Consider the following 115,343-nt stretch of genomic DNA (forward strand, 5'->3'; position numbering starts at 1 on the left):
TTTAATTGGCTGCTTCATGTTCATCACCCGAATCTACAAATTATTTTGTACCGAATAAACGATCCCCTGCATCACCTAAACCTGGAACAATATATCCATGGTCATTTAATTTTTCATCTAATGCCGCAATGTAAATATCTACGTCAGGGTGTGCTTCTTTTACGATTTCCACGCCTTCAGGAGCAGCAATTAAACACATAAATTTAATGTTTTTAGCGCCTCTTTTTTTAAGAGAGTTGATTGCTTCTACAGCTGACCCTCCTGTTGCAAGCATAGGATCTACTACAATAAAGTCACGCTCTTCTACATCATTAGGCAGCTTTACATAATATTCAACAGGCTGTAATGTTTCTGGATCACGATATAAGCCAACGTGTCCAACTTTAGCAGCTGGCATTAGTTTTAAAAATCCATCTACCATGCCGATACCAGCACGAAGAATTGGAACGATACCAAGCTTTTTCCCTGCAATAACTTTTGACTTTGTTTTGCAAACCGGTGTTTCAATTTCAACGTCTTCTAGCGGTAAATCACGTGTCGCTTCAAAAGCCATTAAGCTTGCCACTTCATCAACTAATTCACGAAACTCTTTCGTTCCCGTTTTTACATCACGTATGTAAGTTAATTTGTGTTGAATAAGCGGGTGATCAAATACGTATACTTTGCCCATTGATATCTCTCCTTATATATAAAGATGTACACATTAAAATACCATTCAACGAATTGAATGGTACGTACTAGTAAAAACATATCTCTTGCTAATTAAATTTATACATTGCATTCATTTTACAGAAAAAAGTTTTTGAGTTCAAGCATTATTCAAAAAATGATTGAATTGCTACCACTTTCTCCATAAAAAAACAGGCACAAAGGCCTGTCTCTCTTACAATGATTTATACATTTCAAACTTGCTTGTTAAAGCTTCAACGCGTGTTTTAGCTTCAGCTAGCTTTTCTTCATCTTCAATATTTTTAAGCGTTAATCCGATGATAGAAGCAATTTCATCCATCTCTTCTAAGCCAAATCCGCGAGTTGTAACCGCAGCTGTACCAATACGGATACCGCTTGTTACAAATGGGCTTTGCTCATCATAAGGAATTGTATTTTTGTTTGTTGTAATACCTACATCATCAAGCGCTTTTTCAGCCACTTTGCCTGTCAAATTCATTGAGCTTACGTCGATTAACACAAGGTGATTGTCTGTTCCTTCAGATACAAGAGCAAATCCTTCTTTCTTTAATCCTTCTGCTAAACGATTAGCATTATCGATGATATTTTGAGCATAGTGCTTAAATTCATCTTGTAATGCTTCACCAAATGCTACTGCTTTTGCAGCGATAACGTGCATCAATGGACCACCTTGAATACCAGGGAAGATTGACTTATCAATCTTTTTCGCAAATTCTTCTTTACATAAAATCATACCGCCGCGTGGTCCGCGCAGTGTTTTATGTGTTGTAGTTGTAACGAAATGAGCATGTGGCACAGGATTTTGATGAAGTCCTGCAGCTACTAGACCAGCGATGTGAGCCATGTCTACCATTAAATAAGCTCCTACTTCATCAGCGATTTCACGGAAACGCTTGAAGTCGATTGCGCGCGGATATGCGCTTGCACCAGCCACAATTAATTTTGGTTTATGTGTACGAGCTTTTTCTAATACATCATCGTAGTTAATGCGATGTGTTTCACGATCTACGCCATATTCAATGAAATTATACTGAACACCACTAAAGTTAACAGGACTTCCGTGCGTTAAGTGACCGCCGTGCGATAAATTCATACCAAGTACTGTGTCTCCAGCCTCTAAAACTGTGAAATATACAGCCATGTTTGCTTGTGCACCTGAGTGAGGTTGAACATTCACGTGCTCTGCTCCGAAAATTTCTTTTGCACGATCACGAGCTAAGTCTTCTACTACGTCTACGTGTTCACAACCACCGTAGTAACGTTTAGCTGGATAGCCTTCAGCATATTTATTTGTTAAAACTGAACCTTGTGCTTCCATTACCGCTGTTGTTACAAAGTTTTCTGAAGCAATTAGCTCAATCTTAGTACGTTGTCTTTGTAATTCATCCTTGATCGCATTATAAACTGCTGGATCTTGTTGCATTAGTTGTTTCTCCATCAAAATCCTCTCCTCATTTCGTATTCGCAATGTTCGTTATTTGTTGATTCAACTACATTGTAACATGATTTATTTAGAATAAAAAAGAAAAAATGTGTATTATTTTAATATATTTAATTACGAAAGTTCGTAAAACGCTCTCATTCCACCAATTAGTTTTGGACGCGTCTTTGCTAAAGTAACATGAGCGTGTCCAACTGCGTTTAACGTACAACGAACGGGTACTGCGACATGCTTTAAATGCATACCAATGAATGTATCTCCAATATCAATACCGGCATCAGCTTTAATAAACTCTACCAAAACAGGATCTTTAAGCTGGCCATAGGCCTGTGTAGCCATCGCTCCGCCTGCTTTATGAATAGGCACAACACTAACCATTTCTAAACGCTCTTTGCGAGCTAATTCTCTTTCTACTACCAGTGCTCGATTGAGATGTTCACAGCATTGAAATGCTAAGTGAACACCCGTCTTTTTTCGAAAATCTGATAGTGTATCAAAAATCATTTCTGCGACTTCCATTGCGCCTGCGGTTCCTATTTTTTCACCAATTACCTCGCTTGTACTGCATCCAATGACAAGTGTATGTTCTGAAGACAACTGCACTTGTGCTAAAAAATCAGATAGAACTGTTTCCAACTGCTCTTTCCATTTCGTAAGTTCAGACACGTTTTTCTTCCTTTCTTTCATTGAATACGTTCACATTATACAGTTAATGTTGCATCACTTTGCTGCTCATACTGTTTAATTTTATTCACGCGATTTTCATGTCGGCCGCCTTCAAATTCTGTCATTAACCAAATTTTCGCAATTTCACATGCAAGTCCCGGCCCAATGACACGTTCACCCATTGCCAAAATGTTGCTATCATTATGTTCTCTTGTCGCTTTTGCACTAAACGTATCATGCACTAGAGCACAGCGAATTCCTTTTACTTTATTAGCTGCTATACTCATACCGATGCCTGTTCCACAAATAAGAATGCCTCGACTTACTTCTTGGCTCGCCACTTTTTGAGCAACGGGCAGTGCATAATCCGGATAGTCTACGGACGCTGTGCATTCACACCCTAAATCCACATATTCAATATTTAATTCTTCCATTAAAGAGATAATTTCCTGTCGCAAATTTATACCGCCGTGGTCAGATGCAATAGCTACTTTCATCTTTGTTTCCTCCTCATACGTACCTTCGTCTTATATTAAATTTCTGTTCATTTTAAGTCAGCAAAAATTTATGGGACCTTTTATAATTTGTCGACTATTTTGTTAATCATACGCTCTAACTCTTCTAAAGTCTGTTCGTACGTCTGTAATGATCCGCCAAACGGATCAGATACTTCACCTTGCTCGTCGGCAAATTCTTTTAGCGTAAATAATTTATCACTTACGTATGGAGCTTGGTTCAAAATCAGCATTTTATGCTGCTCCGTCATCGTAAAAATATAAGTAGCCCACATCAATTGTTCTTCCGTTAATGCTGCCGAAGCATGAAAACAAGCTATGCCTTTCTGGTGAAGGGCAACTTGTGCATGAACAGAAGCTTCACTTCCATTTGAAGCGAATACGCCTGCAGACTTCACGTTTATTCCATCTATCTCTTTAGCTTTGAGCAACGCTTCTGCCATAGGGCTGCGGCACGTGTTTCCTGTACATACAAATAAGATGTTTTTCAAGATACATCCTCCCTTGCTTTCACTATGTTCGACTATGTTGATATTCCACCCTATTGTATCTCTATTGCCTGCATAAATCCAGTTAGCTTTTTCAGGTATTTTTTTATCGATTATCGCTTCATGCATCTCGAAAAAACGACTTCGCTTTCCTTCTTTTATCACTACAATCCAAAAGAAGCAAAAAAAGACCATAACCTGCATGGTCATGATCCTTTACCTATTTATATATAGTTAAAAAGGTAATAACAATTTGATTCCAAAAGCTAATAAAATGCTCCCGCCCAGTGCCTCACTATATGAACCAATCCAACCTTGTACTCTTCTGCCTAGCAGCAATCCTAACCAAGTTAATAGCATACTCACTACGCCAAAAACAATAATGGTCAAAAACGTTCTTGCCCCAAAAATACCTAAGCTAAGTCCAACAGAAAAACTATCTAGACTCACGCTGAGCGCAAAAAATAACAGTCCAAAGCCAACTGGTTTGATAAACGGCGTATCGTCATGCTTAAAGGATGAATAAATCATCTGAGCCCCAAGAATCAACAATAAAATTCCACCGCCATAGGTAGCAAACATTCCAAGTTTATCAGACAAAAGTCGTCCAATAAACATGCCTAACAGCGGCATCCAAATATGAAATACACCGATAACAACACCAATGTAGAAAATTTGGCGAAAGCGTAAACGAATTAATCCCATTCCCAAACCAACTGAGAAAGCATCCATTCCTAAGGCAAACGCCATAATGACTAATGTGATCATTTCACTAATTAACTGAGATACATTCATCTTTACCCTCCTCGGACGTGCTCCTATTTCAAAATATGCACATTCGAAAAGGTTTAGAAGATGAATTTTATTGCTTAATCACGTGATGTCCTGCAGCTTTCATTAATCGGTTCATAACGGCATGACCGACTCCTTCTTCAGAAAAACTTTCACTAACGATAACATCTACGTCACACTCATTAAATGAACGAAGCGACTCGTATAAGTGGCTAGCAACCGTCTCTAAATTTGAACGAGATCCACATGTGATAACCGCATCCGCTTTATACGCATCTTCATGTTCAGATGTCGTTAATACCCCCACTCGCTTACCCTGATCTTTATAGCGATCGATAATAGATTGGAAAAAATCTGAACTGCCGTCAACAATGACAAGCGGTGCATCAGGTGCGTAATGCGTGTATTTCATACCTGGAGATTTTGGCGCTTCTTTATCACTTAGTAACGCTCGATCTACTTTTACGGGACCAATGACATTTTCCAACTCTTTCTGAGTAATGCCGCCCGGACGTAAAATAATAGGAATCTCTTCAGTACAATCAAGGACAGTCGACTCTACTCCTACCCCTGTTGCTCCTCCATCTACAACTCCGCTAATACGCCCTTCTAAATCATTCATCACATGATGAGCTAGAGTGGGACTTGGCTTACCGGAAAGGTTTGCACTAGGAGCTGCGATAGGCAAAGCCACTTTTTTTAATAATGCGAGGGCTACCGGATGTGATGGCATTCTCACTGCAATGCTGTTTAAACCAGCCGTAACCTTATCTGAAACTCGATCTTTTTTGGGCAATATTACTGTAAGAGGACCCGGCCAAAAAGCATCAATCACTTTCTCTGCTTTTGAAGGAATCGACTCTACAAATGTATGAAGCTGCTCTTTATCTCCAATATGAACAATAAGAGGGTTATCACTAGGACGTCCTTTCGCTGCAAAAATTTTATCCACAGCTTTATCCGATGTTGCATCTCCTCCTAGTCCATACACCGTCTCTGTAGGAAAAGCAACCACTTCGTGATTGCGCAGCAAATCTGCTGCTTCTTCTATCTGTGGATAAATATCTTTTTCGTTCGTAAAATTATCCACAACCCATAACTTAGTTTCCATCTTCTTCAACTCCTTTTTCTTTCTATATCTAGGTTTTTTTTACTTTAAAAGTACAATATGTATCAAAGATAGTAAAATACCTGCATTCATTATATCAACAAACAAGCTTTATCCACAAAATGTGGATAAAGCTTATGTTTTTGTGAATAACATTGTGGATACCCAATCAAAATGATTTATCCACATTTTCTTTTAACTAGCTGCATAAAACATCACATAGACATCCCGAGGGTTTGGTAACTTTTTTAAATAAGAATGTTCTTTTAACAACTCAGGCAGTGCACTGTAAGATGTTTGCTGAAAATTCATCATTTGAAAAAAATGTAGAGAAGATGCCTTATTTGTTAGTAAATATAGTTGCTTCACGCCATGCTTTTGAGCCAGCTGGACGATGCTTTTAAATAGCAGCAGAATATCAGATTGCATTAAAGAAGGAGACACGACAAGGGAGCGGAGAATTCCATCCACACCTTCTTTTTCAAACCCAACTGTTGCTAGCAGCTCGCCTTCTTCATTTTCCATTATGACAAATTGATGAATATGCTCTTCCACGCCAGCTGTGCTGATGCCCGCTTTTTGTAAGAACTGCTCAATTCGAATATAATCATTTTCACTAGCAATTTTTAATTGTTCTCTCATTTTAATCACCTCAACTTGTTTTCTAGTAACAAATCTATGAGGTGATTAAAAAAAGTAGAACTGAATTTTATTTTTAATGATTCTATTAATTAAATACTGACGATACCCATTCTACTACAAAAAACTTAACTTCTACGGAATCTTCTTTTGATTTAGAATCAGCTTTTTTCTTAGATGAAACAGATTTTTCAGCTTCTTTACTTTCCTTTTTTTCAGCCTTAGCACTTGTTTCTTCCTTTACTGTGCTGCTTGTATCTTTTGCAATTACTTCTGTAGAAGATACTGTTGGTTGAGAAGGTTCCTCAGCTTTCTGCTCAATAGAATCCGATGTAATAGTTGCAGATTGAATTTCTGTTTTCACTGCGGGTTCTTTACTTTCAGCCGATTTGTCATCTGTTTTGTCTGCAGATTTTGATTCAGAAGCTGCTGGTTTCTCTTTTTCTTCCTTTGGCTCTTCTTCAGATGGCTCCGGCGCTTTTACCGCTTCACCGTTTGAGAAATCTAAGAAGCATAAAGGAGGAAATAGTACGCACCACCAGTTTGCTCCCTCTCCTTTGCCAAGAGTAATAAGCACGGCTTCATACTCACCTGCTGGATATAAGAACTGACCGTACAACTTAGTAGGAAACTCTACTTTTCCGAATTTAACATGAACAGATTCATTTACGCCTTCTTCTTTTAGCACTTCTTTCGCAATTGTTTCAAGCGCCGGCAAATTTTCTTTAATTGTTTTTCGAGCTACAGTTACAGATGTTAAATTTTTTACCCATTCTGTGATTTGTTCGTTCACGCGGTCACGAATCAGACGTTTTACGTACTGGTCTTTTTCACCGTCGCTGTTTGCTAAAATGCGCAGTCGAATTGCCTCGTCTGGAATGACTGCAGGCTGATCTGCCTGCACTTGGTTATGTGTATATATAAGTTGAGCATTTGCTCCAATAATTAATAAAATAAAATAAATGATAGCATATTTCTTCATTTCGGCCACCGCCCTTTCATAGGAACAGTATGGCCGAAAGCAAGATATCTTAAACTAGTAATTTAGTAAAAAAATGCATGATTTTCAAAAATCAAAGGGAAAATCATTCCCTCTGATTTTTTTAGTTCTCGCGAAGTTGTGCAAAAACCATTCGATCTTTTCCATTAATATCATATACACATTCTACAAAAGCTGTCGGAAACGTTTTTTGCAGCATCTCAGCTACATCTTTTGTCTGTCCGGCCCCGACTTCAAATCCAATAATACTATTTGACTTCGTCACATATGGCAACTCTTCCATGAAACGTCGATAAAAATCCAGGCCATCTTTTCCACCAAAAAGAGCTCGGTTTGGCTCATGATCTTTTACCACTGTGGACAACTCATCATCTGCTGGAATATAAGGCGGATTAGACACAATTACATCAAATTTCTGATTCGATAATAAAAATGGTTGTAATAGATCTCCCTGTATAAATATGACAGCAGCGTCCAGGTTTTGAGCATTTTCTTTAGCTACGCTTAAAGATTCTATAGCTATATCTGTTGCTGTAACTTCCACTCTGTCAAGCTCCAAAGCTAAAGTGATAGCAATTGCCCCACTTCCCGTTCCAATATCTAAAAGCTCAATAGGCTGGTGTTGAAATTCTTTTTTTATTCGAGAAATCATTCCGTATACCAGTTCTTCCGTTTCGGGTCTTGGAATTAATACATGTTCGTTTACAATAAATGAACGCCCGTAAAATTCTTCTGTCCCGATTAGATATTGTACAGGCATACCTGCTTTATGAGCATGGACATCTTGTTCAAATCTTTTTAGAATTTCTTCTTCTAGTTCTTCCTGCAGAGCACCTAGCAAATGAGTTCTCGTCATCTGCAAGTGATGGCGAAGCAAGAGTTCTCCCGCGTTTTCATCTCGCTTTGCCTCTTTCAAAAAAGAAGAAGCCCACTTAAGGGCTTCAAATACTTTCATTAGTTCGAATCTTCCATTCGGCGCGCTTGGTCTTCCATGACTAATGCATCGATAATTTCATCAAGCTTGCCTTCTAAGATTTGATCTAGCTTTTGAATCGTCAGACCAATACGGTGGTCCGTTACGCGATTTTGCGGGAAGTTATACGTACGGATACGCTCGGAGCGATCTCCAGATCCAACTGCTTGTTTGCGCGTTGCATCGTACTCTGCTTGTGCTTCTCGCTGGAACTTATCGTACACGCGAGCACGCAATACTTTCATTGCTTTTTCTTTATTTTTAATTTGAGACTTTTCATCTTGACATGATACCACTGTATTTGTTGGTAAATGCGTTAAACGAACGGCTGACATCGTCGTATTAACACTTTGGCCACCAGGTCCACTTGAAGCAAATGTATCTACACGGATGTCTTTTTCATGAATGTCCACTTCGACTTCTTCCGCTTCAGGAAGACATGCTACCGTCGCTGTAGATGTATGAATACGACCGCCTGATTCTGTTTCAGGAACCCGTTGAACACGGTGTGCACCGTTTTCAAATTTCATCTTTGAGTACGCACCTTTACCGTTAATCATAAAGATAATTTCTTTATAACCGCCTACTCCAGTAGTCGTTGCTTCCATTACTTCTGTTTTCCAGCCTTGGGATTCAGCAAAGCGCGAATACATGCGGTACAAATTAGCTGCGAATAATGCTGCTTCATCTCCACCAGCCGCTCCACGAACCTCCATGATTACGTTTTTATCATCGTTTGGATCTTTTGGAATTAATAAAATACGTAGCTTTTCAACTAGCTCTTCTTGCTGCGTTTCTAACTCGGCAATTTCTTCTTTTACCATGTCACGCATATCCGCATCAAGCTTATCTTCAAGCATCGTTTTCGCTTCTGATAACTGCTCTTTTACATCTTTGTATTCCTGATAAGCCGCTACCGTTTGTTGTATATCTGATTGTTCCTTCGAATATTCTCTCAACTTAGAGGGGTTGTTTACGATCTCAGGGTCACTCAGAAGTTCGTTTAACTTCTCATAGCGCGCCTCTACCGCTTCTAAACGATCAAACACGTCATTCACCTCATTCTTTATCCATAACATTGTAATTATAGTATAGCTTTAAAATAGAGTCAAAACCTTGTTAATACACGTATATGAACAAAAAAACAGAACTGCGCGTTCTGTTTTTATCATCATAAAATTCTTGCTTTATTTTTCGACCATTTCGCTTGAGTCCACAGACACCGCTTGTCCTTTAGACTTTTGCACAACGTGGCAATGACGACATCTTGGTTCGTACGATTCAGACGCACCGACTAAAATAATAGGGTCGTCATAAGAAGCAGGCTCACCGTTAATCAAACGCTGCGTACGGCTCGCAGGAGAGCCACATGAAGCGCACACAGCCTGTAGCTTTGTTACCGACTCTGCAATAGCCATTAACTGCGGCATTTGTCCAAAAGGTTCACCTTTGAAGTCTTGATCTAACCCCGCTACAATCACACGAAAGCCTTGATCCGCTAAAGATTGAACAATTTCTAAAATATCTGTGTCAAAAAACTGTACTTCATCTATCGCTACTACGTCTGTCTCTTCATCTACTCGCTTTAAAATATCGCGCGATGCCGAGATTGAATAAGCCATAACAGATGTACCATTATGTGAAACAACCGCTTCTTCGCTATATCGATTATCGATTGCAGGCTTGAACACTTGTGCTTTTTGTTTAGCAAACTGCGTGCGGCGCACACGTCGAATTAACTCTTCTGATTTCCCTGAAAACATACTGCCACAAATTACTTCTATCCAACCGCTTTGTTTCATTACGTACACCACTGCGGGACTCTCCCTTCTTCTCGTTCCGTTTCTGAGCGAACCGCTACTAACTTAATCTACGTCTTCTATGTAGATCTTATTCCTATGATAAAGTACCCACTTTTTTATCAAGTAGACACTGTTTTTCTACTTTTATAAGCAAAAAAACAGGCAAGAAGTTAAGCTACTTGCCTGTTTGTTTCGACAATGTGATTATTTAAGACCGTATTTTTTGTTGAAGCGATCAACACGGCCACCAGCTTCAGCGAATTTTTGACGACCAGTGTAGAATGGGTGACATTCAGAACAAGTCTCAACGCGGATCTCTTCTTTTACAGAACCACTTTCAAATTCGTTTCCGCAAGTACATTTAACCATAACTGTTTTATAGTTTGGATGAATTCCTGTTTTCATTCGTTTCATCTCCTTCCGCCCTGAATCATTCTGAAACAGAGTTTATTGATAAAGATAGTGATGAAATAATAACTATTTCACTGTGTACTTTATCAACACACATGATGAAATTATAACAAGGGTTGTATGCTTTTGCAACCACATGTTTTATAACTTATCGTTTATTTGCTAGAAGCGTTTTTTTCTCTTCCGTTAACATCGAGAAGAATTCTTCATTTGTCTTTGTTTGACGTAAACGTTTTAAGAATTTTTCTGCAAAATCAGGAGCATCTGCCATTGATTTACGAATTGCCCATAAGTGGTCTAAATGCTCTTTTGGAATTAGCAGCTCTTCTTTACGTGTGCCTGAGCGACGAATGTCAATCGCAGGGAAGATACGTTTTTCAGCTAGTGAACGATCTAGATGCAGTTCCATGTTACCTGTACCTTTAAATTCTTCATAAATAACATCATCCATACGAGAGCCTGTATCAATTAAGGCTGTTGCTAGAATGGTTAAGCTGCCTCCATCTTCAATGTTACGAGCAGCTCCAAAGAATCGTTTTGGGCGGTGAAAAGCAGCCGGGTCAATACCCCCTGATAGTGTACGACCGCTCGGTGGAATAACTAAGTTATAAGCACGAGCAAGTCTTGTGATGCTATCCATCAAAATGACAACATCTTTTTTGTGTTCGACTAATCTCATCGCACGTTCAAGTACAAGTTCCGCTACTTTAATGTGGTTTTCTGGCACTTCGTCAAATGTAGAACTGACAACATCACCGTCAACCGAACGCTCAATGTCCGTCACTTCCTCAGGACGTTCATCAATAAGAAGAACAATCAATTCTGCATCAGGATGATTCGTTGTAATGCTATTGGCAATTTCTTTTAACAGCATCGTTTTACCTGCTTTTGGCGGCGCGACAATTAGTCCCCTTTGCCCAAATCCAATTGGTGAAATCAAGTCAATAATACGCGTAGAGAAACTTCTTGGCTGAGTTTCTAGCAGCATTTGTTCATTTGGATAAATAGGCGTTAGCGCTGGAAAATGCACGCGATCTTTTGACGTTTCCGGATCTTCTCCGTTTACCGCTTCTACATGTAATAATCCGTAGTAACGCTCATTTTCTTTTGGAGGACGAACTTTCCCCGATACCTTGTCTCCATTACGCAGATCGAAGCGACGAATTTGTGAAGCTGAGATATAAATATCTTCTGAACTCGGTGAATAGTTAATTGGTCGTAGGAAACCGAATCCTTCTGACTGAATAATTTCAAGAACGCCTTCCATAAATAAAAGCCCATCTTGTTCAGCTTGAGCCTTTAAAATAGCAAAGACAAGTTCTTTTTTCGTTAATTTACTATAGTACGAAACTTTATACTCACGAGCATGTTCATACAGCTCTTTTAATTTCATATTTTCTAAACTGGATAATGTTAAGTTCATTAGGACACCACGCTTTATAATGAATAATTTTTAACCGTTCCTCCCATATTAAATTCAAATATAAAATTGAGAGATGATATGGATGGAATAAATCTGTGAAAATGGAGAATATAACCTTTGAAGTATAATAAGTAGAATCAATTGATTAACTATACACTTTTAGAAGAATAATTCCGACATAAAACCATTTATATTATCTTGATAAATTTAACGTAGCAATTTATATTCTAACCTTTTTCTATCTTTTTAATCAATCTTTTTTTACTTTAGAAGATGAATAAAAAAAAGGAAATTTAATAGCTTACGAGAAGCGAGGAAAACCTTTTCATAATTTCACATTAAAGGAAATAAACTGGACGTTAAAATAAGAAGTGAAATTTACCTTTTAGCTTCTCTTTTTATCTATTTACCCTATTCATAAATATATAAGCTACACAGAGATAGAAGAACGCTCCTACGCCTGTGTAGCTTATTAAAAAGCTCATTTCTAAACTTTGCTTTCATGACTGTGGCACCGATTTGCCTTTATGAATTTTGAAATTGCTCAATTTCCTCTTGAGTCATCTCTTCACGCCAAATCATTGCCCCTAAATCCGATAGCTTGTCTACTAAATGGCTGTAACCTCGGTCAATGTGCTCTAAACCCGTTACCTCTGTAATCCCTTTGGCCATTAAGCCAGCCGTTACGAGAGCTGCTCCTGCTCGTAAGTCCGACGCTTTCACACGTGCACCTTGTAAGTGAATGGGACCATTAATAATAGCAGAACGTCCTTCTACCTTAACAGATGCATTCATTCGTCTCAGCTCATCAATATGCTTAAACCTTGCACCGTAAATTGTATCTGTCACAACGCTTGTACCAGACGCTCTTGTTAGAAGCGTCGTAAATGGCTGCTGTAAATCAGTTGGAAAACCTGGATATACTAGCGTCTTAATATCTACGGGCTTCAATAGCTGACGAGTCGCTACAAGAATTTGATCTGAGCTTGTTTCGATATGAATACCCATTTCACGCATTTTAGCCGTTAATGACTCCAAATGCTGAGGGATAACGTTGTCCACAACAACTTCTTTTCCCATACTCGCTCCCATGATCATATACGTGCCTGCTTCAATTCGGTCTGGAATGATGGAATGACGGCATCCTTTTAATTGATCTACTCCATCAATTCGAATAACATCCGTACCTGCACCTTTAATACGGGCACCCATACTTGTTAGCAACGTAGCTACATCAATAATTTCAGGCTCTTTAGCAGCATTCTCAATAACGGTACGCCCTTTTGCTCTTACAGCAGCGAGCATAATATTGATTGTTGCTCCTACGCTAACAACGTCTAAATAAATTCGAGCACCAATCAGTTCCTCAGCTCGAATGTAAATAGCTCCTTGCTCATTTGTTACTTTAGCGCCAAGAGCTTCAAAGCCTTTAATGTGCTGATCGATTGGTCTAGGACCAAGGTAACAGCCTCCTGGAAGCCCAACTACCGCTTTTTTAAAGCGTCCCAACATCGCCCCCATTAAATAATAAGAAGCGCGTAATTTTTTTACTTTTCCGTTCGGTAAAGGCATTGCAACCATTCCGGATGGATCTACTGTTAATTCGTCGTTATCAATGGTTACTTTCCCACCAATTTCTTCAACTAAATCCCCTAATAACTGCACGTCTGAAATATCGGGCAGACCTTCAATTGTAACAGGTGACTCGGCTAAAATTGTTGCTGGAATAAGCGCAACGGCACTATTTTTAGCACCACTGACGCGGACGGATCCACTTAAGGTAAAGCCACCTTGTATTTTTAACTTTTCCATTTATAGCTCCCTTCTAGTGAAAGAAAGTTTCTCACCTAGTAATTGAGGAAAATTTTGGTACAAAGAATACCTAAAAGAATGGTTATTTTTCCTATTACCTACTAGTGTACACGAAAATGAAAAAATCATGTATAGTTTCGACAAGATAAAAGAAAAATATGGCATTCACCTGTCAGGATGGTAAACGCCACACAAATTTATACATGTTTAGACATTTCGTTTTTCCCAATCTGCCAAAAATTGGTCAATTCCTGCGTTTGTTAACGGATGTTTGAACAATTGCATTAAAACTTTGTAAGGAATTGTCGCAATATGTGCTCCATTTTTTGCAGCTTCTGTTACGTGCATCGGATGACGAATAGATGCTGCAATAATTTCTGATGGAATGTCATGAATCGCAAAAATATCTGCGATATCTGAGATTAAATCGAGACCATTAAAACCAATATCGTCTAATCTTCCTAAGAAAGGCGATACGTAAGTAGCACCTGCTCTTGCTGCCATTAACGCTTGGTTAGCTGAGAAAATAAGCGTAACGTTTGTCTTAATACCTAAACTAGTAAATTCTTTTACTGCTTTTAAGCCATCTGGAGTCATCGGTACCTTGATTGTGATATTCGGCGCAATCGCAGCAAGCTCTTTTCCTTCGCGAATCATGCCTTCTGCATCAAGCGCAATCACTTCTGCACTTACAGACCCTTCAACGAACTCTGTAATTTCACGAAGACGATCTTCAAACGTGATGTTCTCTTTAGCTACTAAACTAGGATTTGTTGTAACCCCCGCTAACAAACCCAATGAATGCGCTTCCTTAATTTCGTCTAAATTAGCCGTATCAATAAAAAACTTCATGAATGCCATCCCCCTGTGTTATGTATTCAGAATGATAAGAAAATTATAGTAAAAATAAAACCGCCTTACAATAAAAATAAGACGGTTTTATTTTTCAGAATCAACTAACTGCAAACAGGCAATCCGAAGATTTCAAATTATGCTTTGTTAGAAGAACCGAATTCACGCATTTTACCTTGAACCGTTTCTTTGATTGCTTCGCGAGCAGGTCCTAAGTATTTACGTGGATCATATTGTTCAGGTTGCGCAGCTAATACTTCACGAACAGCTTTAGCTGAAGCAATTTGGTTTTCAGTGTTTACGTTGATTTTAGCAGTACCTAAAGAAACTGATTTTTGGATATCTTTTGTTGGAATACCAGTTCCACCGTGTAAAACTAATGGTAAGCCTGTACGATCTCCGATTTCTTTCATTTCAGCAAAACCTAGGTTTGGTTCACCTTTGTATGGTCCGTGAACTGATCCTAATGCTGGAGCTAAGCAATCGATACCTGTACGGTTAACAAGTTCTTCACACTCGTTAGCATCTGCATAGATAACGCCTTCAGCAATAACGTCGTCTTCTTGTCCACCAACAGTTCCTAGTTCTGCTTCTACTGATACTCCGTGGAAGTGAGCTAGTTCAACTACTTTAGAAGTAATTGCAATGTTTTCTTCAAATGGATGGTGAGAAGCATCGATCATTACAGAAGTGAATCCAGCATGGATTGCTTTTGCACATGATTCAAAGCTTGAACCGTGGTCTAAGTGAATTGCAACTGGTACTTGAACGTCGTAATCTTCGATTAGAGCTTCAACCATTGCTACAACAGTTTTGAAACCGCCCATGTAGCGTGCTGCACCTTCAGATACACCAAGAATAACTGGAGAGTTTTCTTCTTTTGCTGCTTGAAGAATAGCTTGAGTAAACTCTAAGTTATTTAAGTTAAATTGACCTACTGCATAGCCTTGTTCTTTTGCTGTAATAAGCATTTCTTTCATTGATACTAAAGGCATATTGAAATCCTCCTTAAAATCAACCTTAGATTAGATGCTAACCAAAAGGCACACTCAAATAGTATGCTCTTGAATTGAGTGTTTCATGTAGAAACAACGCGCATCTTTACATAATAGATTGTCGAATTATGAATACAGTAATTAGGATACCAACTAACAATGAAAACAGCAACATTTTTAGGCTGATATTCAAAATTTGTTAGGATGAAAACCCTACCAAAACCTTAATTCGACTTTACTGGTATATATTCCCTAACAACTTTTCGGATTTCATCAATATCAAACGGTTTTGCAAAGTGTGTTAATGCTCCTAAATCTTTTGCTTCTTGAATCATATCCAATTCACCATAAGCGGTCATAATAATGACTTTAATTGCTTCATCGTGCTGCTTTAACCTTTTTAAAATTTCAATTCCATCCATTCCTGGAATTTTCATATCTAATAAGACAAGATCCGGTGCTTGCTCTTTTGTAATATCAATCGCCTGGAAGCCGTTCGCCGCTTGAAATGTCGTATAGCCTTCTTTTTGCAGCACTTCCGTTAATAAAATACGTATACCATACTGATCATCAACAATTAAAATTTTCTCTGCCAATATAATCCCACCTTTTATATTCCTCTTCTACAGACAAAACTAACATATGTATTTCGCCTTTAAAACAAAAATCCCTGCTTATTAGAGAAATTGTTACAAAACATAGCTTTTTTTGTCATCCATCCAACTTCATTGCACTTTACTTTCATTGTAGCTCATTTCAAGATAGAATACAGATAGCTTTTTTCGTTATAATGTGTAGATAGACGGCTTTAGCCGCTTAAATCGAAGGGAGATTCTATGCTTAAAATTTTCACAACTCAACTTTCAGGTTTTTTTAAACGAATTGAAGAACAAGAAGAATTCCAATTTGAAGATGCAGCGCGTATTTTAGCACAGGCCTCTGTCGGAGAAGGATTTATCTATATTTATGGTGTAGAAGAAATGCACGCCATTACGCTTGAAGCACTAAGCAGTGCAGAACCTTTAAGTCAGGCAAAAGCTTTGCCTTTACATGAATTAGATCAGCTGACTAGCGTTGATCGCGTACTGCTTGTCTCTCGATTTTCAACAGATAATAAAGCAATGGAAATAGCTGAACGTTTAAAGAAACGGGATATTCCATTTGTTAGCATTGCGGCTGTTCCTAAAGAGATAGCCGAACCTTCTTTAACAGCACTCGCAGATGCTCATATTGATACAAAATTGTTAAAGCCGCTTATTCCTGGAGAAGACGGCTCAAGATTTGGTTTTCCAGCAATGATGGTCGCTTTATACGCGTACTACGGTTTAACTTTCACACTAAAAGAAATCGTAGAAGAATATGAATAAAAAACACGCTGTCTAAAGACAGCGTGTTTTTTATTTCACTTATTTGTTTTGGCCTGACTCCATTGATGCGCGAATAAATTCTCTGAACAATGGTTGCGGTCTTGTTGGACGAGAAGTAAACTCTGGGTGGAATTGCGAAGCCAAGAACCATGGGTGGTCTTTTAGCTCTACAATTTCAATTAAACGGCCGTCTGGGCTTGTACCAGAGAAGATAAAGCCTTTCTCTTCCATTTGTTGACGGTATTCGTTATTAAATTCATAACGGTGACGATGACGCTCATATACCACTTCATCTTGATATGCTTCATATGCAAGCGTATCTTCAGACAATTTACAAGGGTATAGTCCTAAACGCAATGTACCGCCTAGGTCCTCTACGTCTTTTTGTTCTGGTAATAAGTCAATAATTGGATAATTTGTTCCAGGTGCAATTTCCGCTGAATGTGCGCCTTCTAAGCCTAATACATTACGCGCAAACTCAACTGATGCCAGCTGCATACCTAAGCAAATACCTAAGAATGGAACCTTTTGCTCACGTGCATATTGTGTTGCTACAATTTTACCTTCAATTCCACGATCACCAAATCCACCTGGAACTAAGATACCATCTACATCACCAAGTAAATCTTGAACATTTTCTTTTGTTACAAATTCAGAATTTACCCACTTGATGTTTACATCTGCATCGAATGCATATCCAGCATGTTTCATTGCTTCCACGACAGAAATATAAGCATCTTGAAGCTCTACATACTTACCAACCAATGCGATTTTTGTCGTATTTGAAAGTCCTTTTACTTTCTCAACCAGTGCTTTCCACTCAGTCATTTCTGCTTCTTTGCAATCTAATTTCAAGTGATCGCATGTGATTTGATCTAAGTGCTGCTCTTGTAGAGATAGTGGAATTTCATATAATGTTTCAGCGTCTGCACACTCAATAACTGCTTTTGGATCAATGTCGCAGAATAAAGCTAGCTTATCTTTCATATCTTCAGAAATTGGCATTTCTGTACGAACAACGATTACGTTTGGCTGAATACCTAAGCTACGTAATTCTTTTACACTATGCTGTGTTGGTTTTGTTTTCATTTCACCAGCGGCTTTTAAATATGGCACAAGTGTACAGTGAATATACATAACGTTGTCACGGCCAATATCGCTTTTGATTTGACGAATAGCCTCTAGGAAAGGAAGTGATTCAATATCTCCTACCGTTCCGCCGATTTCAGTAATAACAACATCTGCGTTTGTTTCTTTGCCTGCACGGAAAACGCGCTCTTTAATTTCATTTGTGATGTGCGGAATAACCTGAACTGTTCCGCCTAAATAATCACCGCGACGCTCTTTTTTCAATACTGTTGAATATACTTTACCTGTTGTTACATTGCTGTAGCGATTTAAGTTGATATCGATAAAACGCTCATAGTGACCTAAGTCTAAGTCTGTTTCCGCGCCGTCATCTGTTACGAATACCTCACCGTGTTGGTATGGACTCATTGTTCCTGGGTCTACGTTAATGTATGGATCAAACTTTTGAATCGTTACGTTCAACCCACGGTTTTTTAATAAACGGCCTAAAGAAGCTGCTGTAATCCCTTTTCCTAGAGATGATACAACACCGCCTGTTACGAAAATATACTTTGTCATCTATACTTCCCCCTCTAAATAATTTGAACTGTACAATATTAAAAGTTTTCACATAAACAATCACAATTCATTCATTGTGCATGCGAAATTATAAGAAACCTTATGAATGTGAAACGTTCAAGAACCAAAAGAAAGTTTCTATCAAGGATTTATAAGAACATATCGGGGTGTAAAACATTGATACATAAAATAAAAAAATTGCTCCCAATACCAAAACTGGATTGGGAGCAATAGTCTATTTTAAATAAAAACTTTTTAAATGCTTGTTTAAAGAGCCCAAAAAAGATTCTACCTACTTCGCTTGAAAAAGTCAAGAAGGATTATTTTTCTTTTTCGTCCTCATAATCGTCTTCTTCATCTTCCTCATCATCGTCTAGATCATCTTCTAAATCGTCAAAATCGTCTTCTGCAAGATCATCTTCATCTTCTTCTAGCTCGTCGATGTCTTCAAAATCTTCTTCTTCGTCTAGATCGTCAACATCTTCATAATCTAAATCTTCTTCTAGATCATCAAAGTCTTCAACTTCTTCAACAACAGCTTTTTTCGCTTTTTTCTTTTTAGGTTTTGCAACCGGAATAACTTCTTCTTCAGCCTGGTCAAAAGGATACCATCCACGAAGACCCCAGTGGTTGTCCCCTACTGTTAAAAAGCGACCATCAATATTAATATCTGTATAAAACTGAGCTAATCTCGTTTTTAATTCTTGATCTGACATTTCCGCTGCTGCTTTAATTTCAGCAATAATTTCTTGGAATGACATTGCTTGACGATCTGTTTTTTCTTCTAGAAGCGCGTAAGCAATCTCAATCATCGACATTTCTTTTAAATCCGTTTTTGAGTACTGTGCTAAACTCAAATCTGGCACATCCTTTCTATGGCTATGTATATCGAAAATCTATTAAATCAATTCATCATATGTGTAAATGATGGAAACGAATAAATACATACCATTCATTATAAACAAATTCAATACATTTATGCTAGCCTCGTTTCTAAAATTCTCGAGAATTTCGCATAAAACAACGAAAAAATAGACATTTTATTACTATAATACATTCTACTTGATATACCAACAGCATCCTTTGACCAAAAGGAATTCACCATCAGTTATTCTGAGTCCGTTAGGGTTAAGTCTATAAAAGCCGCGATGACCAAAAATGGTCATCGCGGCTTTTAATATATCACTATATACTAACGATACATTATTACATATTTCGACGATATTGCCCACCGCATTCATATAAAGCTCGCGTAATTTCTCCTAAGCTGGCTACTTTAACGGTCTCCATTAACTCTTTGAAAATGTTCTCTCCTTCTGTTGCAGCTTTCTTTAACCTTTTCAGCGCATCTTCTCTTTTTTCTTTATGCTGCTGTTGAAACTTCTGAAGCTGATTAATTTGATGATTTTTTTCTTCTTTTGATGCGCGGGCTAACTGCATGTCATCAACTGAGGAATTTTCCTCTTCATTTGGATTAATATACGTATTTACTCCTATAATAGGTAAATCTCCCGTATGTTTTTGCATCTCATATTCCATCGATTCATCTTGAATCTTACCTCGCTGATACTGCATTTCCATCGCACCTAAAACGCCGCCTCGATCATTTAAGCGTTGGAACTCAGCCAATACCGCTTCTTCTACCAAGTCTGTTAGTTCATCAATAATAAAAGAGCCCTGTAGTGGATTTTCATTTTTAGTTAATCCATGCTCTTTTGTAATGATTAATTGAATGGCCATCGCTCTTCGTACAGATTCCTCTGTCGGCGTTGTAATTGCTTCATCATACGCATTGGTATGAAGAGAGTTGCAGTTGTCATGAAGGGCCATTAAGGCTTGTAGCGTCGTACGTATATCATTAAAGTTAATTTCCTGTGCATGAAGCGATCGGCCGGATGTTTGAATATGATACTTAAGCTTTTGACTGCGTTCATTCGCGCCGTATTTATCACGCATCACAATTGCCCAGATTCTTCTCGCTACACGTCCAATAACTGTGTATTCAGGATCAAGTCCATTACTAAAGAAAAACGATAAATTAGGAGCAAAATCATCAATGTGCATGCCTCGACTCAAGTAATATTCCACGTACGTAAAGCCGTTGGCCAATGTAAACGCGAGCTGAGAAATCGGGTTAGCCCCTGCTTCAGCTATATGATAGCCTGAAATAGAAACAGAATAATAGTTGCGCACTTTCTCGTCAATAAAGTACTGCTGAATATCTCCCATCATTTTCAATGCAAATTCCGTGGAAAAAATACACGTATTTTGCCCTTGATCTTCTTTTAAAATATCCGCTTGAACGGTTCCTCTCACTTGTTTCAACGTACCCGATTTTACGTCCTCGTATTCCTCTTCTGTTAAAGGACGCTTCATCTCCTCTTCCTTCTTCTCCACCTGCTGACAGATAGCTGTATTCATAAACATAGCTAGTAATATTGGAGCCGGCCCATTGATCGTCATCGAAACGGAAGTCGACGGATGGCAAAGATCAAATCCCTTATACAAGAGTTTCATATCATCAAGCGTACAGACATTTACGCCGCTTTCGCCAATTTTCCCGAAGATATCCGGCCTTGGATCCGGATTTTCTCCATAAAGCGTTACAGAATCAAACGCTGTACTTAAACGCTTAGCGTCATCATCTTTTGACAAATAGTGAAAGCGGCGATTCGTTCGTTCTGGTGTTCCTTCGCCTGCGAATTGGCGCTTAGGATCTTCTCCTTTTCGTTTAAACGGAAAAACACCTGCTGTATAAGGAAACGCACCTGGCACATTTTCTTTATAAAGAAAACGAAGAACTTCCCCGTATTCTTCAACTTTTGGAAGGGCCACGCGCGGAATACGCAGTCCCGATAGGGTATCAACTTGCAGAGAGGTTTTAATTTCTTTATTTCTTATCTTTGTAATAAGTTCTTCTTGCCGATACTGACTTTTTAATTTAGGCCAGTTTTCCAGCTTTTCAATCGATTCAGCCGTTAGCCGTTTTTGATATTTCTCCTTTAGCTGAGTGAGCTCTTGCTTGGCCGTTTCTGTTTCCACTTCTTCCAAAGCACCCTCTAGCTGATAAAATTTACGCGCTGTTTGCACTTGAACATCCGTATTGCGGTGATAAGAGCGAACGCTGTTTACAATCTCCTGTAAATATTGCTGTTGATCATTAGGAATGATGGTATATTTCTTTTCACTTACGCGCTCTGATGATTTTTCTACGTGCCAAGACGTACGGCATGTTTGATGCAGATGATTTACAAGATCTTCAAATAAAATATTTGTTCCCCCGTCGTTGAACTGACTCGCAATTGTTCCGTAAATTGGCATCGTAGAGAGATTATTTTCAAACAGCTGATGATTACGCTGATATTGACGCTGCACTTGTTTTTTTGCGTCTTCGGAACCTTTTTTTTCAAATTTATTGATTACAATAAAGTCTGCGTAATCAATCATTTCAATCTTTTCTAACTGCGACGGCGCGCCAAATTCGCTTGTCATTACATACAGAGAGACGTTTGCAATATCTTTGACTTGAGCATCAGCTTGCCCGATGCCGCTTGTTTCGACAATGATAATGTCGAAACCCGCTTTTTTCACGACGGCAATTCCATCTCGAATGGCCGCCGATAGCTCATGTCCAGATGAGCGCGTGGCCAAACTTCTCATATACACACGAGGAGACGCTGCGATGTTCATGCGAATTCGATCCCCAAGAAGCGCCCCTCCGGTTTTTTGTTTAGTTGGATCGACGGATAAGACAGCTACATGAATATCTGGAATATGTTCAATAAACCTTCTTACTAATTCATCCGTAAGTGAACTTTTCCCCGCTCCTCCCGTTCCTGTGATTCCAATAACCGGTATTTTTTGATCCGTCTCGCTTTCGATTACACTTCCTCGGATTTCTTCAAGAGCGGCTGCATGCTCTTTTGTGTATTCATAGGCTTCATTTTCAGCGCATGTAATAAGCTGGGCAATTAAACGGTTATTAGCCGGCGTTAAGGTTCGATCCTTCGGCAGTGCAGGGGGATTTGTGTAATAACAATCATCGATCATGAATTGAATCATGCCTTCTAACCCCATTTTTCGTCCATCTTCCGGAGAAAAGATTTTAGAAATGCCGTAATCATGAAGCTCTTGAATCTCACTCGGAATAATGACCCCTCCTCCTCCTCCATAAATTTTAATATGAGAAGCCTGTTGTTCTTGGATTAAATCATACATATACTTAAAATATTCTACGTGGCCGCCTTGATAAGAAGAAATAGCAATCCCCTGAACATCCTCTTGTATGGAAGCGTTAACAATTTCTTCAACAGATCGGTTATGCCCCAGGTGAATGACTTCTACCCCCTTGGCTTGAAGAATTCGTCTCATAATATTAATGGACGCGTCGTGGCCGTCAAACAGGCTAGAAGCGGTTAAAAAACGAAGCGGTCTTTTGCTTGTATTCAAACTGTCTCCCCCTCACACAGTTGTTGAAATGAAAAATTTTTAAGTAAAAAATCTAACTGCATATTTGTATATTCTTCTAATGAATAATGCTTTTGCAGCCACCATCTGCGAAATGCCCACATCTGACCTTGAACAAATAAATGATGAGCGAACAGCGAAATTTCTTTATCCGTAAGTGCAAATTGATTGTTTTCTACGCAGCCTTCGATAATAACCTTAAACATTTCAACCATATCCAGCTCTTTTTTTAATACATATGGAAGCGCATCTTTAGACAGCGATTTCGCTTCTTGGTACATGACTAATACTTCATCTTGAAGCTCATCCACAACTTTAAAATAGTGCTGAATCGCTTGTTGAAGCTCAGAGATTGTATAACGATCCACTACCATCTCTTCTAATCTCTCTCTCACTTCATCATAAATATTGTCACATACAAGATATAAAACATCTTCTTTAGACTGAATATATTCGTAAAGCGTACCAATGCTAAACCCAGCGGCTTTGGCAATCTCCCTTGTTGTTGTTCGGTGAAAACCTTTTTCCTTAAATAGCGTGACGGCCCCTTTAATCATTTGATTACGACGCTCTACAATCAGCTTTTCATCTTTAATGGATGTGAGAACTTCTCTCTTTTTCATTTTTTCACCTCTCCTACAACAAGTGTTTTATTTAGCAAGATACCTAGAAATGACAAGACGCTGAATTTCTTGTGTGCCTTCATAAATTTGCGTGATTTTTGCATCTCTCATAAAACGTTCTACTGGATAATCTTTTGTATAACCGTATCCTCCAAATACTTGAACAGCTTCTGTCGTTACTTTCATTGCTGTATCCCCGGCATATAATTTTGACATGGCTGATTCTTTGCCATATGGCAGCCCTTGAGACTCCAGCCAAGCAGCTTGATAGGTTAACAGTCTGGCAGCTTCTATACTCGTGGCCATGTCAGCTAGCTTAAAAGCAATTCCTTGCTGAGAAATAATTGGCTTACCAAATTGCTGACGTTCCTTGGCATAAGCTACGGCCGCATCTAATGCCCCTTGAGCAATTCCTACAGCCTGCGCTGCAATGCCATTTCGGCCGCCATCTAGTGTCATCATCGCAACTTTAAATCCTTCTCCTTCATTTCCCAGCAAATTTTCTTTTGGAACACGGCAGTCCTCGAAAATAATTTCTGTGGTAGGTGAAGAGCGAATACCCAGTTTCTTTTCTTTTTTACCAACTGAAAATCCCGGCATATCTTTTTCAATAATAAAAGCGCTCGTGCGTTTTTCATTGGGGTCGATGCGAGCAAATACGACGTAAATATCCGCTTCGCCGCCGTTTGTAATAAAGATTTTAGAACCATTTAAAATATAATCTTCTCCGTCCTTTACAGCGAGCGTTCTCATTCCTCCTGCGTCTGATCCAGCACTCGGTTCGGTTAATCCATAAGCACCTATTTTCTCACCCGTTGCCATAGGTTTCAGGTATTTTTGTTTTTGTTCTTCTGTTCCGAATGTATAGATTGGCCAGCCGGCTAGAGAAGTATGAGCCGACAACGTAACGCCTGTCGATGCACATACTCTAGACAGTTCCTCAACGGCAATGCAATATGCTAGATAGTCACTGCCAATTCCTCCGTATTGCTCCGGCCATGGAATACCTGTTAATCCTAGATCAGCCATTTGCGTAAAGATTCCTCTGTCAAAACGTTCTTCTTCATCTCGTTGTGCAGCTGTCGGAGCCACTTCGTTTTTGGCAAAGTCCCGCACCATTTTTCGAATCATTTCGTGTTCTTCTGAAAGTTTAAAAAACATGATTATTCCCCCCTATAATTGACTGCTAATGACGATGCGCTGAATTTCGCTTGTACCTTCGTAGATTTCGCATACTTTAGCATCGCGAAAATACCTCTCTACTGGATAATCTTTCATATAACCATAGCCTCCCAAAACTTGAATCGCATCGATTGCTACATTCATCGCTGTTTGGGAAGCAAACAATTTCGCCATTGAGGCTTCTTTTTTACAAGGAAGTTTTTGATCATATAAAAAAGCCGCTCTATACATTAAAAGCTTCGCTGATTCAACAGCCGTTTCCATATCAGCCAGTTTAAAGGCAATACCCTGCTGAGATAAAATCGGTTTTCCGAATTGATATCGTTCATTTGCATAGTTTTTAGCTGCCGTTAACGCACCTTCAGCAATTCCTACCGCCTGAGCAGCAATACCAATTCTTCCGGCATTTAAATTAGCCATCGCAATTCGAAAGCCTTCACCTTCTTCTCCGAGACGATTTTCTACAGGCACCTGCATATTTTCAAAGTGCAGTTGAACCGTTCGAGAACCGTGAAGACCCATCTTATGTTCATCTTTTCCTACTGAAAATCCCTCCATCGTCTTTTCAACGATAAAAGCGCTCATCCCTCTCGACCCGCGTTCGGGGTTCGTTTTAGCAAATACAATATACGTATCCGCTTCTCCACCGTTTGTAATGAAAAGCTTTGAGCCATTTAAAAGATAGTGGTCTCCTTTTCGTTCTGCCTTTGTTTTTAAGCTTGCAGCATCAGACCCTGCACTAGGTTCTGTTAAACAAAAAGCACCTAAATATTTACCTGTCGCCAGTTTTTTTACATATTTTTGTTTTTGATCTTCCGTCCCAAATACGACAATAGGATTCGTACCTACAGAAGTATGAACAGACAAAATGACGCCGAGGGCTGGACTTACTTTTGATATTTCGTGGATGGCAATCATGTACGACACAAAGTCCAGTCCGCCTCCTCCGTATACTTGAGGAACGGGAATGCCCATCAGGCCCAGATCAGCCATCTGCTTTAATAAACCTCGAGGAAATTTACCCTTTTCCATGTTTGGCACAGCCGCAGCGACTTCTTTTTCACTAAAATCAGCTACCATCTTTTTAATCATGTGTTGTTCAGACGTAAAAAAGATCATTTCGCCACTCCTTTATGTTTCGTACGTAAAAAATCCTTTTCCTGTTTTTCGACCAAGCCACCCTGCCTTTACATATTTCCTAAGCAATGGACAAGGCCGATATTTGTCATCACCAAATCCTTTATGAAGCGTTTCCATAATAAACAAACATGTATCGAGGCCGATGAAATCTGCTAATGTCAAAGGTCCCATTGGATGGTTCATTCCTAGTTTCATCACTTGATCAATATCCTCTTCGTTTGCTACACCTTCATAGAGCGTAAACACTGCTTCGTTAATCATTGGCATTAAAATTCGATTTGAAACAAACCCTGGAAAATCATGAACTTCCACCGGGGTTTTATTTAATTTTTTCGTTGTTTCATAGACTGCTTGATACACTTCATCGGTAGTAGCCAGCCCTCTAATAATTTCAACGAGTTTCATCACCGGAACAGGATTCATAAAGTGCATGCCAATTACTTTTTCAGGTCGAGTGGTCACAGCTGCAATTTCAGTAATAGGAAGCGAAGACGTGTTGGTTGCTAAAACAGTATGATTCGGGGCTAACGAATCCAACTCCGCAAAAATGGCTTGCTTGACTTCCATCTTTTCCACAACCGCTTCGACAATTAAATCTGCTTTTTGTGCTGCTGTTATTTCGTTTGCCAGGTGAAGGCGCTCCATAATTTCTTCATATTCCTTAGCTGAGAGAGAACCTTTTCCCACCTGCTTTTTCAGACGTTTATCAATACCTTCTATTCCTTTTTGTGTATTTTTTTGATCAACGTCATACAAAGAAACTTGATATCCGCTCGCAGCAAATACTTGCGCAATGCCTGCTCCCATCTGACCTGCTCCAATAACCATAACTGTTTCAATATTCAAGTTGGTATCCCCCTTTTATACTTCTACCATGATGGCATCACCTTGGCCGCCGCCGCTGCAAATAGAAGCAATGCCTAGTCCGCCGCCTCGTCGTCTTAATTCATGAATGAGCGTTACAACAATACGGGCGCCGCTTGCTCCAATCGGATGTCCAAGTGCTACAGCCCCGCCGTTCACATTTACTTTTTCAGCCGGAAGCCCTGCAATTTCCATACTCATCAACGCTACTGCTGAAAAAGCTTCATTGATTTCAAACAGCGCAATATCGTCTACTGTCTTATTTGTTTTTTGCAATAGCTTGTTAATAGCAAACCCAGGCGTTTTCGGAAACTCCCTTGGCTCCATCGCAAGAGAAGTATGGTTTATAATCGTAGCCAACGGCTCATAGCCATTTGCTTTCGCCACATCTTCATCCATTAGCATGAGCGCAGCTGCTCCGTCATTCACGCTAGGTGCATTTCCTGCTGTAATGGTTCCACTGTGGCCAAATACAGGCCGAAGAGACGAGAGTTTTTCTAACGACGTATCTTTTCTTGGTCCTTCATCTTTTTGAACCGTTATCGTTCCTTTTTTAGACGGAATATCAACTGAAATTCTTTCTGCATCCCATCTCCCTTTTTCTTCTGACTCTACTGCTAATTGATGACTGCGAAGCGCCCATTCATCCTGCTTTTCTCGGGAAATATCCATTTCAGAAGCGATTTCATTTCCATACGTACCCATTTGAACCCCGGTAAAGCTGCATGTCAAACCGTCATGAACCATCAAATCCGTCACAACGCTATCTCCCATACGGAACCCCCACCTTGCTTTTGGAAGAAGATACGGTGCATTACTCATCGATTCCATTCCACCTGCAATGATTGTTTTTGCTTCTCCTAATCGAATCAGCTGATCAGCAGTTGTAATACTGCGCATACCTGATGCACAAACTTTATTAATGGTTTCCGTCTCTACTTGCCACGGTAAACCTGCATAATGCATGGCTTGCCTAGAAGGTAGCTGTCCTTGGCCCCCTTGCAGCACGCACCCCATAATAACGGAATCAATTTCTGTACGTCCCTTTGATGCTGCTTGAATCGCTTTCCCGCCTAGTTCTGCCGCTTTTAGTCCGCTTACACTGCCACCTAATTTTCCAAAAGGTGTTCGAACTGCACTCACAATAACTGTTTTCCCCACTATTGTTTCCTCCCCTTTTTCCTAATCTTTGTCCTTGCCGATTGAACGCTTGCTCAATTTCCTTTCTGTAAAAAGTAGAGATGAATACCATCTCTACTTCTCCTTTATGAAACCTGTTCTTGCACGTCACCATAAATTGACTTTTCAAGCAGTTCTGCTACATCATACGTATGAACCTTTTCTTCTACTTCTTTTGCTTTTGTTCCGTCACTTAGCATCGTTAAGCAGTACGGACAACCTGAACTGATAATGCTTGGGTTAACGGCCAAGGCTTGTTCCGTGCGCGCTACGTTAATGCGCTGGCCGGTCGTTTCTTCCGTCCACATTAACCCTCCTCCTGCTCCACAGCACATACCATTTTCACGGTTGCGATCCATTTCAATCAAACTAACACCTGGAATCGCTTTCAAAATTTCTCTTGGTGGACTGTATACTTCGTTATATCTTCCTAAATAACAGGAATCATGGAAGGTAATTTTTTCATTAACCGCATGTTTTGGTGTCAGCTTACCTTCTTTCACCAACACAGCTAATAATTCTGTGTGATGATACACTTCTCCTTCAAAACCGAAATCTGGATATTCATTTTTGAAGATATTGTAAGCATGTGGATCAATCGTAACAATTTTTTTGATTTCATTTTTTTCAAATTCAGCGATATTTTTAGAAGCTAACTCTTGGAATAAAAATTCATTGCCCAACCTGCGGGGCGTATCACCAGAATTTTTTTCTTTATTTCCTAAAATCGCAAATGAAACACCAGCTTCATTGAGAAGCTTAGCAAACGATAGAGCGATTTTTTGGCTGCGGTTATCATAAGATCCCATCGAACCTACCCAGAACAAATACTCAAACGTTTCACCAGCTTTACTTGCTTCTTTAACAGTCGGAATGTGAACATCCTCTCTTACATGTCGCCATTCTTCACGCTCTTTTCGGTTTAATCCCCAAGGGTTTCCTTGACGTTCAATATTCGTCATGGCACGCTGAGCATCCGCGTCCATCTTTCCTTCAGTTAATACTAAAAAACGTCGTAAATCTATGATTTTATCTACATGCTCGTTCATTACGGGACATTGATCTTCACAGTTTCGGCACGTTGTACATGCCCAAATTTCTTCTTCCGTAATGACATCTCCGATTAAAGCGGGATTATATTCCGCTGTTGCTGCAGCCTCTGCTCCGCCTTGGCCGGCCGCCATCATCGCCAGCTGATTTCCTTTTGTTTTGGAGAATGCATACGTAGGAACCCAAGGTGCCTTGGATGTCACAACCGCTCCTTTTTCTGTTAAGTGATCGCGCATCTTTAAAATTAAATCCATTGGAGATAAAATTTTCCCTGTACCCGTTGCCGGACACATATTCGTACATCGACCGCATTCCACACAGGCATATAAATCAATAAGCTGATGCTGCGTGAATTCTTCAATCTTTCCAACCCCAAACGTCTCCTGGGTCTCGTCTTCAAAATCAATCTTTTCAAGCTTACCTGGCTTAGAAACACGGTTAAAAAATACATTAGCCGGTCCAGCCAGTAAATGAGCATGTTTTGATTGAGGAACATATACTAAAAACGTCAATAACACGGCTAAGTGAATCCACCATGAAACATAAAAAATGGAGATAGCGGCAATATCATTGATTCCCTTAAACAAGATCGCAATCGATGACGCAATCGGTTCTGTCCATGACGGTTCATGATTATGCCAGATGATTGACATACCGTTTCCGACAAGCACTGACAGCATAAGTGCTCCAATAAAAATCAGTACTAAACCAGATTTAAACCCTCTTTTTAAACGCACAAGCTTTTCTACGTAGCGACGGTGAAAAGCCCAGACAACTGCTACTAAAATCAAAAACGTCACAATTTCTTGAAAAAATGTAAAACCGGGATATAAAGGTCCAAGCGGCAAATGTTTACCTGGAAGCAAACCTTTTATAATGAAGTCTAACGCGCCGAACTGAACCAAAATAAACCCATAAAAAAACATGACGTGCATAATTCCACTTTTTTTATCTTTTAACAGCTTCTTTTGTCCAAACACGTTCACCCAAATTTTTTGCAGTCTTTCTTTTAACCGCTGATCAAATTCAACTTTTTTCCCTAATTGAATATACTCAATGCGTGTGCGAATTAAATATACAAACAAAGAAGCAGCGTAAGCGGTTACAATAATAAAAAAGAGAAAATTCACCCACAGCAACCCTGTCATCTCGTCCCCTCCTTGAATAGTTTGTTACCTTTCTTTCCTCCTGACGACTAAATTTTCTGATAATATATCTGTTTTCATTGTATATAATGAATGAGCATTCAGTCAATATCTTTTCGTTCTTTTGTTCATATTCTATTTAAACAAGGTGACACTAAGAACAACATAAAATGTATTTACATCGGGAAAAGAGGTGACATGATGAGCGGCATGGTTGTAATTTTACTTTTTATTATTTTTATTGCTTGGCTTGCAATTGACCTTGGCGTTGGAAAGAAAGTATTTTCTCAGGCTGAAAATACATTTCCAAAGCGCCGTGCTTCTCTTTTTTTGTTCGCAGACGGGAATGTCTTGTATAAAGATCTATTTCACGAAATAGAAAATGCCTCTTCGTTTATCCATTTATCGTTTTACATCGTACAAAATGATGAAATTAGTCAAGATTTTTTAGATTTACTAGTCCAAAAAGCACAGCAAAATATTGAAGTCCGGTTATTGGTAGACCGTGTGGGAAGCTATAAAATCAAGAAAAACAAAATTGCATTCTTAAAGAAACAAGGTGTTCATTTTGCTTACAGTCGAACGCTACGGTGGCCTTATTTGTTTTATACACTCAACGCACGCAATCACCGTAAAATGGCCGTTATTGATGGGAAAGTTGGCTACATTGGCGGTTTTAATATCGGAAGAGAATATTTAGGACTCGACGCCAAGCTTGGAGTGTGGAAAGATTACCACCTGCGTATGGAAGGTGAAGGTATCCAAGATCTTCAAATACAGCTGTTGAGCGACTGGTATGCTGCTACCGGCATAGACCTGCGTAAAGTGGAAAGATACTTTCCACCAACCTCTGAAGGAGACTATGTTATTCAGCTACAGTCAACTGAAGGTTTTTCACTTGAAGAAAGCTTTTTATCGATTATCAACCAAGCCAATAGGGAATTGTACATAGGTACTCCTTATTTTATTCCAAGTGAACCTTTGATGAATGCTTTATTGCAAGCTCGAGCACGGGGAGTACAAGTTCATATATTGATTCCAATGCGTGCAGATCAACCGCTTGTTCATCATGCTGCATTTGCCTATCTTCCTACATTACTTCAAGCAGGCTGCATGATTTATCAATATTATTACGGTTTTTACCACGCAAAAGTATTAATTGCAGACAATGTTATCTGCGATGTAGGAACGGCTAATTTTGATAAAAGAAGCTTGTTCTTAAACGCTGAAATTAACTGTTTAATCTACGATGCCACATACATTGAAGAGGTAAAGAACAGCTTTAAAGCTTGTATGGGGGAATGCCCAGTTTTGTCTTTAGAAGACGTCAAAAACCGAAAATGGAGTGAAAAACTAAAGCAAGGATTTGCAACCTTTATTTCTCCGTTACTTTAATGAACGAAAAGAGGAAAATTTATAATGAAAATTAGATTTGGCTATGTATCACATGCCCTGTCGCTTTGGGACTGCTCACCTGCGAAGACTCTCACGTTTACTAGATGGGAAAAAATGAAAAAAGATGAGAGGCTGGATAAGCTTCATTACGTCACAAAACAAAATTTGAATCATACTAAGCGCGCTTTACATTTTAATATTGCCCATGAAATTATGCTGTATCGATTATCATCTTCTCTTGTTCCTTTAGCTACTCATCCTGAAGTAGATTGGAATTACATTGATGCGTTCCAAGACGATTGGTCAGAGATAGGAGAATTGATTCGGAATCATCAGCTGCGCGTGAGTTTTCACCCCAATCAGTTCACATTATTTACAAGCGACAAAAAACATATTACAGAAAATGCGGTAAAAGATATGGATTATCACTATAGAATGCTTGAAGCGATGGGAGTAGCCGATCAAGCTCTTATTAATATTCATGTAGGAGGAGCCTATGGCAATAAAGAAAAGGCGATCGGTCGATTTCATGAAAACATTCAAACGCTGCCACCTGTCATTAAAAAGCGCATGACTCTTGAAAATGATGATAAAACATACACAACTGAAGAAACGTTAGCTGTATGCGAAAAAGAGAAAGTCCCTCTCCTCTTTGATTATCACCACCACAAAGCAAATGAAGGAGAAGAACCTCTTGCATTATTGCTCCCTCGTATCTTTGACACGTGGAAACATATCGGGTTAAAACCAAAAATACATATCTCTTCTCCTAAATCTGAAAAAGAATTCAGAAGTCACTCTGATTATGTCTCAACTGATTTTATCGCACCTTTTTTGCAAATAGCTAAAGATATTGGAAAAGATTTTGACGTAATGATTGAAGCAAAGTTAAAAGATAAAGCGCTGCTAAAATTAGTGGAAGATTTAGCATCAATGAGAGGAGTAAAGCGTACGGGAGGTGCCACGCTTGTTTTTTAAATTAAAAAAGAGCCAAGAGGCTCTTTTTTTGTTACATTTTTTCGGGTGCTGAAACACCAATTAGTTTTAAGGAGTTTTGAAGCGTTACTTGAACAGCTTTCACTAGTTCAATACGCGCTTTACTTGTTTCTATATTATCGCTGTCTAATACTTTTTCTGCATTATAGAAGCTATGGAACGTAGAAGCAAGATCAAATACATAGTTTGTAATGCGGTGCGGAATACGTTTTGTTGCTGCTTCCGCTACGGCCTGAGGGAACTCTCCGATTTTCTTCAGCAGTTCCGTTTCTTTTTCTGCACTAATTAATGAAAGGTCAGCGCCAGATGTTGATTGAATCCCCATCTCTTCACCTTGACGAAGAATACTGCAAATACGAGCATGAGCATACTGCGCGTAGTATACAGGGTTTTCATTAGATTGAGAAACAGCTAAATCTAAATCAAAGTCTAAATGTGTATCCGCACTTCTCATCGCAAAGAAGTAGCGAGTTGCATCAAGGCCTACCTCTTCTACTAGATCACGCATTGTTACTGCTTTACCTGTACGTTTGCTCATCTTCATTTTTTCGCCATTTTGATACAGTTGAACCATCTGAATGATTTCTACTTCAAGCGTATCTTTTTCATAACCAAGCGCTTGAATCGCCGCTTTCATACGAGGAATATATCCATGGTGGTCGGCTCCCCAAATGTTAATTAGCTTATCAAATCCGCGTTGAATTTTGTCTTGGTGATACGCAATATCTGGTGTTAAGTACGTAAATGAACCGTCATTTTTAATTAACACACGGTCTTTATCATCACCAAATGTCGTAGAACGGAACCACGTAGCACCTTCTTCTTCATATACATGACCTTGTTTTTTCAGGGTTTCAAGTGCAACTGATATTTTATCATTTTTATAAAGAGACGTTTCAGAATACCATACGTCAAATTTCACACGGAACTGTTCAAGATCACGCTTTAATTTAGCTAACTCATAATCTAACCCGTATTGACGGAAGAATTCAAATCGCTCTTCTTCAGAGGCATTTACATACTTGTCTCCGTGCTCTTTTGCTAGCTCTTTTCCGATGTTTATAATGTCAGCACCATGATAGCCGTCTGCAGGCATTTCTTTCTCTAAACCAAGAGCCTGCATGTAGCGTGCTTCTACTGAATAAGCCAGGTTATTAATTTGATTACCAGCATCATTAATATAGTATTCACGTGACACATCGTAACCTGCTTTTTCAAGAACATTACATAATGAGTCTCCAACTGCAGCACCGCGGGCATGTCCTAAATGTAAATCCCCTGTCGGATTAGCTGAAACAAACTCAACTTGTATTTTTTGTCCGTTCCCTACGTTTGTTTGACCGTACGCTTCACCAGCTTTTACAATCGTTGGGATAAGCTCTGTTAAATAAGAGTTATTCATATAAAAGTTGATGAATCCAGGGCCTGCAATGTCAATTTTCTCGATAGATGCTTTTGATTTATCGAAGTTTGCTACAAGCTCTTCAGCGATAACACGCGGTGCTTTTTTGGCAATACGAGCTAGCTGCATAGCCATATTGGTAGAATAATCACCATGTGTTTTATCTTTTGGGGTTTCTAATAGAACTTCTGGAAGTTCTGCTTTTTCAGCAAGTCCTGCTTTGACCACAGCATCTTGAATTTCAGCTTTTAATTTTTGCTGCACTTGTTCGACGATGTTCATTTTTTCTCCTCCTTGAATGTAATGGTTAACGCATATTTCCCGGTAGGCTGACCCTGTACTTCTAGATCATACGTTAAAAATAATCGACCCTTTTGAGTCATTTGTTTATATTCAATGTTATGAGCGAATGTCAGTAAATCCATACGTCCATAAGGGCTTATATAAGTTCCTTCGATCTGTACCTTTTTACGAAACGATTGCTTCATTTGAACAGCACCGGTTCGATTAATTGATACTTCATCTTCGCTAATTTTCACCATTGTTCTAATATCTCCGATTTCCTCTTGGCGCTCTGTGTATGTAAGATAAATTTTCGATCCTTTTTCATAATACATACCTTTTGCATTTACCGATGTTGTCTCTTTTCGGTGACCATCGCGGATATCCGTCACAATTTTAACTTCAATGGGTTTCTTGACTTCTGAAGCGTTACTCACAAAAGACACTTCCTTATTAAAATGAATACGTTATAACTTAAATAGTATAAACATTCTAAAGAAAGAATTCAATAATACTTCAAAGGAAATATGATAGATACGCCGAGAATTCACCTTTTTACAGTACGTGACGCATTCACATATTCCAAATAAAAAAGGCAGCCACAGCGGCCGCCTTTTACTTTATTTATTTCTTTTGTACCCAGCCTAAGATCATTTCGCGAATAAGCTTGCTTGCTGTATTAGCTGTTTGTTCAGACGGATCATAAATTGGAGCTACTTCTACTAAATCTCCTCCGACAATGCGAAGATCTGATTTAGCAATTGCGTGAATAGAAGCTAAAAGCTCTTTTGATGTGATACCGCCCGCATCTACTGTTCCTGTACCAGGAGCGTGCGCTGGATCTAATACATCGATATCAATTGTTACATAAACAGGACGACCTGCAAGTGTTGGTAGAATCTCTTTTAACGGCTCTAGAACTTCAAATTTTGAAATATGCATGCCGTTTTCTTTTGCCCATTGAAATTCTTCTTTCATTCCTGAGCGAATACCAAATGAATAAACATTCTCCGGTCCGATTAGTTCTGCAACTTTACGAATCGGAGTGGAATGAGAAAGTGGTTCTCCTTCATACTCTTCACGAAGGTCTGTATGAGCATCCATATGGATAATGGCCAAATCCGGATATTTTTTAGACATAGCTTTCATAACAGGCCAAGAAACCAAATGCTCTCCGCCCATGCCTAATGGGAACTTGTCTGCTGCTAAAAGCTGGTCGATATACTCTTCAATCATATTTAAGCTGCGCTGAGGATTCCCAAATGGAAGTGGAATATCTCCTGCATCAAAATATTTTACTTCCTCTAGCTCTCGATCTAAATACGGGCTGTATTCTTCTAATCCAATTGATACTTCACGAATACGAGTTGGGCCAAATCGTGAACCTGGACGATAGCTAACTGTCCAGTCCATTGGCATTCCGTAAAGAACCGCTTCACTTTCTTCAAAAACAGGGTGACTGCCGATAAATACATTACCTGAATAAGCTTCATCAAAACGCATATTTTGTTCCTCCTTCATTATTCATAGAAAAGATGCCAGCCTTAAACCTCTGGCATCTCACTTGTATGTGGTAACTTATTTAATAAGATCTTGCACAAATTTAGGTAAAGCAAATGCGGCTTTGTGCAATTCTTTTGTGTAATACTTTGTATCAATATCGAAGAAACGATCTTCGCTTACTTCTAATGGATCATGTTTCTTTGAACCCATTGTAAATGTCCATAAACCGCTTGGATATGTTGGAATATTTGCTACGTATAGACGTGTAATCGGGAAGATTTCTCTTACATCACGCTGAACATTTGAGATGAGCTCTGGCGTGAACCAAGGATTGTCCGATTGAGCAACAAAGATACCATCTTCTTTAAGTGCTTTTGAGATACCTGCATAGAATCCTTTTGTAAATAAATTCACAGCTGGCCCTACTGGCTCTGTTGAATCCACTAAAATGACATCGTATTCGTTCTCGCTTTTAGCAATGTGCATAAATCCGTCATCTACTTGTACATCAACACGCGGATCTTCTAGTTTGCCCGCAATTGAAGGTAAGAATTTTTTTGAGTACTCAATAACTTTTCCATCGATATCAACTAACGTCGCTTTTTTTACGCTTGGGTGTTTTAAGATTTCACGGATTACGCCTCCGTCTCCTCCACCTACAACTAGTACGTTTTCTGGATTTGGATGCGTAAATAACGGTACATGCGCAACCATTTCATGATAAACGAACTCATCTTTTTCCGTTGTCATAACCATACCGTCAAGTAAGAGCATGTTACCAAACTCTTCTGTTTCAACCATGTCTAATTTTTGAAACTCCGTTTGCTCTGTATGTAAAGTGCGATTAATTTTAGCTGTAATACCAAAGTTCTTTGTTTGCTTTTCTGTGAACCATAATTCCATTTCAAACTCTTCCCTTCTATTTTGAGAATTAACCTATGCATAGATTACCCTAACATAATTTATACAAACATGAAAAAAGTATAGATGAATTCAGCAAAAAAGCAAGTAAAATTTTTAGCAATGCAGGTTTAAAACCACCTTTTCTATTTCATACTGATGATAGATACAAGCTTTAGAATCTACTTGCATCGCTCTTTTAATAGAATTTTGTTGTGTTGAAAACAACATGTACGGTGCATAGTGACACATATTGGTGGTGAATAGAAATGGAAACGGTATTAACCGAACATTTAAAAAAGGCAAGACGCATCTTCCGAATTCTTCTCGTCCTTGGTATATTAGCGGGGGCTTTATTATTGTTTGCCTACATAAGCATCTTTCTCTACGCTAAAATCGCTGGCCCCCCTCCGCTAAACGTTTCTCAAACAGCTGTTTTCTACTCAGCAAACGGTAAAGTTCTTGATGAAGTTCACAATGGACAAAAGCGCTACTGGGTTTCACTTAATCAAATTTCACCTTACGTAAAAGATGCGACTTTAGCCGTTGAAGATAAGCGTTTCTATGAGCATCACGGCTTTGATATGCATCGAATCGCCGGAGCAGTTGTAGCTGATATAAAAGCTATGGGGAAAGTACAGGGTGCGAGTACCATTACTCAGCAGTATGCACGAAACTTGTTTTTAGAGCACGACAAAACGTGGACTCGAAAGCTTCAAGAAGCTCTGTATACGATTCGTTTAGAAATGAACTATAGTAAAGACCAAATTCTAGAAGGCTACATGAATACGATTTACTACGGCCATGGAGCTTATGGAATTGAAGCGGCGGCTAGGCTGTATTTTGATAAGCATGCCAAAAATTTGACATTAAGTGAAGCGAGTATGTTAGCAGGTATTCCAAAAGGCCCTAGCTACTACTCTCCTCTTATTCATCAAGAAAATGCAAAAAAACGACAAAATATCATTTTATCTCTTATGAAAGAGGATGGAATTATCACAGCCAAGCAAGCAACAAAAGCGCTTGTAACACCTCTAGCATTCACAAAGCCTGCCGAAAAAGATCCTAATAAAGAAGATGCTTCTTACTTTATGGATGCAGCGCTAGCAGAATTAAAGCAAGATTTAGGCATTGATGAAACCATGATTTACACAAATGGACTTCGCGTTTATACAACGCTGGATGAAAAGATGCAGCGAACAGCTGAAGAAAAAATGAAGGATGTTATCAGCAGCTCTTCAGACGTACAAAGTGCATTTGTTGCGATGAATCCTAAAAATGGACAAGTGAAAGCTCTTATTGGTGGAAGAGATTATGAAAAGAGCCCGTTTAATCGCGCGACTCAAGCAATAAGACAGCCTGGTTCAACGATGAAGCCATTTTTATACTATGCGGCGTTAAAAGATGGTTTTACTGAATCTACTCCAATGAAAAGTGAAGAAACGACGTTCAAATTGGAAGATGGCGTTTCGACATACACGCCTAGCAACTATCACAATTATTATGCGGATGCTCCTATTACAATGGCTCAAGCCATCGCACTTTCAGACAACATTTATGCCGTAAAAACGCATTTGTTTATTGGGGAAAACCGCTTAATTGAAACTGCTAAAACACTTGGAATATCATCACCTTTAAAGAAAGTTCCATCTTTAGCTCTTGGAACTTCGCCTGTGAAAGTTATTGATATGGTTAATGCGTACGGCATCTTAGCTAATGGCGGAAAAGAAATTCGTCCAACATTTATTAAACGAATTGAAACCCATGACGGAGAAGTTGTTTATCAAGCTCCTTCCGAACAGAAACAAGTCATTGATAAGCGCTATGCTTTTCTTACTACCCATTTAATGACAGGCATGTTTAATCAAAAGCTAAATGGCTATACAACCGTCACAGGAAAGCCTATTTCTAAATATGTATCTCGTCCTTACGCGGGAAAATCCGGCACAACCTCTACGGACAGCTGGATGATTGGCTACTCTCCCCAGCTCGTTTCAGGCGTTTGGGTTGGATATGATCAAGGAAGAACAATGGATGATGTAGCTGAAAAAGGATACGCAAAAAAAATGTGGGCATTATTTATGGAAGAGGCCTTAAAAGGGAAGAAAAAAGAAAAGTTTAAAGCACCAAGCGGATTAATGAGCGTAAACATTAATCCTCAAAATGGAAAGTTAGCATCCAAATCATGCCCTGTTCAATATAAAGCTTATTATTTAACTGGAACACAGCCAAAAACATATTGTACTGATCACATCGATCATGCAGCAAAAACGAAGAAAAAACAGCATGAAGCAGAGAATAAAAAGTTTCATTGGCTACCAAAATGGTTTGATTAAAAAAAGCTTAAGGCCAAGGCCTTAAGCTTTTTTTAGCATTACGATGTTTGAAGCGCTTCTTTTAAGTCATCATTAGATAATGTCCAAATTTCTTCATTATGAGACTTCAAAAACTCGCGAAGCAAAGCCTTAGACTTGTTATCCATCTCTTCTACCATAATGCGTCGTTTTAAAGATTTATCCATTTTGTTCACATGTTCAGGAAGTGATTTATAGCCGCGGCGAATTTCACGATCAACGGTCATTTCACATGCTGTCATACCTGCGTAGTAAGGTCCTTCTTGCTTACGATCAATCGTTACCCATACAAGCCAATATAACTTGCCATTTGGCACCTCGTCTTTATTCGGTAAGAACTTAATTCCTTTTTCTACTACACTTCTTGCATGCATCGCACCGATATCCACAAATACTTCTTCGTCGCTCGGACAAACAAAAACGGGTGAAATGTTTTCTAAACTTAACGCTCCAACTCCGTAGCCACCGTGGCCGTCGGTTGAATCGTCTTTTATGATATTAAATCCTATACTTTTCTTTTTTGGCTGAGTCATAGTAAGCCTCCTCTATTCATTAAATCAGTGGTGCTAATATCTGCTGAAAGATATTCATAACAAACGTTGCTGCTCCGTTTAGAAGCGGCCAGATCACAATTCGATCCAGAGGTGTAATCACAAGAATCAAAAATACAAAAATACCCCAAGACTCATACTGCGTCATTTTAGCTCGCGTAGACGGCGGAACGAGGTCTTCAATCACGCGGTAGCCGTCTAAAGGCGGAAAAGGCAACAAGTTAAATACACCTAGTGTTAGGTTTATTTGAATAAATAATGTAACAAAACGATAAAGCGCATCGTTGTCCACTGCGGCATTATTCATCAAATAGTAAATAAGCAAGCCGATAAATGCCAACACCAAGTTGCTAAACGGTCCCGCTATCGATACTAGAATACCAGCTAAACGAGGCTTTTTAAAGAAATAGCGATTAACAGGAACCGGCTTCGCCCACCCAAAACCTGCGATAATTAACAAAAGCGTTCCAAATGGATCTAAATGAGCCAGCGGAGAAAGCGTTAGCCTTCCTTGCTTTTTAGCCGTGTGGTCTCCAAATAAATAAGCTACATACGCATGTGCAAACTCATGCAGTGTGAATGCAACAATAAGGGTCATCACCACGTAAGGAAGGTCTTGCAATGAAAAAGCTAAAAAATGTTCCACTCTTTATCTCCTTTATTTTAAAATAATTTCTACACATCATATCTACTAGATAAAACGTTTGCTTACGCTAAAAAGGATACAAGGCTTCTTGAATATGGCCTCAAAGGTCTCAAAAACCAGATATGGGCTCCCTTTGGCCACACTTGGTTTTCTGCATCGATGTTATGATAAAAGTATACTACAGATTATGACCTGCATCACTACCTCATACTGTCATTTTATTCAGAAAACGGGTACACTAATCATATACTGACCAAAAAGGAGTGTACACATTATGCCAGTTGTAACTGTTAAGATGCTTGAGGGGCGTACAGATGATCAAAAAAGAGCTCTTGTTGAAAAAGTAACCGATGCTGTTGTAGAAACAACAGGTGCATCACCTGAAAAAGTATCCATTATCATCGAAGAAATGTCTAAAAACCATTACGCTGTAGCGGGCAAGCGCATGAGCGATCAATAACGCCTACATAAAAAAGATGCCATAGGAGTTGACCTATGGCATCTTTTTAATGCACAGACAGAGTTGCCTGAAGTTTTTCAATATATTCGTATGCTTCTGCAATGTCTTCTTCTGTATAATTTTGCTTACGCTTTAACGTAAACACTTTTTCTTTTACTTCTTCTTTAGGTAAATTATCAAAATATAAAATCGTAGAGACGAGCTCCAAAAATTTAGAGCTTTGTTCGTTCATATCCTTCATACATTCCTGCAAGTGTGGAAGCTCTAAGTCATAGTGACTTAAAAATCCTTCTCCCGCTTCTGTTAATACGTAGCGATACTGCATATACCCGCCTTTTTTCTCTTTAATTTCACTTAAAAAGCCTAAGTTACACAGCTCTTCAATTCGAAGCGTTAATTCCTCAGAATAAGGTCCAAAAAAGTGAAAATTATACTTTTCATAAAAAGGAAACTTCAGTTTTTTTCCGATAAATATCATCTTTTGTAACTTTTTTCTGCCAACAACTTCTCCCGCCGCGGAAAATACTTTCACAATCTTTGCGTGATCGTTTAACACAGCCCCTTCAACTCCTATACTATTTAACTCTGATCTCCTTTTAGTAAGTTTATAATCTGATCTTTAACTTTTCGCTTAGACGACAATTGATCAATGAGATCTTGTGGAAAATATAATTTATGATCGGTTCTCTTTTTCCCTGAAATTGCTTCAACAATCTCCGACTGACGTGATAATTCACGCACTTCATTATTTGGCATCAACAGATGAATCGGCAAACGTTCTTCCTCTTCACCCGGTCGATAAAAATCGTATGGTAAGTCGCTCGAAGAATCGACGACTAAATAATAATCTGGGTTAATACCCGCTTTTTTAAATAATGTTGTAAGCTCCATCCACATCTTCATTTGTGAATTCGGATTAAACTCAATGTATTTAAAAAGCTGACGATTCATAAATCTTCGGCATAGATCAGATAAAATTTCATCCTCTTCTTCTTCCCACGCTTGAAAATAAAATAAAATAACAGATTCATCTAATTTCAAATACTCTTTTAGCGATATTTCTTCTTCAAAAATCGAATAAAAATGAGTTGGCTCCTGCTTGAACTCATAGTAATGATGATGGAGCTCTTTTGCACGATGTAAAATTTTTGTCAAAATCACTTCAGCACTTCTCGTAACAGGATGAAAATACACTTGCCAGTACATTTGATAGCGGCTCATAATATAATCTTCAACCGCATGCATACCGCTGTGTTTAATCACGGCTTGGTCTTCCCGAGGACGCATAACACGAAGAATTCGTTCCATATCAAAGTGACCGTAGCTTACTCCTGTGTAATACGCATCACGCTGCAAATAATCCATGCGATCTGCATCAATTTGACTGGAAATTAAACTAACGACAAGCTTATTTTCATATGTTTTCGCGATTACTTCGGCCACTTTTTTAGGAAAATCCTTTCCTACTTTCGTCAACACTTGATTTACCTCTGTGTCACCTACGATAATGGCTTGGGTAAACTCTTCATGATCTAAGTGGAAAACCTTCTCAAACGAATGTGAAAACGGACCGTGACCTAAATCGTGCAGTAAAGCAGCACAAAGACAAAGAAGACGCTCATCTTCATTCCATTCAGGGCGTCCTTGAAAGCCGTCATCAATAATACGGCGCACAATTTCATAAACACCTAAGGAATGACTAAAACGGCTGTGCTCAGCCCCATGAAACGTTAAGTATGTCGTTCCTAGCTGTCTAATACGACGCAGCCTTTGAAATTCGGCTGTCCCAATTAGCTCCCAAATAACACGATCTCTTACATGGATATAGCGGTGAACAGGATCTTTAAATACTTTTTCTTCACTGAGTTTTTCATTAGGATATGTCATTTACATACCTCTCTATCTTCACTTTGTTGTTGCTATAATTTTTCGACACTCACTTCCTATTTTCCTATTCAGAATAAAAAATCACCTTGTCAAGCAACCAAGGTGATTTACCTAACAAACAAGGCGATTCTGTTTGTAAGAAGCTCGTTCGACAAATAAGTAGCAGAAAAGCAGCTATTTATTGTTTCACTATCTATTTTTTTACTTTTTTCTCAATCTTCTCGATTAGTTCATCCTCTGTTGGCGCTGCTACAGGACGGTTATTTACAAATGCAAATGACTTTTTACGTCCGGGCCCGCAGTAAGACTGGCAGCCGATTTGTACTTCAGCTTGTTCATCTATTTTTTTAAGTCGAGGTAACAACGTTTTGACGTTTGTTGCCTGACAATCATCACAAATTCTAAATTCATTTGCCATGTTGACACAATCCTTTCAAAATTGGTTCATCCTTTTGTCTAAGGGGTATTTTACCCCTATTTGAAGTCCGATGCAAGTTAAAGAAAGAAGCAAAATCTATCATACTCCTAGAAGAAATGGTATAAAGTATGGATTTTTTGTACATGATGATACTACAAAACATGATTACTATGAGTCATGGAAAATAGAGGAGTGAACAAAGTGAAAGATAGACAAGATGCTTGGACAGAAGAAAACGACTTATTATTAGCTGAAACAGTATTGCGCCATGTCCGCGAAGGAAGTACGCAGCTGAATGCGTTTGAAGAAGTTGGAGATGAATTAAATCGAACGTCAGCAGCATGTGGATTCAGATGGAATGCTGTGGTACGCCATCAGTATGAAAAAGCTCTGCAGCTAGCTAAAAAACAGCGAAAACAGCGCATGCGTGCACTTGGACAAGAGCAAGGCAAAAAGAAATTATTATATACGCCACCAGCATCTGTAGAGCATGTGGAACAAATGATGTCTGCACCTACAGCAACATATAGCTTATCTGAAACACAAGTAGAAAAAAGCAGCAGTGAAGAGCTTTCAATGGCTGACGTTATTCGCTTTTTGCAAACAATGCCAAATCAAGCGAGCAATTTACAGGCATTGCAAAGCGAAAACAAACGCTTGATGCAAGAAAATTCAGAGTTAGCTAAGAAAAACACAGAGTTGGAAAAACAAATCAAACATCTCGAAGCTAATGCTACTACTATTCAAGAAGACTATGAAACATTAATGCAAATCATGAACCGTGCGCGGAAGTTAGCTCTATTTGATGAAGAAGAACGTTCTTCTACTACGTTTAAAATGGATCGTAACGGAAATCTTGAGAAAATGGCTGAATAAGCTATACGAACGAAGAAAGAGGGATGCCAAACTTGGCTCTTCTTTCTTCTTTTTCTATTTTACAGACAATGATATGACGCCTTTATGCTATAATATGTTCGTTTACTGTTTATAAAGGGGTTTGAGATATGCAGCAGAATAGTTTAAAACTTTTAGCACAGCCCGCTTGGCGTATTATTGATCAATCCAGTCTAGGTCCTCATTTTGATGCCCGTCATTCTTTTGCCATCGATGACACGCTTTGTACAACCGTTGGAAAAGGTGAATCTCCAGCTGTCATGCGCTCATGGGTTCATCACGATACGATTGTATTAGGCATTCAAGATACAAAGCTCCCTCACCTAGCTGAAGGTGCAGCTTATTTACATGAACAAGGGTATAAAACAATCGTCCGCAATTCAGGCGGCCTCGCTGTCGTACTTGATCAGGATGTTCTAAACATTTCTTTAATTTTTCCAGATGCCGAAAAAGGAATTGATATTGATCGTGGCTATGAAGCCATGTTTGATTTGATTAAGATCATGTTTGCATCTTACGGTACCGCAATTGAAGCGAAGGAAATCGTAGGCTCCTATTGCCCTGGCAGCTTTGATTTAAGCATTCGTAATCAAAAGTTTGCAGGCATTTCACAGCGACGCGTTCGCGGCGGAGTGGCTGTACAAATTTACTTATGCGTTAACGGAAGCGGCTCTAAACGCGCTTCTCTCATTCGAGAGTTTTACAAAAAAGGTCTCCAAAACACGGAAACTAAATTTTCATATCCAGATATCCAGCCCCATACAATGGCTTCTCTATCTGAGCTATTACAGATTGATTTAACCGTTTCTGATGTCATGCTGCTTTTATTGCAAACACTAATTAGCATGAGCGCTTCTCTTGTAAATATGCCTTTAAATGCTACCGAACAAGAGCTGTTTGAGACGCAGCTGCAGCGCATGTATGACCGCAACGAAAAAGCATTGGGTTCATTAGCCGAATAAAAAAACTCCGCCCTAGGACGGAGTTTTTTTTATTAAAGTGCTTGAGCTGCTGTGATTAAAGCAAGCTTGTACACATCTTCTTCGTTACAACCGCGAGATAGATCGTTTACCGGTTTGTTTAGACCTTGTAAGATTGGACCTACTGCTTCGAAGTTTCCTAAGCGCTGTGCAATTTTGTAACCAATGTTACCTGCTTCAAGGCTTGGGAATACAAATACATTTGCATCTCCTTTGATCACTGAACCTGGTGCTTTCTTTTCAGCTACAGAAGGAACAAATGCTGCATCGAATTGGAATTCGCCGTCTAATGTTACACTTGGTGCTAATTCTTTTGCAATTTCTACTGCGTTTGCTACCTTTTCTGTTTCCGGAGATTTTGCTGATCCTTTTGTTGAGAAGCTTAGCATAGCAACACGAGGATCGATATCGAACATTTCAGCTGTACGAGCACTTTCGATAGCAATTTCAGCTAAATCTTGGCTGTCAGGTGAAATATTGATTGCACAGTCAGCAAATACGTATTTTTGGTCGCCGCGAACCATGATAAATACGCCAGATGTTTTCTTAACACCTTGTCTTGTTTTGATAATTTGTAGAGCAGGTCGCACTGTGTCTGCTGTAGAATGAGCAGCTCCGCTTACAAGACCGTCAGCTTTGTTCATGTGAACAAGCATTGTGCCAAAATAATTTTCATCTAATAAAATTTTGCGAGCATCTTCTTCTGTTGCCTTGCCTTTACGACGCTCAACAAATGCTGCAACCATTTCATCAAATTCAGAGTAGCTTTGAGGATCCAAAACCTCAACACCGTCTAATTTTACGTTTAGTTCTGCTGCTTTTGATGCTACAGCGTCTTTATTTCCAACAACGATAGGCTTTAAGATATTGTCGGCAGCTAAACGAGAAACAGCACCTAATACGCGCTCATCTAATCCCTCTGGGAATACGATTGATACATCGCTAGCTGATACTTTTTGTTTTAAACCTGTAAATAAATCACTCAAAGTAAATCCTCCTCGATATGTAAAAAACTTTTCTCATAATAGGATACTCCACTTTTTTTAAAAATCAAAGGCATGTCCTTCAAGAATCCATGATTACAAAAAAGTCTTTTAATTCTTAATTTTCCGCTATCACTTAAAATAAAACCTGTTTTTACTTTGTGACAATTGTTTAAAGTTTAGTCATAAAATCACAGGTTTTTCATTCCAGATCTTCGGACAAACTATGATATAGTAGAATTGGAATTTATCATAATCGGACAATAGGAGTGAAACGAAATGGCAGAAGCAGCACAAACATTAGACGGTTGGTATGCACTTCATGATTTCCGTTCAATCGATTGGGGCGCTTGGAAGCAGTTATCAAGCGATGATCGTCAAGCGGCTATCCATGAATTTTTAGGATTGATTGAGAAATGGAAAGGAACTGAAGCTGAACAGCAAGGCAGTCATGCTTTATATACTGTTGTCGGTCAAAAAGCAGATTTTATGCTAATGCTTGTTCGTCCTACTATGGAAGAACTAAATGAAATTGAAACAGAATTTAATAAAACAAAGCTTGCTGAGTTTACCATTCCTACTTATTCATATGTATCAGTAGTTGAATTAAGCAACTACTTACCTGCCGGTGAGGATCCTTATGAAAATCCTCAAATCCAAGCTAGACTATATCCAACTTTACCAAAAGCTAGTCATGTTTGCTTTTATCCAATGGATAAACGTCGTCAAGGAAATGACAATTGGTACATGCTTCCTATGGAAGAACGACGCAGTTTAATGCGCAGTCATGGAATGATTGGACGTCAATACGCTGGAAAAGTAAAGCAAATCATCACGGGTTCTGTTGGTTTTGATGATTACGAGTGGGGCGTTACTCTTTTTGCAGATGACGTACTTCAATTTAAAAAATTAGTATACGAAATGCGTTTTGACGAAGTAAGTGCTCGCTACGGGGAATTTGGAAGCTTCTTTGTCGGAAATTTATTAAAAGAAGAAGCTATTGCACGCTTTTTACACGTTTAAACTAAGCCGGAAAAGCGTTCATCTCTTTTGTAACGCCTAGAGCAATGAACATCAATGAGCTTCACCTGTAAAAAACCTGTTTCCACTTGGAAACAGGTTTTTTATTTTCTAGCCATGGCATATTCTCACTGACAGGACCATATATATACAACAGTGTCACAAGTAAGCGAGTTGGGATAATGGCAGTGGTTGCACACAACGAAGAAGATGTTAAGCTCCTAGCCAGACTCATTCGAGCTGAAGCTGAAAGTGAAGGAAAACAAGGGATGTTACTGGTAGGAAATGTAGGCGTGAACCGCGCTAAAGCTCCCTGTTTGGATTTTAGAAATATAAGAACCATTCGTCAGATGGTGTTTCAAAACCCAGGCGGATTTGAAGCAACTCAAAAAGGCTACTTTTACCAGCGTGCCCGCCAGTCTGAAATTACACTTGCACGACGTGTATTAAGAGGAGAACGTTTTAACCCCGCGGAAAACTCACTGTGGTTTTTCAAGCCCAGCGGCGACTGTCCTGCTCAATGGTATAACCAAAATAACACAGGACGATTTAAATCTCACTGTTTCTTTGCACCAACTCAAGCTGATTGTCCAGGAGTTTACTAATTTCTTTTTGTTTGAAGGAGGTTCCTATGAAAAAACCAAAGTCTAATCAACCGCAACAGCAATATATGCAAAATCCGTATATGAGTCCAAACTACCCTTATTATATGCCTCAGCCGCAGCAGCCCCAACCAGGAGGCCAGCAGGTTCAAGGGCAAAGCCAAGGAGGTCCGCCCCCTACCTCTTCTGGAGGCAGTGGTGCACCCCAAGACCCAAATCAACTGCCCATTGAAGAATCATATATTGAAAATATTTTACGTTTAAATCGAGGGAAAATAGCGACTGTATATATGACGTTTGAAAATAATACGCAGTGGAACGCGAAGGTCTTTAGAGGAGAAATTGAAGCAGCCGGACGCGATCATATCATTTTAAGTGATCCGCAAACTGGCACCCGTTATTTACTGCTTATGGTTTATCTCGATTACATTACTTTTGAGGGTCCAATCAAATATAATTATCCGTTTAGCGGTGGAGGCCAGCAGTTGAGCAATTATTCTCCGCGTTAAAAAAACCCCTTTTCAGGGGTTTTTTTATAGCCATTTTACAGCTGCAACAACAATTAAAATCCAAGCCACAATAAACGCTACTCCACCTAGCGGAGTAATTGCGCCGAGAACTTTAATGCCGGACGTACTTAATACATAAAGACTGCCTGAAAACAGCACAATCCCTGCGAACATAATCCAGCCCGAAGCTGTTAACAAAGAAGACTGAGGAAATTTGTTTAATAGAAACGCAATGACAAACAGCCCCATTGCATGGAACATCTGGTACTGCACTCCTGTTTTCCATACCTCTAAATACTTCTCTGAGATTTTCCCTTCTAACCCGTGTGCTCCAAAAGCACCAAGAGCAACCGCTAACATCGCATTGATTGCACCGATTATTAAAAATAGTTTCATTTTTTTCTCCTCACTTTAGAAATCAAACAAACTATCGCCGTTTGCATCATCTGATTTCAATTTCGTTCCCTCAAAATTAGGTTTGGATGACTGAATAATCTGTTGCTGCATAATCTCAGGCGATTGCATAATTTCCGGTGAAGACATTACCACAGGTTTTGAAACCGAGACAGGTTTCGATACTGGAACCTCTTCATTTTGATCTAATGCAAGCTCACACAGTGCTTTTATGGCAACCAATTGATCTCGAACGTTCGCACTATTCGAATGGTGCTTTGCTTTTTGTACTTCTGCACTAATTTTGTCAAGGAGCTGCGTCATTTTTATATCCATGTAGACACCTCATCTTACATTCAATATGACTTTATACAGCTATTTTATCAAAAGATGAAATAGGAGGCTATGTCTGAAGCTAATCTTCATGAAATGCTCACTTTTACACATCATCAATTTGCCAATCAATAGATTGACGTCCGTGTTGGAGCAAAAACTCATTTGCTCGTTGAAAGTGATTATTGCCAAAAAAGCCTCGATTAGCCGAAAATGGGCTAGGGTGAGGGCTTTCTAAAATTAAATGGTGCGAATGATGAATAAGCTCTTTTTTAGCTTGTGCATGCTTGCCCCACAGCAAAAACACGACGGGCTCCTCTTTTTGTGCCACTAATTCAATAATGCGGTCGGTCAGCTGTTCCCATCCTTTTCCTTTGTGAGAATTCGCTTCTCCTTTTCTAACTGTTAAAACAGTGTTAAGCAAAAGAACACCTTGTTCTGCCCATTTGACTAAATAACCGTTATTCGGAATGTGATAATCCATTTCATTTTTCAGCTCTTTGTAAATATTCACTAAAGAAGGCGGTGTTTTTACTCCTGGTTGAACAGAGAAGCTCAGTCCATGCGCTTGATTTGGTCCATGATAAGGATCTTGTCCCAATATGACAACTTTTACATTTTTATAATCCGTATAGTGTAAAGCGTTAAAAATATCATATTTATCAGGGTAAATAGTGTGGTGATTATATTCATCCACTAAGAATTCTCGAAGCTGTATGTAATAGTCTTTTTGAAATTCTTCTTCTAATAAAGGAGCCCAGTCATTTTTTAAAATACTCATTGCTTATCACCTCATAATAATCTTTTTTGTTATTTTATCGTAAACTCTGCCCCCTGCTCAAACGTTGCCTGCTTTAAATATACTGAGAGCCTGGGCATATTTTAATATTGTCATGTTCAATGAAACTTTGTATACACTTATAAAGAGTGTATTTTTATATTAAAGGAGGGATTCCATATGATCATTAGCAATCCCCACCAAATAGACGTAACCTACAGCCTGGGTGTTACACCCGTTGAACCGATGATACCAAGAAAATACACCGTTTTCCCAGGTCAACACACTTCTGTTCCTTCCATTCAAATCGGCATTGAATTTGCCTACGATCATATGCAAAAAGAGCGGAACGAATATTTAGCATCCTTCGTCTTCGATAAAGGTTTTTATTCCCTTACTGTGTATTATTACATCGGTGCGCATACATCAACAGATGAAACCATTACACGCTACCTTCACTTTTTAGAACAGCTCCCTGTCATTCTATCGTCCATCTATCACGCTGATGCTTCTTTTTTCGAAAAACATCCACTTTTAATGCACTGTCCTATTTTTATCATTGCCGATAGCCCTGAGCTGCCATTTTCAACAAAAAAATCTATCGGTTCCCTGTATCAATATAAATAAATGAGAAAAGCTACTGTTAAAATAACGGTAGCTTTTTCTCCGTATTCGAAACAAAATACTTTTAAACTTGTTAAAAACATGGAATAATAACTACAAATTGTTTTAATCTATTTGCGTTAACCCTTTAAAATCGTTACAATTTATTAGTAGTTCTATACATAAAGGAAAAGGTAAACAAGCAATCATTCGTTTGTTTATAAAGGCCGGGTTTAACGGGCAATGAATCCCCAGATTTCATTTAAGTGTTGTCTGTTAAAGCGGAAAAAAATTGAACGTAACTACGACAAAGTGAGGTCCTAGAAGTAATGACAAATGTACAACCAAAATCCATTATCGTAATTTTTGGCGCTACAGGTGATTTAGCAAAACGTAAGTTATTCCCCTCTATTTTCCGCTTATATAAAGCGAACAAACTATCGGAAGATTTCGCTGTTGTTGGTGTCGCAAGAAGACCTTGGACTAATGACGAATTACGCGAAAATGTAAAAAAATCAGTGAGCAGTTTCAAAAACAGTGACGCTGACATTGAAAAGTTTGCTTCACATTTTTATTACCAACCGTTTGACGTAACAGATGTCGCTTCTTATCAAGAATTAAAAAGCCTAACAGAAAGCCTTGATGAGCAATACAACGTGCCTGGAAATCGTATTTTCTATCTAGCAATGGCACCTGAATTCTTCGGAACAATTGCTTCGAATTTAAAAAATGAAGGTTTAACACAAACAGAAGGCTGGAGTCGCCTAGTCATTGAAAAGCCGTTTGGTCATGATTATCCTTCTGCTAAAGAATTAAATGAACAAATTCGCCATGCATTTAAGGAAGATCAAATTTATCGTATCGACCACTACCTTGGTAAAGAAATGGTGCAAAATATCGAAGTTATCCGTTTTGCAAATGCTCTATTTGAACCGATGTGGAACAATCAATACATTTCAAACATCCAAATTACGTCTAGCGAGACGCTTGGTGTAGAAGACCGTGGCCGTTACTATGAATCTTCAGGTGCCCTTCGAGATATGGTGCAAAACCATATGCTTCAAATGGTGGCATTGCTTGCAATGGAGCCGCCGATTAAATTAACACCGGAAGAAATTCGCAGTGAAAAAGTAAAAGTACTGCGTGCTCTTCGCTCTTTATCAGTGGATGAAGTAGATGATTATTTTGTACGAGGCCAATACGGCAAAGGTGTACTTGAAGGAGAAGAAGTTATCGGCTACCGCGAAGGAAATTCGGTTGATCCTGAGTCTAATACCGCTACGTTTGTATCTGGTAAGCTTATGATTGATAACTTCAGATGGGCTGGTGTACCGATTTATATCCGTACAGGTAAACGCATGAAAGAAAAAGCAACGACAATTGTTGTACAGTTCAAAGACTTACCAATGAACCTGTACTTCAATAAAGATAAAGAAATTCATCCAAACTTGCTTGTCATTCATATCCAACCGGAAGAAGGCATTACGCTTCACTTAAACGCGCGTAAAACGCCAGGTGCCACATCATCCACACCGATTAACTTGAACTATTGTAATAACTGTGGAGATAAAATGAATACACCGGAAGCTTATGAGCGCCTTATTTATGATTGCATGCTTGGAGATGCGACGAACTTTACTCATTGGGATGAAGTAGCCCTTTCTTGGAAATTTGTTGATACCATTTCAGAAGCATGGGAAAGCACAAAAGCACAAAACTTCCCGAACTACGAATCAGGTTCCATGGGACCAAAAGAATCAGACGCATTGCTTGCTGAAGACGGTTTCCACTGGTGGCCAGTCGGAGAAGACAACTTCTCACCTAAAGAGTAAATAAAAAAAGCAGCTGTAGTATACAGCTGCTTTTCTTGTTTTTTATTTTAACCACTCAGTATGGAATACGCCCTCTTTATCAACACGTTGATATGTGTGAGCTCCGAAGTAGTCACGTTGCGCTTGTAAAAGGTTCGCCGGTAACGTTTCTGTACGGTAGCTGTCATAGTAAGCTAATGCACTTGAGAAACTTGGTACAGGAATACCTTGTTTAACGGCAATTGAAATAACTTCACGAAGAGCGGACTGATAGCCTTCTACGATATCCTTGAAGTATGGGTCTAATAATAAGTTTGTTAGATCTGCATCGCGATCATAAGCTTCTTTAATTTTTTGTAAGAATTGTGCACGGATGATACAACCACCACGGAAGATCATTGCAATATCACCGTACTGTAAATTCCAGTCATATTCTTCAGAAGCTGCTTTCATTTGAGCAAACCCTTGCGCATATGAACAAATTTTACTCATGTACAATGCTTTACGGATTGCTTCTACTAATTCGGTTTTATCACCTTCAAATGCAGCTGCATTTGGACCGCTCAATACTTTGCTTGCTTTTACACGTTCTTCTTTCATAGCTGAAATAAAGCGCGCAAATACAGATTCCGTAATGATTGGTAGTGGTACACCTAAATCAAGCGCACTTTGGCTTGTCCATTTACCTGTACCCTTTTGACCTGCAGTGTCTAAAATAACGTCTACAAGTGCTTTACCTGTTTCTTCATCTTTTTTCGTAAAGATATCAGCTGTGATTTCAATTAAGTAGCTATCTAGCTCGCCTTTATTCCATTCAGCAAATACTTCATGTAGTTCATCTGTTTCTAAACCTAATACGTTTTTCATAATGAAGTATGCTTCACAAATTAACTGCATATCGCCGTACTCGATGCCGTTATGAACCATTTTTACGTAGTGACCTGCACCATTTGGTCCAATGTATGTGCAGCAATCATCGCCTTCAACTTTCGCTGAAATAGCTGTTAAGATTGGTTTTACAAGTTCATATGCTTCTTTTTGTCCGCCAGGCATGATTGAAGGTCCTTTTAATGCGCCTTCTTCTCCGCCAGATACGCCTGTACCGATGAAATGGATACCTAATTCTTCTAGCTCTTTGTTACGACGAATTGTATCCTGGAAGAATGTATTTCCGCCATCGATTAAAATGTCGCCTTTTTCTAAGTATGGTTTTAACGAATCAATTGTTGCATCTGTAGCAGCACCAGCTTTAACCATTAATAAAATTTTACGCGGTTTTTCAAGAGAATTAATAAACTCTTCCACACTGTATGTACCTGCAAAATTTTTACCTTCTGCTTCTGTTTTTAGGAACTCTTCTGTCTTTTCAGGAGAGCGGTTATAAACTGAAACAGAATAGCCTCTGCTCTCAATGTTTAGCGCCAAGTTTTTCCCCATAACCGCTAAACCGATAACACCGATTTGTTGTTTTGCCATGTTAAATTCTTCCCTTCATGTGTAATATGAATTGGTCAACCTAATCGTAACTGAACATATCATAAAGAAAGTTACAGATTCAAGTTTGATATAACCATAATCATACGTTTTATTATACACATTTGAAAAGAATCATGCTCACCGAACATTGATTATTTTGAAGAAAATTTCGATAAAATAAGCGAAATGAACGCAGTTACTAATCATCCGTACATTCTTAACTACCTTTAGACGCATTTTAACATTTTCTTAAACAATTACTTTTGTTAAAATATTAAGCAGTTAATCATTTCAATGAATTGATGATCAACACGGTTGTTACCGTTTTACTATATTTATTGTAGCTAAAAAGCTGTACTAGTACTTATTTTGTTTTATGAAGAGGGATTTTATATATGACGAAACCAATCAAAGATCCGTTCAAGGAAAATTTTGATACGCTTGAAGAATTCGCTGATCGCATTAGCGAAGTATTGAACTGTCCTATTACCATTGAAGATGCTAATCATCGCTTATTAGCTTATAGCACCCATGACGAAAGAACGGACCAGGCGCGTATTGCCACGATTATTGGAAGAAGAGTTCCGGAAAAGGTCATCAACAACTTATGGAAAGAAGGCATTATTCCTAAACTGCTTGAGACAAATGAACCTGTGCGTGTGAAAAATATAAATGAAATTGGGCTTGGAGATCGTATAGCTATTTCCATCTGGAAAAATGAAGAAGTTCTAGGATTTATCTGGGCTGTTGAAATTGAGAAAGCCTTAGGCGACGAAGAAGTAGAGCTATTAAAAAAAGCTGCGAATGTATTAAAAAATAAATTGCTACAGCTTCAAATTCGAAAGTATAAACGAGAGGAACGTTCACAGGAATTTTTCTGGAAACTATTAACTGGTCACATTAAGTCTCGCCAAGAAATTTCAGAAGCGTTTTATGAAGCGCAAATTACAGCTCCATCAACGTTTTCCATTGCTATCTTCCGCTTCCAAGAGGATATTACGCCTGAAGCTGAACGTCAAATCTCGTATATGCTAAAAACGATGCATCGCTTAAAAATCGTTCTTTATACGATTGATTGCAATGACTTAATCTTACTGCTTTCTTTGGATGCGGTTGAAAACCCTCTCGATGAACAGCGAGATTTTGTAGACTATTTTAGAGGCAATATGTATGAACGCTTTGATGTTACTCAAATTAAAGCCAGCTGCAGCAGTATTTATTCATCGCACGATCATATCGAAAAAAGCTATAAAGAAGCCTTGAACGTATTAGATATGAAAAGCAAGTTTCCAGAAGAAACGAAAGAGATTATTAACTATCAGGAATTAGGTATTTATCAATTTCTTGATGTTATTTTAGAGAAGCGCGCGCACGATCAATTTGAAAACCATTCTTTAAAGAAGCTAACTGATTACGATCTTCGTCATAATAGCAACTTGGTGGAGACTCTCGAAGTATTTTTAAATAATGATAATAACATTAACGAAGCAGCAAAAGAATTAAATGTGCATATGAATACACTTAGCTATCGATTAAAGCGAATTTCAGAGATTGGTGATATTAACTTAAAGGACGTTAATCAAAAAATAACTCTTTATATTGATATTAAGTTAATGAAATATAAAAAATAACAGATGATGTGACTTTTTTTAACACTGAGCTATTCATTTATTTTCCAATAAACGAATAGCTCTTTTTTTCACTTTTTATTTCTTTATGATGTTAGATTACCTTACACAAAAATTAAAAATTCTGATAAGTAAGCGGTTACATTTGTATGTTTAAACAAAAACCACTTATTCAATTCTTCTTTCTAGACAAAGAAATTTCATAAAACTTTCTTTATACTAAAGATACACAAACGACCAAGGGGGAAATTAATCATGATTATTGGCGTACCAAAAGAAATCAAAAACAACGAAAACCGAGTAGCGATTACACCAGCAGGCGTAGCATCATTTGTTGGTACAGGTCATCGTGTATTAATTGAAAATGAAGCGGGTATTGGAAGTAACTTCACAAACGAAGATTATGTAAAGGCTGGAGCTGAAATTGTTGAGACAGCAGCTGACGTTTGGGCACAAGCTGAAATGGTTATGAAAGTAAAAGAACCACTAGCAAGTGAATACGGCTATTTTAGACCAGGTCTTATCTTATTCACATACCTTCACTTAGCAGCTGAACCAGCACTAGCAAAAGCATTAAAAGATAGCGGCGTAACAGCCATTGCTTATGAAACAGTAGCAGTAAATCGTACATTGCCTCTATTAACGCCTATGAGCGAAGTAGCAGGACGTATGGCTGCTCAAATCGGTGCACAATTCCTTCAAAAATCAAACGGTGGAAAAGGAATTTTACTAGCGGGTGTTCCTGGAGTTAGCCGCGGAAAAGTAACGATTATCGGAGGCGGCGGTGTTGGTACAAATGCTGCAAAAATCGCAATCGGTCTCGGTGCTGATGTAACAATTATTGATTTAAGTCCTGAACGCTTACGTCAATTAGACGATATCTTTGGCAACCAAATCAATACGCTAGTGTCAAACCCTTATAATATTGCGGATGCAGTAGCGGAGTCAGATTTAGTGATTGGCGCAGTATTAATCCCAGGTGCAAAAGCTCCAAAACTAGTAACAGAAGAAATGGTGAAAACAATGAAGCCAGGTTCTGTTATTGTTGACGTAGCAATCGACCAAGGTGGTATCGTTGAAACAATCGACCACATTACAACACACGATCAGCCGACTTATGAAAAGCACGGTGTTGTACACTATGCAGTTGCAAACATGCCGGGAGCAGTTCCTCGCACATCAACAATTGCTTTAACAAACGTAACCGTACCTTACGCACTTCAAATTGCTTCTAAAGGTGTTCACAAAGCAATCGCTCAAAACGAAGCGTTAAAATTAGGAGTGAACGTTGCAAACGGAGCCATTACGTACGAAGCAGTTGCACATGATTTAGGTTATGATTATGTATCAGTAGACGTAGCTCTTGAAAAAGAATTAGCTTCTATCTAATAAATAGTGAAAAACGTCCTTAACCCGCTGTTAAGGACGTTTTTATTTTGCATGAACAACAATTAGCTATAAAAAACACGACTATTTAAAGCTTTGTGTATCTGTTCACTGGTAATCTCCGGTACTATTGGCCAGAATTCAGGAGTAGGAAACATAAGGTTACTAGGCGTTCTATTATGATTTCCATCTAGTTCATGAAAAGGTTCTGGATCATCCGTCTCGTTAAACCGATTCGTAATAAACATAAAATGACCCAATTCATGTGCGAGAAGATACTCATCTGTACTTGCATTTGTCATAATAATAAGCGGAAAAGAATTATAAGTTACAGCGAGAGTAGATGAATAATCAAAATTAACAGGCCCAAATCTATTTCCATTCATGTAAAATACATACACATCAGCATTTTGACAAACTTTTCGGCCAGTTTTAAGCATTGCTTGTACCATTGTAAGATGACTAGCCCCTCCAATTGGAAAATTTTCCGCATTACTAACAATGCCACTGATGTTTTCCAAAAAAACAACTGAACGTGTAATAGTAAATGTAACACCTTGGATTAATCGGTTTTTCTCGTATTGTTTCCATATTTTATTAGCAGCGGCTATGTCTCTTTTTACACGATTGGGAACTATAGACTGATTATCTGTAGAGTTTCGATCAACTTTAGCTCCTGGTAATACAATTATACAAACATTTAAAGTGCCTGCCTTAACAGTTCTGAAGTGATCATTTGTTAAATTTGAATTCATATAATAATCTTTGTGGTTTTTTTTGCGAGGTTGTGATTTATTGAAAGCATACGAATCGTCTTTATAACTGTCATGATTAGAATGTTTTTTTATGTGAATCACCCTTTCTTAAGTTTCTATTTATTTTATTCATTAAGAAAAAGAGTGCTTGTACCATAAGGTAAAAAGCCTTTTAATAAGAGGTTTTTTAGCATACGATTACTTCTGAAGGTGGCTACCCTTAAGTTTATGCAAAGTAAATGTTCAAGCCACATTACATTTCATTCGTTAACTTTCATTTAACTCATGCTTCACAGTCAGTCATAATAATTCTAAATTACACTTAGGATTCATACAGTTTTTAGAAATTGAATATCTACATTAAAAGCGATAAAATAAAAGAAAAAGTGAAAAGTGAATGGAAGAAATTTATCTAAAACACATTGGGTAGCTAAAAACCGACTGGTGGAAGTTTTACTCTATTTTCTCTATGAACTTAAAATACGGGAGGATTTTTTATGACAATGAATAAAGCATTAACCATTGCAGGTTCTGACAGCAGCGGCGGAGCTGGCATTCAAGCGGATTTAAAAACATTCCAAGAACTGGGTGTTTACGGAATGACAGCTTTAACAACAATTGTAACAATGGATCCCGATAACAGCTGGTCTCATAACGTATTTCCGCAAGAAGTTTCAACTGTTGAACAGCAGTTGAAAACAATTGTAAAAGGCGTAGGCGTACAAGCTCTAAAAACAGGTATGCTTGGCTCAGTGGAAATTATTGAACTAGCCGCAAAAACAATTGAAGAATATGGTTTAAAAAATGTCGTAGTAGATCCTGTGATGGTATGTAAAGGAGAAGACGAAGCGCTTCACCCGGAAACAACTGTCAGCTTGCGTGATGTACTAGTTCCAAAAGCAACAGTTGTAACCCCTAATTTATTTGAAGCTAGTCAATTAAGCGGACTTGGTCCTATCAAAACGGTCGATAAAATGAAAGAAGCAGCCGTCAAGATTTTTGACCTTGGTGCCGAATATGTATTGATTAAAGGCGGAAGTAAATTGGCACATGAAAAAGCAATTGATTTGCTTTATGATGGAAAAACGTTTGAGATCTTAGAGTCTGAACGTATTGAGACAACATTTACGCACGGTGCTGGATGCACATACTCAGCTGCGATTGCTGCTGAATTGGCAAAAGGCAGTGATGTCAAACAAGCTATTTATACAGCAAAAGAATTTATTACAGAAGCAATTCGTCATTCATTTGCTTTAAATCAATATGTTGGACCGACAAATCACGGTGCATACCGTCGTAACAAGGAGAAAATAACAAACTAAAAAGCATGCCTAAAGGCATGCTTTTTAGTTTGCTTATTGTTTAACTGTTTCAAGCGCATTTAAAATAGCTTGAGCTACGCCGTGCTCGTCATTTGTTCCTGTTACGATATGGGCAAACTCTTTAATTTCTTGAGGGGCATTCCCCATCGCTACAGCACGTCCAACTCGCTGAAACATCGATACGTCGTTATAATTGTCTCCAATGGCCATCGTTTCTTCTAAAGAAATATGGCGTTCTTGAACAAATGATGTAACCGCAATTCCTTTTTGAGCATTTTCATCATTTATTTCAATATTTTCTTTACCAGATGCACTGACTGCAATCGAATCTAACTTCACAAGTTCTATTTTTGCCTGTTCTAACTTTTCTTCGTCAAAAGAGAAAGCAAGCAGCTTATAAATGTCCTTGTTTGGATCTTGAAATAACGCTTCATACTCTTCAATAAGCTTTACTCTGCCGCTATTGAAACGCTCTTTTGCCGCTTCTAACGATTTTTCATAATTATCTTTTAAGCTAGCGCTTAAATAAATATCCATTAATACCGACAAAGCTTTTTCATAGTCATTTGAATACGTGCCTTCACTTGTATAGACTTCAAAGTACAACTGAAACTTCTTAAAAACACCCTCTACTTCGCGAATAGATTCCATCGTCATGCCTACTGAATATTGTTTTTCTCCTTGTGGATTCCGAAGCTCTGCTCCGTTTGCACAAATTAAATATGTATGAAGTCCTGCTTCTTCTAAAACATAACGGGCCTCTTCATAAGAACGTCCCGTAGCAACAACAACTTCCACCCCTGCCTTTTGAGCTGTCTTAATCGCTTGGGCATTTTCTTTACTTACAACTTGTTCACTATTTACTAAAGTTCCATCCATATCGATCGCAATACATTTAATCATGATGTACCCCTTCCTATGTATCTTTGCTCTCTTATTTTATTCTAGCATATGTTTTTTTGCGCTTTGCTACTTGCATGTAAAAGATTTACTAATTTTTTGTATACATGCTGTTATAATCTGTTCCTTTTCTTGCTTTTTCGAAAACCTCTTTGATCGTCTTTAAACACAAATCAGCTGTTGAATATACGTGAAAATTCATATCCTCTTCCTTCAGATGCTTACCAACGCCGATAGAAACCATATCTGTTTGATTAATAGCTTTTACACCCGCCTCTCCATCTTCTATGGCCACACATGCATAGGGTGTTACTTTTAATTGATCGGCAGCTGTCAAAAATATTTCTGGGTCTGGTTTTCCCTTCTTTATTTTTCTCACATCCACAATGCAATCAAAAAAAGGACGTATTCCTAACGCATCCACTACAGTATTTGCATTTGAACTAGAAGAAGCAATTGCCATTTTAATACCTTGTTTTTTACAATCCTCTAACAACAATTGTATTCCTGGAAGTAGATGATCCTTTGTCATTTCCTTTATTAATGCTTGATAATGCTTATTCTTTTCATCAGCAAGCTGTTCTTTTTTTTCCACTGTCAGATGTACATTGCCTTGGGCAGCAATGAGTTCTACAGTTTTCACTCGGCTGATCCCCTGCAGCTGCTGATTGAGTTCTTCAGAAAATGAAACGTTAAGTTGATCTGCTACTTTTTTATTTGCTTTATAATATAAATGTACCGTATCTGCAATAACACCGTCTAAATCAAAAATAATCGCTTGTAGCTCTTCTTTTTTCATATTATCCTCCTCTGTACTTGTCTTTATGCCATTATTTGAATGCTTTTATTACATTCCATCATGTTAAAATACCGTTGATATTGTTCACTTTATCATAAAAATTTTTTCATCATTTATGATTCATGAATAAATTTTTCAAAAAAGAGAAATTACAGTATTGCATTATGAAAGCCCTTTTATTACAATAAGGTTATGCAAACGGTTGCACTATTTTTGAAATATAGTTTATCAAAAAATAAAATGAAAACCCATACATAGGGGAAGGGGAAAAACTATGAAGAAGTTCTTTTCATTTGATTTTTGGCAGAAATTTGGTAAGGCTTTATTAGTAGTAGTAGCGGTTATGCCCGCAGCTGGTATTATGATTTCACTTGGAAAACTAGTTGCAATGACTGGGGGAGACATCACTGCTGTACAAACAAGTGCACGCGTGATGGAAGACATAGGCTGGGGTATCATTACAAATCTTCACATTTTGTTCGCTGTTGCCATCGGGGGCTCTTGGGCAAAAGAACGTGCTGGAGGTGCATTTGCTGCACTCATCGCATTCATTCTTATTAATCGAATTACAGGAGCCATTTTCGGAGTTAAAGCAGAAATGCTCTCAGATTCAAAAGCAACGGTTCAATCACTGTTTGGACAAGAATTAGTTGTAAAAGACTACTTCACATCTATTTTAGGATCTCCCGCTCTTAACATGGGAGTGTTCGTAGGAATTATCGCTGGATTTTTAGGTGCGAATTTATTCAATAAATATTACAACTATGATAAATTGCCTGAAGCCCTTTCGTTTTTTAACGGCAAGCGCTTCGTACCATTTGTGGTCATCGGTGGTTCAGTTGTAACGGCACTGCTTTTATCCATTGTATGGCCGTTTATCCAAGGTTCATTAAACAGCTTCGGACAGTGGATTGCAACATCTAGAGACACAGCTCCTATTCTAGCACCATTTATTTTCGGAGCATTAGAGCGCCTGCTTCTTCCATTTGGTCTTCATCATATGCTGACAGTTCCTATGAACTACACGGAGCTAGGCGGAACGTACAAAATTTTAACAGGTTCTGGAGCAGGTTCCACTGTTGCCGGTCAAGATCCTTTGTGGCTTGCTTGGATTGCAGATTTAAATAATTTCCGCGCTGCAGGAGATATGGAAAGCTACAAGCAGTTATTACATGACGTTACACCTGCACGCTTTAAAGTAGGACAGATGATTTTGTCTTGTGCGTCGCTAATTGGAATCGCTTTAGCAATGTATCGTAACGTAGATCCTGACAAACGTTCAAAATATCGTTCAATGTTCTTTTCAGCTGGACTAGCTGTTTTCTTAACAGGCGTAACAGAACCAATCGAATTTATGTTCATGTTCGCAGCACCTCTTTTATATGTCGTATATGCAATTATGACGGGACTGGCTTTTGCCATTGTTGATATTGTTCATGTTCGCGTACACTCATTTGGCGTAATTGAGCTATTAACACGTACACCAATGATTATCAAAGCCGGCCTATGGGCTGACTTAATGAACTTTATCATCGCCTGCCTTGTATTCTTTGGCTTAAATTTTGGAGTGGCAAACTTCTTAATTAAACGTTTTAACTTCCCAACGCCGGGACGTAACGGAAACTATATTGATGAAGAAACAACTGCAACAAGCAGCAAGCAGGTGAAAAATGATTCGCTTGCACCAGTCATTATTGGACTGCTTGGCGGAGAAAACAATATTGAAGATGTTGATGCTTGTATGACTCGCTTACGTGTAACGGTAAAAGATATACATGCCGTTGCAGGAGAAAGTGAGTGGAAACAAAACGGAGCCCTTGGTTTAATCTTGAAAGATAAAGGGGTACAAGCTATTTATGGACCTAAAGCGGATGTTTTGAAATCCGACATTCAAGATTTGTTAGGAGCTTAACACAATGAAGCTATTAACGTTAAATTGCCACTCTTGGCAAGAGGAAAATCAGCTAGACAAGTTATCTTGTCTAGCTGAAGTAATTAAAAAAGAAAAATATGATGTCATTGCTTTACAGGAAGTAAGCCAAAAAGTAGACGCACCTTATGTATATGACTACATTCGCAGCGATAATTACGCTTGGCTTTTAGCAAAAGAACTGGGTAAGCAAGGTGAAGACTATCAATTGGTATGGGATTTATCTCATATAGGCTATGAAGTGTATGAAGAAGGAATTGCCATTTTAACGAAACACCCGATTATTGAAGAGCATTCATTTTTTGTTTCACAAACGTCAAATATTGACTATTGGAAAACGAGAAGAATTGTTGGAGCAACAATCGAATATGAAAAAGAACTTCTTACGTTTTATTCTTGTCATCTTGGCTGGTGGGATGACGAGGAAGAGCCGTTCAAGCAGCAAGTTGATACGCTGCTAGCTCATGTACACAAAGATAATCCATTTTTCCTACTCGGAGACTTTAATAATGACGCTCATAGACGAAATGAAGGTTACGACTACCTGTTGAGCCAAGGCCTCTATGATACGTATACTCTATCGAACAAAAAAGACAGCGGTATTACAGTTAAAGGTAACATTGCTGGATGGGATGATAATGAACGGGCACTGCGCCTTGATCTAATTCTATCGAGTCATGCGCAGGATATTCAGTCATCAACTGTGGTGTTTAACGGCATACATTATCCCGTTGTTTCCGACCATTTTGGGGTAAGCGTTGAAGTGAAATAAGTGACATAAAGCGAACGAATAGCGTTCGCTTTTTTTCGTGTGATTATGATGATGTGAAAATCATCTTCTTTACTGCTTTATCTATCGTTTTAGAAGTGTCCGATAAACTTTCGCATTTTAAAAAGTAGGTGTGCTATAATATTGTGATGTTGGCGATATGCAACCCATTTTTGCATGTTTATCAATGAAATCACTCAACTTAATAGTAAGACGATACATGTAAGCTCTATTTAAATGAACACCCGTTGTCATTATCATAAACTAATAAAGAAAAATAGGTGTGAAACAATCATGAAAATTTTGTTGATTTCAAATATGTATCCTTCAGAACAATTCCCGAGCTATGGTGTATTTGTTCAAAACACTGAAAAAATTTTAGTTCAACATGGTATTCAAGTTGATAAAATTGTCATGCAAAAAAAGACAAGCAAATTAAGCAAGCTTTTTAGCTATGCTTCTCATTATGCTAATATCGTCTTGACGGGCTTGACAAAAAACTACGACTACCTTTACGTACATTATGCATCTCATAATGCTCTTCCGTTGCTGATTCTTAAAACGCTAAAGAAGAATGTGAAGATTGTGACAAATGTTCATGGTTCAGACGTTGTACCTGAAGTACCTTCACAGGAAAAGTATCAGCCTAGAGTAAATAATTTATTGCACCATTCTACTAAAATTATTACTCCTTCTCCTTATTATAAAGGGCTCGTTGAAGAGAAATATAAGGTTCATAACCCAATCTATATTTTTCCAAGCGGAGGAGTGAATAAAGATCTGTTTCACCCTTATGCAGATAAAAGCAAAGCTTATCAAGAACTAAACTTGGACCCTACTACCCGTTATCTTGGATGTGTAAGCCGCATTGATGTGGGTAAAGGATGGGAATACTACCTGCAAGCAATTGCAAAAGCTGAACAACAAATGCCCACTTCTTACAAATACCTATACGTTGGAAGCGGAAAAGATGAAGCTGCATTTAAGGAAATGATCAAGACTCTAGGTCTAGAGGAAAAAGTCATCCATTTCCCTCTCCTTCCTCAGTCCTCTCTTGCTTACGTATATAATGCAATTGAAGCATTCGTGTTTCCGACCGTAAGAAAAGGAGAAAGTTTGGGCTTAGTCGGCCTCGAAGCTATGGCTTGCGGGGCACCCGTAATTGGGAGTCAGATTGGTGGTCTAAAAGATTACATTATAGACGGAAAGAATGGTCTATTCTTTGAGCCTAAAAATGTAGACGAATTAGCTTCACAGCTACAGGCTTTTATTAATCTTCCTGAAGATGTGAAACAGCAAATGTCTCAACAGGCGTTACAAACAGCAAACCGCTACACAGTAGATGTAATTGCTGAACAACTCCCAACAATTTTTTTTGATGAGGTGGAAAAATGAAAGTCGCAGTTTTAATTCCTTGTTATAACGAGGAAGTAACAATTGGAAAAGTAATTGACGATTTCAAACGTGAACTGCCTAGTGCAGATATTTATGTGTACGATAACAATTCAAAAGATCGCACAAGTGAAATTGCACTTGAACACGGGGCGATCGTCAAAAAAGAATTCAAGCAAGGAAAAGGAAATGTTGTACGTTCGATGTTTCAAGAAATTGATGCAGATTGTTATGTCATGGTAGATGGAGATGATACGTATCCTGCAGAATTTGTTCATCAATTAATTGAGCCTATTAGAAATCGAGAAGCTAACATGGTCATTGGAGATCGTTTATCAAACGGAACGTATCTCGAAGAAAACAAACGTGCTTTCCATAATTTTGGTAATAACTTAGTACGTTCTTTAATTAATGGCCTGTACAAAAGCAACATTAAAGATATCATGACAGGTTATCGTGCGTATGATAAATTATTTGTAAAATCAATACCTGTGATGAGCCCGGGATTTGAAATTGAAACAGAAATGAGTCTTCACGCGTTAGATAAACGCTTCCGCCTAAAAGAAATCGCGATCGATTATCGCGATCGACCTGAAGGCAGCGAATCGAAACTTAATACGTTCTCTGATGGGTTTAAAGTGTTACGAATGATTTTTACGTTATTTAAAGAGTACAAGCCGCTTCAGTTCTTCTCCATTTGGACAGTGTTGTTTATTGTCGCAGGATTAGCTGTTGGTGCTCCAGTACTTTATGAATTTTTTGATACAGGCTTTATTACCAAAGTACCGTCATCTATCTTAGCAACTGGATTGATGGTGTTAGGTGTTTTATCTTTCGTCTGTGGATTAATTCTAGATACAATCGCTTCATTAAATCGCAAGCAATATGAATTAGAACTAAATAAAAAAATTGAACAGATTGAACAAGTAGGAGAATAACAATGATGAAGAATAAAAAAAGTATTTTACTGCTTACAGTAACAGCTTTAATTATTCTTATCGGTTTAAGTATTGGTAATCCAGACGGTGTTCACTATCTTTCCCTTTTTGCTGCACTTGTATTTACCATCATAAGCTCTATTTTTATTTATAAAAATAGAGCTTATGCTTCATTTAAACCGCTAGAATGGCTATTGCTGATTGTTTTTTCGTTTATCGTACAGTTTTCACTTTTAGATAACTTACATATGACGAGCTCAACTATTTTCTTACTCGTTTTGTATGCCATCAGCCGTACTCTATTGGCAATACTGCTGACGGCCGCTGTACTCAGCGCTATCAAACAGATAAACGATTTTCACTATACATTTGCACATCCAAAGCGTTATCTAGGAATTGTTACGATTCTTATTTTAGCTGTTAGCTTATATTACTGGTTCGCCTTTTTCCCAGCGGCCATGACTCCCGATTCATTAGCACAGTGGAGACAGGCACATAACGGAGAATTTAACGATTGGCACCCTATTATGATTACGTGGCTGATTATGCTGCTGACAAAAATATGGGATAACCCAGGAATTGTAGCGTTCACGCAAATTGTTGTTGTAGTAAGCATATACGCCTATACGTTTGATTTTTTCATTAAACGCAAAGCACATCCTGTTATGATTGGATTTTTAACAGCTATCATTGTCATTATTCCAAGCTTTTTAATCTTTTCAATTATTATTTGGAAAGATATTTTATACAGTGCTTTTCTGCTGTTTTTTACGGTGAATATTGCAAAAATCTATTTGTCAAAAGGTGCTTGGATTAAAAGCAAAGCAAGCTTTTTCTTACTTTTACTTTCCGCATTTGGAGTAGCTTTCTTTAGACATAATGGTTTTCCTGTATTCGTCTTGACTTTCCTTTTAATGATCGTCTTATTCAGAAAAAATTGGAAACCTCTTGTCACGATTTTCTTAGTTGTCTTTATTTTACAAAAGATTGTTACAGGACCTGTGTTCGCGTGGCTTGATGTACAGCCTTCGGATCCAAATGAAGCTTTGTCTATTCCAACTCAACAAATTGCAAACATCATTTCAAATGATGGGGAAATGTCCAAAGAAGAGCGCGAATATTTTAATAAAGTGCTCCCTATTGAATTGTGGAAAGAAAAGTACAATCCATATAAAAGCGATCCTATTAAATTCACTTGGAAATACTACGACCGCGAGTTTATTTTTAATGATCTAGGTCTTTACTTTAAGAATTATGCTAGCATTGTCATCAAAAATCCTTATCTAGCAACGGAAGGCTTTCTCAAACAAACGGCTTTAGTATGGCAAATCAATCCTTTTAAAGATGGCTATACAGATACGTATGTAACCAACATTTATTACGGCAATGATTTAGGTCTTAAAAATAAAGTAATCGAGCCGTTTATTACGCATACTGCCAATGCTTACTTAGCTATTTTTAAGCACCCTGTTTTTACATTCTTATGGAAACCAGCTTTTTATCACTGTGTCATTTTATTATTTTCATTAATGCTAGTGATTCGAAGAGGAATTACGTCACTTATTATCGTCATTCCTTGGGCTCTTAACACGCTTTCTGTTCTTGCGGCATTGCCGGCTCAAGATTTTCGATATTTATTAGCAAGCGTATTTGTGTCTTTCTTCTTTATTGGTCTTCCTTTTATCCGATTTGATCAGAAAGAAAGGGATGTGACCTCCTGATGGAGAGCAATTACAACAAAAAGCTAGGAATCACACTCATTATCGTGGCTTCCCTGTTTACAGCTGTTGGACAACTTTTTTGGAAGTTGTCCGAAGCTTCATTTAACTTAAATTTAATTATTGGTTTTTTTCTTTATGGATTAGGAGCGGTTTTTATGATTGCCGCTTTTAAATTTGAAAGAGTTTCCTTACTTCATCCATTTTTAAGCCTAGGATACGTAATCAGCATTGCTCTTGGTTTCTTTCTATTAAATGAAACCATTAGCCCTATGAAGCTGGTCGGTACTCTTATTATTATCGTAGGTGTAATTTTAGTAGGTGGCCAAGATGAATAGTATCCCGCTTTTACTTATTATGACTCTTTTAGGTTCAGTTGGAGCTGTCTTTTTCAAGTATATTTCTACGTATTTAAATGAAAAAAAGATAAAGCTAGCGCTTATTTGCTTTGTGGGTGGCGGCCTTTTTTACGGGGCGGCAGCTCTGCTTAATGTGTATGTTTTAACGCTGTTACCTTATTCTATTGTATTTCCGCTCACGTCTATTACGTATATTTGGACATTAACATTCGGTTACTTTTTAATTAAAGAAAAAGTTACAACAAAACAAGTTATCGGCTGTATTCTTCTAATTGTCGGATGCTTCTTTATTGCTAATAGTTGATGAGATAACTTGAAAAGGTAGGAGTTTCGCATGAAAAACTTAAAATTCGCGAGCATTTTACTGCTCATATCAACATTATTTTTGAAATTTTCTAGTATGATTCGTGATTTAGTTATTGCTAACTATTTCGGTACAAGTTATATTGTCGATTCATACAACGCAGCAATGATCATTCCAAACGCTTTTATTTTATTTATGTTAACGGGGATGAAGGATGCGTTTATTCCTAGTTATTTACGTTATGAAAAAGAAAATAAAGGAAAGGTTCATTTGACTAATATTGTTAAATCAACCTTTCTTATTTGTTTCATTATTTCGGTTCTCGGATCAATTGCCGCTTTCTTTTACTTTCCCGCTTCGTATTCTAATTTTTCCAAAGCAGCAATTGAACTAGGAATTTATACGGGCGTTATGTACTTTTTATCTCTTTCACTAGTTGGAGTGAATGCCGTATACGAAGGTGTATTTGATGCACGAAGTCAATATTCTTTCTCCGTGTTTTCTCAAACGGTTGTTGTACTCTTTACGATTTTAAGTACAATCCTATTACATTCAATCATGGGCGGCTATGCAATTGCTCTTGGATATTTTGTAGGAACAATTGCTTCTTTCTTAATTAAAGTTGTCTATTTTAAACCGCAGCATCTGCTGTTATGGAAGCAAAAAATTGACCGTGATGAAGTGGTGGCTTTTTATAAAGTATTCATCCCTGTTGGTGTGACCATTATGGTCGGTCAAATTAATTTAACTGTAAACTTCTTCTTTGCCGGCTCCTTTGGTGAAGGTGTTATTTCATACTTAAATTACGCCTTCAGACTTGTAAGTATTCCCCAGGCAATATTCGGGGTTACGGTCGCAACCATTATTTATCCGCTGATTGCAAGAGCCATTTCTGAAAAAGATGAAGAACGCTTTAAATCGGGAATTGAAAAAGGGATTACGTTTATGCTGATGCTGCTGATTCCGACGATTGTTATTATGATCTTTTATATGAAAGACATTGTAATGATTGCTTATCAGCGCGGTGCATTTGACGCAAATTCGACGTTAAAAACAACGGATGTATCTTATTATTACCTAGGTTCGGTGTTTTTTTATTCGCTGCAAGCTGTTCTTGCAAAAGGATTTTATTCTCTTCAAAAAGGTTATCTTATTATGAGAGCAGGCTTATTATCCATTGTGTTAAACATCATCTTTAACATGATTTTCACTAAATTTATGGGATACCAAGGATTAGCACTTTCCATGTCAGTGGTTGCCTTTTTCTATACGGCCATCGTATTCGTTATGCTGGCAAAACAAATCAATCACTTCCATTACGGATATCTAGTGAAAGAAACAGGAAAAATTCTTTTAGCTTCCGTACCTGTTGCTATCCTCATGTTCTTCTTGAAGGACATCGCATTTTTGAATTCATTACATGTTATCTTACGATTTGGTATTGTCTGTCTTGCAGGTGGTTTAGTATACTTAATGTCGACGCTATTATGCAGAGTAGAAGGTGTTATGCTTTTAGTTAAAAGAAAACGTTAATTCACGTAAAACAGGAGAGTACTATATGAAGAACACATACTGGTTATTTTTTCTGTTCGTTGGTTTTATTTCAATTCAGCCAATTATTGATATGCTAACGACGTACATGGTTTTGAACATGGATAGTGGTCTCTCAATTGGGGTTGTTATTCGCTTTCTATATATGATTTTTGCAGGTGTCCTACTTTTAGTGTTTGCCAAACAATCAAAATGGGCTAGATATTCGATTATCTACCTTATTGTTTTTGCACTCTTTCTTGGACTCAATATCTACTTAAATCATCAATGGAAAGATCCTTATTATATTGGGCAAGAAATTAAATTTTTCAATAAGGTTGTTTATATGAACGTTACATTACTTGGAATGATTGTGATGTTTTCACATTATCGATCGTCTTTGGATGTAAAAAGAATACTGAGCAAAAACTTATTGACTGCTTCACTCATCATCAGTATTGTTTTTATCGGTACAATGCTAACAGGTACAGCACTAGAGAGTTATCAGTATAATAAAATCGGATTCAAAGGCTGGTTTTATGCAGCGAATGAGCTAGGGGCAACCATTGCTATTTTGCTTCCTCTCACACTGCTTTTAGCTTTAGATAAAGTACGTTCGTTTTCAAAAGCTTATTACTGGATTCCTTTTATCTTGTTAGCTGTTTCGTCCATCATGCTTGGAACGAAAGTAGGCTTAGGTGCCGTTATTCTTTCTTTAGTTGTAGCGACAGTGGTCTTATTTGCAAAATTATTTACGAATAAACGCAGCTTAATTAAAGCCAACTTAGTAATCTCAATTCTGCTTTTAATTGTAACCGGAGCAACCACTCCGATTTCTCCAGCTTATAAAAACACATATACGCACATCGATATGTTAGAGGCTAAAAAAGAGAAAACAAAGCAAGAAAAGCCGGAAAAGAAAGAAAAAGAAAAGCCGGCTAAAAAGAAAAAGCAAAAGGAATCAAATTTAGATGACAAAGATATTCAAAATCTGATTCTAAGCAGCCGTGAGCAATTTTTAGCTCATCATAAGGAAGAGTATGCAAAAGCACCTATTGCAAGAAAAATGATAGGTATGGGCTTTTCTGGTGACTATACAAAACAGCTTCCGCCAAAGATGATTGAAATGGATTTTTATGACCTATTTTTCTCTTTAGGTATCATCGGATTTTTACTATGGGTTCTTCCACTTCTAGTAGTTGGTTTAACCGTATTGGTTCGATTATTTAAAAACCCGTCACAGCTTCTTGATGAAAGCTTTATGATGTATAGTACAGCAATTGTATTAGCTCTTGGAATTGCTTTTGTAGCTGGGCATGTCTTCACCGCACCAGCCGTTACTATCTATTTTGCAGCAGCAGCTGCTTATCTGTTCGTCATTCATTTTAAACAAAGACAAGCATAAAAAAACAGGCCATTGAAGGCCTGTTTTTTTATGTTTTTAATGGCTGAAGGCTTAACACCGTATCACCTGCATTAACGTTTATTTCTTGATCATGAGCAAAAAAACTCAATGCCTTTCCCTGCTTGCTCACTGCTAGTAAAAGAGAAGCATCGCTTTTCTCCTCAAGATATGTTTCATACGTATATTCATCCGTAATTTTTGTATTGTAAATCGTATATCCGTGCTCCATTTTATGATGCAGAAACTCCCACGTAATTCCTTTCTTAAAAAGCATGCGTCCTCTTACCGTGTGCATAATTTCATCGACATCTTCTCTTGAATCTTCTTGGTCACGAATACTCAATTGAAAAACATTGTTCCGTCCCATATCTTGAAGAAAAGCCGTACAAACAAGTGCATTATATGCATCTAACTCAGTTGCAGCAATCACGTATTCATAAGGAGTTAAATCTAGATGATATTCCGTTTGCTCAGCTAGAACTTCTCCGTGATACACATCTACTTCCGCTCTGCGCGCAACTCTTAACCGCTCCCACGAAGAATCAGCAACTAACACTGGATAGCCCAGTTGCTTTAACTTGGAAGCAAAGGCAACCGTAAAATCATTGCTTCCTACAAGCAAAATACCAGGTTCTTCTCCAATTGATAAATCAAGCTTCTTAGCTAGCCATGAAAGGGAAAAACCGTGTGCACAAACCGTAGCAAATACTAAAGCAAATGTCAGTGTTGTTAGGATGGAAGCATCTTTAAATCCTTCATCGATTAGTACTTTCGCAAAGTAACTTGAGACCGTTAACGCCACAATGCCGCGCGGGGCAATCCAGCCAATCAGTATTTTTTCTTTTATAGATAAATCTGTCCCTACCGTTGATAAAAAGATGGAGACAGGTCTGACAATAAACAGCATAAGTAAAACAAACAAAATAATATTCCAATGAAAAATTTCAGTAATGGTCTTCATCGTCAGTCCAGCCGTTAACATGATAAAAATAGTAGAAGTCAATAGAACCGAAATGTTTTCTTTAAAATGTCGCATATCACTAATAGATGAAATATGCATATTAGCAAGGGTAATCCCCATCGCTGTCACTGCTAGAAGACCTGTTTCATGCTTAATTTCATCAGCTATCGTAAAGCAGGCAATAACCACAATAAATACGACCGGAGATTTTAAATACTCTGGAATATGCCCCTTTTGAAACATCCATCCTATTCCGCGGCCAAGAAGCCATCCTATTAAAACTGCAAGAATAGAGGCTGCAAAGAAAAAGAGAATTGTTTTTCCACTCACTTCTCTCAGCACTAAAAATTGAACAATTTCAAACGAAAAAACGGCCAGCAGTGCACCAAATGGATCAACAATAATACCTTCCCATTTTAAAATCGCTGCTGGTTTTGGTTTTAATTTAGCTTGTCGTAAAAGAGGTAAAATCACGGTTGGACCCGTCACAATAAAAAGCCCTCCGATAACAATTGCCACCGCCCATGATAAATCCGCTATATAATGAGCAGCTAAAGAGCCTAAAATCCAAGCTAGCATGGCTCCGAGCGTCACAATGCGAAACACAGGCTTTTCGATTCCCCTTACCTCTCTCATATCTAAGTTCAAGCTGCCTTCAAATAAAATAACAGCTACAGCAATCGATACAAAAGGATCAAAAAGCTGTGCAAATTGTGCTTTAGGGTCAATTAAACCTAAAATAGGGCCTGTTAGTAGTCCAATAATTGACATCACGACAATTGCTGGTAACTTAAATCTCCAAGCCAGCCACTGAGATAGAACTCCTAGTCCCACTACGAGCGTGATATGTATAAGCATAGGTTCCATTGTATCTTCCTTCTCTCGTTCGCATAATGTGTATATATTTTCCCTAAAATAAACCGATGTTATACAGGAAGAAACAAACACTACCTTGTTTTACCACTTTTTCAAAAATGCTAAACGCATACTCTTTTCTTTGAATCCAAGCTGCTTTCTTTCGTTCGACACATATTTTACTCGTGTTTGTCGAATTTCACTTTATTATCAAATAATAAAAAACCTTTAGCTTCTGCTAAAGGCTTTTTGCCGGATGATCCAATTCATATAGCTTTTGATAGTGACTGTTCGTCGCAAGTAATTCATCATGCGTTCCTCGAATGGCTATCTTACCATCTTGCAAAAATAAGATTTCATCCATTTTTTCCATCCCAACTAAATTGTGCGTAACCCAAATTAAGGTTTTATCTTGAAGAGTTTCAAAGATAGTGGATAACAAACGCTTTTCAGTCATAGCATCCAACCCTGCAGTTGGCTCATCTAGCATAACAATTGGTGTATGCTGAAGCAGAACACGTGCTAACGCAATCCGCTGACGTTCTCCTCCCGAGAAGCGCTGACCTGTTTCGAGCATCGGCGTTTGATATCCTTGGTGCAAACCTTCCACAAGGGAGTGCATATTCACTTGCTTCATGGCCTCAATTACTTCTTCTTTTGTGGCCTCTTCATTAGCTAGTAATAAATTGTTGGCTACGCTTGTATTAAATAAATAAGGATTTTGATTTAATACAGAGATGAGTTTTGGTACATCTTCACGAAATTCAGCAACAGACTGACCGTTTAGTTGAACTGTGCCTTCTGTAGGTGTTAAGGAGCCTTGCAGCAACTTTAATAGAGTCGATTTTCCAGCTCCACTCTTGCCAAGAATCGCAATTTTTTTCCCTTGCTCGACTTGAAATGAAAGATCATGAATGACTGAATCCTCCTCATTACTATAGCGAAAGCTTACATGCTCAACTTTTAATCTAACCGAATTCCATGAACCTTTATAAGGTAGAGAAAGAGTATGTTTTTTCTTTTCGTTCACATATTCCCAGTTCTTTTCCATTTCCTGTACTCTATTTAATGATTCTTCAAACTGAGGAATCTTTTCTACTGCATTGGATACTGGCAGCAGCGCTTCAGATAAAGGAAATACTACTAAAATAAAAGCAGCAATAAACACACCTGCAAGCTCTTTATCTGCAAAAAGAGAAGCTCCAAACCAAATCATTGTGACAATTAAACCTGCTACAATAAGTTGTCCAAACAATTCTCGGTAATACGTCCATAGTTTAAGCTTACGACCCATGCCGTCTAACTCATTTTCTGTTTTGTCATACGAATGAAAAAATGACTGCTGCTGACCGCTTAACACCCAATCAGCAACTCCTAAAAAGCCGTCTGTGACCTTGGCATATAACTGTGCTTTGCTTGATTTATATCGCTGATTGGCTGCCTTCATATGCCAAAGGGAAAAAAGCGGCATTACTACTACTAATAAAAATAAATAGAGGGCAATCAAACATGCAAACTTTAGGCTAAAGAATCCTAACGCTACAATCGAAATAACGTATAAAATAACAGCTGAAATTGTTGGAAGAATGGTACGCAAGAACAAGTCTTGTAAACTTTCAATATCTTCCGCGAGAACTCCTAAAACATCTCCTGTTTGATAGCGAGATGTAGCAATTAAAGGTTCAATCAAATGATAAAGACGCGTACGCATTTTAGCTAAAATGCGAAGAATAAAATCGTGACTGACAAGACGCTCCGCATAACGGAAAGCGGCTCGGCTTAAACCAAATGTACGCACAAGTACAATTGGAACATACACCAATAAAATCGTTTCTGGCCGTAAGGAAGAAGCTGAAATCAAATAACCTGACGTGAACATTAGCGCGCAAGCAGAACCAATCGTTAACAAGCTTAGTAATAAGATAGAAAAGATACGATATTTATATGTTTTAAAGTAGGGCCATATCCAACTTTTATATTTCATCATATCTCCTCCTCATCATGTAAAAATTGATAGTAAGCTCCTTTTTTTTGAATCAGTTCTTGATGATTACCGATTTCTGCAACCTTTCCGTCCTCTATTACAACAATGAGATCCATTTCTTTCATCCAATGCAGACGGTGCGTAGCTAAAATAAATAACTTATCCTGGAACATCGTTAAAATATCTTGCTTTAATTCATATTCCGTTTCAATATCAACTTGTGCCGTTGGTTCATCAAGCATAATAATAGGACGGTCGCTTAGAAATGCCCTTGCTAGAGCAATCCTTTGAGCTTGGCCGCCGCTAAGCTGTCGTCCCCCATCCCCTATCATTTCATTTTCCTTCTTAGGCATCTGTTGAACCGTTGATAAAAGTCCTGCTTTCGTTAAAGCATCTTCATAATCATATGAGCCGCCTCTGTCTTGATAAAATTCAATATTTTCTTTTACTGTTCCATTAAAAATAAATGGGTGCTGTGGGATATACGTAATCTGCTTTTGCCAAGCATCTGAGCGTAAATCAATTGGTACGCCGTTTACTTCAGCAGAGCCTTCTGTAGATTGTACAAAGCCGCTTAGTATATCAATAAGCGTCGATTTTCCAGCTCCGCTTTTTCCGATGATTCCAATTTTCTTCATTCCTTTAACATGCAGTGACACATCTTCAAGAGAAGGTGGATGTTCTTCGTCATATTTTACAGTGATATGCCTTAATTGAAGTTCACTGTTTTCAGTCCAACTAGGAACATCTTCTTTTTTAGCCGGCGATTTTTCAGCCTGCTTCACAATCTTAAGTAATGCATCTCCGGATTCTTTTCCGTCTAATGTTGCATGGTAATCATTTCCGACTTCTCGTATCGGCAGGAAATATTCAGGCGCCAGCAATAAAATCATAAGTGCAGGCTCTAATGTCATAGACCCGTTTACGAGCCGCAAACCAAGCATAACAGCCACGATGGCTACAGATAACATCGTAAAGAAATCTAAAGCAAACGTAGATAAAAAAGCAATTCGGAGCGTTCCCATTGTCGCTTTTCGATAACGGTCACTGGCTCTTTCAATCGTTTCAGCATGCTCCTTACTTTTCCCGAGAAATGTTAACGTTTCTAACCCTCGAAGCGAATCTACAAAGTGGTTGGACAACACGTGATATGTCTCCCATTGGCTATCTATTTTTTTTTGTGCAGCCAGTCCGAGCAAAATCATAAATAAAATTAAAATTGGCATGGTCACAAGTAAAATAATGCCTGAAAGCCGATCATGGTACCAAACGAAAGCAAGCACCAGCCAAGGTGTTACGCTAATGGCAGCCAGTTTAGGCAAAAACAGCTCGAGATAAGCACGAAGCTTCTGTAGGCCTGTGGTGATGAGCGTCACCAAGTTTCCTGTTCCTTCATCTTTGGTAAAACGCGGTCCTAATGAAAAAATGCTTTGCATGACTATCAAACGAAGTTCCTGAGTCGTTTTGACTCCAAATTGATATGCTGTTTTTTTTACTATAAAACCTACGATCTGACGAATCATAAAGGCAGACAAAAACAATCCGATTGCTTTTGTCTGCGAAGTTAAACTTTCACCATGAAAAAGAGCGGTAACTACTTCGGCGAGCCACTTAGCTTGAAAAATAATGGCTACACTTTGAATAGTAATAAGCCCTATTAACATGGCAAGAACCATTTTTATTCCGTTGTAAACCATTAAATTTCTACCCATTAATACTCCATATGCTCCTTATGATCTACACGTTTTCTGAAAACGTAGTAGCTCCAAATTTGATAACCTAACACAAAAGGCAGTAATGCAATAGCAGCGTAAGACATAATTTTTAAGGAATAATTCCCTGATGCTGCATTATGAATCGTTAAACTATAGCTTTGATTGATTGAACTAACCAAAACGGTTGGAAACAATCCTGCAAATATAGAGGAAATTGATAAAATTAAAATTAAGCCAGACATAGCAAATGCCCATCCGTCTTTTTTACGTGTAAGGAAAAATCCTGCTAGTAAATACACGAAAATACCGATGAAAAATGTATATAGCATCAAGCGGCTATGATTACTGAATAAATCCGTTTCAAAAAACGTCATGCCTGAAAAGATAAGAAGTAATAAAGCATTTATAGGCAAAAGCTTCATAGCGACCTTCCGTGAACGATCTCTAATATCGTCCATCGTCCGGATCGTGGCAAAAATAAGTCCGTGCCATAAGCAAAGCATTGTTAACGTAACGCCGCCTGTGATGGTATATAGATTAACAATATCCAAAAAGCCGGCATTCATTTGCATGTTGCGCTCAACAGGCAGTCCTTTCATTAGCGCTGAAAATAAGATACCAAAAATGAGCGGTGGAAAAAGACTTCCAAAGAAGATAACCCAATCCCATGCATTTTTCCACGCTTGTTTTTCAACTTTCCCTCGAAATTCAAATGCTACACCGCGTCCGATAAGGGAAAGCAAAAGAAGAACAAAAAGAACATATGCCCCGCTTAATAGCGTTGCATACCAGTTTGGAAAAGCGGCAAACATAGCACCGATTGCTGAAATTAGCCAAACTTCATTTGCATCCCAAAAAGGACCGATTGTATTAATAAAAGCTCGGCGCTCTAAGTCGTTTCTTCCTAAAAAACGAGACACCATTCCAATCCCAAAATCAAAGCCTTCTAAAAAGATAAAACCAACAAAAAGAATGGATACTAGTAAATACCAGAATTCATTAAGAGAAAACATTGTATCCCTCCTTTGTAAATGGATCAGTTGATACTACTTTTGTATGTGCTTCGTGATCATGATCTGGACCTTTTTTAATTTCTTTAACGAACAAGAACACCATAATCACAGCTAAAATTAAATAAAAGAACGAAAACGAGATAATAGAAAACAGCAATTCACCTGCTGTTACACCAGGAGACACGGCATCTTCCGTTTTCATATAGCCAAATACAACCCAAGGCTGACGGCCAATCTCTGTCATAATCCAACCTGCTGAGCTTCCCAGGAACGGAAAGGCAATGGCAATCGTCATAATACGTAAAAATAGTTTGCTTTCTTGAAGTTTTTTACGAGAAAGCAAGTACGTGCCCCAAATGCCTAATGCACATAATACGCCACCTAGACCAGCCATAATGCGGAAACTCCAAAATGTTGTCCGAACGGGTGGAATATAATTTCCTGCTCCATATTTCGCCGTATACCGCTCCTGCAGCTCGTTCATCCCAGGAACGGAACCTGAAAATTTCCCGTATGATAAGAAGCTTAATAAATAAGGTATTTTGATTTCCCCCGTATTTTTCTTTTCATCGGGGTGAATATTTGCTGTCACCGTCCAAGCGCCTGGACTTCCGCTGTTTTCCCATAATCCTTCACTTGCGGCCATTTTCATCGGCTGTGTTTTAACTAAGTATCCAGCCTGTTCATGACCAGATAATGCAATTCCTACACCTGAAACTAACCCTACAATAATGGCAACTTGAAATGATTTTTTGGCAAAAGCCAAATGTTTTTTCTTCAAGAGCATAATGGCACTGACACCCGTGATAAAAAAGGCGCCTGTTGCAAACGAACCTAAAATGGTATGAGGGAATTCAACCCACAGCTGGCCGTTTGTTAGCAATTTAAAGAAGTCATTCATTTCTAAACGGCCATTATTCAGCTCCATTCCAACCGGATGCTGCATAAAAGAATTAGCCGTTAAAATAAAGAACGCCGAAAAAATAGTACCTAGACTAACAAGCCAAATACATAGACAGTGCAGCCATTTAGGTAAACGATCCCACCCGAAAATCCACAGTCCAAGGAAAGTGGACTCCATAAAAAACGCGAGCAGTGCTTCAATAGCAAGCGGCGCACCGAATACATCTCCTACAAACCTTGAGTACTCTGACCAGTTCATGCCAAACTGAAATTCTTGTAAAATACCTGTTACGACTCCGACAGCAAAGTTAATCAGGAATAAGTGCCCCCAAAACTTTGCCATCTTTTTATACTCTTCATCTTTTTTTACTACGTACATCGTTTCCATGATCGCTACTAAAAAGACAAGACCGATAGATAGCGGTACAAAGATAAAATGAAACAGCGTCGTTGATGCAAATTGAATACGTGATAGTATAACTGTATCCATCTTCTTTCTCCTTTCATATATAAGAACATTCATCATTTCCATAGATACTTTGCTCATTTCTGAGCATCTTTTACTTACATTGTGAAACATTGAGCATAATAATTCGAGAGATATGCTCAATGTTTCACATACATATGTAATATCTCTCTTTCTATTTACATAGTATAGTCTATTTTTTTAGCTGTGCACGTGCATTTTTTGAACGTTTTTAGACTAAAACGTGACTTTCTTGTGACAAAAAAGTGAAGGATCTCTTTATTTTTCTCATAAAAAAAGCACGCTCTGATTTGAGCTTGCTTCTCTATGGTCGATATTTTGCTTTGGCATTTAATTTAGACTGACGAATGATTTGGTTGATGACTTCAGAAAACACAATACCAATGGCAATTGAACCTGAAATCATAAAGGCTTTTGCTGCAAGACTAATCGCTTCATTATAGTTATTTTCTACAAAGTTACGCATGGCATCGTATGCTGTTCCTCCCGGAACTAGCGGAATAATACCTGCTACGGTGAAAATAATGATCGGCGTTCGATAAATTTTTGCGTAAATTTGACTAATAATAGCAATAAAGAAGGCCGATGCAACTGTGCTTGGAATTTCATCTACGCCATAGAACGTTAGCAAATAGTAAATGAGCCAGCCAATCATTCCGACAAAGCCACTTTTTAATAATGATTCACGTGGAACATTAAAGATGATCCCAAATGCTGCTGAAGCAATAAAACTTGTAATTATCTGCTCTACGATATGCATATGATGCCTCCCTTCTATAGAAGTGTAAATACAATGGCAATACCTGCACCGATAGCGAATGCCGTCAGAAACGCTTCTGCTCCTTTTGATAATCCAGACAGTAAATGTCCCGCCATTAAATCTCGCACTGCATTGGTAATGGATAAGCCAGGAACGAGTGGCATAACGGATCCAATAATAATTTTATCAATTTGCGTGCCTACTCCTGAAGCGACTAAAAGAGCTGATAAAAGTCCAATAACTAACGAAGCGGTAAACTCAGCAAAAAAGCGAATCGGAATAAGGCGGTGGAAATACACCACGGTTAAAAATCCGAGACCTCCTGAAAACATAGCTGGAATAAAGTCCGTCCATAAACCTTGAAACATGATTAAAAAGCATCCGCTAGAAATGGATGCAGCTGCAAGTTGAACCCATAGTGGAAAAGCTACGTTTGTTGCTTCAATTTCTTGTAGCATTTCATACGCTTCCTCCAAGGAGATGTTTCCTTGACTGATTGTTCTTGAGACGCTATTTACCATGGTTACTTTTTTTAAATCTGTCGTTCGTTCGGAAATACGAATTAACTTCGTTTTCGTCGGTTCTTTCGTTTCAAGTGAAAACATAATCCCTGTTGGCGTCACATAGCTGTGGGATTTTTTTATACCGTAAGACGCTGCAATCCGCATCATTGTGTCTTCTACTCGATACGTTTCTGCCCCGCTTTCTAACATAATTTTACCTGCTAGTAAGCTAACGTCCATAATTTCATATTTATCTAATTTTTGTTGTGTCATCAAATCGCTCCAAACATATTAAAGCTTGGTTTTTCCCCCTACAGCATACAGTGTATAAGAAAGAGGGAAGTGGACGCAATGGTTAATGTAAAAAAGTGTGGACTTTTTGTCTCACACTTTCAGGAATAGTATATACATTCCTTATCAATTCATACGTTTTGTGGTCTCGCGCTCTACTAATATAGGTGCCATTTTATACTGTATCTGATCTATTTCTTGCTGATCCTGAATTTGCTGAAGTAAGAGGTTTACTGCTTTTTCAGCCATTTTTTCCATCGGTTGACGGATAGTTGTTAGTGGAGGATGCGCTTCACTAGCTTCAGTAATATCATCAAACCCTATAACAGACAAATCTGATGGAACGTGAAGCCCATTTTGCCACGCACAGTGTATCACTTTCAGAGCGATGTAATCCGTAGCACAAATAAGCGCAGTTGGAGGCTCTGGATGATGAGCTAGCTCATTTATAAACTGATATAGTTCATCTGAGTTATTCATATCTTCTTTCACAAACTTTGCGTTTGCTGACGGTACATACTGATAAAAAAGAGACAGACGGTGCTTGACTCCGCTTACAGCTTTTCCAACGAACCCTATATTCTTATGACCAAGGTCCGTTAAGTGAGCAACAACTAATTGCATTCCCACCGCATCATCTACATGTACAATCGGCCAAAGTGCAGAAGAGGCGTCTCCTGTAAGAGAAACGTAAGGCGTTTGATATTGTTTTAATACATCTACAAACGGATGCTGAGCAGCTACATAGTCTAATAAAATGACCCCATCAAACCAATGGTTCATCATAACATTTAATTGACGCTCAGCCGTTGTTTCTTCGTAATCCGTGTGTCCAATAAGAACGTCCATCCCTCGACTTTGGACTTGTTGCTGTACCTTTTTTAATAGTTCAATTAGAAACGGATCTTTTAAATCTCTAATTAATATCCCGATAATCCCTGTTTTTTGGGCCCGAAGAGCTGCCGCAAATGGATTCGTCTGATACCCCAAATGAGCTGCTGCTTTTAGCACTTTTTGTTTAGTTGTTTCACTAATTTTAATTTTACCTTCTTTATTATTGAAGATTCTTGATACCGTAGCTAATGAAACACCCGCTTCTTTTGCTACTTCTGTAATCGTGACTTTTTTTCTCCCCATTCGTACCGACTCCCATTTCCTTTTAGTCTATCGACCAAGTAAACATTTTTCTTTATTATACTACTAGAAGCCGGCACCACTGAAAACTACCTTCCCTACTTTTCACTAAACAGCCACTTCAACACATCTTGAATTTTTTGATCCCAATATGCCCAGTCGTGACTTCCTTTTCCTTCTTCATATGTAAAACAAATAGCCTCTTGCTTACAACGCTCGGAAAAACGTTTATTTTCCTGATATAAAAAATCTTCCGTTCCACAGCATTGATAAATACGCGGAGTCACTTCTCCATAGCGCCGGCGATTTTCAAGCAGCCAGAAAAGATCATCCTCAGGTCTAATAACAGGGGGCATGCCAAAAATCAAAGGATAATCTAAGAACTGAACTTCTCCTCGCCCTCCAAGCCCTTCAACGTCCATCACTCCTGATAAACTGGCAGCTGCAGAAAATTGATGTGGTTTGCGAAACGCCCATTTTAAGGCGCCGTACCCTCCCATAGAAAGGCCAGCTACAAAATTATCTTCTCTTTTTTCCGATAACGGAAAGAATGATCTAGCCAAGTGAGGAAGTTCTTCTGTTACAAACGTCCAATACTTCTTTCCATAAGCCATATCTCTATAAAAGCTGCGATCTACATTTGGCATTACAACTGCAAGTCCTAATTCTGATGCGTAGCGTTCAATCGAAGTTCTTCTCATCCATATCGTATGATCATCAGAAAGGCCGTGTAATAAATAGAGCGTAGGGTGTTTCTCACTTCTTGTATTGGTTTGTAAACCAATTTGAGATTTTGTTTGCTGCGGTATCAAAACGTTCATTGAAGTACTTATTTGCAATACTTCTGAAAAAAAATCACATTGCATAAACGCCATATTTCTCTTCCCCCTATTTTTTCTTCCCTATTGGTTGATAACAAAACGTACATAATTCATATAAAAGTTGAAAAATAGTTTGATTATTTACAATTTTTAGTTTAACATAAAAACATCTTTTATGAAAACGTTTTACGTATAACGTTTTTTTAATTGAAATAGTGACGGTGATTCAAAGGAGGAATTTATATGGGGATAGTAAAAGTAACTTCTGACGAGTATAAGGAGCAAAAAGGAAATCTATTTTTCGTGATTTTCATTTCATGTGCAGCTGCTTTTGGAGGGTTGCTTTACGGCTATGACACAGCCGTCATTTCAGGAGCTATTGGGGTTGATGAAAGTACATTTTAATCTTAGTCCAACGATGGTAGGTTTTGTTGTATCTAGTCTGCTGCTCGGTGGTGCCGTTGGGGTACTTGCTTCGGGAAAACTGAGTGATCGATTCGGTAGAAAAAGCATCTTACTTTTAGCAGCTTCTTTATTTGTCGTATCCGCAATTATGCAAGCGCTATCTTCATCCATCTCTTTTGTGATTATTTCTCGAATTATTGGAGGACTAGGCATTGGTATGGCTTCTGTTCTTTCTATTACCTATATTTCTGAAATAGCCCCTCCGCACATGCGTGGCCGCTTAGGCTCTCTATACCAATTTGCTGTTGCCGTTGGGATTGTTTCTGTCTATTTTGTAAATGACTACATTTTATCTATTGGGGAAGACGCTTGGCAGAATTCCACGGGATGGCGCTACATTATCGGTGCTTCTGGTATTCCAGCTCTTTTATTTCTTCTTATTCTTTCTCCTGTTCCTGAAAGTCCGAGGTGGCTGGTAAAAGCAAACCGCACTTTAGAAGCTATGGACATTTTAATTAAAATCAATGGTACACACATTGCACGCCAAGAGCTGTATCATATTGAGCAATCGTTAAAAGAAAATCAACCAGCTTCTCTTTCGCTTTTTAAAGAGGCCTGTCTTCGAAAAGCGCTGCTTATGGGTATTCTACTTGCAGCCTTTCAACAGCTTGTCGGAATTAATGCCATTATTTATTACGCCCCGCAAGTTTTTGAAGCAGCTGGAGCTAGAGGAGATTTATCGCTCCTTGTTACGTCTATGATTGGTGTGGCTGCCTTTTTAGGCGTTCTTTGTTCCATGTGGCTTATCGACCGGATTGGCCGCAAAGCTTTATTGCTTATTGGCACAGCTGGTATGGCCGTTACGCAGCTTCTCGTTTCCTTTGGGTTTCATTTTCAAGGTACTGAAGGGTTGACTACTAGTTTACTTATTGTTTTTTATTTATTTCTTTTTAATATTTCTATGGGACCGGTTGTATGGGTTGTGATTTCTGAAATTTTTCCTAATCACGCGAGAGGCTATGCAATGTCTATTTCTACGTTTTTCTTGTGGGTAGCTAATTGGTTTGTATCTCAGTTTTTCCCTATCCTTTGGAACAAAGCTGGAGGATCTTTTACATTTTTATTCTTTATGGTTATGTGTCTCGCTTCATTTTTGTTTATATGGAAGTGGGTTCCGGAAACAAAAGGAAAGTCACTTGAAGAAATTGAACATATGTGGAAGTAAAAGAAGAGGTTGGGATATAACCAAATGAATCCAATCTAAAGACGAACAAATGGGATACATGAGCTAAACGGCTTATGACACCGTAGTTGATTTCCGTGCAAGACTTCGCTTTCCGCGGGCGGCCGCTGAGCCTCCTTGTCGCTTGCGCTCCTGCGGGGTCTCATCTGTTCCGCTTTTCCCGCAGGATCCTTCGTCTCGCTCTCCAATCAACTACTAGAAGAATCTAAACAAATGAAAACTATGTTCATCCTAACAAAAAAAACGAACCACTAATCAAAAATTTTGATCAATGGTTCGTTTTTACTTTGTCTAAAATATTTTCGTCCCAGCCTCTTCTTTTTTATCGAATTTGTCCATCTCCGTAAATAATATATTTTAGCGTTGTTAATTCTTTTAATCCCATCGGTCCACGCGCATGAAGCTTTTGTGTACTAATTCCGATTTCTGCCCCGAAACCAAACTCTTCTCCGTCTGTAAACCTCGTTGAAGCATTCACATAAACAGCGGCTGAATTAACGCGCTGTAAAAAACGCTGAGCATGGGCATAATTTGTTGTGACAATCGCTTCAGAATGATGTGAACTATGAACATTAATATGGGAAATCGCTTCATCGATATCATCTACGATTTTAACCGCCATGATGAAATCCAAGTATTCTTTCTTCCAATCCTCATCCCCTGCGGGAACAAGATCTGGAACGATTGTTACCGCACGTTCATCACCGCGTACTTCTACATCTTTCTCTCGTAGCGCTTGAACAATAATCGGCAAAAATTCATGAGCCGCTCGTTTATGGATAAGCAGCTTTTCGGCTGAGTTACACACCGCTGGACGAGATGTTTTTGCATTAATGACAATATTGGCCGCCATGTCACCGTCATATTCTTCATCAACATAAATGTGGCAGTTCCCAGTTCCTGTCTCAATAACGGGAACCGTTGCATTTTTTACCACCGCTTCAATTAAACCAGCACCGCCTCGAGGAATTAATACATCGATATATTCATTTAATTTCATTAACTCCAGTGCTGTTTCTCTCGACGTATTTTCAATAAGCTGTACGCTATGCTCAGGCAACCCTGCACTTGCCGCAGCTTGAGATAATACAGAAACAATCGCTTGATTCGAATAAAACGCCTCGCTACCTCCGCGCAAAATAACTGCATTTCCTGCTTTTAAGCATAAGCCTGTTGCATCACACGTAACGTTTGGACGCGCTTCATAAATAATTCCTATGACACCAATAGGTACACGCTGCTGTCCAATTTGTAAGCCATTTGGTCGCTTCGCCATAGACAGCACTTCTCCTACCGGATCTGCAAGCGCAGCTACTTGGCGCAGGCCGTCTGCCATTCCGTGAATCCGCTCTTCATTTAAAGATAGACGATCCAACATCGCTTTTGACGTGCCTTTTTGAACGGCTTTTTCTACGTCTAATTTATTTGCTTTTAAAATCGCCTCTTGTTGATCCAATAGAGCAGCCGCCATTTTATAAAGTGCCTGCTGTTTTTGTTCGCTCGTTACATTTCCTAAGAAATAAGAGGCTTCTTTTGCCTGCTTTCCTTTAAGCTGCAATTCACTCATTTCATTACTCCTTCAGCTTGTTTTAAGAATAACGTTCCAATTTCTTGGCCTTCAATAATATCTCGCAAAATACTTGGTTCTTTACCATTTGCTAAGATTAAGCTCACGCCTGCACTTGTAGCTGTTTTAGCAGCGGTAAGCTTTGTGACCATTCCGCCTGTTCCAACATCCGTTCCGCTATCTCCAGCAAAATTCTCAAGCTCCGGTGTGATGCCATCTATTACTTTCATTAATTTAGAGTTAGGGTTTTTTGTGGGATCTGAATCAAAGAAACCGTCAATATCAGATAAAATAACAAGTAAATCTGCGTGAATCAAAACTGAAACAATGGCAGATAAATTATCGTTATCTCCAAAACGCACGATGTTTTCAATTTCATCGATTGCAACCGTATCGTTTTCATTCACAATAGGAATTACTTTGTCTTCAATTAATTTTTCAAACGTGTTCACAACGTTATTGCGCACATGTTCATCTTCGATTACATCCTTCGTTAACAGTACTTGACCAACGATGTGGCTGTACTCACCAAAGAATTTACTATAGATATGCATAAGCTCACATTGCCCGACAGAGGCCGCTGCTTGTTTTTCTCGAATAGAAGTTGGCTTTTCCTTTAACTTTAGCTTTTTTACTCCCACTTGAACGGCACCTGATGTAACAAGCACAACTTCTTTTCCTGCATTCATTAAATCAGATAAAACACGCGCTAGTTTTTCAATGCGTGCTAAGTTAATATCTCCATTATCATAGGTCAACGTAGATGTCCCTACTTTGACTACAACACGCTTGCTATTTTGTAACTCTTGACGATGGTTCACTCTTTTCATCTCCCTAACTAAAACACCTAAATGCGTACTAATTTTTTTAAAAATTATAGCAGAGATTATGCGAAAAGTCTTATAGTTTTTTAAAGGGAATTTGAACTTTCTAATTTTTTAAATAATTAAGGGAAAAACTGGTGATAAAAGCGCTTTCTTCTTTTATAATGAAAGTTGTAAGGGGAACACACAATTACATAACGTTGTGTAGTAGTACAAACATCAGACAACTAAGGGATAGGGGGATTTTTAATGAATGCGGTTACGATTGTTATTGGATCTATCTGTATTTTAATGATTGCGTATCGGCTATACGGAACATTCATGGCTGTTAAGGTCTTGAAACTAAACGATTCGCAAAAAACGCCAGCACATGAACTTGAAGATGGGAAAGATTATGTGCCAACCAACCGATGGGTAACATTTGGTCATCACTTTGCAGCTATTGCAGCTGCAGGTCCGCTTGTTGGACCTATTTTAGCAGCTCAGTTTGGCTATTTGCCCGGACTGCTCTGGCTTTTAATAGGAGCTGTAATCGGAGGAGCCGTTCACGATGCGGTTGTGTTATTTGCATCTATGCGCCAAAAAGGCCAGTCGCTTTCCGAAGTGGCTAAAAAAGAGCTAGGACCTGTCGCTGGTTTTTGTACAGGTTTAGCTATGCTTTTTATCATTACCATCACAATGGCCGGTTTATCTATGGTCGTGCTACACGCACTTGAGAAAAATCCTTGGGGTACATTCGCTGTTGGAATTACGATTCCGATCGCAATGGGGGTAGGTATTTACCACAAAAAAACCGGTAATTTAAAAGCGGCTTCTACTGTCGGCTTCATTTTAATTTTAATCGCCGTATTTAGCGGTCCTTATATTCAAGGAACAGCTTTAGGAGATTTTTTAACGCTAGATATTAAAACACTTTCAATTATTCTTCCCGTTTATGCATTTTTCGCAGCGGCCTTACCCGTTTGGCTGCTTTTAGCACCTCGAGATTATTTAAGCAGCTTTATGAAAATTGGTGTCTTTATCGCGCTGATTGTAGGCGTGTTTTTCGTAAATCCAGCAATTCCATTTCCTGCAGTTACTGAATTTATTCACGGAGGCGGCCCTATTTTAGCAGGACCTGTGTGGCCGTTCATTTCCATTACGATCGCCTGCGGTGCTATTTCCGGCTTCCATGCATTTGTTGGTTCAGGGACAACCCCTAAGATGCTCGACCGTTGGAGTGACATTAAAGTTGTAGGCTTCGGGGCGATGTTAGTCGAATGCTTGGTAGGAATTATGGCATTAATTGCCGCAACAGCTTTACATCCTGGAGACTATTTTGCAATCAACTCTACACCTGAAGTGTTCAAAACGCTCGGCATGAACGTGACAGCTCTTCCTCAGCTTAGCCAAGAGATTGGTCTAAACTTAGAAGGCCGTACAGGCGGCGCTGTTACACTGGCCGTAGGAATGACATATATCTTCACGGAAATTCCTTGGTTCAGCCACCTGTCTTCTTACTTTTTCCAATTCGTCATTATGTTTGAAGCAGTGTTTATTTTAACTGCTATCGACGCGGGTACACGCGTTTCCCGCTATTTAATTCAAGACTTTTTCGGTGAATTTTATAAGCCATTGAAGCGAGTAGACTGGCTTCCGGGGTCCATTTTTGCAAGCGCCCTAGCCTGTTTTATGTGGGGGTACTTATTGTTCTCAGGAGATATTGGCTCAGTTTGGGCGCTGTTCGGCGTATCGAATCAGTTAATGGCCTCTATTGGTTTAATTATTGGAGCAACCGTTATTCTTAGAATTGCAGATAAACGCTCCTATATGCTTACTTGCCTTATTCCACTAGCCTACCTTTACGTAACGGTTAACTACGCAGGTTATTGGATGGTTAAGAATGTCTATTTAAATGAAGCTGCGGCAGGTTACAGCATATTAAATGCGACTCTTTCAATCATCATGCTTATACTCGGTCTCATTATTATGATTGCTGCGATTCAAAAATGGACGCAGCTTTGGCGCACGCCTCAGGCTGAACTGGCAGCGAAAGCAAACTTATCACAAAATATATAAAACGAACACGCTTGCTTATATAAGCAAGCGTGTTTTTAATATGGTAATAGCCGGTCAAAATAATTGCACACCAGGCATTTTTATTATTAAACTAAATATACTATACAGAAAATTTTTTAAATAGTTCGTACACTTCACATGTTATATACCCCATTGACTACATCTCAAAATTAACACTTTAAATTATAATAATTATAATTTAGTATTGATTTTTTATTTAAAAATGTTATTATTGTTTCTAACATAATAAAATTCAAATAAGAGGTGGTTCTAAGATGACAACAAACAAGAATAACCTAACGACTAGTTGGGGAGCTCCGGTTGGAGATAATCAAAATTCAATGACCGCTGGTTCACGCGGACCTACTTTAATTCAAGATGTTCACCTTTTAGAGAAATTAGCCCATTTTAACCGAGAGCGAGTTCCTGAACGTGTCGTACACGCAAAAGGCGCCGGTGCCCACGGCTATTTTGAAGTGACAAATGATGTTTCATCCTATACAAAAGCAGCTTTCCTTTCTGAAGTAGGAAAACGAACACCTCTATTTGCTCGCTTTTCAACAGTAGCTGGTGAAAATGGCTCAGCAGATACCGTTCGCGACCCTCGCGGATTTGCTGTTAAATTTTATACAGAAGAAGGAAACTACGACTTAGTCGGAAATAATACACCTGTATTTTTCATCCGAGATGCGATTAAATTTCCTGACTTTATTCATACACAAAAACGCGATCCACGCACACATTTAAAAAACCCGACGGCCGTTTGGGATTTCTGGTCTTTATCTCCTGAATCTTTGCATCAAGTTTCTATTTTAATGTCTGACCGCGGTATTCCCGCAACTTTACGCCATATGCATGGGTTTGGCAGCCACACATTTAAATGGGTTAATGCCGAAGGAGATGGCGTTTGGGTAAAATATCACTTTAAAACAGAGCAAGGTGTAAAAAATCTGTCTCCAGACGTAGCTGCAAAGCTAGCTGGTGAAAATCCAGATTATCATACTGAAGATTTATTTAATGCCATTGAAAAAGGCGATTTCCCTTCATGGAAACTGTACGTTCAGATTATGCCATTAGAAGACGCTGATACGTATCGCTTTGATCCGTTTGATGTAACAAAGGTTTGGTCACAAAAAGACTACCCTCTAATTGAAGTAGGTCGCATGGTCTTGGACCGCAATCCAGAAAATTATTTTGCCGAAGTGGAGCAAGCTACATTCTCACCTGGAACGCTTGTGCCGGGAATTGACGTATCACCTGATAAAATGCTGCAAGGTCGACTATTCGCATACAGCGATGCACATCGCTACCGCGTGGGTGCTAACCATCAAGCGCTACCGATTAACCGTCCGCGCAGCGAAGTAAATAACTATCAGCGTGACGGCCAAATGCGCTTTGACGATAACGGCGGCCGTTCTGTTTATTATGAGCCAAACAGCTTTGGCGGCCCAACAGAATCACAGGAAAACAAACAAGCAGCATACCCTGTTTCAGGCGTTGCCGATAGTGTTGCATATGATCATAACGACCATTACACGCAAGCAGGTGACTTATACCGCCTTTTAAGCGAAGACGAGCGTACACGACTAGTTGCAAACATCGTTGAAGCTATGAAGCCTGTAGAAAAAGAAGAGATTAAACTGCGTCAAATTCAGCACTTCTACAAAGCGGATCCAGAGTATGGAACACGCGTTGCAGATGGTTTAGGATTATCTGTTCCGCAGCAAATAAAATAAAGATATCAGTTTTACAAATGAGAAAACAAGGTTATTTTTCTCGTTGTAGATTCTCGTTTATTCTCAATTAGTTTAACATTTTATCAATAAATAAGTATCCATATTTTATGGATACTTATTTAAATTCTTGTAAAAAGAGGAAGGGATGAAGAAATGATTGGACAAGAAATAAGATGTAATCAGTGTGATAGAGAAATAAAAGTACTAAAGCACAGTACGCTTTGCGGTTGCGGAATAAAATTACGAACGCTAAAAAAAGAGAAGCAACCAGCATAATGAGGTTGCTTCTCTTTTTTACTAGATATGCTGGTTATATTCACTCACATTAAAGAGTAATCGTTACTTTAAATAAATCTCCGTCAATTTCAATATTCAGTTCTCCTCCGTGCAAATCAATAATTGACTTAGCAATAGCTAACCCAAGTCCGGAGCCATCGGTTTGTCTTGAAGTATCCCCTCTTTTAAATCGTTCAAACAGCTCATCTGCCTGCTCATTTAATTCATATTTACTTACATTTTTAAAGGTTAGTTTCACTTGTTCGTTTATTTCTTGAACAGAAATATAGACACGCGTTTGTTCAAGTGAATATTTCAATATATTCTCTATCAAATTGTCAAATACTCTCCATAATTTTTGACCATCTACAGTAGCAAATAGCGGCTTTTCGAGAGATTGAATACGAAATTGCAGAGTTGAATCTTCAATTGCTTCATTATATTCAGCTAAAGCCTGATGAAGAAGCTGGTTAATATCAATTTTGTCTTTATGCAATTCTACATTTCCACTTGCCATTTTTGACACTTCAAATAAATCATCAATAAGTGTCTGTAAACGTTTTGACTTACGGTCAATAATTTCAACGTAAGCATGTTGTTCGTCCGAAGTAAGATCTTGTGACTTTAGCAACGCTGTATATGTCATAATAGAAGTCAATGGTGTTCTTAAATCGTGACTGACGTTGGTAATTAACTCTGTTTTCAAGCGTTCACTTTTAACTTGAACATGCTGAGATGTTTGAATCTGCTGCTGGATATGATTTATATTTAGTGCTGCTTGAGTCAAAGCTGATTTCCCTTTGATAGGTAACGGCTCTTTCCACTCGGCTGTGGCGATTTGATCAATTGAGATAATAATTTTATTTAAATAATTAACTCGTAGCATAAGCAGTATCAAAGTAACCACTCCTACAACACTTCCAACAGCTAAGTACAGTATGGATACTTGTTCTGCAAACATAGATCCACTAGTCAATAGAGCTGCAACAGCAAACACGGCAAACACTAAAAGCAGCACTACAACCATTATATGCATGCCAATATGTCTGATAATAAAAATAGATTGAAGAAAATAAATTACTTGATAAACACACGCTCTTTTATATTCTTCTTTTATATCATCTATTGTGCGTATACGCTGAAACAGTAGAAATACTTGAAGTGCCCATAGGGAAATAGCTATGGATATTGCTATCATATAAAAGAAGAACGTAGCAACATGCTTATATGATTCTAATAAAGAAGCAGGATAGCCGTTCAGAACTAGACTTAATGTAAAAAATGAGTATAAAAGAAAAACAATTATACAAATATCTAAAGGTATTTTTTTATAAACCCTCTGTACTGCAGTTTGTCTTGTTATTTTTTTAAAATATCCAGTTATTGTTTTTTTATAAATAAAGCAACCTATTAACAGAGCTAGTATCCCTGACAATGTATACACGAGAAACGCTACATTTTGATGATGATAATAGTTATACTCATCAAATAAAGGACTAATGAAGGTTTCTTTTTCAGGAACAGCAATTATACCCGTAAACTTCTGCTTTAAATACCGGGTTGGGATCTCTGAGTCTGCCTCACTGCTTAACGATGAATTTTTATATTCATCTGCTTGAAACACCAGCGGTGATTGAGCTGAATAAGTATATTTATACAATATATTTTCCTGTTTTACTAATTGATTAACATCTTCTTTGCCTGCGTTTTGGATATTCTTGTATATTTTATTTGTGTTCCTATCTTTTAAATAATACATGATGTCTTTTTTATATTGAGATAATGTTTTTTGTCGATCAAAAGCTTCATCATATAGTTTCTTCATTTCGAGTTTTTTGTTTTTCGCTATTTCTCCTCGAACGAATTGATCATCTTGAAACTTTTTTTGAATGTTTTTAACTTCTAGATCCTGCTGCTTTACATAGGCAGCTTCAACGTTTTTGCTCTTTGCTTGCTTAGCGTCTTCTATTTTTTCTTCATATTTATCGTGCACGTTTTTTATTTGTTCTGTTAATGTTCCTTCCTTATATCGATACGACTCAATCTCTTCTTCTGTTATCTTATTTGCATTAACGGTATTCTTATCTTTTTGTGTCAATTCTAAAAGGTAGAGATCATTTGTAAAACGACTTATTTGCTTTTTGAAGTCTTCAGATTTTATATAGCTGCTTTTTTGTAAATAGTTTGTTTTTAATAGATTATGCACGTTACTAATTGAAGAAATAGTTGCTCCTAAACCAAATAAAAACAAGATAATCCCTACAGCTGAAATGACGCTACTTTTCCATTTTATATCCAAGTCCCCACACAACCTTTACATACCTCGGATTTTTTGGTTCAATTTCAATTTTTTCTCTTATTTTTCTAATGTGTACCGCTACTGTGTTTTCTGCGTTGTAGCCTGGTTCATTCCATACGCGTTCATAAATATCATGTATGGAAAAAACTCTCCCTGCATTTTTCATTAATAACTCTACAATTTTATACTCAATGGGAGTCAGCTTAATGAATCCCCCGTCAAGAGTGACGGACTTAGCTTCAATATCAAGTACAAGACCTCGAATATCAATCGTCTTTTTTTCCTCATATGTACCTAATGTCACATATCTTCTTAACTGTGATTTAACTCTCGCTATCAGTTCTAATGGATTAAAAGGCTTTGTCACATAATCATCTGCTCCTACCTGCAGACCGAGCACTTTATCTGCATCTTCGCTTTTAGCACTCAGCATAATAATCGGGATATTTTTTTGTTCTCGGATTTTAAACGTCGTTGAAATGCCATCTTGCCTTGGCATCATAATATCAAGAATAATTAAGTGAACTTTTTCTTTATTTAGTATCTCTATGGCTTCGATTCCATCTTTGGCCGTAAAGACTTTAATACCTTCATTTTTTAAATAAATAGCAATACCATTACGGATTTCTTGCTCATCGTCTACGACTAAAACCACATATTCGTTCATTGATTTCTCACACTCCTTTTAAAAGTATATCATGGGTCATTCCGTCTATGGATTTTATTGTAAACTGCATTTCTTAAGAAAAAGGAAGGGGAAATCTTAAGATTTTCTTAAGCTTCATATGTTGAAAAAGGTTTAAAGAATAGGGATAACAGGAACGTTAAAAGAAAAAATATAATCAATTCCTCATTTGATTCTAAAGAACTATCCATGAGCGATTATATCTTTTTATTTAAAAGGAGGATGATTTAACTTGGAACGGAATCATACAATTATGCAATTTTTCGAATGGCATGTGCCAGCTGATGGAGAGCATTGGCAACGCCTCAAAGAGCTCGCTCCTCAACTAAAAGAACAAGGAATTGATTCCGTGTGGATTCCGCCTGTTACAAAAGGTGTTTCATCAGAGGATAATGGCTACGGCGTTTACGACTTATACGATCTTGGCGAATTTGATCAAAAAGGAACCGTTCGTACAAAGTATGGAACCAAGCAAGAGCTGCATGAAGCGATTGATGCCTGTCATAATCATGGAATTAATGTCTATGTGGATATTGTAATGAACCATAAAGCTGCAGCAGATGAAAAAGAAACGTTCCACGTCATTGAAGTGGACCCCATGAACCGAACAGAAGAAATTTCTGAACCTTTTGAAATTGAAGGGTGGACAAAGTTTACATTTGAAGGGCGCGGCGATAAATATTCTTCTTTCAAATGGAACTTTAATCATTTTAACGGCACTGATTACGACGATAAAAATGGAAAAGAAGGCGTCTTTCGTATTGCCGGAGAAAACAAAAGCTGGAACGAAAATGTCGATCAAGAGTTTGGCAACTACGATTATTTAATGTTTGCGAATATTGATTACGATCACCCTGAAGTTCGAGAAGAAATGATCAAATGGGGAAAATGGTTAGCAGACACCCTGCAGTGTGACGGTTATCGATTAGACGCCATTAAACATATTAACCACGATTTTATTAAAGAGTTTGCCCACGAATTGTCCTCTTCTCAAGAAAAGCCATTTTATTTTGTGGGAGAGTTTTGGAATCCAGAGTTAACAGCCTGTCAGGAATTCCTAGACGTGATTGATTATCAAATCGATTTGTTTGACGTATCTCTGCACTATAAACTGCATGAAGCCTCTCAGCAAGGAAGAGATTTTGATTTAACCACGATTTTTGATGATACATTAGTCAAGACTCACCCTTTGAATGTTGTCACATTTGTAGATAACCATGACTCTCAGCCAAATGAATCTTTAGAATCGTGGGTAGAAGATTGGTTCAAACAAAGTGCTTACGCTCTAATCTTACTTCGTGAAGACGGCTATCCTTGTGTGTTTTACGGAGACTATTTTGGGATAGGCGGAGAGCACCCAATTGAGGGAAAAGAAAAAGATATTTCCGCTCTCTTGCATGTACGCTATGACAAAGCATACGGCCAGCAAGACGATTATTTTGATCACCCGAATACCATTGGATGGGTAAGGCATGGTGTAGAGGAATTTGAGAAGTCTGGATGCGCTGTAGTGATGTCAAACGGCGAAGATGGCGAAAAGAGAATGTTCGTCGGCGAACACCGAAGTGGACAAACATGGATTGATTTCACAAACAACCGAGAAGATCAAGTTGTGATTGAAGAAGATGGCTACGGACAGTTCCCTGTCAATGGCGGCTCTGTATCCGTTTGGGCTGAAGCATAAAAAAACAGTGGCTTGCGCCACTGTTTTTTTTACCATAGACCTAGCAGTTTCCACCACAAGCCGCCAATTCCAATCCAAATGATAATATGAATAATTGAAATTAAAAAGCCGAGCGACCACCATTTTTGCTGCGTTACATATCCACTACCGAAGAACACCGGTGCCGGTCCACTGCCGTAGTGAGTTAAACAGCCAAATAAATTGCTAAAGAACGCTAAAATTAATGCTGACAGTAACGGAGGCGCACCAGCGGCCACGATGACAGATAAAAATGCTGCGTACATAGCGCTGACATGAGCCGTATTACTCGCAAAAAAGTAGTGAGAATAAAAATACGCAACAGCTAGTACAATCAACGCCGTCATCCAAGACATATGACTAACAGTGCCTTTCATCAGATCACTGAACCAAGGAATCATGCCTAGATCATTTAAGAAGGTTGCCATCATAACCAAAACAGCAAACCAAACTAATGTATCCCATGCTCCCTGTTCTTTTTTGATGTCCGACCAGCTTAACACTTGCGTTAAAAGCAGCGCACATAGACCAATAAAAGCAGTTGTTGTTGCATTAATATTTAAATTAGCTCCAAAAATCCACAGCACAAGAAGAAGTAAAAATACGCCAATCATGTACCATTCTTCTTTCTTTAACGGACCCATTTCATTTAGTTTTTTTGCTGCAATTTCAGATGCTTCCGGCGTTTCTTTTAATTCTGGCGGATACAGCTTATAAATAACAAGCGGAATAACAATTAAACTAATAATTCCAGGTACAATTGCAGCCGCTGCCCAGCCAACCCATGAAATAGTCTTGCCTGTAATTTGTTCCGTCATTTTAACAGCAAGAGGATTGGCCGCCATTGCCGTTACGAACATAGCGGATGTGATCATATCTCCTTGAAACGATACTTTTGTTAAGAAAGCGCCGACTCTGCGCTCCGTACCGTCTCCAGTTCTCGATCCATATGTTTCGGATAAAGAACGAATGATTGGAAGAATAATTCCTCCAGCTCGCGCTGTATTAGACGGCATTGCAGGTGATAAAAGCAAGTCACTTACGATAAGAGAATACGATAATCCCAACGTCTTTTTACCGAACAAACGAACAAAGATGTAGGCAACCCTTGTTCCTAGACCAGTCTTAATAAAACCTCTAGAAATAAAGAATGCAATGACGATTAACCAAATCGTCGTATTTTGAAAACCGCTGAGCGATTGTTCAAGTGTTAATGTATTAGTTAATACAATAATGGTTAAAGATAAAATAGCTACACTGCCTAATGGCAATGGTTTAATGATAAGCCCTACGATAGTAGCCACAAAAATAGCGAATAAGTGCCAAGCCTTCACATCAAGTCCAGACGGAGGTGTAATAAACCATAAAATAAGTCCGATTGCCAGACAAATTAATAAAGGAAGAAATTTCACTTCGCCGGCAGGCTTTTTTGTTGTTTCAGCCATAATCTTTCTCCTTTCATGTTTTTAAATAATAGTAATAGTATGCTCTTTCCACTTCGTACCCAATACTTATCCCATTTAAAATAAAATAATTGTAAAAATACGTTTCGTAAGGATGATATTGTAAAATTGTGAAATGTTGAGCATAATTCCTTTATTATTTTATCATATATATTGACAATATTTATCTCTTACCTTCATTTTATTCCCTTCAAAATAGCTTGTAAGCGTTATTTCATTAAAAATAAATAAACTGCATGAGTTCATCATGCAGCCTTGCATTTAGCGATTTACTTTTTGAATAAACACGACTTTTAAATAATTACCTGACTTAAATTCTTTTATTGTTTTAAAATCAGCTGGAAGAGCGAACTGCTCCATCATTTTGTACCGTTTCCCTTTTTCATTAAAAGCTTTTTCAATAAACGAATGGAATTTTTTCATATCAAAATTGCTTGCATTCGTAGATGCTACAATGACACCGTTTGGCTTTGTAAGCGCAATGGCTTCTTTTAATAAATCTTTGTAGTCTTTTACTGCGCTAAACGTATGCTTTTTCGACTTAGCAAAGCTTGGCGGATCTAGCACTACAAGATCGAACGTCATATTCTTCTTAACCGCATATTTAAAATACTTAAAAACATCTTCTACGATAATGTCCTGTGCTTCGTGATCAATTCCATTTACACTAAATTGCTCAATTGTTTTTGCCAAGCTGCGATTGGCCAGGTCGACACTTGTTGTTTTCGCAGCTCCTCCAAGAGCGGCCGCCACTGAAAATGCGCCTGTATACGAAAACATATTTAAGACGGTCTTTCCTTTTGCATATTTATCTCGAATAGTTTTACGGACGTCTCGCTGATCTAAAAAGACTCCCACCATTGCTCCGTCATTTAAGTAAACGGCAAAACGAATACCATTTTCTTTTACAATTAAAGGAAATTCACCTTTGTCCCCTGCTACAAAATCATCTTCTTCAATATACTGACCTTTTACGTTAAAACGTTTTTTCTGGTACAGCCCTTTAAAGTTAGGCGCAGACTTTAAGGCTTCAATGACGTATTCTTTAAATTGATAAATTCCTTCACTATACCAACTCATGACGTAATATCCGTCATAATAATCAATAATCAAGCCGCCGATTCCGTCACCTTCACTATTAAATACGCGAAAAGCAGTTGTGTCTTCAGATGCATAAAAGTCATGACGAGAGGCAATAGCTTGCTGAATTTTCCTAGCAAAAAACGCCGCGTCAATTTGCTCACTTTTCTTCTTCGTAAGAATCCATCCGTAGCCTTTGTTTTGTTTTCCATAATAGCCTTTGGCTAAAAATTGATTCTTCGGAGTGACTAAGTTAATAATAACCCCTTCTTCTTGCAGTTTATGACCATCAACAAGCGCATCTTTTTCAATGAGTGGATAACCTTTGTTCACTTTTTTAATAAAAGCTTCTTTGGCTATAACTTGTACTTCTTTTCTCATGTGTACACCCTATCTATTTAATTTAGTTCATTCTAGTTTTATCCATTTTATAAGAATAATCTACATTTATCTTAACATAGATAACCGTTGATGTTTCCAGTTACAAAATAGAAAAGCGGCGTATGCCATAAAGCATTCTCGGCTTCATATGTGGATGATCTTTTTACATAAATGTTCAATGTTTTTAACAATGCCTCAACAAATACAACACTTCTCTTTATATTTCCTCAACAATCCAATGATTTAATAGGTATATGAATATGATTTGGAGGTTATCAACCATGAAAAAACGAGTATCTCTTGGACTATCTCTCACTCTCTTAGTTTCTAGCGCTGCTTCTGCTTTTGCAGCAGAGCATCATCCAGTTCAACATCCAAAACAAATCAAAAGCGTCGAGTTTCAGCCAATGAAAGCACCTACTACGATTGAAAATATGATTAAAACGTATACAGAAGCCTCGGTAAAAGTAACGTATAAAGATGGAAGCGTGGAAGAAACGCCGCTTAACTATAACCAGCTCTTTCTTTCAAAAGATAAAATTGTCGATAATAAAGGGGAATTAATCGCCGCAGGTACACCGATCGATGCAAACGGCGATCCGATTATTGACCGAAGCGTTCCTGATCAGCCATCACCGTACGTATCAGACGCACCGGATTCAAACAGCTTTATCACCATCAACGGTAAGTCTTATATTATTTCACATTATGAATATGAATCTGTTAATAATGCTGGACAAGAGATTTCCGGTCTTCCTGCTTCCATGACGCTTACACAAGTTGATCGAGATGATAAAACAGGAAAACTAACCGTCAACCATGCTAAAAAAATTGATTTTTCTAATGTAAATGGTTTGTGGACGCCGTGTAATGGCTCTACAACGGATTGGGGTACTCACCTTGGTTCAGAAGAATATGAGCCTGATGCACGTGCTTTTGAAGACCCTTCATCCAGCTCTTATAAAGACGTCACGAACTTCGCTAAGCTTTATTTCGGCGACATGTCAAAAGCAAATCCTTACTACTACGGCTGGATTCCAGAAATTTCAGTAGATGAAAGCGGCAATGCGTCCGTCGTAAAACATTACAGCACAGGTCGTTTTTCACACGAAATGATGCAGGTACTTCCAGATAACAAAACCGCTCTTTTTGGAGACGATGGGTCTAATACCATGATGTTTATGTATGTAGCAGATAAGGAAAAAGACTTCTCAGCAGGAACTCTTTATGCGGCAAAGTTTAAACAAACGAGCACAAAAAATGGAGGTAAAGGCGACCTTCAGTGGATGAAGCTTGGCCATGCAACAGACAATGAAGTGAAAACAATAATCGACAAAGGCACAAAATTTAGTGATATTTTTGAAACAGCTGACCAGCCTACAAAAGGATTTAAAGCAGTCAAAACCGCTGCAAGTAAAAAAGTTGAATATTTAAAAGTAAAGCCTGGCATGGAAAAAGCAGCTGCCTTTTTAGAATCACGCCGATACGGTGCAATTTTAGGTGCAACATCTGAATTCAACAAGATGGAAGGACTAACGGTTAACAAAAAAGACAAAAAAGCGTATATGGCTATTTCTTACCAAAATAGTGCCATGCTAAAAGAATCTGATGCTGTACAAGATGATATTCAGCTTCCAAAACTAGAGTCTGGCGTGACCTACCAGCTGAACTTAGGATCGCATCAAAAAGACCAAGCAAAAGGCAAGATTAACAGTCGCTACGTTCCTGCAAGCATGGAAGGGCTACTGATTGGACAAGACCTAGAAAAAGCAGATGCATACGGTAATAAAGCGGATCCAAATAAAGTTGCCAACCCTGATAACCTTACGTATTCAAATGACTTAAATACACTCTTTATCGGAGAAGACAGCTCACTGCACACAAACAACTTCGTATGGGCTTATAATGTAAAAACAAAAAAACTATCACGCATTCTTTCAGTTCCAGTGGGAGCAGAAGCAACAGGTCTTCGTGCAGTAGAAAACATTAAAAACTCTCGCTACGTACTAAGCAACTATCAGCACCCGGGCGAGGACATCAGCGACAAAAACATTACCGCTGTTGATAAAGAAGAGCTAGCTAATGCAATGAAAGAAAGCATTGGCATTCAAGAAACAGGTGGTGTCGGATACATTTCTGGACTGCCTTCTAAGGACCGCACTCCTTACAAAAAGCATTAATACGTAATGAAGCCACGTCTATTGTACAGTGACAGACGTGGCTTTTTATATAGTCGAAGTTATTTATAAAATCGTTTATCGTAATCATCCTTACAGTGAATACTTTATAATATCCTTCGAGAAAGTACCTACACACGAACCAAATGCTTTAGGATATTTATTCGCAGGTATCCGTTACATGCCTTCAGGCTCGCTTTTAATTGCTTACACTCCACTAATACTAGATATAAAAGTTGTTTCAATAAGTATTTCCAGCAAAACAAAACCACTCGTTCCCTTGCACTTTTCGTTCCATACCATTAAAGTATATATTGGTTGAAGTTTATACTGGCATTCAGCCTGATAAAAGAAATTACACTTTTTAATTTTGGGAATATGTTTTCCCTAAAAGAAAGGGTTTAGATATAAGATGAAAGATAATTTTTGGCATGAGTTGCCGCGTCCGTTTTTTATTTTGGCACCGATGGAAGCTGTGACGGATGTCGTTTTTCGCCATGTTGTGACTGAAGCAGCACGACCTGACGTATTTTTTACAGAGTTTACGAATACGGAAAGCTACTGCCATCCGAAAGGAAAAGATAGCGTAAAAGGACGTTTGACGTTTACAGACGATGAACAGCCAATCGTTGCGCACATTTGGGGAGACAAGCCTGAGTACTTCCGTCAAATGAGTATCGGCATGGCCGAAATGGGCTTTCGCGGCATTGATATTAATATGGGCTGTCCTGTGCAGAACGTTGCAGGAAACGGAAAAGGTTCTGGTCTGATTCGCCGTCCAGATACTGCGGCTGAGATTATCCAGGCAGCCAAAGCTGGAGGGCTTCCAGTAAGCGTAAAGACTCGTCTTGGCTATACGCAAGTTGATGAGTGGTACGACTGGCTGAAGCACATTTTAGAACAGGATATCGTGAACCTTTCTATTCACCTTCGTACGAAAAAAGAAATGAGCGATGTTGACGCGCACTGGGAATTAATTCCGGAGATTAAGAAACTTCGTGACGAAATTGCGCCTCATACGCTACTAACAATTAACGGTGATATTCCTGACCGCCAGAAAGGTCTGGAACTTGCAGAGAAGTACGGCGTTGATGGAATCATGATTGGACGCGGAATTTTCCATAATCCGTTTGCGTTTGAAAAAGAAAAGAAAGAGCACACAAGCGAAGAGCTATTAGAACTTCTTCGCCTGCAGCTAGATCTTCATGATAAGTATTCTGAAGAATTAGAGCCGCGTCCTTTCAAACCGCTTCGACGCTTTTTCAAAATTTACGTTCGCGGATTCCGCGGTGCAAGTGAATTAAGAAATCTACTCATGAGCACGGAAACAACTGACGAAGTGCGTGCGTTGCTTGATGAGTTTAAAGGCAGAGCTGGAGTGAAAGAAGACGAAGGTTTTTCTGTTTCTTAAATAAGATCTCGTTTGCTTAAACTCAATTGTTCTAACATTTTACCGGAGAGAAGAACCTCTTGTTCTTTTTTATAGACGTGTGCTATTTATCCACATATGATAAAAGCTGAGGCAGAAGGTTTTACATTTCCTTCTGCCTCAGCTTTTAATGAAAAAATATCCACACGTTCTATTTATGATAAGGTTCATTTCGAATAATACGAAAAGCTCGGTAAATCTGTTCTACTAATACTAGGCGCATAAGCTGATGAGGAAACGTCATCTTTGAAAAAGAAAGGGCTGCGTTTGAGCGTTTCATTACTTCGCTACTTAAACCAAGCGACCCGCCAATGACAAATGCTATTTTGCTTTTTCCGTAGGTAGCTAATGAATCAATTTCTTTTGCGAGTTCCTCGGAAGATTTTTGTTTTCCGTTAATAGCTAATGCGATCACATGAGTATCGTCTGAGATTTTCGCTAAGATGCGCTCTCCTTCTTTTTGTTTTACCTGTTCCATTTCAGATTCACTTAAGTTTTCTGGCGCTTTTTCATCTGCAAGCTCAATAATTTCTACTTTTGCATAGCTTGATAAGCGCTTTAAATATTCTTGAATACCTTGTTTTAAGTATTTTTCTTTTAGCTTTCCAATGGTTATAATAGAGATATTCACAGGCTATTCTCCTCTCCTTTATCTCTTATCCACAGATATTATCCACATATCCACATGTTATATCCACATTTTGTATAAGAATATTAGTTCCCTACTACATATACAGCTTCATTGTCACAATATTCACAGCTTTTTTTGTCAGTGGAATTTTCTATTTTTTCAAAAACCGGTGCTAGCTCAATCTCATCTACCATTACATCCAGCGCTAGTTCCGTATGTTCTAAACAGCAATATATCTTCATGTATTTATCTTCCTTTCTCTATTCTTTTCATTAAAAAACCACAGGAGTTTATCCCCTGTGGATAACTTTTCTTTCACTTCATTTGACGCGTTAATTTTACTTCTGTGGATTTCTTTTTGCCATCGCGATAGAACGTTACGTTCATTTTATCGCCAATTTCTTTTTCAATGTAGAGGTGTTTGCGAAGTGTCGCAATGTCCCTTACTTTGATGTGATCTAACTCAACAATCACATCATATTCCTTTAATCCGGCTTTAGCGGCTGGCGAACCTGGCTCGACTTTTAGAACAGCGACTCCGTTTACTACATCATGCGGTAACTTAAGGGTTTCTTTTAAATGATACCCTGATACCTCACTTAATGATAGTGTACTAACTCCAAGATATGGACGTCTGACTTCACCATATCGTTCTAAGTCATTAATAATAGGCCTAGCCATGTTAATTGGAATCGCAAGACCAATGCCTTCTACTGCTTCTTGAGCAATTTTCATGGAATTAATACCGATCAATTCACCATCAATATTAACAAGAGCACCCCCGCTATTACCAGGGTTAATGGCGGCATCTGTTTGAATAACTTCTGATTGCCAATCAGGATTTCCATCGCCATTCAAATCTTGAGGAATGACACGGTTAATCCCTGAGACAACTCCTTGTGTAACGGAGCCAGAAAATTGAAGGCCTAGCGGGTTTCCGATAGCAATCACTGGTTCACCAGCTTTCAGCTTATCAGAATTTCCGAAGGTAGCCACTTTTGTCACGTGGCCTGCGTCAATTTCAAGAACTGCTAAGTCCATTAAATCATCGCTGCCAAGAATTTTAGCCGATACCCTTGTACCGTTACTGAAGCTCACTTCAATTTCGTTAGCGCCTTTAATGACATGATAGTTTGTCACAATATAAGCTTTGTTGCCTTGCTTTTTGTAAATAACACCTGAGCCTGTCCCGGCATCAGTTCGTTCATCATTCCAAAAGCTTTCAGAGTTCTGAATGTTTACAACTCCTACAACTGCTGCATTGACTTCAGAAACAGCTTTTGTGACGGCCGTAGTGACGTCAAGAGATACTGACTTTTGAATGGTAGAACCTGTTTGTTCATCTCTATTTTCATCCGTCATCCATCCGTATGGCAAAATCCCATTCCTCACCAAGGCTGGCATAAGAAGCAGTACAATAAGTGCACCTATAATTGCTCCAACCAGAGCAGAAGCGAAATATCCTCTGCGGCGTTTAGGCGGCCGACTATTTGGCTCTTGGCCTTCATCATAATGTTCCACACTATCACCGAACCCTTCATTTATCATCGTGAATGTCTGCATTCACGTATTAAATGAAGTTATTTTTCGCTTCCTTTCTAGAGACTATACATAAACAATATCAGTTGGTCTTTTTGGATCAGTATCACATAGGAGAATATTGTCCTCTACATTGATGTCTTTTTGTTGTAACACTTGTGCAACCGACATGCGGGCAATTTCCTTCATGTTATTGTCTTGACTTAAATGCGCCAAATAAATGCGTTTGGTTTGATCTCCAATCACATCTGCCATTGCAAGCGCCGCATCTTCATTTGATACATGTCCCACGTCGCTTAGAATTCGTCTTTTAATGCTCCAAGGGTAGCGCCCCATTCTCAGCATTTCAACATCATGATTGCTTTCAAATACGTACATATCGCTATTTTTAATCGTACCTTTCATGCGGTCACTTACATAGCCGGTATCCGTAATAAGGGTTAATTTTTTAGACCCTTGATGAAAGACATAAAACATAGGCTCTGCGGCATCATGCGAAACGCCAAAAGACTCCACTTCCAATTGACCAAACGATTTCGTTTGGCCAATTTCAAAGTGAAACTTCTGTTCCGTATTAATGTTGCCGATCAAGCCATCCATTGCGTTCCACGTTTTTTCATTTGCGAAAATAGGGAGCTTATATTTACGTGCCAGAACACCTAGTCCTTTAATATGGTCACTATGTTCGTGAGTCACTAAAATTCCTGATAAATCCGGGATATTGCGATTTACTTGTTGAAAGAGAGCTTCCATTTGCTTTCCGCTCAGCCCTGCATCAACTAGTAAGGAATGTTCTCCATCACTTACTAAAATCGCATTTCCTGTGCTCCCACTCGCTAGCACGCTGAAATGCAGGCTCATTTATCTCACTCCAAATACTTATTTATTTCCTTTTTTAATGATCTGTCCTTCAAAGGCATTTACAAAATAACTCGTATCTCCATTTACAACGATGTGCCAAGTTGGTGCTAAAACTTGAGAATTTAGTAACGGCAGATCAAACGTATAGTACCCAAACTCTACTTTTGTTACAGAATCTTTCTTTTTCAATTCATCCTTCAAAAACAAATTTTCTAATGCTTTTAAAGGCGTTAAAACATCCTGCTCATCATCTAACGTTTTTACAGAACCTAGCATCGTTTGTTCATACGAAATAATTTCATCTTTGTCATTTAAGTGAGCAACGATCATACCATTTTCATTGTCAAAGATTTTATGCTTCTTATATTGTTGAAAGAATGTAACTGTTTTTTTCTCTTTGTTAACGTTCCATAGCTCATACTCCTTACCTGAGATCACATACCGTTTTAGAAATTGACTTAGCTTTGCTTCGGGACTTTTTTCAGGTACTGAAAAAGGTTTGTCTAATACGCTTCGAATTGTTTTTTCCTCAAGCAGCGCTGCTTTTTGTTCTTTAAGCTTTTTTAAATCTTCATCTTTAAACAGTTTGCTTTTGGCATTTAACGACGAAGCTTCTTTCACATCTGTAGGCAAATGTTTATATTCAATGCCTTCACTCGTTAATTGTTCTTCAACGCTCGACTCTACAAATAGAGAATACTGATCTTCTTGATGAGTTTTAAAAATCTGATAGCCTAAGTAAATATTAAGAATCAAGAAAGTGAAAATAAAGATGGTTTTTGTTCTATTCCAATCCATCGTTATCGCCTCCTTCGGTCGGCGGTGCAATTCGATACCACTTGCTATTATAATAATAGAACCAAGAAGGAACGAGTTTGACAGAATTAGAATTAAACTCAACCGTCTTTTCACCGGTTTTCGGCTGCTGTGAAACTTCTTCTAGCTGATAGCCTATTGAAATATCTTTTAACAGATTCGGGTCAAAGTTTTGGTGTTTTTCAATTAATTGAATCACCTTTTGAGATGACTGCAGCTTTTCTACACTGGAATCCTGTACTCTTACAAAACGATAAAGAGGACGACGGTAATTTAAAATCTCCGCATTTCCCCATCTCTGATATATTTCAGTCATGCCCTGATTGCTGTAAACTGGATAGTTATCTTTATAATAACGATAGCTAATTTCTTTTGTAATACGATTCCAGCTGTTGAACCTGTAATTAGATTCCGTCCAGCCTCCGTGGTCATTAACGAAGCTAAAGCTACGGTTTATTAAATTATAATCTTCCATTACTTCGGTCGTGGAATTTACAAGATTCACATATTCCATCACATCTGTCTTCGTATTAACATTAATCACTTTTGTACCTTCGGTGTAGACATCTCGGTTTGTAGACGTTTCTTTCCGCGCATAGTCTGGGTTGTTAAAAAGCGCTTCCTTATATTTTTCAATATCTAAATGCCTCATGCTCGTATAGTAGACTTCACTATTCATCGTGATATTGTTTTCCGGAAGGAAGATATACCGATTTTTGTTTTCTTTATATACAAAGCTCGGGGCATACGTACGTTTCATTTTGTCTTCTAATTCTTTGATATCATCTTTGGCCAAATTCTTGACTGTAACTGAATAAATCTTTTTTTGCTCATAATTCACAAGATACACGCTCACGAAAAAGGAAGGTGTACGCTTAATTTTAATGAGTACACGGTCAAATGTTTGATTAGGCAAAGACGTTTGAGAAAATGAAAAAAGCTGTTGAAATGTTTTTAACGGTAGCGCGTCTGGATACAGCACTTCAATAGAATTACTTCCATGGACATAATTTAAAAATCCATCAGGAGAAATAGCATCCGAAACGTCCGTCACATTCGAAAATTTCCACTTTTTCATTTCATTTACCCATTTGTTTACATCATCTTCGTCGTGAGACATGTAGTGGTTATCGTTTCGATGATAGAGAACTTCTGTTGGAAGAATATGATCTTCTATTTTACTTTTTGAACTCACTTCAACTTCCTGCAAATGTTGATTCTTTGAAATGACCTTATAAGAAGGCTGATACGTCCATATATGATACGTCATAATTAAACTGGAAGCGACGAGAACAACTAAGATGGCCGTTTTGATATGTTCATATCTCATTCCCATTCGTCATCATTCTCACTTTCAATTGGAAGAGTAAAGTAAATCGTTGTTCCTTTTCCTTCCTGACTATCTGCCCAAATACGTCCATCATGTGCTTCAATAATTTCCTTGGCAATAGCAAGCCCTAATCCTGTTCCGCCTAATTTACGCGTTCGTGCTTTATCTACACGATAGAAGCGTTCGAAAATTTTAGCTAAATTTGATTTTGGAATTCCCATACCTTGGTCTTTAATGCTCACAACAATTTCATGCGTATGCTGAGCAATTGAAAATGTAATGATTCCGCCTTCAGGTGAATATTTTATTGCATTGGAAATAATGTTATCTAATACTTGTGTAATTTTATCTTGATCGATAGCAACATAGATTGCTTCATTTGGCAAGTCGCGCACGAATGAAATACCTTGTTCAATTGTCATTTCAAAGCGATCAATGATGTAATGATAGAACTTCACAAAATTGATTGGGTCACGACTAAATCGGTAGTCTTGACTATCTAACTTAGATAATTGAAGCAAGTCGTTAACGAGACGAATCATTCGTTCTGTTTCCGTTTGCGTTACATTTAAAAACGTTGGAGCTAAGTCCTTATCTTGCCATGCTCCTTCTGCAAGCGCATCTAAATAACTGCGCATCGTTGTTAACGGCGTACGCAATTCATGTGAAACATTCGCTACAAATTCTCGGCGATCTTGATCAATTTTCTCCTGCTCTGTAATATCATGCAAGACAATGATAATCCCGTTAATAAAACCGGTCTCTTTTTGAATAGCGGAAATGGTAGCTCTTAAAATAAAGGGATCCGATTTTGTACTAAAGTCCAAAATTAATGACTCTTGATTAGCGAGCAAGCTCTCAAACGTATGCGTTTCTTCAAGATCTAATAGGGAAACAACTGGATCAGACAAAACCGTTTCACGTGAAACATTTAGCATAGCTGCAGCTGGATCATTAATTAAAATTACTCTTCCCTTTCGATCCGTCGCAATAACGCCGTCCGTCATATGAGCTAATACTGAACTAAGCTTACGGCGCTCCCCTTCTGTAGTTGCCTGTGCTTCTTGAAGCTTTCTTGTTAAGTTGTTGAATGTGAGAGCTAGCTGACCAATTTCATCATACCCGTATACCTTAGCTTTTCTCGTAAAATTCCCTTTGGCCATCTCAAGTGCTTGTTTTCTCATTTCAGACATTGGACGAGTAATCGTCTGAGCTAAAAACACGCCTAAAATAGCTGTAATAAAAAGAGCAATCACCGTACCTGCCTTAAAGATCTGATTGATATTACTCATTTGATCGTAAACAGGCTCCATGGAAGCTGTTAAGTAAATAGCACCTAAGATTTCTTCGCTAGACTGAATTTTTCCATTTTTATTGGTTGAATTTGATTGACTGGCACCTACTTTATCCTGTAAACGAATAGGCTGTATCATAACTCTGATTCGCTGTCCGCTTTGATCAACAAATACATTATCAGAGTTAGTTCCTGCTAACAACGCATTTGTAATCGCTAAATCATTAGTCTTTTTACCTATGATCTGTTGAGGATTTGAGTTCGATGTAGCAATGATTCTTCTATTTTGGTCAATGACTCTTACTTCAGAGATGTCATTCATATCATTTGAAGCTAAATTGGGTCTTGAAGCAAAATCTCGTAAAATAGTCTTTAAGTCTTCCTCAAGGGTGGGTGAATCATCATCACGATTTTTCACCATTTCTTGTCCAATGTTATACGTCAGCAAGTCTGTCCGCTCTTGAAGAGACGTTCGAAAGTTGTTAACTAATTCTTTTTCTAATTGTCGTGCAAAATAGACCCCAATAATTTGCATCGCAATTAAAATGAGCAGCACATAAATCAATACAAACTTTAAGTGAATAGATTGCAGGAGCCTTACTTTCTTCATCTAAAATTACTCCTGCTCTGGGCTGCGTAAATAATAGCCTACTCCACGTCTTGTTACAATCCACATTGGATGGCTTGGATTATCTTCAATTTTTTCACGTAATCTTCGAACTGTTACATCTACCGTACGCACATCACCAAAATAGTCATAACCCCATACAGTTTGAAGCAAGTGTTCACGCGTCATGACTTGTCCAATGTGCTTCGCTAAATAATGCAGCAGCTCAAATTCACGGTGAGTCAGTTCAATCGTTTCTCCGCGCTTAGACACGATATAGGCATCTGGGTGAATAACAAGTGCTCCAATCGTAATTTCATTCGTTTCGCTTTCTTCCGTTGGAACAGCTACCTGCTGATGTCTACGTAAATTAGCTTTTACACGTGCTAATAATTCACGCGTACTAAACGGCTTAGTTACATAATCATCTGCACCTAATTCTAGACCTAAAACTTTGTCAATTTCAGAGTCTTTTGCTGTTAACATGATAATTGGCATATCATATTTTTTGCGCACTTCTCGGCAAACTTCCATTCCATCTTTCTGAGGAAGCATAATATCTAATAAAATCATTTCAGGCTGTACTTCTTCCACTTTTTCAAGTGCTTCTACGCCATCATAAGCACAAAATACTTCGTAACCTTCTTTTTGCAAATTAAACTTTAAAATATCTGCAATCGGCTTTTCGTCATCTACGACTAAAATACGTTTATCCATGATCATCGTTCTCCTTTATTAGTTGAAGCAAAATATAAAAGATAGTATTCATACTGTTTGAATACCGTAGTTTTATTATACTTGATAACCCTTGAAACGTCACAAGTTCATCCTCTACTATACATGAAGATATATGATTTTCAACCATCTCTAAATACAAAAGTAATATATTACCACAAAAGAGATACAAAGCAAATAACGTTTTCTTTTAAATGTAAATAAAAGAAAAAAGCATGACTTTAAATAAAGTCATGCTTTTTGATGGCTCGGGACGGAATCGAACCGCCGACACAAGGATTTTCAGTCCTTTGCTCTACCAACTGAGCTACCGAGCCAAAATGGCGGTCCCGACGGGAATCGAACCCGCGATCTCCTGCGTGACAGGCAGGCATGTTAACCGCTACACCACGGGACCTCAGTCTATATGCTATGTATTAAAAATGACCCGTACGGGATTCGAACCCGTGTTACCGCCGTGAAAGGGCGGTGTCTTAACCGCTTGACCAACGGGCCACGTTGTAACAAAAGTGAGCCATGAAGGACTCGAACCTTCGACCCTCTGATTAAAAGTCAGATGCTCTACCAACTGAGCTAATGGCTCATGTTATATCTCTTAGCGACGCTTATTATAATAACATGATATTTCATATGAATGCAATAGTTTTTTTAAAACTTTCTTTTTATTATTGAACTTTTTTAAAAAATCTTGTTAACAAAGCACCAATTATAAATAAAAAAGGTTAGCTCTCGAGGAGCTAACCTTTTTTATTTAGCTATATACACCACGTAATACATTTGTTTGTGTACGATCTGGACCTACAGAGAAAATAGATAAAGGAATACCTGTTAATTGAGACACGCGCTCTAAGTAGTGGCGAGCGTTATCAGGTAACTCATCTAATGTTTTCACACCCGTAATATCTTCTGTCCAACCTGGAAGCTCTTCATATACAGGTTCGCACTCTGCAAGTGTTTTTAAGCTAGCAGGGAATTCTTCCATAACTTCCCCTTTATAACGATAAGCTACGCAAATCTTTAATGTCTCAATTCCCGTTAATACATCAATTGAGTTTAAAGATAAATCTGTGATTCCACTAACGCGACGAGCATGACGTACAACTACACTGTCGAACCAACCTACACGGCGAGGACGACCAGTTGTTGTACCATATTCACGTCCTACTTCACGGATTTGATCACCGATTTCGTTTGTTAATTCAGTTGGGAAAGGGCCGTCACCAACACGAGTTGTATACGCTTTTGATACACCTACAACGTGTTTGATTTTAGATGGACCTACACCAGAACCAATTGTTACTCCACCCGCTACTGGGTTTGAAGATGTAACAAATGGATATGTTCCTTGATCGATATCTAACATAACACCTTGTGCGCCTTCGAATAGTACACGACGTCCTTCGTCTAACGCATCATTTAATACTACTGATGTATCCACAACATATTTTGCAACTTGTTGACCATACTCATAGTACTCATCTAAAATTTCTTCTAATGTAAAGCCTTCTACTTCATACATTTTTTCAAGAAGGCGATTCTTTTCAGCTAAGTTTTGTGTTAATTTTGCTTCAAATACTTCACGGTCTAGTAAATCGGCAATTCGAATACCAACACGTGCTGCTTTATCCATATAAGCTGGTCCAATACCTTTTTTCGTTGTACCAATCTTATTTTCACCTTTACGTTCTTCTTCAACTTCATCTAATTTTAAATGATATGGAAGAATCACATGAGCTCGGTTACTAATACGTAAGTTTTCTGTTGTTACACCGCGATCATGTAAGTATTTTAATTCTTGAACAAGCGCTTTTGGATCGACAACCATACCGTTTCCAATTACACACGTTTTGTCATTATAAAAAATACCTGAAGGAATTAAATGTAACTTATAAGTTTCACCATTAAACTTAATTGTGTGACCTGCATTGTTCCCACCTTGGTAACGTGCAATCACTTCTGCATTTTCTGATAGGAAGTCTGTAATCTTCCCTTTTCCTTCATCTCCCCATTGTGTTCCTACTACAACGACTGAAGACATATCTTAAGCACCTCCGCTTAGTAAGCAACAGCTCACTACGACATAATTTAACCATGGATAAGTGTATCAATTTATCACGCTAAAGTCAATTAAATCCGAACGATTTAACAAAAGTTATTACAAATATATCGTATTTTGCGGAACGAATGCGATAACAATAAAATAAAACCTCTCATATTGAGAGGTTTTATGCACCAGGCGGCACTCCTGCGTCATCAAAGCGCCGCTCGAGATTAACGAATTTGTTGTACTCTTTTACGAAGGCAAGCTGTACGGTTCCAACTGGACCGTTACGCTGCTTGGCTATAATAATCTCGATAATATTTTGATTTTCTGTATCTTTTTCATAATAGTCTTCACGATATAAGAAAGCTACGATATCAGCATCCTGCTCAATACTTCCGGATTCACGGATATCAGACATCATTGGCCGCTTATCTTGTCTTTGCTCTACTCCACGGGAAAGCTGTGATAAGGCGATAACAGGAACTTCTAATTCACGAGCTAAAGCTTTTAACGCACGAGAAATTTCAGATACTTCCTGCTGTCGGTTTTCTCCGCTTCGTCCATTTCCTTGAATGAGCTGTAAGTAGTCAATTAAAATCATCCCAAGCCCGCCTTCTTGCTTCAAGCGACGACACTTAGAACGAATTTCACCCACTCGAATACCCGGTGTATCATCAATATAAATCCCTGCATTGGACAAAGATCCCATTGCCATCGTGAGCTTTCCCCAGTCATCGGCTGTAAGCGACCCTGTACGCAGCCTTTGTGCATCAATATTTCCTTCGGCACACAGCATCCTCATAACAAGCTGCTGAGCACCCATCTCTAAACTGAAGATTGCTACGTTCTCATCCGTTTTCGTTGCAACGTTTTGCGCAATATTTAAGGCAAAAGCCGTTTTACCTACCGATGGACGGGCCGCTACAATGATTAAATCATTTCGCTGGAACCCTGCTGTCATTCTATCTAAATCACTAAACCCGGTTGGGATACCTGTAATGTCACCTTTTCGATTGTGAAGAACTTCGATATCATCGTACGTTTGTACAAGTACATCTTTGATATTTTGAAACACACCGCTGTTTTTACGCTGTGCTACTTCTAAAATGTTTTTTTCCGCTTCATTTAATAAAACTTCTACTTCGTCTTCCCTTGCATATCCTTCTGAAGCAATATGCGTTGCAGTACGAATTAGACGGCGTAAAATCGATTTTTCTTCTACGATTTTACCGTAATACTCTACGTTTGCAGCCGTTGGAACAGAGTTAGCTAAATCACTTAAATACGATACGCCGCCAACTTCTTCTAAGATTTTTTGATCAGCTAATTCAGACGTTACCGTTACCAAATCAACCGGTTCACCTTGGTCAGAAAGTTTCAGCATACATGTAAAGATTTTCTGGTGCGATGCCCGGTAAAAATCTTCAGGTATTAGCAGCTCAGATGCTAAGGTTAAAGAAGAAGGCTCTAAGAAAATGGCCCCTAATAGCGCTTGCTCTGCTTCAATATTCTGAGGCGGAAGACGATCAGCAAAAAGATCACTCATATTTCTATGCCCCTCTTATATTCTTTCGTATTTTCTTTCATCATAAATGTTGGCGCGAACAAATACAAGTCCGCGCCAACCCTTTATATTATTTACCTATTTTTCAATCGTACGTTTATTTTTGTTCAGTCACGTGTACCTTTACAGTAGCCGTTACTTCCGGATGTAATTTAACCGGTACATTTGTGTAGCCTAATGCGCGAATGGCATCATTTAATTCAATTTTACGCTTATCTACTTTAATGTTGTGCTTTTTCTTTAATTCTTCAGCAATTTGTTTGCTTGTGATAGAACCGAATAAACGGCCGCCTTCACCAGATTTTGCTTTTAATTCAACTGTTAGTTCTTCAAGAGTTGCTTTTAACTCTTTGTTTGCTTGAAGTTCTGCAGCTGCATCTTTTTGCTCTCTATTTTTTTGTGCTTCTAATACTTTCACATTACCGCCTGTAGCTTCAACAGCATACCCATTTTTTAATAAGAAGTTATGTGCATAACCGTCTGAAACATTTTTCACTTCACCTTTTTTGCCTTTTCCTTTTACATCTTTTAAGAAAATTACTTTCATGATCTTCTACCTCCATCTAAGTACTCATCAATTGCTTGTTTAAGCCGTTCTTCAGCTTCATCCAAACTAATGTCTTGAAGCTGAGTAGCAGCATTCGTTAAGTGGCCTCCGCCTTGGAGACTTTCCATAATAACTTGTACATTGATATCTCCAAGCGATCTAGCACTAATACCAATTAGATTATCCCGCCGCTTAGAAATAACAAATGAAGCAACCACTCCGCTGATTGAAAGCAGCGTATCTGCAGCTTGCGCAATTAACACTTGATCATACATTTTGTTTGGTTCAGCTCTTGAAATGGCAATACCTGCTGTATAAATCTCTGCATGTTCAATAAAGCGTGCTCGCTGTACATATTGCGTGATATCTTCTTTTAAAAACTTTTGAACAAGAACCGTATCTGCGCCTTGAGAACGTAAAAAAGACGCTGCATCAAACGTACGAGATCCCGTCCGTAATGTAAAGCTTTTTGTATCGACAATAATACCGGCTAAAAGTGCTGTTGCTTCTAGCATATCAATTTTAAATCGTTTTGGCTGGTATTCAAGAAGCTCAGTAACGAGTTCAGCTGTCGAGGAAGCATATGGCTCCATATAGACAAGAAGAGGATCTTCGATAAAGTCTTCTCCTCGTCTATGATGATCAATGACCACGACATTTTCAATACGATTTAATAACCTTTCTTCAATAACGAGCGATGGCTTATGCGTATCTACTACTACTAAAAGAGTATCATCACTCACAAGATTCAAGGCTTCTTCAGGCGTAATAAATCGCTCCCACAGGCCTTCTTTCTTTTTAATCTCTTCTAGCATTCGCTGAACACCTGTATCGATATGATCAGGATCCAATACGATAAAACCGTCTTTCTGGTTTACTTGCGCTACTTTTAATATCCCAATAGCAGCTCCCACAGCATCCATATCCGGGTATTTATGACCCATGATAATCACTTTTCCGCTCTCTGTAATGAGCTCTTTCAACGCGTGAGAAATAACTCTTGCACGCACGCGCGTCCGTTTTTCCATTGGGTTTGTCTTGCCCCCAAAGAATTTCACTTTTCCATTTGGCTGTTTAATGGCTACTTGATCTCCGCCTCGACCTAAGGCTAAATCCAAGCTAGATTGAGCTAAAGCACCCAGCTCAGGTAAATCAGCAGCACCAGCTCCGATACCAATGCTTAATGTAAGCGGTATATTTTGTTTAGACGTCTCTTCTCGAACTTGGTCTAAGATAGAAAATTTACTTCGTTCTAAATGAATTAAGATTTGTTCATTCATAATCGCAATAAATTTCTCAGAAGACGTACGTTTAATAAAAATACCGTATTCTTGAGCCCAGCTATTTAACATAGAAGTTACTTGGCTATTCAAGTTACTTTTAACTTGATCATCCATTCCTTGCGTTAGTTCGTCATAATTATCTAAAAAGATAATGCCTAAACTTGTTCGTTCTTCTTCATACAACTTTTCGATTTCTATTTGCTCTGTAATATCAAAGAAGTACAGTAAGCGCTCGTCTCGTTTAATCACCACTTTGAATTTCCGATCATGCAACGTGACAACTTCTGTTTCCACTTCTTGTTTGATCAGTGGAATAATACTTTCGGCTACATCGTATAATGATCTTCCCACTAGTGTGTCTTCACCGAGACAAGATGCTAGAAAAGGATTGGTCCATTCAATTTGATATTCATCATTAAACAGCATAATCCCAATCGGCATTTCCATTAATGCCTCTTCGCCTACTTTTTTCAGCCGATGAGACAGCATTGAAATATAGGTTTCAAACTCATCGGACAGCATTCGCTCCATTCTCATGTATAGAAAAAGACAGGCTAATAGTAATATAAAGCCTATCATTCCTATGATCCAATTATGATAGGTCACGATACCTACTAAAATCAGAGCTATACTATACAATGAGTAAAATGGATAGCGAATGACGTTCTTTTTTGTAAAGACAGGCATCCATTTCAGCTCCTACTTTTTTAAGTTCCACAATATCTACTTTTTTGTGTCTAATTGTTTTCTTAAATTAA

Annotated in this window: 105 protein-coding genes and 4 tRNA genes (2 of these 109 running past the window's edge); 31 read left to right on the forward strand and 78 right to left on the reverse strand. The window is 38.4% G+C overall.

What is annotated here, in order from left to right; all coding sequences use genetic code 11:
* From wecB to OK414_RS26900, 19 genes are all read right to left on the reverse strand, one after another.
* On the reverse strand, positions 1–18 hold the beginning of the coding sequence (gene wecB, locus OK414_RS26810) for a non-hydrolyzing UDP-N-acetylglucosamine 2-epimerase (RefSeq protein WP_016765923.1). 1,134 nt of this gene lie to the left of the window's left edge; the window shows 18 of its 1,152 coding nt (coding positions 1–18); it begins with the start codon at positions 16–18; its stop codon lies off the left edge, out of view.
* A 22-nt stretch (positions 19–40) separates the two neighbouring features.
* Positions 41–670: a uracil phosphoribosyltransferase gene (gene upp, locus OK414_RS26815; protein WP_013059810.1), complete on the reverse strand. Its 630-nt coding sequence runs from the start codon at positions 668–670 to the stop codon at positions 41–43.
* Between the two features lie 213 nt (positions 671–883).
* Positions 884–2,128, reverse strand: a complete 1,245-nt coding sequence (gene glyA, locus OK414_RS26820) for a serine hydroxymethyltransferase (protein ID WP_013059811.1) — start codon at positions 2,126–2,128, stop codon at positions 884–886.
* 117 nt (positions 2,129–2,245) lie between these two features.
* Positions 2,246–2,797 (reverse strand): TIGR01440 family protein, encoded by a 552-nt coding sequence (locus OK414_RS26825; protein ID WP_016765924.1) that lies wholly within the window; start codon positions 2,795–2,797, stop codon positions 2,246–2,248.
* A 35-nt stretch (positions 2,798–2,832) separates the two neighbouring features.
* Positions 2,833–3,294 carry a ribose 5-phosphate isomerase B gene (gene rpiB, locus OK414_RS26830; protein ID WP_263045925.1) on the reverse strand — a complete coding sequence of 154 codons (462 nt, stop codon included), beginning with the start codon at positions 3,292–3,294 and terminating at the stop codon, positions 2,833–2,835.
* An 80-nt stretch (positions 3,295–3,374) separates the two neighbouring features.
* On the reverse strand, positions 3,375–3,803 hold the full coding sequence (locus OK414_RS26835; protein ID WP_263045943.1) for a low molecular weight protein arginine phosphatase: 429 nt from the start codon (positions 3,801–3,803) through the stop codon (positions 3,375–3,377).
* Positions 3,804–4,034: 231 nt separating this feature from the next.
* The gene (locus tag OK414_RS26840; protein WP_013085470.1) at positions 4,035–4,595 is read right to left on the reverse strand and encodes a manganese efflux pump MntP family protein; all 561 of its coding nucleotides are present in this window, start codon (positions 4,593–4,595) and stop codon (positions 4,035–4,037) included.
* A 67-nt stretch (positions 4,596–4,662) separates the two neighbouring features.
* Entirely contained in the window at positions 4,663–5,703 is a 1,041-nt protein-coding gene (locus OK414_RS26845) for an L-threonylcarbamoyladenylate synthase (protein WP_016765926.1), read from the reverse strand.
* A gap of 192 nt (positions 5,704–5,895) precedes the next feature.
* Positions 5,896–6,342, reverse strand: coding sequence for a GNAT family N-acetyltransferase (locus tag OK414_RS26850; protein ID WP_034648269.1), 447 nt, complete (start codon positions 6,340–6,342; stop codon positions 5,896–5,898).
* An 85-nt stretch (positions 6,343–6,427) separates the two neighbouring features.
* On the reverse strand, positions 6,428–7,321 hold the full coding sequence (gene spoIIR, locus OK414_RS26855; RefSeq protein ID WP_016765928.1) for a stage II sporulation protein R: 894 nt from the start codon (positions 7,319–7,321) through the stop codon (positions 6,428–6,430).
* A gap of 121 nt (positions 7,322–7,442) precedes the next feature.
* Positions 7,443–8,294 (reverse strand): peptide chain release factor N(5)-glutamine methyltransferase, encoded by an 852-nt coding sequence (gene prmC / locus OK414_RS26860; protein ID WP_095380194.1) that lies wholly within the window; start codon positions 8,292–8,294, stop codon positions 7,443–7,445.
* Positions 8,294–9,361 (reverse strand): peptide chain release factor 1, encoded by a 1,068-nt coding sequence (prfA, locus tag OK414_RS26865; RefSeq protein ID WP_013059820.1) that lies wholly within the window; start codon positions 9,359–9,361, stop codon positions 8,294–8,296. The genes prmC and prfA overlap by 1 nt, the downstream gene beginning before the upstream one ends.
* A 138-nt stretch (positions 9,362–9,499) precedes the next feature.
* Positions 9,500–10,114, reverse strand: a complete 615-nt coding sequence (locus OK414_RS26870) for a thymidine kinase (RefSeq protein WP_226897604.1) — start codon at positions 10,112–10,114, stop codon at positions 9,500–9,502.
* Positions 10,115–10,318: 204 nt separating this feature from the next.
* Positions 10,319–10,519 (reverse strand): 50S ribosomal protein L31, encoded by a 201-nt coding sequence (rpmE, locus tag OK414_RS26875; protein WP_013085477.1) that lies wholly within the window; start codon positions 10,517–10,519, stop codon positions 10,319–10,321.
* Positions 10,520–10,673: 154 nt separating this feature from the next.
* Positions 10,674–11,948: a transcription termination factor Rho gene (rho, locus tag OK414_RS26880; protein ID WP_013059823.1), complete on the reverse strand. Its 1,275-nt coding sequence runs from the start codon at positions 11,946–11,948 to the stop codon at positions 10,674–10,676.
* A gap of 525 nt (positions 11,949–12,473) precedes the next feature.
* Positions 12,474–13,760 carry a UDP-N-acetylglucosamine 1-carboxyvinyltransferase gene (locus OK414_RS26885; RefSeq protein ID WP_013059824.1) on the reverse strand — a complete coding sequence of 429 codons (1,287 nt, stop codon included), beginning with the start codon at positions 13,758–13,760 and terminating at the stop codon, positions 12,474–12,476.
* A 207-nt stretch (positions 13,761–13,967) separates the two neighbouring features.
* A complete protein-coding gene (gene fsa / locus OK414_RS26890) occupies positions 13,968–14,612 on the reverse strand; it encodes a fructose-6-phosphate aldolase (RefSeq protein ID WP_013059825.1) in 645 nt (214 codons plus the stop codon).
* A gap of 137 nt (positions 14,613–14,749) precedes the next feature.
* Positions 14,750–15,607 carry a class II fructose-bisphosphate aldolase gene (locus tag OK414_RS26895; RefSeq protein WP_013059826.1) on the reverse strand — a complete coding sequence of 286 codons (858 nt, stop codon included), beginning with the start codon at positions 15,605–15,607 and terminating at the stop codon, positions 14,750–14,752.
* A 224-nt stretch (positions 15,608–15,831) separates the two neighbouring features.
* On the reverse strand, positions 15,832–16,206 hold the full coding sequence (locus tag OK414_RS26900; RefSeq protein ID WP_095380192.1) for a response regulator: 375 nt from the start codon (positions 16,204–16,206) through the stop codon (positions 15,832–15,834).
* 237 nt (positions 16,207–16,443) lie between these two features.
* Between OK414_RS26900 and OK414_RS26905 the strand changes: the two genes are divergently transcribed.
* Positions 16,444–16,974, forward strand: coding sequence for a DUF2529 family protein (locus OK414_RS26905; protein ID WP_034648260.1), 531 nt, complete (start codon positions 16,444–16,446; stop codon positions 16,972–16,974).
* Positions 16,975–17,013: 39 nt separating this feature from the next.
* Here OK414_RS26905 and OK414_RS26910 read toward each other — a convergent pair whose 3' ends face one another.
* From OK414_RS26910 to OK414_RS26950, 9 genes are all read right to left on the reverse strand, one after another.
* Positions 17,014–18,621, reverse strand: a complete 1,608-nt coding sequence (locus tag OK414_RS26910; protein WP_034648257.1) for a CTP synthase — start codon at positions 18,619–18,621, stop codon at positions 17,014–17,016.
* 320 nt (positions 18,622–18,941) lie between these two features.
* A complete protein-coding gene (gene rpoE / locus OK414_RS26915; RefSeq protein WP_033580392.1) occupies positions 18,942–19,478 on the reverse strand; it encodes a DNA-directed RNA polymerase subunit delta in 537 nt (178 codons plus the stop codon).
* Between the two features lie 349 nt (positions 19,479–19,827).
* Positions 19,828–23,070 carry a fused isobutyryl-CoA mutase/GTPase IcmF gene (gene icmF / locus OK414_RS26920; protein ID WP_034648251.1) on the reverse strand — a complete coding sequence of 1,081 codons (3,243 nt, stop codon included), beginning with the start codon at positions 23,068–23,070 and terminating at the stop codon, positions 19,828–19,830.
* The gene (locus OK414_RS26925; RefSeq protein WP_013085484.1) at positions 23,067–23,711 is read right to left on the reverse strand and encodes a TetR/AcrR family transcriptional regulator; all 645 of its coding nucleotides are present in this window, start codon (positions 23,709–23,711) and stop codon (positions 23,067–23,069) included. The genes icmF and OK414_RS26925 overlap by 4 nt, the downstream gene beginning before the upstream one ends.
* 27 nt (positions 23,712–23,738) lie before the next feature.
* On the reverse strand, positions 23,739–24,872 hold the full coding sequence (locus tag OK414_RS26930) for an acyl-CoA dehydrogenase (RefSeq protein WP_013059833.1): 1,134 nt from the start codon (positions 24,870–24,872) through the stop codon (positions 23,739–23,741).
* 12 nt (positions 24,873–24,884) lie between these two features.
* On the reverse strand, positions 24,885–26,012 hold the full coding sequence (locus OK414_RS26935; protein ID WP_263045926.1) for an acyl-CoA dehydrogenase: 1,128 nt from the start codon (positions 26,010–26,012) through the stop codon (positions 24,885–24,887).
* Between the two features lie 12 nt (positions 26,013–26,024).
* The gene (locus OK414_RS26940) at positions 26,025–26,879 is read right to left on the reverse strand and encodes a 3-hydroxybutyryl-CoA dehydrogenase (protein WP_016765937.1); all 855 of its coding nucleotides are present in this window, start codon (positions 26,877–26,879) and stop codon (positions 26,025–26,027) included.
* A gap of 15 nt (positions 26,880–26,894) precedes the next feature.
* Positions 26,895–28,058, reverse strand: coding sequence for an acetyl-CoA C-acetyltransferase (locus OK414_RS26945; protein ID WP_016765938.1), 1,164 nt, complete (start codon positions 28,056–28,058; stop codon positions 26,895–26,897).
* A gap of 104 nt (positions 28,059–28,162) precedes the next feature.
* Entirely contained in the window at positions 28,163–30,274 is a 2,112-nt protein-coding gene (locus OK414_RS26950; protein ID WP_205662053.1) for a (Fe-S)-binding protein, read from the reverse strand.
* A gap of 195 nt (positions 30,275–30,469) precedes the next feature.
* Here OK414_RS26950 and cls point away from each other — a divergent pair, with 195 nt between their 5' ends.
* On the forward strand, positions 30,470–31,666 hold the full coding sequence (gene cls, locus OK414_RS26955) for a cardiolipin synthase (protein ID WP_228459483.1): 1,197 nt from the start codon (positions 30,470–30,472) through the stop codon (positions 31,664–31,666).
* Between the two features lie 24 nt (positions 31,667–31,690).
* Entirely contained in the window at positions 31,691–32,644 is a 954-nt protein-coding gene (gene uvsE, locus OK414_RS26960; RefSeq protein WP_095380189.1) for a UV DNA damage repair endonuclease UvsE, read from the forward strand.
* A gap of 31 nt (positions 32,645–32,675) precedes the next feature.
* Here the strand turns inward: uvsE and argS are convergent, their stop codons facing one another.
* From argS to speE, 4 genes are all read right to left on the reverse strand, one after another.
* On the reverse strand, positions 32,676–34,346 hold the full coding sequence (gene argS / locus OK414_RS26965; protein ID WP_034648246.1) for an arginine--tRNA ligase: 1,671 nt from the start codon (positions 34,344–34,346) through the stop codon (positions 32,676–32,678).
* On the reverse strand, positions 34,343–34,783 hold the full coding sequence (locus OK414_RS26970; protein WP_014457736.1) for a DUF1934 domain-containing protein: 441 nt from the start codon (positions 34,781–34,783) through the stop codon (positions 34,343–34,345). The genes argS and OK414_RS26970 overlap by 4 nt, the downstream gene beginning before the upstream one ends.
* 187 nt (positions 34,784–34,970) lie before the next feature.
* Positions 34,971–35,849, reverse strand: coding sequence for an agmatinase (gene speB / locus OK414_RS26975; protein ID WP_034648244.1), 879 nt, complete (start codon positions 35,847–35,849; stop codon positions 34,971–34,973).
* Between the two features lie 75 nt (positions 35,850–35,924).
* On the reverse strand, positions 35,925–36,752 hold the full coding sequence (speE, locus tag OK414_RS26980) for a spermidine synthase (protein WP_013059843.1): 828 nt from the start codon (positions 36,750–36,752) through the stop codon (positions 35,925–35,927).
* 266 nt (positions 36,753–37,018) lie between these two features.
* On the opposite strand from speE, the gene OK414_RS26985 reads away from it, so the two are divergent.
* Complete coding sequence (locus OK414_RS26985; protein WP_034648241.1) at positions 37,019–39,085, forward strand: transglycosylase domain-containing protein; 2,067 nt, start codon at positions 37,019–37,021, stop codon at positions 39,083–39,085.
* A 38-nt stretch (positions 39,086–39,123) separates the two neighbouring features.
* Here OK414_RS26985 and OK414_RS26990 read toward each other — a convergent pair whose 3' ends face one another.
* Together OK414_RS26990 and OK414_RS26995 are read right to left on the reverse strand one after the other, a co-directional pair.
* Positions 39,124–39,636, reverse strand: a complete 513-nt coding sequence (locus OK414_RS26990; RefSeq protein WP_013085495.1) for a YwhD family protein — start codon at positions 39,634–39,636, stop codon at positions 39,124–39,126.
* Between the two features lie 19 nt (positions 39,637–39,655).
* Positions 39,656–40,300, reverse strand: coding sequence for a site-2 protease family protein (locus OK414_RS26995; protein WP_016765944.1), 645 nt, complete (start codon positions 40,298–40,300; stop codon positions 39,656–39,658).
* Between the two features lie 274 nt (positions 40,301–40,574).
* On the opposite strand from OK414_RS26995, the gene OK414_RS27000 reads away from it, so the two are divergent.
* Positions 40,575–40,760 (forward strand): 2-hydroxymuconate tautomerase, encoded by a 186-nt coding sequence (locus OK414_RS27000; protein ID WP_013085497.1) that lies wholly within the window; start codon positions 40,575–40,577, stop codon positions 40,758–40,760.
* A gap of 46 nt (positions 40,761–40,806) precedes the next feature.
* On the opposite strand, the gene OK414_RS27005 is transcribed toward OK414_RS27000, so the two are convergent.
* The 3 genes from OK414_RS27005 to OK414_RS27015 form a co-directional block, all read right to left on the reverse strand.
* The gene (locus OK414_RS27005) at positions 40,807–41,316 is read right to left on the reverse strand and encodes a YwgA family protein (RefSeq protein WP_013085498.1); all 510 of its coding nucleotides are present in this window, start codon (positions 41,314–41,316) and stop codon (positions 40,807–40,809) included.
* Positions 41,317–41,339: 23 nt separating this feature from the next.
* Entirely contained in the window at positions 41,340–42,647 is a 1,308-nt protein-coding gene (locus OK414_RS27010) for an HD domain-containing protein (protein ID WP_013059849.1), read from the reverse strand.
* 193 nt (positions 42,648–42,840) lie between these two features.
* Positions 42,841–43,065 carry a DUF1450 domain-containing protein gene (locus tag OK414_RS27015; RefSeq protein ID WP_013059850.1) on the reverse strand — a complete coding sequence of 75 codons (225 nt, stop codon included), beginning with the start codon at positions 43,063–43,065 and terminating at the stop codon, positions 42,841–42,843.
* A gap of 201 nt (positions 43,066–43,266) precedes the next feature.
* Between OK414_RS27015 and OK414_RS27020 the strand changes: the two genes are divergently transcribed.
* The gene (locus OK414_RS27020) at positions 43,267–43,941 is read left to right on the forward strand and encodes an RsfA family transcriptional regulator (RefSeq protein WP_306385871.1); all 675 of its coding nucleotides are present in this window, start codon (positions 43,267–43,269) and stop codon (positions 43,939–43,941) included.
* Between the two features lie 128 nt (positions 43,942–44,069).
* Entirely contained in the window at positions 44,070–44,921 is an 852-nt protein-coding gene (locus tag OK414_RS27025; RefSeq protein WP_263045927.1) for a biotin/lipoate A/B protein ligase family protein, read from the forward strand.
* Between the two features lie 32 nt (positions 44,922–44,953).
* Here the strand turns inward: OK414_RS27025 and pta are convergent, their stop codons facing one another.
* The gene (gene pta / locus OK414_RS27030; protein WP_013059853.1) at positions 44,954–45,925 is read right to left on the reverse strand and encodes a phosphate acetyltransferase; all 972 of its coding nucleotides are present in this window, start codon (positions 45,923–45,925) and stop codon (positions 44,954–44,956) included.
* Between the two features lie 276 nt (positions 45,926–46,201).
* Here pta and hemQ point away from each other — a divergent pair, with 276 nt between their 5' ends.
* The 3 genes from hemQ to gerQ all read left to right on the forward strand — a co-directional run bounded on the left by hemQ (position 46,202) and on the right by gerQ (position 48,053).
* A complete protein-coding gene (hemQ, locus tag OK414_RS27035; protein WP_013085502.1) occupies positions 46,202–46,945 on the forward strand; it encodes a hydrogen peroxide-dependent heme synthase in 744 nt (247 codons plus the stop codon).
* Between the two features lie 179 nt (positions 46,946–47,124).
* The gene (locus OK414_RS27040) at positions 47,125–47,547 is read left to right on the forward strand and encodes a cell wall hydrolase (RefSeq protein ID WP_016765947.1); all 423 of its coding nucleotides are present in this window, start codon (positions 47,125–47,127) and stop codon (positions 47,545–47,547) included.
* A gap of 26 nt (positions 47,548–47,573) precedes the next feature.
* On the forward strand, positions 47,574–48,053 hold the full coding sequence (gene gerQ / locus OK414_RS27045) for a spore coat protein GerQ (RefSeq protein WP_013059855.1): 480 nt from the start codon (positions 47,574–47,576) through the stop codon (positions 48,051–48,053).
* 24 nt (positions 48,054–48,077) lie between these two features.
* Here the strand turns inward: gerQ and OK414_RS27050 are convergent, their stop codons facing one another.
* From OK414_RS27050 to OK414_RS27060, 3 genes are all read right to left on the reverse strand, one after another.
* A complete protein-coding gene (locus OK414_RS27050) occupies positions 48,078–48,449 on the reverse strand; it encodes a DUF423 domain-containing protein (RefSeq protein ID WP_013085504.1) in 372 nt (123 codons plus the stop codon).
* A 15-nt stretch (positions 48,450–48,464) separates the two neighbouring features.
* On the reverse strand, positions 48,465–48,770 hold the full coding sequence (locus OK414_RS27055; RefSeq protein ID WP_230586500.1) for a YwdI family protein: 306 nt from the start codon (positions 48,768–48,770) through the stop codon (positions 48,465–48,467).
* Positions 48,771–48,885: 115 nt separating this feature from the next.
* The gene (locus tag OK414_RS27060; RefSeq protein WP_013085506.1) at positions 48,886–49,560 is read right to left on the reverse strand and encodes a uracil-DNA glycosylase; all 675 of its coding nucleotides are present in this window, start codon (positions 49,558–49,560) and stop codon (positions 48,886–48,888) included.
* A 177-nt stretch (positions 49,561–49,737) separates the two neighbouring features.
* Here OK414_RS27060 and OK414_RS27065 point away from each other — a divergent pair, with 177 nt between their 5' ends.
* A complete protein-coding gene (locus OK414_RS27065) occupies positions 49,738–50,184 on the forward strand; it encodes a staygreen family protein (protein WP_013085507.1) in 447 nt (148 codons plus the stop codon).
* A gap of 305 nt (positions 50,185–50,489) precedes the next feature.
* Entirely contained in the window at positions 50,490–51,992 is a 1,503-nt protein-coding gene (gene zwf / locus OK414_RS27070; RefSeq protein WP_013085508.1) for a glucose-6-phosphate dehydrogenase, read from the forward strand.
* Positions 51,993–52,034: 42 nt separating this feature from the next.
* Here zwf and gndA read toward each other — a convergent pair whose 3' ends face one another.
* Positions 52,035–53,447 carry an NADP-dependent phosphogluconate dehydrogenase gene (gndA, locus tag OK414_RS27075; RefSeq protein WP_013059861.1) on the reverse strand — a complete coding sequence of 471 codons (1,413 nt, stop codon included), beginning with the start codon at positions 53,445–53,447 and terminating at the stop codon, positions 52,035–52,037.
* A 395-nt stretch (positions 53,448–53,842) separates the two neighbouring features.
* Between gndA and OK414_RS27080 the strand changes: the two genes are divergently transcribed.
* Together OK414_RS27080 and ald are read left to right on the forward strand one after the other, a co-directional pair.
* Positions 53,843–55,078: a PucR family transcriptional regulator gene (locus OK414_RS27080; RefSeq protein ID WP_034648233.1), complete on the forward strand. Its 1,236-nt coding sequence runs from the start codon at positions 53,843–53,845 to the stop codon at positions 55,076–55,078.
* A 252-nt stretch (positions 55,079–55,330) separates the two neighbouring features.
* Positions 55,331–56,464 carry an alanine dehydrogenase gene (gene ald / locus OK414_RS27085; RefSeq protein ID WP_013059863.1) on the forward strand — a complete coding sequence of 378 codons (1,134 nt, stop codon included), beginning with the start codon at positions 55,331–55,333 and terminating at the stop codon, positions 56,462–56,464.
* A 62-nt stretch (positions 56,465–56,526) separates the two neighbouring features.
* On the opposite strand, the gene OK414_RS27090 is transcribed toward ald, so the two are convergent.
* The gene (locus tag OK414_RS27090) at positions 56,527–57,216 is read right to left on the reverse strand and encodes a hypothetical protein (protein WP_230586499.1); all 690 of its coding nucleotides are present in this window, start codon (positions 57,214–57,216) and stop codon (positions 56,527–56,529) included.
* A gap of 497 nt (positions 57,217–57,713) precedes the next feature.
* On the opposite strand from OK414_RS27090, the gene pdxK reads away from it, so the two are divergent.
* Positions 57,714–58,538 (forward strand): pyridoxine/pyridoxal/pyridoxamine kinase, encoded by an 825-nt coding sequence (gene pdxK, locus OK414_RS27095; protein ID WP_221789209.1) that lies wholly within the window; start codon positions 57,714–57,716, stop codon positions 58,536–58,538.
* Between the two features lie 33 nt (positions 58,539–58,571).
* On the opposite strand, the gene OK414_RS27100 is transcribed toward pdxK, so the two are convergent.
* The gene (locus OK414_RS27100) at positions 58,572–59,441 is read right to left on the reverse strand and encodes a Cof-type HAD-IIB family hydrolase (protein WP_016765955.1); all 870 of its coding nucleotides are present in this window, start codon (positions 59,439–59,441) and stop codon (positions 58,572–58,574) included.
* A gap of 88 nt (positions 59,442–59,529) precedes the next feature.
* Positions 59,530–60,237, reverse strand: a complete 708-nt coding sequence (pgmB, locus tag OK414_RS27105) for a beta-phosphoglucomutase (RefSeq protein ID WP_034648227.1) — start codon at positions 60,235–60,237, stop codon at positions 59,530–59,532.
* A 274-nt stretch (positions 60,238–60,511) separates the two neighbouring features.
* Here pgmB and OK414_RS27110 point away from each other — a divergent pair, with 274 nt between their 5' ends.
* From OK414_RS27110 to OK414_RS27150, 9 genes are all read left to right on the forward strand, one after another.
* Positions 60,512–62,149: a PTS transporter subunit IIBC gene (locus tag OK414_RS27110; protein ID WP_263045928.1), complete on the forward strand. Its 1,638-nt coding sequence runs from the start codon at positions 60,512–60,514 to the stop codon at positions 62,147–62,149.
* A gap of 4 nt (positions 62,150–62,153) precedes the next feature.
* Positions 62,154–62,939 carry an endonuclease/exonuclease/phosphatase family protein gene (locus OK414_RS27115; RefSeq protein ID WP_013059869.1) on the forward strand — a complete coding sequence of 262 codons (786 nt, stop codon included), beginning with the start codon at positions 62,154–62,156 and terminating at the stop codon, positions 62,937–62,939.
* 291 nt (positions 62,940–63,230) lie between these two features.
* Complete coding sequence (locus tag OK414_RS27120) at positions 63,231–64,331, forward strand: glycosyltransferase family 4 protein (protein ID WP_263045929.1); 1,101 nt, start codon at positions 63,231–63,233, stop codon at positions 64,329–64,331.
* Entirely contained in the window at positions 64,328–65,266 is a 939-nt protein-coding gene (locus tag OK414_RS27125) for a glycosyltransferase family 2 protein (protein ID WP_013059871.1), read from the forward strand. Before OK414_RS27120 ends, OK414_RS27125 begins: the two co-directional genes overlap by 4 nt.
* Before the next feature lie 2 nt (positions 65,267–65,268).
* Complete coding sequence (locus OK414_RS27130) at positions 65,269–66,987, forward strand: DUF6020 family protein (protein ID WP_263045930.1); 1,719 nt, start codon at positions 65,269–65,271, stop codon at positions 66,985–66,987.
* Entirely contained in the window at positions 66,987–67,322 is a 336-nt protein-coding gene (locus OK414_RS27135) for an EamA family transporter (RefSeq protein WP_013059873.1), read from the forward strand. The genes OK414_RS27130 and OK414_RS27135 overlap by 1 nt, the downstream gene beginning before the upstream one ends.
* Complete coding sequence (locus OK414_RS27140) at positions 67,315–67,647, forward strand: EamA family transporter (RefSeq protein WP_016765961.1); 333 nt, start codon at positions 67,315–67,317, stop codon at positions 67,645–67,647. The genes OK414_RS27135 and OK414_RS27140 overlap by 8 nt, the downstream gene beginning before the upstream one ends.
* Before the next feature lie 30 nt (positions 67,648–67,677).
* A complete protein-coding gene (murJ, locus tag OK414_RS27145; RefSeq protein WP_016765962.1) occupies positions 67,678–69,180 on the forward strand; it encodes a murein biosynthesis integral membrane protein MurJ in 1,503 nt (500 codons plus the stop codon).
* 25 nt (positions 69,181–69,205) lie between these two features.
* Positions 69,206–70,582, forward strand: a complete 1,377-nt coding sequence (locus OK414_RS27150) for an O-antigen ligase family protein (RefSeq protein ID WP_043977555.1) — start codon at positions 69,206–69,208, stop codon at positions 70,580–70,582.
* Between the two features lie 28 nt (positions 70,583–70,610).
* Here the strand turns inward: OK414_RS27150 and OK414_RS27155 are convergent, their stop codons facing one another.
* The 9 genes from OK414_RS27155 to OK414_RS27195 form a co-directional block, all read right to left on the reverse strand.
* A complete protein-coding gene (locus OK414_RS27155; RefSeq protein WP_095380183.1) occupies positions 70,611–72,410 on the reverse strand; it encodes a cation:proton antiporter in 1,800 nt (599 codons plus the stop codon).
* 226 nt (positions 72,411–72,636) lie between these two features.
* Positions 72,637–74,382 (reverse strand): thiol reductant ABC exporter subunit CydC, encoded by a 1,746-nt coding sequence (gene cydC, locus OK414_RS27160; RefSeq protein WP_263045944.1) that lies wholly within the window; start codon positions 74,380–74,382, stop codon positions 72,637–72,639.
* On the reverse strand, positions 74,382–76,094 hold the full coding sequence (cydD, locus tag OK414_RS27165) for a thiol reductant ABC exporter subunit CydD (RefSeq protein WP_263045931.1): 1,713 nt from the start codon (positions 76,092–76,094) through the stop codon (positions 74,382–74,384). The genes cydC and cydD overlap by 1 nt, the downstream gene beginning before the upstream one ends.
* On the reverse strand, positions 76,094–77,110 hold the full coding sequence (cydB, locus tag OK414_RS27170; RefSeq protein ID WP_263045932.1) for a cytochrome d ubiquinol oxidase subunit II: 1,017 nt from the start codon (positions 77,108–77,110) through the stop codon (positions 76,094–76,096). Before cydB ends, cydD begins: the two co-directional genes overlap by 1 nt.
* Positions 77,097–78,503 carry a cytochrome ubiquinol oxidase subunit I gene (locus OK414_RS27175; protein WP_263045933.1) on the reverse strand — a complete coding sequence of 469 codons (1,407 nt, stop codon included), beginning with the start codon at positions 78,501–78,503 and terminating at the stop codon, positions 77,097–77,099. The genes cydB and OK414_RS27175 overlap by 14 nt, the downstream gene beginning before the upstream one ends.
* A gap of 301 nt (positions 78,504–78,804) precedes the next feature.
* Positions 78,805–79,260: a threonine/serine exporter family protein gene (locus OK414_RS27180; protein ID WP_013059882.1), complete on the reverse strand. Its 456-nt coding sequence runs from the start codon at positions 79,258–79,260 to the stop codon at positions 78,805–78,807.
* A gap of 14 nt (positions 79,261–79,274) precedes the next feature.
* On the reverse strand, positions 79,275–80,036 hold the full coding sequence (locus OK414_RS27185; RefSeq protein ID WP_016765969.1) for a threonine/serine exporter family protein: 762 nt from the start codon (positions 80,034–80,036) through the stop codon (positions 79,275–79,277).
* 144 nt (positions 80,037–80,180) lie between these two features.
* The gene (locus tag OK414_RS27190) at positions 80,181–81,191 is read right to left on the reverse strand and encodes a LacI family DNA-binding transcriptional regulator (protein ID WP_263045934.1); all 1,011 of its coding nucleotides are present in this window, start codon (positions 81,189–81,191) and stop codon (positions 80,181–80,183) included.
* 95 nt (positions 81,192–81,286) lie between these two features.
* The gene (locus tag OK414_RS27195) at positions 81,287–82,063 is read right to left on the reverse strand and encodes an alpha/beta hydrolase (protein WP_034648201.1); all 777 of its coding nucleotides are present in this window, start codon (positions 82,061–82,063) and stop codon (positions 81,287–81,289) included.
* 189 nt (positions 82,064–82,252) lie between these two features.
* Here OK414_RS27195 and OK414_RS27200 point away from each other — a divergent pair, with 189 nt between their 5' ends.
* Together OK414_RS27200 and OK414_RS27205 are read left to right on the forward strand one after the other, a co-directional pair.
* A complete protein-coding gene (locus OK414_RS27200) occupies positions 82,253–82,414 on the forward strand; it encodes a hypothetical protein (RefSeq protein ID WP_263045935.1) in 162 nt (53 codons plus the stop codon).
* Entirely contained in the window at positions 82,398–83,639 is a 1,242-nt protein-coding gene (locus OK414_RS27205; RefSeq protein ID WP_263045945.1) for a sugar porter family MFS transporter, read from the forward strand. Before OK414_RS27200 ends, OK414_RS27205 begins: the two co-directional genes overlap by 17 nt.
* A gap of 72 nt (positions 83,640–83,711) precedes the next feature.
* Here OK414_RS27205 and OK414_RS27210 read toward each other — a convergent pair whose 3' ends face one another.
* The 3 genes from OK414_RS27210 to proB form a co-directional block, all read right to left on the reverse strand.
* A complete protein-coding gene (locus OK414_RS27210; RefSeq protein ID WP_162837675.1) occupies positions 83,712–83,849 on the reverse strand; it encodes a hypothetical protein in 138 nt (45 codons plus the stop codon).
* A 130-nt stretch (positions 83,850–83,979) separates the two neighbouring features.
* Positions 83,980–85,224, reverse strand: coding sequence for a glutamate-5-semialdehyde dehydrogenase (locus OK414_RS27215; protein WP_095380177.1), 1,245 nt, complete (start codon positions 85,222–85,224; stop codon positions 83,980–83,982).
* Positions 85,221–86,054 carry a glutamate 5-kinase gene (proB, locus tag OK414_RS27220; RefSeq protein WP_205662064.1) on the reverse strand — a complete coding sequence of 278 codons (834 nt, stop codon included), beginning with the start codon at positions 86,052–86,054 and terminating at the stop codon, positions 85,221–85,223. Before proB ends, OK414_RS27215 begins: the two co-directional genes overlap by 4 nt.
* 243 nt (positions 86,055–86,297) lie before the next feature.
* Here proB and cstA point away from each other — a divergent pair, with 243 nt between their 5' ends.
* Complete coding sequence (cstA, locus tag OK414_RS27225; RefSeq protein ID WP_013085534.1) at positions 86,298–88,106, forward strand: carbon starvation protein CstA; 1,809 nt, start codon at positions 86,298–86,300, stop codon at positions 88,104–88,106.
* 275 nt (positions 88,107–88,381) lie between these two features.
* On the forward strand, positions 88,382–89,842 hold the full coding sequence (gene katA, locus OK414_RS27230) for a catalase KatA (RefSeq protein ID WP_034648193.1): 1,461 nt from the start codon (positions 88,382–88,384) through the stop codon (positions 89,840–89,842).
* A gap of 325 nt (positions 89,843–90,167) precedes the next feature.
* Here katA and OK414_RS27235 read toward each other — a convergent pair whose 3' ends face one another.
* A complete protein-coding gene (locus OK414_RS27235) occupies positions 90,168–92,417 on the reverse strand; it encodes a sensor histidine kinase (protein WP_263045936.1) in 2,250 nt (749 codons plus the stop codon).
* Positions 92,395–93,084, reverse strand: a complete 690-nt coding sequence (locus OK414_RS27240) for a response regulator transcription factor (protein WP_013085537.1) — start codon at positions 93,082–93,084, stop codon at positions 92,395–92,397. Before OK414_RS27240 ends, OK414_RS27235 begins: the two co-directional genes overlap by 23 nt.
* 250 nt (positions 93,085–93,334) lie before the next feature.
* On the opposite strand from OK414_RS27240, the gene OK414_RS27245 reads away from it, so the two are divergent.
* A complete protein-coding gene (locus tag OK414_RS27245) occupies positions 93,335–94,786 on the forward strand; it encodes an alpha-amylase (RefSeq protein WP_034648190.1) in 1,452 nt (483 codons plus the stop codon).
* A 29-nt stretch (positions 94,787–94,815) separates the two neighbouring features.
* On the opposite strand, the gene OK414_RS27250 is transcribed toward OK414_RS27245, so the two are convergent.
* Positions 94,816–96,249, reverse strand: coding sequence for an anion permease (locus tag OK414_RS27250; RefSeq protein WP_034648188.1), 1,434 nt, complete (start codon positions 96,247–96,249; stop codon positions 94,816–94,818).
* 279 nt (positions 96,250–96,528) lie between these two features.
* Positions 96,529–97,728 carry a class I SAM-dependent rRNA methyltransferase gene (locus OK414_RS27255; protein WP_263045937.1) on the reverse strand — a complete coding sequence of 400 codons (1,200 nt, stop codon included), beginning with the start codon at positions 97,726–97,728 and terminating at the stop codon, positions 96,529–96,531.
* A gap of 281 nt (positions 97,729–98,009) precedes the next feature.
* Between OK414_RS27255 and OK414_RS27260 the strand changes: the two genes are divergently transcribed.
* Both OK414_RS27260 and OK414_RS27265 read left to right on the forward strand, forming a co-directional pair.
* Positions 98,010–99,908, forward strand: a complete 1,899-nt coding sequence (locus OK414_RS27260) for a PhoX family protein (protein ID WP_263045938.1) — start codon at positions 98,010–98,012, stop codon at positions 99,906–99,908.
* Positions 99,909–100,317: 409 nt separating this feature from the next.
* Positions 100,318–101,316: a tRNA dihydrouridine synthase gene (locus OK414_RS27265; RefSeq protein ID WP_216875771.1), complete on the forward strand. Its 999-nt coding sequence runs from the start codon at positions 100,318–100,320 to the stop codon at positions 101,314–101,316.
* Between the two features lie 169 nt (positions 101,317–101,485).
* Here the strand turns inward: OK414_RS27265 and rlmH are convergent, their stop codons facing one another.
* The 17 genes from rlmH to OK414_RS27350 all read right to left on the reverse strand — a co-directional run.
* Positions 101,486–101,965 carry a 23S rRNA (pseudouridine(1915)-N(3))-methyltransferase RlmH gene (gene rlmH / locus OK414_RS27270; RefSeq protein ID WP_013085547.1) on the reverse strand — a complete coding sequence of 160 codons (480 nt, stop codon included), beginning with the start codon at positions 101,963–101,965 and terminating at the stop codon, positions 101,486–101,488.
* 83 nt (positions 101,966–102,048) lie between these two features.
* Positions 102,049–102,207, reverse strand: coding sequence for a CxxH/CxxC protein (locus OK414_RS27275; protein WP_013059901.1), 159 nt, complete (start codon positions 102,205–102,207; stop codon positions 102,049–102,051).
* Between the two features lie 73 nt (positions 102,208–102,280).
* Positions 102,281–103,513, reverse strand: a complete 1,233-nt coding sequence (locus tag OK414_RS27280) for a S1C family serine protease (RefSeq protein ID WP_263045939.1) — start codon at positions 103,511–103,513, stop codon at positions 102,281–102,283.
* A gap of 57 nt (positions 103,514–103,570) precedes the next feature.
* The gene (locus tag OK414_RS27285) at positions 103,571–104,365 is read right to left on the reverse strand and encodes an MBL fold metallo-hydrolase (RefSeq protein WP_013059903.1); all 795 of its coding nucleotides are present in this window, start codon (positions 104,363–104,365) and stop codon (positions 103,571–103,573) included.
* Positions 104,366–104,383: 18 nt separating this feature from the next.
* Complete coding sequence (locus tag OK414_RS27290; protein ID WP_016765985.1) at positions 104,384–105,163, reverse strand: two-component system regulatory protein YycI; 780 nt, start codon at positions 105,161–105,163, stop codon at positions 104,384–104,386.
* Positions 105,150–106,517, reverse strand: a complete 1,368-nt coding sequence (locus OK414_RS27295) for a YycH family regulatory protein (RefSeq protein ID WP_028409756.1) — start codon at positions 106,515–106,517, stop codon at positions 105,150–105,152. Before OK414_RS27295 ends, OK414_RS27290 begins: the two co-directional genes overlap by 14 nt.
* Positions 106,508–108,415: a cell wall metabolism sensor histidine kinase WalK gene (walK, locus tag OK414_RS27300; protein WP_013085551.1), complete on the reverse strand. Its 1,908-nt coding sequence runs from the start codon at positions 108,413–108,415 to the stop codon at positions 106,508–106,510. The genes OK414_RS27295 and walK overlap by 10 nt, the downstream gene beginning before the upstream one ends.
* A 6-nt stretch (positions 108,416–108,421) precedes the next feature.
* A complete protein-coding gene (gene yycF, locus OK414_RS27305) occupies positions 108,422–109,129 on the reverse strand; it encodes a response regulator YycF (protein WP_013085552.1) in 708 nt (235 codons plus the stop codon).
* 262 nt (positions 109,130–109,391) lie between these two features.
* A tRNA-Phe gene (locus OK414_RS27310) sits at positions 109,392–109,464 on the reverse strand.
* A 4-nt stretch (positions 109,465–109,468) separates the two neighbouring features.
* Positions 109,469–109,544, reverse strand: a tRNA-Asp gene (locus OK414_RS27315).
* Positions 109,545–109,570: 26 nt separating this feature from the next.
* Positions 109,571–109,642 (reverse strand) — tRNA-Glu (locus tag OK414_RS27320).
* 15 nt (positions 109,643–109,657) lie between these two features.
* Positions 109,658–109,730: transfer RNA gene (locus OK414_RS27325), tRNA-Lys, on the reverse strand.
* A 168-nt stretch (positions 109,731–109,898) separates the two neighbouring features.
* Positions 109,899–111,185, reverse strand: coding sequence for an adenylosuccinate synthase (locus OK414_RS27330; protein WP_013085553.1), 1,287 nt, complete (start codon positions 111,183–111,185; stop codon positions 109,899–109,901).
* 187 nt (positions 111,186–111,372) lie between these two features.
* Entirely contained in the window at positions 111,373–112,737 is a 1,365-nt protein-coding gene (gene dnaB / locus OK414_RS27335; RefSeq protein WP_013059909.1) for a replicative DNA helicase, read from the reverse strand.
* Between the two features lie 115 nt (positions 112,738–112,852).
* Positions 112,853–113,302 (reverse strand): 50S ribosomal protein L9, encoded by a 450-nt coding sequence (rplI, locus tag OK414_RS27340; protein ID WP_013085555.1) that lies wholly within the window; start codon positions 113,300–113,302, stop codon positions 112,853–112,855.
* Positions 113,299–115,272 carry a DHH family phosphoesterase gene (locus OK414_RS27345; RefSeq protein ID WP_013085556.1) on the reverse strand — a complete coding sequence of 658 codons (1,974 nt, stop codon included), beginning with the start codon at positions 115,270–115,272 and terminating at the stop codon, positions 113,299–113,301. The genes rplI and OK414_RS27345 overlap by 4 nt, the downstream gene beginning before the upstream one ends.
* Before the next feature lie 36 nt (positions 115,273–115,308).
* Positions 115,309–115,343 carry the 3' end of a YybS family protein gene (locus OK414_RS27350; RefSeq protein ID WP_263045940.1) on the reverse strand. The gene runs 913 nt beyond the window's last position, so only the last 35 of its 948 coding nucleotides appear in the window; its start codon lies off the right edge, out of view — the gene reads right to left on this strand; its stop codon occupies positions 115,309–115,311.

This window comes from Priestia sp. JV24 (assembly GCF_025910025.1).
Classification (GTDB): Bacteria; Bacillota; Bacilli; order Bacillales; family Bacillaceae_H; genus Priestia; species Priestia megaterium.

What these genes read in the sequence shown, in the direction of transcription:
- OK414_RS27060 (WP_013085506.1), bottom strand. Translation starts at nt 49,560, where the DNA reads ATGAGTATTTTAAAAAATGACTGGGCTCCTTTATTAGAAGAAGAATTT.
- OK414_RS27155 (WP_095380183.1), bottom strand. Translation starts at nt 72,410, where the DNA reads ATGGAACCTATGCTTATACATATCACGCTCGTAGTGGGACTAGGAGTT.
- OK414_RS27200 (WP_263045935.1), top strand. Translation starts at nt 82,253, where the DNA reads ATGGGGATAGTAAAAGTAACTTCTGACGAGTATAAGGAGCAAAAAGGA.
- OK414_RS27345 (WP_013085556.1), bottom strand. Translation starts at nt 115,272, where the DNA reads ATGCCTGTCTTTACAAAAAAGAACGTCATTCGCTATCCATTTTACTCA.
- OK414_RS27100 (WP_016765955.1), bottom strand. Translation starts at nt 59,441, where the DNA reads ATGATTAAATGTATTGCGATCGATATGGATGGAACTTTAGTAAATAGT.
- OK414_RS26850 (WP_034648269.1), bottom strand. Translation starts at nt 6,342, where the DNA reads ATGAGAGAACAATTAAAAATTGCTAGTGAAAATGATTATATTCGAATT.
- rho (WP_013059823.1), bottom strand. Translation starts at nt 11,948, where the DNA reads ATGAACTTAACATTATCCAGTTTAGAAAATATGAAATTAAAAGAGCTG.
- OK414_RS27290 (WP_016765985.1), bottom strand. Translation starts at nt 105,163, where the DNA reads ATGGATTGGAATAGAACAAAAACCATCTTTATTTTCACTTTCTTGATT.
- OK414_RS27180 (WP_013059882.1), bottom strand. Translation starts at nt 79,260, where the DNA reads ATGCATATCGTAGAGCAGATAATTACAAGTTTTATTGCTTCAGCAGCA.
- OK414_RS26990 (WP_013085495.1), bottom strand. Translation starts at nt 39,636, where the DNA reads ATGACTCAGCCAAAAAAGAAAAGTATAGGATTTAATATCATAAAAGAC.
- OK414_RS26930 (WP_013059833.1), bottom strand. Translation starts at nt 24,872, where the DNA reads ATGTTTTTTAAACTTTCAGAAGAACACGAAATGATTCGAAAAATGGTG.
- fsa (WP_013059825.1), bottom strand. Translation starts at nt 14,612, where the DNA reads ATGAAGTTTTTTATTGATACGGCTAATTTAGACGAAATTAAGGAAGCG.
- OK414_RS27050 (WP_013085504.1), bottom strand. Translation starts at nt 48,449, where the DNA reads ATGAAACTATTTTTAATAATCGGTGCAATCAATGCGATGTTAGCGGTT.
- rpiB (WP_263045925.1), bottom strand. Translation starts at nt 3,294, where the DNA reads ATGAAAGTAGCTATTGCATCTGACCACGGCGGTATAAATTTGCGACAG.
- walK (WP_013085551.1), bottom strand. Translation starts at nt 108,415, where the DNA reads ATGAAGAAAGTAAGGCTCCTGCAATCTATTCACTTAAAGTTTGTATTG.
- pgmB (WP_034648227.1), bottom strand. Translation starts at nt 60,237, where the DNA reads ATGAAAAAAGAAGAGCTACAAGCGATTATTTTTGATTTAGACGGTGTT.
- OK414_RS27215 (WP_095380177.1), bottom strand. Translation starts at nt 85,224, where the DNA reads ATGAGTGAATTGCAGCTTAAAGGAAAGCAGGCAAAAGAAGCCTCTTAT.
- OK414_RS27280 (WP_263045939.1), bottom strand. Translation starts at nt 103,513, where the DNA reads ATGATAAATGAAGGGTTCGGTGATAGTGTGGAACATTATGATGAAGGC.
- OK414_RS26840 (WP_013085470.1), bottom strand. Translation starts at nt 4,595, where the DNA reads ATGAATGTATCTCAGTTAATTAGTGAAATGATCACATTAGTCATTATG.
- OK414_RS27265 (WP_216875771.1), top strand. Translation starts at nt 100,318, where the DNA reads ATGAAAGATAATTTTTGGCATGAGTTGCCGCGTCCGTTTTTTATTTTG.
- yycF (WP_013085552.1), bottom strand. Translation starts at nt 109,129, where the DNA reads ATGGATAAACGTATTTTAGTCGTAGATGACGAAAAGCCGATTGCAGAT.
- cydD (WP_263045931.1), bottom strand. Translation starts at nt 76,094, where the DNA reads ATGGGTAGAAATTTAATGGTTTACAACGGAATAAAAATGGTTCTTGCC.
- OK414_RS26935 (WP_263045926.1), bottom strand. Translation starts at nt 26,012, where the DNA reads ATGATCTTTTTTACGTCTGAACAACACATGATTAAAAAGATGGTAGCT.
- zwf (WP_013085508.1), top strand. Translation starts at nt 50,490, where the DNA reads ATGACAAATGTACAACCAAAATCCATTATCGTAATTTTTGGCGCTACA.
- OK414_RS27110 (WP_263045928.1), top strand. Translation starts at nt 60,512, where the DNA reads ATGAAGAAGTTCTTTTCATTTGATTTTTGGCAGAAATTTGGTAAGGCT.
- OK414_RS27255 (WP_263045937.1), bottom strand. Translation starts at nt 97,728, where the DNA reads ATGAGAAAAGAAGTACAAGTTATAGCCAAAGAAGCTTTTATTAAAAAA.
- uvsE (WP_095380189.1), top strand. Translation starts at nt 31,691, where the DNA reads ATGAAAATTAGATTTGGCTATGTATCACATGCCCTGTCGCTTTGGGAC.
- OK414_RS27055 (WP_230586500.1), bottom strand. Translation starts at nt 48,770, where the DNA reads ATGACGCAGCTCCTTGACAAAATTAGTGCAGAAGTACAAAAAGCAAAG.
- OK414_RS27285 (WP_013059903.1), bottom strand. Translation starts at nt 104,365, where the DNA reads ATGAGCCTGCATTTCAGCGTGCTAGCGAGTGGGAGCACAGGAAATGCG.
- murJ (WP_016765962.1), top strand. Translation starts at nt 67,678, where the DNA reads ATGAAAAACTTAAAATTCGCGAGCATTTTACTGCTCATATCAACATTA.
- OK414_RS27065 (WP_013085507.1), top strand. Translation starts at nt 49,738, where the DNA reads ATGATCATTAGCAATCCCCACCAAATAGACGTAACCTACAGCCTGGGT.
- ald (WP_013059863.1), top strand. Translation starts at nt 55,331, where the DNA reads ATGATTATTGGCGTACCAAAAGAAATCAAAAACAACGAAAACCGAGTA.
- cydB (WP_263045932.1), bottom strand. Translation starts at nt 77,110, where the DNA reads ATGTTTTCTCTTAATGAATTCTGGTATTTACTAGTATCCATTCTTTTT.
- upp (WP_013059810.1), bottom strand. Translation starts at nt 670, where the DNA reads ATGGGCAAAGTATACGTATTTGATCACCCGCTTATTCAACACAAATTA.
- OK414_RS27295 (WP_028409756.1), bottom strand. Translation starts at nt 106,517, where the DNA reads ATGGGAATGAGATATGAACATATCAAAACGGCCATCTTAGTTGTTCTC.
- proB (WP_205662064.1), bottom strand. Translation starts at nt 86,054, where the DNA reads ATGAAAAGAGTGAACCATCGTCAAGAGTTACAAAATAGCAAGCGTGTT.
- OK414_RS26870 (WP_226897604.1), bottom strand. Translation starts at nt 10,114, where the DNA reads ATGAAACAAAGCGGTTGGATAGAAGTAATTTGTGGCAGTATGTTTTCA.
- OK414_RS27115 (WP_013059869.1), top strand. Translation starts at nt 62,154, where the DNA reads ATGAAGCTATTAACGTTAAATTGCCACTCTTGGCAAGAGGAAAATCAG.
- OK414_RS27090 (WP_230586499.1), bottom strand. Translation starts at nt 57,216, where the DNA reads ATGAATTCAAATTTAACAAATGATCACTTCAGAACTGTTAAGGCAGGC.
- OK414_RS27025 (WP_263045927.1), top strand. Translation starts at nt 44,070, where the DNA reads ATGCAGCAGAATAGTTTAAAACTTTTAGCACAGCCCGCTTGGCGTATT.
- OK414_RS27040 (WP_016765947.1), top strand. Translation starts at nt 47,125, where the DNA reads ATGGCAGTGGTTGCACACAACGAAGAAGATGTTAAGCTCCTAGCCAGA.
- argS (WP_034648246.1), bottom strand. Translation starts at nt 34,346, where the DNA reads ATGAACATCGTCGAACAAGTGCAGCAAAAATTAAAAGCTGAAATTCAA.
- OK414_RS27185 (WP_016765969.1), bottom strand. Translation starts at nt 80,036, where the DNA reads ATGACACAACAAAAATTAGATAAATATGAAATTATGGACGTTAGCTTA.
- cydC (WP_263045944.1), bottom strand. Translation starts at nt 74,382, where the DNA reads ATGAAATATAAAAGTTGGATATGGCCCTACTTTAAAACATATAAATAT.
- OK414_RS26925 (WP_013085484.1), bottom strand. Translation starts at nt 23,711, where the DNA reads ATGAAAAAGAGAGAAGTTCTCACATCCATTAAAGATGAAAAGCTGATT.
- hemQ (WP_013085502.1), top strand. Translation starts at nt 46,202, where the DNA reads ATGGCAGAAGCAGCACAAACATTAGACGGTTGGTATGCACTTCATGAT.
- spoIIR (WP_016765928.1), bottom strand. Translation starts at nt 7,321, where the DNA reads ATGAAGAAATATGCTATCATTTATTTTATTTTATTAATTATTGGAGCA.
- cstA (WP_013085534.1), top strand. Translation starts at nt 86,298, where the DNA reads ATGAATGCGGTTACGATTGTTATTGGATCTATCTGTATTTTAATGATT.
- OK414_RS27175 (WP_263045933.1), bottom strand. Translation starts at nt 78,503, where the DNA reads ATGGATACAGTTATACTATCACGTATTCAATTTGCATCAACGACGCTG.
- OK414_RS27150 (WP_043977555.1), top strand. Translation starts at nt 69,206, where the DNA reads ATGAAGAACACATACTGGTTATTTTTTCTGTTCGTTGGTTTTATTTCA.
- OK414_RS27010 (WP_013059849.1), bottom strand. Translation starts at nt 42,647, where the DNA reads ATGACATATCCTAATGAAAAACTCAGTGAAGAAAAAGTATTTAAAGAT.
- prmC (WP_095380194.1), bottom strand. Translation starts at nt 8,294, where the DNA reads ATGAAAGTATTTGAAGCCCTTAAGTGGGCTTCTTCTTTTTTGAAAGAG.
- OK414_RS27240 (WP_013085537.1), bottom strand. Translation starts at nt 93,084, where the DNA reads ATGAACGAATATGTGGTTTTAGTCGTAGACGATGAGCAAGAAATCCGT.
- OK414_RS27125 (WP_013059871.1), top strand. Translation starts at nt 64,328, where the DNA reads ATGAAAGTCGCAGTTTTAATTCCTTGTTATAACGAGGAAGTAACAATT.
- OK414_RS27080 (WP_034648233.1), top strand. Translation starts at nt 53,843, where the DNA reads ATGACGAAACCAATCAAAGATCCGTTCAAGGAAAATTTTGATACGCTT.
- pdxK (WP_221789209.1), top strand. Translation starts at nt 57,714, where the DNA reads ATGACAATGAATAAAGCATTAACCATTGCAGGTTCTGACAGCAGCGGC.
- OK414_RS27275 (WP_013059901.1), bottom strand. Translation starts at nt 102,207, where the DNA reads ATGAAGATATATTGCTGTTTAGAACATACGGAACTAGCGCTGGATGTA.
- speE (WP_013059843.1), bottom strand. Translation starts at nt 36,752, where the DNA reads ATGGAATTATGGTTCACAGAAAAGCAAACAAAGAACTTTGGTATTACA.
- OK414_RS27135 (WP_013059873.1), top strand. Translation starts at nt 66,987, where the DNA reads ATGGAGAGCAATTACAACAAAAAGCTAGGAATCACACTCATTATCGTG.
- OK414_RS27120 (WP_263045929.1), top strand. Translation starts at nt 63,231, where the DNA reads ATGAAAATTTTGTTGATTTCAAATATGTATCCTTCAGAACAATTCCCG.
- OK414_RS27205 (WP_263045945.1), top strand. Translation starts at nt 82,398, where the DNA reads ATGAAAGTACATTTTAATCTTAGTCCAACGATGGTAGGTTTTGTTGTA.
- glyA (WP_013059811.1), bottom strand. Translation starts at nt 2,128, where the DNA reads ATGGAGAAACAACTAATGCAACAAGATCCAGCAGTTTATAATGCGATC.
- gndA (WP_013059861.1), bottom strand. Translation starts at nt 53,447, where the DNA reads ATGGCAAAACAACAAATCGGTGTTATCGGTTTAGCGGTTATGGGGAAA.
- OK414_RS26905 (WP_034648260.1), top strand. Translation starts at nt 16,444, where the DNA reads ATGCTTAAAATTTTCACAACTCAACTTTCAGGTTTTTTTAAACGAATT.
- OK414_RS27190 (WP_263045934.1), bottom strand. Translation starts at nt 81,191, where the DNA reads ATGGGGAGAAAAAAAGTCACGATTACAGAAGTAGCAAAAGAAGCGGGT.
- OK414_RS26885 (WP_013059824.1), bottom strand. Translation starts at nt 13,760, where the DNA reads ATGGAAAAGTTAAAAATACAAGGTGGCTTTACCTTAAGTGGATCCGTC.
- speB (WP_034648244.1), bottom strand. Translation starts at nt 35,849, where the DNA reads ATGCGTTTTGATGAAGCTTATTCAGGTAATGTATTTATCGGCAGTCAC.
- rpmE (WP_013085477.1), bottom strand. Translation starts at nt 10,519, where the DNA reads ATGAAAACAGGAATTCATCCAAACTATAAAACAGTTATGGTTAAATGT.
- OK414_RS26985 (WP_034648241.1), top strand. Translation starts at nt 37,019, where the DNA reads ATGGAAACGGTATTAACCGAACATTTAAAAAAGGCAAGACGCATCTTC.
- OK414_RS26895 (WP_013059826.1), bottom strand. Translation starts at nt 15,607, where the DNA reads ATGCCTTTAGTATCAATGAAAGAAATGCTTATTACAGCAAAAGAACAA.
- dnaB (WP_013059909.1), bottom strand. Translation starts at nt 112,737, where the DNA reads ATGAGTGATCTTTTTGCTGATCGTCTTCCGCCTCAGAATATTGAAGCA.
- OK414_RS27250 (WP_034648188.1), bottom strand. Translation starts at nt 96,249, where the DNA reads ATGGCTGAAACAACAAAAAAGCCTGCCGGCGAAGTGAAATTTCTTCCT.
- OK414_RS27015 (WP_013059850.1), bottom strand. Translation starts at nt 43,065, where the DNA reads ATGGCAAATGAATTTAGAATTTGTGATGATTGTCAGGCAACAAACGTC.
- OK414_RS27330 (WP_013085553.1), bottom strand. Translation starts at nt 111,185, where the DNA reads ATGTCTTCAGTCGTTGTAGTAGGAACACAATGGGGAGATGAAGGAAAA.
- OK414_RS27000 (WP_013085497.1), top strand. Translation starts at nt 40,575, where the DNA reads ATGCCAGTTGTAACTGTTAAGATGCTTGAGGGGCGTACAGATGATCAA.
- cls (WP_228459483.1), top strand. Translation starts at nt 30,470, where the DNA reads ATGATGAGCGGCATGGTTGTAATTTTACTTTTTATTATTTTTATTGCT.
- OK414_RS27260 (WP_263045938.1), top strand. Translation starts at nt 98,010, where the DNA reads ATGAAAAAACGAGTATCTCTTGGACTATCTCTCACTCTCTTAGTTTCT.
- katA (WP_034648193.1), top strand. Translation starts at nt 88,382, where the DNA reads ATGACAACAAACAAGAATAACCTAACGACTAGTTGGGGAGCTCCGGTT.
- rplI (WP_013085555.1), bottom strand. Translation starts at nt 113,302, where the DNA reads ATGAAAGTAATTTTCTTAAAAGATGTAAAAGGAAAAGGCAAAAAAGGT.
- OK414_RS27195 (WP_034648201.1), bottom strand. Translation starts at nt 82,063, where the DNA reads ATGGCGTTTATGCAATGTGATTTTTTTTCAGAAGTATTGCAAATAAGT.
- OK414_RS26910 (WP_034648257.1), bottom strand. Translation starts at nt 18,621, where the DNA reads ATGACAAAGTATATTTTCGTAACAGGCGGTGTTGTATCATCTCTAGGA.
- OK414_RS26950 (WP_205662053.1), bottom strand. Translation starts at nt 30,274, where the DNA reads ATGACAGGGTTGCTGTGGGTGAATTTTCTCTTTTTTATTATTGTAACC.
- OK414_RS26845 (WP_016765926.1), bottom strand. Translation starts at nt 5,703, where the DNA reads ATGGAAACTAAGTTATGGGTTGTGGATAATTTTACGAACGAAAAAGAT.
- OK414_RS27140 (WP_016765961.1), top strand. Translation starts at nt 67,315, where the DNA reads ATGAATAGTATCCCGCTTTTACTTATTATGACTCTTTTAGGTTCAGTT.
- gerQ (WP_013059855.1), top strand. Translation starts at nt 47,574, where the DNA reads ATGAAAAAACCAAAGTCTAATCAACCGCAACAGCAATATATGCAAAAT.
- OK414_RS27130 (WP_263045930.1), top strand. Translation starts at nt 65,269, where the DNA reads ATGATGAAGAATAAAAAAAGTATTTTACTGCTTACAGTAACAGCTTTA.